Below are 115,343 nucleotides of genomic sequence, written 5' to 3' on the forward strand. Positions count from 1 at the left end.
ATCCCGGCCGCCAGCGCCAGCGTCAAGACGGCGACGACGGTATCGCCGGCGCCCGACACGTCGTACACCGTGCGCGCGACGGCCGGAACGTCGGCGCGTTCCCCGCCGGCGCCGAACAGCGACATCCCGTGCTCGCCGCGGGTGATCAGCACGTAGCGGCAGCCGAGCTCGGCCAACAGCGCGCGCCCGGCCCGCTCGAGCGACGCGTCGTCGGTGATCGCGATCCCGCTGGCGCGCGCGGCCTCGCCGACGTTCGGCGCGATGCACGTCACGCCGGCGAAGATGCCGATGTTCTGCGGCTTGGGGTCGGCGACGACGACCGGGGCGCCCAGCGCCGCTTCGACCAAGTCGCGATGGAACAGCCCCTTCGCGTAGTCGCTGAGCACGACGGCGTCCGCGTCGCGCACCGCCGCGCGCACGGCGTCGACGACGCGCGCGCGATCGTCGGCCCCCAGCGGCGCGACCGACTCCCAGTCGGCGCGCACGACTTGCTGGTTGTGCGCGACCACCCGCGTCTTGCGGGTGGTCGGCCGGTCGCGCAACACGACTATCCCGCGCGTGTCGACGTCGATGGCGGCGAACAGCTCGCGCACGCGGTCGCCTTCACCGTCGCTGCCGACGCCGCCGACGAACGTCACCCGCGCGCCCAGCGCGCGCAAGTTGTTGGCGACGTTGCCGGCGCCGCCCAGGGTGAAGGTGTGCTCGCGCACCGCGACGACCGGAACCGGCGCCTCCGGCGAGATGCGCGAGACGTCGCCCCAGATCCACTCGTCGATCATCACGTCGCCGACGACGACGACGCGCCGCCCGGCCATCCGCGCCAGCAGCTCGGTCGCGCGTGACGCCGCGATCACCTCAGCCACGGGCGACGATCCATTCGGCCGCCTCGAGCAGCGTGCTCGCGCGCAGGTCGGGCTCGGGGCCGGCGTAGGGATACGGCCCCGGCACCAGGATGCCGGGAACGCCGACGGCGTGCCCCAGCGCGACGTCGCTGCCGCGGTCGCCGACGACCGCGCCGCGGCCGCCGGAAAGGTCGAGATCCAAATCCGCGACCGCGCGTTCGACCAGGCCGGGCGAGGGCTTGCGGCACGTGCAGCCGGCGTCGTAGTGCGAGCACCAGTACCAGCCGTCGACGCCCGCGCCCGACGCCTGCAGTTGCCGATCGACTTCGGCGTTGACGGCGCGCACGTCGTCCTCGCCGAAGTAGCCGCGCGCGATCCCCGATTGGTTCGAGACGACCACCAACGCGTAGCCGCGCGCGCGCAGCAGCGTCAGCGCCTCGACCACGGTCGGCAACACGGTGACGCCCGACGGCTCGCCCAGAAAGCCCTTGTCCTCGATGATCGTTCCGTCGCGGTCGAGGAAGACCACCGCACGGCTCACAACGGTCCGGTCCGGAAACGCTCCATGCGAATCCAGAGCCGCTGCGCCACGTCGAGCGGAACGCCGGCGTGCGTCAGGTCGGCGGTGCTGAACGCGCCGGGGAACCTCTTGAGCACGCACCAGCGCTGCCCGCTGCGGCGCAGCGCCGCCTCGCGACCGTCGGCCGCGCGCAGCGCGACGTAGTCGCCCGACGCGACGATCGACGACGCCCGCGCGGGCGGCGCACCGTGCTGCGCGAACGTCATCGCCCCGGGGCTCTGGTAACATGCGGCCGGCCCGCCGTGGTGGACGGTGGCGGTCACGCGAAGAGCAGCTCCTGTTCGACCAAATCGCAGACGATGTGCCCCATCGTGATGTGGACCTCTTGGACGATCGCGCTGTAGCCGTCGGGCCCGACCAGGGCGTAGTCCGCGATCGCAGCCACCGGTCCGCCGCCGTTGCCGGTGAAGGCCACCGTGGTCGCGCCGACTTCCTTGGCGCGGCGCAAGCCGGCGACGACGTTCTTCGAGGTGCCGCTGGTGGTGATGCCGACCACGACGTCGCCCGGGCGCGCCAGCGCTTCGACCATGCGCGCGAACAGCTGCTCGTAACCGAAATCGTTCGCGATCGCCGTGACCGCGGAGGTGTTGACGGTGAACGCTTCGGACGGCAGTCCGCCGCGCTCGCGCAAGAAGCGGCCGCTGAACTCGGCCGCGAGGTGCTGCGCGTCCGCGGCGCTGCCGCCGTTGCCGAACCACCACACGCGGTGGCCCTCGCGAAACGCGCGCGCGATGGCGCTCGAGATCGCTTCGACCTGCGCACGATAGTGCGGCCGCTCGAGCTGACCGCGCCGGTCGGCGAGCAGCTCGTCGAATCCGCGGCGGCCTTCGATCACACTTCGATCCAAAACAGTTCCTGTCCCAAGCTCACGAGCTCGCCGTTCTCGACCAAGATGCGCGTGACGGTTCCGCTGTAGTCGCTGGTGATCTCGTTCATCAGCTTCATCGCCTCGAGGATACACAGCGCACCGCCGGCCTGGACGCGGCTGCCGACCTCGACGAACGGGTCCGCGCCGGGGGAGGCGGCGCGGTAGAAGACGCCGACCAGGGGCGCCGTGACGACGCGAACGTTCGGTGGCGGCGTGCGGCTCTCGCTCGGCGCCGGAGCCGGGGCTGCCGCCGCGGCCGGCGCCGCCGCCGCGGCCGGGGCCGCCAGAACGACCGGCGCCGGGGCTGCGACCACGGTGGGGTCGCGCCGCACGATCTCGATCTCGACCTCGCCGGTCCGCACGCGGATCGCGTCCAGGTCGAACTCCGCGGCGATCTCGCCGAGCGCGCGTACGCGCGCCGCCTCGTCCTGCTCCATCACAGCGTCACTTCGGCGAGGAGATGGGCGACTTCCGCCGACGGGCCGGCCAAGGGCAAGCGCCGGTCCTCCCGCGCCACCAAATCCCGCAGGACGATCTCGGCGGCCGCCAGCTCGGCGTCGCCCAGGATCAGGGCCCAACGGGCGTTGTTGCGGTCGGCCGTCTTGAAGTGCGCTTGGAGCTTGCGGTCCTGCCAGTCGGCGAAGGTCGGCCGCGGCACCCGCTCGCGCAGCGCGGCGACGATCGGAAACAGCCGCTCGCGCGCCGCGGCGCCCAGCGCGATGGCTTGGATCCCGACCCGCGGCGGGGCGTGGTCGCCGGCCGTCGCCGCGACCATCATCAGGAAGCGTTCGAGGCCCAGCCCGAAGCCGACCGCCGGCGTCGGCGGCCCACCCAGCTCGCCGACCAGGCCGTCGTACCGCCCGCCGCCGCAGACCGTGCTTTGCGCGCCCAGCGCGTTCGAGGTGAACTCGAACACCGTGCGCGTGTAGTAATCCAGCCCGCGCACGATGCGCGGGTTGACGACGTAGCGCAGACCCAGCGCGTCGAGATAGCCGAGCAGCGCGTCGAAGTGCGCGCGGCAGTCCGTGCACAAGAGGTCGATCAACTTCGGCGCGGTCTGGACGAACGGCAGGTCGCGCGCGTCCTTCGAGTCGAGGATGCGCAGCGGGTTGCGCTCGAGGCGGCGCTGCGAGTCTTCGCTCAATTCCGCCGCGTGGGGACGGAAATGCGCCAACAGCGCCTCGCGATAGCGCGGGCGGCAGACGGCGTCGCCGACCGTGTTGACGTTGAGCGTCGCGTCGTCGATCCCGTAGCGCGCGATCAGCTGTGCCGCGATCTGAATGACCTCGACGTCGGCTTCGGCGCCGGCGATGCCGAAGCACTCGACGCCGAACTGGTTGGCCTGCCGGTAGCGTCCCGCTTGCGGCCGCTCGTAGCGAAAGAACGGCCCGATGTAGTAGAGCCGTTGCGGCCCCTGCGCCAGCAGCTTGTGCTGCAGCAGCGCGCGCACGACGCCGGCCGTCCACTCCGGCCGCAGCGTCATGCTGCGCCCGCCCTTGTCGAGAAAGGTGTACATCTCTTTCTCGACGATGTCGGTCGTCTCGCCGACCCCGCGCACGAACAGCTCGGTCGCCTCGAACATCGGCGTGCGGATCTCGCCGTAGCCGAACCGGCCCGCGATGTCGCGGCAGTCGGCCTCCAGGCGGTTCCAGCGGGCAGATTCGGGCGGGTAGACGTCGTTGGTGCCGCGGGGGGCGCTGATCGGGTTCACGGTCGACCCGCCCCGTTCGCCACTTTAGGTGATCGCGCCCTCGCGCGGCTCGAGCAGCTCGACCGGAATCCCGTTGGGGTCCTCGACGAAGGCGATCCAGCGGGTCCCGCCCGGCGACTTCTTGGGCTCCTTGAGGATCTTGACGCCCAGCCCGCGCAGCCGCTCGATGTTGTCGGTCATGGCGCCGTCGACCTCGAGCGCCAGATGCTCGTAGCGGTTGCCCAGCTCGTACGGGGGGTGGTCTTCCAGGTCGTAGACCAGCTCGATGTACGCGTCCCAGCTCGACCCGACGAACGCCATGTCGGCGTTGCCGGGATAGTGCAAGGGACCGTCGAGCAGCTTGAGCCCCAGCTTGTTGACGTAGAAGTCGATCGACGCGTCCATGTCGCTCACGAAGATCGAGGTGTGCAGATAGCGCGGCATGATGCCGAAGCGCTACGACGAACGTGCCACGCCTTCCCACATCCGCGAGGGGACGATGCGCGAACTGACGGTCGCGGCCGAGACCGACGTGATGATCTGGAACGGCGTCGCGGTCGACCGCGGACGCGTCTTCGTCAGCGGGCCGCGCTGGGCGGGGACCGGCGCGCCGGCGGTGGCACGCATCGATGCCGGCAACACGCTGCTGCCGTATCCCGGCGCGGCCTGGAACGCGTGGCAGCCGGGCGCCGATCCGCGCGGCGCGTTCGTCAACGTCAACGCGATCCATCACGACGGCGCGCGCGGCCTGTGGATCGTCGACACCGGGACGCCGGCGTTCGGCGGCGACGCGGTGCCGGGGGCGACGAAGATCGTGCACGTCGACCTCGACCGCGATGCGGTCGTCCGCACGTATCCGCTCGGTCCCGACGTCGTTCGTCCCGGCACCTACACCGACGACATCCGCATCCACGGTGGGAACGGCTACATCACCGACGCCGGCAACGCCGGCTTGATCGTGCTCGACCTGTCCACCGGCGCCGCACGCCGCGTGCTCGACGGCCACCCGGCCGCGATCGCGCCGCCCGATCGCCCGATCGTCGTCGACGGCGACACGCTGTACGCGCCCGACGGCTCGCTGGCGCGCATCCAGAGCGATCCGCTCGAGCTCTCGCCCGACGGCGCGTGGTTGTGCTTCGGGCCGCTCGAAGGGCCGTGGTCGCGCGTCCCGACGCGCGCGCTCGACGATCCGTCGCTCTCCAGTGCGGAGCTCGCCGCGTTGGTCGAGCCGTGGGCCGATCTGCCGCCGATCGGCGGTTCGGCGATGGATGCCGACGGTAGCCTGTACTTCACCGATCTGGCCGCCTGCGCGCTCAAGCGCCGCGCGCCCGACGGCACCATCACCACGCTGGTACGCGACGGGCGGTTGCACTGGGTCGACGCGCCGTTCATCGACGACGCGCGCACGATCTGGCTGCCGACGCCGCAGCTCGACCGCGTCGCGCTGTTCCACCACGGCACCTCGCAGGTGCAGTGGCCGGTGCGGCTCTACCGCTTCAGCTTGGACTGATCCGCGTCGCGCCGCGTTCCCCGTCGATTTGGGCCTGCAGCCATCGCAGCAACCGGCGCACGACCACGACCAGCACGAGGCCGACGGCGAGGATGCCGCCGCCGGCCCACGGCAAGACCCGATCGCTCGCGACCCGCACGGCGGGAGTGGAGGCGAGGTCGGTGGCGACCCCACCGGCCGTGAGGTGGACGAGCGCTCCGCGAAAGACGGTCGCCTCCCCGGCGGTGCCCGGGTAGACGCTCTGCACGAACGCGTGCACGTTCGCGCCGCCCAGGTCCTCCGTCTGCTGCGTCCCGTCGGGAAAGCGGACCGTCACGTTCGCCGCCGTCGCCGTCCGCTGCGAGGGCGTCGCTATGGGTCCCATCACGGTGACGACGTCGACGGGAACGCGTACGCACTCCGCGGCGCTCGGCGATTGCGCGCGCACGCAGGCCGCCTTTGCATACGCCTGCGCGAGGGCGACGTCGCGCGGGAGCTGCACCACGCCGGCAACCAGGGCGATCACGCCGAACGTCAGCACGACGCCGAGCATACCGGTGGCGAGACAGCCGAAGAATCGCATCGTGTTGCCGCTTAGGGATGCGCGCCGGGAACCAACTCGGTCGCCGCGAGCATACCCGCGGCGTTCGCGGTGATCGTCGCGGCGGTGTTTCGCGGGACGACGAGCGTCTTGCCGGTCGCCATCGCAACCACGACGCCGCGCATGCGCAGCGTGCCGCTGCCCGCGAAGAACGTGTAGTAGCCGAGCGCGCCGGAAGCCGGAATCGGGTACGCCGCGTGCGGCGCGAAGCGCAGGATCTGGTTCGCGATCGTCAGCGTCCCCGGGCTCGGCACTTGATTCGGGAACTCGTTCTTGAAGATCGACACCGAGCCGGTCTTCGCGAGCGGCGGCGCACTCGGATCGTTGACCGGATAGTTGAAGTCCGATCCTTGCACCAGGAGATGGATGCCCAGATACGCCTGGTTCCCGGGACCGACGTCGCCGGCCGTGTGCACGCGGCCCTGCACCGTGTAGACCGTCAAGCCGTTGTGGGCCGGGACGATGGTCGGCGCCGATGCCGGCCGGCTCGGCACGCGATGCGCGAACCACCAGCTGGTCACGCCGCTCACGTTGGTGATGCACTCGGCGCCGTGGTGCGTATGCGCCTGCAGCCACGTCGGCGCGCCGGTCTGATAGATCTCTTGCCACATGTCCCAGGCCTTGGCCGGGGTCCCGTCTTCGTTGCGGATGCCGCCCGCCACGACGCAGCTGCCGCGATCGACGACGGTGATGCCCGGCACCGCAGCGGCCGGTGCCGCGAGCACCAGCATCAGCCCGAGGGCACCCAACCATCGCGTACGCATGCGCCGGGCTTTCGAGTGCCTGCTCGGCTTCCCTACGTCAACGAATCGGCGATCCGGTCGTTCACCAGTGGAAGCGCACTCCGAGGTCGCCCCGTGCACCGGCGCTGTGGACGCCCGCCGGCGCGACGGAAAACTGATAGCCGCCTTGCGCGTACAGGTCGTCGTGCTGGCTGATGCGCCAGGTCAGACCGCCCGCGGCTTCGAGCCGGGTCGTGCTCATGAGCAGCGGCGCGCCGCCGAAGCTCCCGAAATCCGTCTTCGCCAGGCCACCCCAGTCCCACCACACGTTCGCGCGCACGTACGGCTGCCAGAGCTGCGCGTGCGCGCCGGCGATCGTCCACTCGCCGCGCACGCCGACCCGTAACGCGGCTCCCGACGTCGCGCCCAGATCCACCGCGCCCAGCCCGTCGTTCGTATCGTCGAACGCGACGTGCTGCCAGACCAGCTGCAGCTGCGGCTCGAGTGAAAAGCGCCCGCTGCCGTGGAGCGGATCGCCCGTTTCCACCGACGCGACGAAGCCGTGGCCGGGCGTGGTCAAGTCCGTGTCGAGGGTCGTCGCGCGGGCGTCGTACCACGTGCTTTGCAGAACGGAGTCCACGTACCATCCGCCCGAGCCGTAGTGGATCCAATACAAGCCCGCGGCGTTCGTGTCGAGCGACGCGGTACCGGTTTGCGTCTGCGCGTAACCCGTTGCCGACCCGTTGGTGACCAGGCCGTCGACGTCCGCGCTCGCGTTCACGTGCGCGACGTACACGCCGACGGTATCGCGGCGCCCGTCTTGGCGGCGGCTGCGCCACAGGTCGACGCCGAACTGTTCGCCGAACAGCGAGCCGCTCGCGCGCGGATCAGCGAACGCCAGGTAATGGTCGTCGATCTCTTGCGCGAACGTGCGCCCCCACACGGCGTGCACCCAGCCTGACGCGTCGTCGGCGGGGTCGCCGGGTCCCAACGCGTTGCCGCGGCGCTCGTGCAGCGTGCCGAGGATCGCGATCCCCGCTTCGCGCGCGAGCGGCTGCAGCACGCCGTAGGTGGCGATTTCCGGCCCGATGATCGGATAGGTGCCCGGCGGCAGCACGGAGGGCGGCGGCTTGAGCGGCAGGTTGTCCTTGCCGTTCTCGGCCGGCCCGGGTTCCGCCGTCGGAATCGCCGGCAATGCCGTGGGCGAGGGCGGCGGGTTCGTCGGCACGGCGGAAGCGCTCGGCGTCGGTTCGGGTGACCTCGTCGGCACCGGCGTCGGCGGCCCGGGCGTCGGTGTCGGCGGCGCGGGTGTGGGTGTCGGCGGTGCCGGGGTCGTCGTCGGCCGCGGGGTTGGCGTAGGCGGAGTCGGCGTCGGGACCGGTGTCGGCGTCGGCGGGATCGGCGTCGGCACCGGCGTGGGAGTCGGCGTTGGCGGCGTTGGTGTCGGAATCGGCGTGGGCGTCGGCGGCATCGGCGTCGGTGTCGGCGGTATCGGCGTCGGCACCGGCGTGGGCGTCGGCGGCACCGGTGTCGGAACCGGCGTGGGTGTCGGCGGCGTCGGCGTCGGGGTCACGGGCGGTGCTGTCGGCGTCGGTTCCGCAGTCGGCGTCGGCTCCGGGGTCGGCGGCTCCGGCGTGGGCGTGGCGGTCGGCTCGGGCGTCGGCGGCACGATGAACGCGTCACGGAGGAACCAGTCGTTCGGATCGCTGCCGTCGATGCCGCCTTGGAAGAGCCGATAGTCGAATGCGCCCGCGCGCACGTCGTCGAGCAGCATGAACGCGTCGGCGTTCGTCGTCGCACCGTTGAGCGCGAGCACGATCGAGATGCCGTTTCCGGTCGTGAGCGCACCGGGACCGTCGGTGTTGCGGATCTCCAGACCCGTCGAACCCTGGACGACGCCGCCGTTGACGACGATGCGGTCCGACGGTGAGCTGTCGTCGCCGAGATAGGTATTGAGCACCACCCGGCCGCCCGAGCCGGTCATGTTGGAGACGACCAGCGTCAGGTAGCTGGACAGCTGCGTCGTCGAGCCGGTCGGCGGCGAGAAGACGACCGCACTGTCGAAGTTGCTCAGGTTCGAGATGACCGAGCTGCCGGTCATGTTCCAGGTCGTTCCGCCGGTGAGGTCGATGACGCTGGTGCTCGTGCTGTCGGTCAGCGCCGCTCCGGTGAGCTGGGAGCCGTCGGCGGCGAGCGTCAGCGCCGAGCCTTGCGACGCGCTCAACAGCACACCGTTGCGGCCCGTCGCCGTCACACCCGACGCGGTGATGGTGCCGCTTCCGCCGACGCCGGCGAACGCGGCCGCCGCGGCGTCGACGGTCGTACCGCTCAGCGTGAGCGCGTTCGCGGGGCCCTGCAGCAGAAAGCCGTTGCTGCTCGCGCCACTGGTGGTGACCGCGCCGCCGCTCATCGTCAGCGTGCCGCCGCTTTGCAATAGCGCCCCCGCGGCCGACGCACCGGTGGTGGTGATCGACGTGTCGGTCAGCGAGATGGAGCCGCCGGTGTCCGCGCGCACGCCCACCGTGTTGCGCCCGCCCGTCGCGATCGAGCTGCCCGCGTCGAGCGAGAGGGTGCCGCCCGCGGTGGCCTGCGCCCCGTAGCCGCCGGCGCTGGCCGGAACGCCGATCGTCACGGCGCTTCCGGACACCGTGCTGTTCGCGCCGCTGGCGAGGATGCCGATCTCGTTGTTGCCCGTGCCCGGCGCGGACACCGTCACCCCGTTCAGGAGGACGCCGCCACCGCCGGTCGCCTTGATGCCGACGTCACTGCCCGCACCGGAGATCGTCAGGGTGGTGTCGCTCGCGCCGAGCGTCCCGCCGGCGGACCACAGGCCCGTCTCGCCGCCGCCGTTTCCGCCGATCGTATACGATCCGCCGGTGAGCGTCCCGGTCGCACCGGTCGTCACCACCACGCCGACGTCGTTGCCGCCGCCGCCCAGCATCGTCAACGTCAAGCCGGTCGCCTCGATCGCGCTGCCGGCGCCACTGCCCTTGAGGCCGGTGTTGCCGCCGCCGCCGGGGTTGAACGTGATCGAACTCCCCGAATCGAGCGAAATCGTGCCGCCGCCGCCGGCGAACGCGCCGGTGCCCGCGCCGTAGCCGTTCATCTGCACGGTGATCGCGGTGCCGCCGATGAAGCCGTTCGCGCCGCTCGCCGACAGACCGGTACTGCCGCCGTTGGTCGCCGGCCTGACGGTGACGCCGCTCGCCGTGACGTTGCCGTTGTTCGCGGTGACGCCGGTCGATCCGGGCGAGAGGACGGTGCCGGGCGGGATCGTGCACGCTCCGCCGTTTTGCGTCACGGACGACTGGCCGTTCGAGGTGTTCACGGTGCAGTCGGCGGCGTTCGCGCCGCGGCCCTCGGCGGCGAGCAGCACCACGAGGATGGCACCCACCGCGCGCCTGCACGCCGACGGACGCCTCATCGTGTTTTCCGATGCGCTGCATCGACCATGCAGCGGCCCTCCACTGAGAACCGGGTGGAGGCAACAGCATGGCACGCGAGCGGCGCGCGATCCAGGTAGCCGGCACTCACCGCCAGCCGACGTATGCGCGAACCGAAGGCCCGGTCAGCCGAGATCTCGGATGCGCACCGGCGCGGGGACCGGTACGAACGTCGCCGCCAGCGCGCTGCACAACAGCAACCCGGCGATCACCGTCAGCGGCGTCCACTGCTCGTGGGTCGCCAGCGACGCGGCGACGCCGACGGCCAGCGCCGTGTACTCGACGCCGATGGTGGCGACCGAGACGCCCAGGCGGCGCACGACGGCGGCGAAGGCGGTCTGCCCGATCAGGGTCGAGCCGACGACGACCTCGCCGAAGAACCACCACGCGACGGTCGGCGTGTCGACGACGTGCGCGACCGCGCGCTCGCCGCCGGGCGCCAGGCCCAGCAGCCACATCGTCAGCATCGCGACGGTCCCGACGATGCACATCAACGTCGCCGGCCGCACCCGCGCACCGATGTAACGCAGCAAGCACGAGTAGGCGCCGAACGCCGCCAGCCACGCGACCAGCAGCGCGTCGCCGAGCAACCCCGCGCGATCGTCGCTCTGGGTGAGCGTCAGCAGCGCGACGCCGGCGATGCCGAGCGCGAGCGCGACGACGCCGCGCCGGTCCAGGCGCGTTCGGAACACCAGCGCGGCCAACGCCGTGTTGGTCACCGGCGTGAGGCCCAGGACGAACGAGACGTGCGCGATCGACGTCTGCCGTGCCGCCAAGGTGAAGAACAGCGAGACCCCGGCACCGAACACCACGCCCGCCGCGAGCGCCGCGATCCAGCGGCGCGGGTCGAGCCGCGGCGGATCGAGCCGCCACGCGACGGCGAGCCCGATCGCGAAGACCGGCAGCGTCCACGCGCCGCGCGCGACGGTGATCGTGAAGCCGTCGAAGATCGACGGCTCGGCCGCGAACAACACCTTGCTGGCCGGCGTCAACAGTCCCCAGCCGGCGCCGACCAACAGCACCAGCACGAAGCTGGTCACCCCGCGCGCGGACACGAGCTCGAGCGATCAGGCGCCGACGATGCGTGCGATCGTGAACGGCGCCGTCAACGCGGCACCGATCAAGAAGAACCCGACGAACACGCACAGCGAGCGCAACGGCCCGAAGCCCAGCAACGCCAGCACGATCGGCGCGACGAGCAGCGTCGTCGTCTCCAGGTTGTGGAAGTGCTGCAGCCGCCCGACCCCGTCGAGTCCCTGCTGTGTCCACAGCATCTGCGAAAGACGCCACGTCACGCCGAACGCCAGCGCGTAACCGACCAAACGAATGATGAAGCCGACCATTTTAGCGGCGCTCCGCCCCCGGCTGCGCGCCCGCCACGCGTCGCGCGGGGCCCCCGTTCCGACCTCGCATCGAACGTATCGGCAAAGCGTGATTCTGCTGCGCTCGGTCCATTACCATCAGTGGAGGAAGTAGCGGTAGGTGCTGAAGACGAGGGCGATGTCGCGTTCGTCGGCAGCGGCGATCACGTCGGGGTCGCGGATCGACCCCTGCGGCGCGATGACGGCCGTGCAGCCGGCGTCGGCGGCGGCGTGCAAGCCGTCGGGAAACGGAAAGAACCCGTCGCTGGCGCACGCCGCGCCGGCGGCGAAGTCGTGCGCCCGATGGGCGGCGATCTGGACCGCGCTCACACGATTGGTCTGCCCCGCACAGATACCACGCGAAACCCCGTCCCGGACCAACACCACGCCGTTGGACTTGACGTGCCGCACGATATCCCAGGCGAAGACGAGGTCCCGCCACTCGCCGGGGCTCGGCGCCCGCTGGGAGACGACCGTCCAGCGTTCGGCCGGCGACTGCGGGTCGTCGTCCTCGGCCAGCACGCCGCCCAGCGCGCTGCGGACGCGCAGCTCCGCCGCGATCTTCTCCGGCGCGCCGGGGCGAAAGCGCATGATGCGCAGCTGCTTCTTCTTGCGCAAGCGCTCGAGGGCGGCGGGCTCGAACGCCGGGGCTGCGACGATCTCGAGGAAGAAGTCCCACAGCGCGTCGACGGCGGCCGCGTCGACGGTGCCGTCGACGGCGATGATCCCGCCGTAGGCCGAGACCGGGTCGGCCTGCAGCGCCTCGCGCACCGCCTGGGCGACGTCGTCGCGCTCGGCGACGCCGCAGGGGACGGTGTGCTTGACGATCGCCGCGCGCCGCATGGCGTCGAACGGCAACGGCGAGGAGCCCGGGGCGAAGCCGTGCTGCGCGCGCACCAACAGACGCAACGTCGCGTCCAGGTCGAGCAAGTTGTTGTACGAGAGCGCCTTGCCGCCCAGTTGCTCGGGCAGCTGCGCCTCGCGCGCGAGGTAGAAGGCGGCGCGATCCTGCGGATTCTCGCCGTAGCGCAGCGGCTGCTCGATCGGAATCGTCAGCGCCAGCGAGCCGGGCAGCTCGTTGGCGACCAGTCCCGACTCGAGGTAGCGCGCGATCGCGCTGTCGTACTCGGCCGTGCGCTCGAAGGCGCGCGTCGCGAAGCTGCGGCGGGTCGCGTGATCGACGCCGCCTCGCCCCAGCGCCGCGATGTACGCGTCGTACTGGCCGGGATCGCTGAGCACCGTGACGTGATCGAAGTTCTTGGCGGCCGCGCGCAGCAGCGAGACGCCGCCGATGTCGATCTGCTCGATCGCCTCTTGCAGCGTCGCGCCTTCGCGCGCGACCGTCATCTCGAACGGATAGAGGTTGACGACGACGGTCGCGATGGTCGGGATGCCGTGCTCGCGCGCCTGGGCGCGGTGCTCGGCGTTCTCGCGGTCCTGCAGGATGCCGCCGAACACGTTGGGGTGCAGCGTCTTGACGCGGCCGTCGAACAGCGACGGATAGCCCGTCAGCTCGCCGACGTCGCGCACCTCGATCCCCTCGGCCAGCAAGTGGGCGCGCGTGCCGCCGGTGGCGAACAGCGGCGTGCCCGCGTCGGCCAGCGCGCGCGCCAGCGGGACGACGCCGGTGCGGTCGTAGACGGAGAGCAGCGCGGCGCCGGCGACCGGCGCGCGCGCGGGCTCAGGTGACGAGCGCGGGTTCACGGTCGTCCGCCGGCGGAGGCGGGGCGACGGGCTGTTCGTCGAGGGTCGCGCTGATGATGGAGCTCACGCCGGGCTCCTGCATCGTGACGCCGTACATGCGCTGCGCCAACTCCATCGTCTTCTTGTTGTGCGTGACGATCAGCATCTGCGCGGTGGTCGAGACGTCGCGGATCTTGGTCGAGAGCCGTTCGACGTTGGCGTCGTCGAGCGCGGCGTCGACCTCGTCGAGCAGGTAGAACGGTGACGGCTTGACCGCGATCAGCGCGAAGATCAGCGCCGAGGCCGTCATCGCGCGCTCGCCGCCCGAGAGCGCCGCCAGGTTGGTCATCTTCTTGCCCGGCGGCTGCACCGAGATCTCGATCCCGGTCTCGCTCAGGTTCTCCGGGTTGGTCTGCCACATCTCGGCCGTTCCGCCCGGGAACAGCTCGACGAACGTCTCGGTGAACTTCGCGCGCACGGCCTCGAAGGTCTCGTTGAACTGCACCTGACAGGACGCCTCGATCTCGGTGATCGTCGCCAGCAGGGTCTCGCGCGCGCGGTGCAGATCGTCCATCTGCTCGCGCAGGAAGCGCTCGCGCTCGGTCAGCTCGTCGCGGTCGGCCTCGGCGTTGAGGTTGACGTTGGCCTGCAGCCGCACCAGCTCTTCGCGCAGCCGCGGGACCTCGTCGACCAGCTCGTCGGGCTCGCCCTCGTAGCGGGCCAGCACGTCCTGCTGCTCCTCGTCGGTGGCCGGGTTCTGGGCGAAGGTCTGCTGCAGCATCCCCAGCTCGGCGTCGATCTCCGCCAGACGGCGGCGCCCCGACTCGCCGAGCGCGCCGGCCTCGCGGTCTTCACTCTGCGCGACGCGCTCGTCGGCCTCGCGCTGGTGCGTCTCGTCGGCCGTCGCTTCGCGCGCGGTGCGGGCGGTCTCGAGCGTCGCGTCGGCCGCGGCGACGGCGGCGCGCGCGGCGGTCACCGCGGCGTCGAGCTCGGCGGTCTTGGCGCGCAGCGAGTCCAGCTCGCGCATCATCGCCTCGCGCGCCGACGCGGCGCGCTCTTCGTTCACGTCCAGCAGTCCCAGCCGCGTTTGCGCGCCGTCGCGTTCGGCCGTCAGCGCCGCGATCTGCTCGCGCAGGGCGCTGCCGGCGGCGACGATCTCGACCTGCTCGGCCTCGACGGCCGCGATGTGCTCGCGCGCCCGCGCCAGCGCGGTTTCCAACCCCTCGCGCTGCGCGGAGAGGTCGACGTGCTCCTCGGCGACCCGCTCGAGCGCGTGCAGCCGCGCGTGCACCTCGTCGCGCTGCGCGGTGGCGGTGATCCCGTGGGCGGCGGCGGCGCTCAGCGCCGCGTCGAGCCGCTCGATCTCGCCGACCAGCGCTTCGAGCTGCGTGCGCACGTCGCGCAGCGCGACCTCGGCCTCGTTGGCCAGACGAGTCGCTTCTTCGCGTTCCGCGGTGGCGGCGTCGAGCTCGCCCTTGGCCGCCGCGCCCTCGCGCACCACGGCGTCGAGCTGCGCGCGCAGCTGCGGGACGCGCTCGCGCAGCGTCTCGGCTTGCGCGCGCCGCGCCAGGATCGAACGCTCTTTGCGGAAGCGGCCGCCGCTGATCGCGCCACCGCCGCGAATCTCGTCGCCCTCGAGGGTGACGATCGAGTCGCGGAAGCCCTCGGCGCGTACCAGGCGGACCCCGGTCCGCAGCTCGTCGACGACCAGCACCCGGCCGACCAGATACGCGACGATCCCACGGTAGCGCGGTTCGGCCCGCACCAGGGTGTGCGCGTACCCGATGACGCCCTCGTGGCCGGCCAGCTGCCCGAGCTCGCGGCCTTCGCGCTGCGCCAGCGTGTCGAGCGGAAGGAAGGTCGCGCGGCCGAGCTCGCGCTCGCGCAACAGCGCCACCGCCGCTTCGGCGTCTTCCGACGTCTCGGCCACGATGTTCGAGAGTCCCGCGCCGAACGCGACGTCGAGCGCGCGCGCGTACCGCTCGTCGGTCGAGATCAGGTTGGAGACGACGCCGTGCAGGCCGCGCAGCTGACCGCGCTGCGCCGCTTCGACGACGGCGCGCGTCCCGTGCGCGTGCCCTTCGAGCGCCGCTTCCAACTCTTCGATGGTGTGCAGGCGCGATTCGGCGCCGGCCAGCTCCGAGGCCAGCTCGCGGCGGCGGCGCTCGGCGTCGGCGACGCGCTGCGCCGCGGCGTCGCCGCGCTCGCGGGCGACGCGCGCGCGCTCGTGCTGCGCGGCGACCTCGGCCTCGTACTTGGCGATCAGCAGCTCGCGCTCGCCGAAACGCGCGCGCGCTTCGTCGGCGCCGCGCGCGTGCGCGTCGCGCTCGGCCTGCGCGGCGGCGTGCTCGTGCTCGAGCCGGTCGATCTCGGCGCGCGCGCTCTGGATCTGCGCGCGGCGCTCGGCTTCGCTGGCGGCGCGCTGCGCGGCCAACGCTTCGACGGCGCGCAGCTCCTGGTAGATGCCGTCGAGCGCGCCGCGCGCCTCGGCGACGGCCGACGCGGCCGCCAACTCACGCTCGCGCGCGGCGTCGATCTGCTCGCTCAGCGGCACCAGCCGCTCTTCGACGCCGGCGATCTGATCGCGCAGCGTCTGGCGCTCCGACTCGACCCGGTCGCGGTCGGCGATCGACGCCGACGACTGGCGCTCGAGCCCGTCGCGCCGGCCGACCGCCGCGGCCAGCTCGGCCTCGAGCCGCGCCTGCTCCGCGCGCGCTTGCTGCGCGGCGGCCCGATGGCCGTCGAGCTCGAGCTCCAGCTCGTAGAGCTTTTCGCGCAGGATCCCGAGCTGCGCGCCCAGCTGCGCCGCGCGGGCCGATGCGGCGGCGCGCTTGTCCTCGTGCGTCGCCAGCTCGGCGGCGACGCGTTCGCGCTCGGCGCGCCGCGAGGCCGAAGCGCGCAGGAACGAGAGGATCTCCAAATCGCGCAGCCGCGCGGTCACCTTGCGGAAACGCTTGGCGCGTCGCACCTGCGTGTCGAGCTCGGGCGCGCGGCGCTCCAGCTCGGCGATGAGGTCGTTGACGCGGATCGCGTTCTGCTCGGTCGCCTCGAGACGCCGCAGCGCTTCGTGCTTGCGCGCCAGGAACTTCCCGATGCCGGCCGTCTCTTCGAACAGCGCGCGGCGTTCGGTCGGCTTCGAGGAGAGGATCGCGTCGATCTGCCCCTGCGAGACGATCGCGTACGAGCCGGGTCCCAACCCCGTGCCCATCAGCAGCTCGTGGACGTCGCGCAAGCGCACCGGCTCGCGGTTGATGTAGAACTCCGACTCGCCCGCGCGGTACGCGCGGCGGGTGATCTGCACCTGGTTGAAGTCCAGCGGCAGCCCGCGCTCGCGGTTGTCGAAGGTCAGGGTGACCTCGGCCATCCCCAGCGGCTTGCGGGTGTTGTTGCCGGCGAAGATGACGTCTTCCATCTTCTGCGAGCGCAACGAGCGGGTGGACTGCTCGCCCAGGACCCAACGGATCGCGTCGACGAGGTTCGACTTGCCCGAGCCGTTGGGGCCGACGACGGCAGTCGTCCCCTCGACGAAATCGAGCGTGGTGGCCTCGGCGAACGTCTTGAAGCCGAAGACCTTGAGGGATTCCAGGCGCATGCCTTAAACGGGCGCTCCGCGGTCGGGCGAACGGGGGGTACGAGGCCGGCGACGCTTGTCGAGCGCGATGACCCGGCCGTCGTCGTTCGACGCGCGAGCCGTCGATGCCTCAGGATGACGCTGGCGCAGCGTCCCCAGCGCCATCGCGGCGGCGCTCTGTTGCGCGCTCTTCTTGGAAGGACCGATCCCTTCGCCGAGGATCTCGTCGCCGACGCGGACCTGCGAGGTGAAGCGACGATCGTTGGGCGGCCCTTCGGCGCGCTCGAAGTAGAGCGGCGTCAGCCGCAGGACGGCTTGCGCGAACTCTTGGAGGTCGGTCTTGGCGTCGCGCTCGTCGTGATGACGGCGGTCGATCGGGACCAGGTGCTCCTTCTCGAGGAAACGGGTCGTCCGTTCCAGCCCGCCCGCCTCGTAGAGCGCGGCGAGGAAGGCCTCGAACGCGTCGGCCAGGATCGTCTCGTTGACGCCGGCGCGCTCCATCCCGGTGCCCAGCACGATCAGCTCGCCGAAGTTCAGCCGGCGCGCGGTGTCCGCGCAGGCCGCGCCGCTGACGATGGTCGCCTTGCGCCGCGTCAGCTCGCCTTCACTGGCCTGCGGATACTTCGCCATCAGCCAACGCGAGGCCACGAAGCCCAGGATCGCATCGCCGAAGAACTCCAGCCGCTCGTTCGAGATCAGCGACTGCTCTTTGGCCGCGCTGGCGTGCACGAACGCGGCCTCGATCGCGGCGCTCTTCGCCTCTTCGACGCCGACGCTCTTGAGCAGCGCGCGTAAGCGCGCGCGCCGTTTCTCGCCCGGCATGCTAACGGCGCTCCGCCCCAGGCTGCGCGCCCCGATGTATCTGCGCTCGGTCCATCACCGTTTACTCGTGTTTCGCGAACACGACGCTGGTGTTGTGACCGCCGAAACCGAAGCCGTTCGACATCGCGATGCGCAGGTCGGGCGCCTTGCGCGGCACGTTGGGAACGTAGTCGAGCGTGCAGGCCGGATCGGGCGTCTCGTAGTTGGTCGTCGGCGGGATGATGCCGTGCTGCAGCGCCAGCACCGTCGCGATCCCTTCGATCGCGCCGGCGGCGCCGAGCAGATGGCCGTGCATCGACTTGGTCGACGACACCGCCAGCCCGGCGTGGGCGTGGTCGCCGAAGACGTGCTCGATCGCCTGCGACTCGGCGGCGTCGCCGAGCGGCGTCGAGGTGCCGTGCGCGTTGATGTAACCGACCGTGTCGGGCGCGACCTCGCTGCGCGCCAGCGCGCGCCGCATCGCCAGGATCACGCCCTTGGACTCGGGGTCCGGCTGCGCGATGTGATACGCGTCGGCCGACTGCCCGTAGCCGAGCACCTCGGCGTAGATGCGCGCGCCGCGCGCGATCGCGAACTCGCGTTCCTCGAACACGACGACGCCGGCGCCTTCGCCCAGCACGAAGCCGTCGCGATCGGCGTCGAACGGCCGCGAGGCCTTGGTCGGCTCGTCGTTGCGCGTCGACATCGCCTTCATCGTGCAGAAGCCGCCCATCGCCGTCGGGATCACGGTCGCTTCGCTGCCGCCGGTGACGACCGCGATCGCTTCACCGAGCACGATCTTGTCGTACGCGATCGCGAAGCCGTCGTTGCCGCTGGCGCAGGCGCTCGAGACGGCGAACACCGGACCGCGCAGGCCGAAGGTCATTGAGACCTGCGCCGAGGCGGCGTTGGCCATGAGCATCGGGACGAAGAACGGCGAGATGCGATCCCACTTCTCTTCCGGCGCCACCGCCTTGACGGTGTCTTCGACGGTGATGATGCCGCCGATTCCGGTCGCGATGATCGAGCCGGTCTGCACCCGCACGTCGTCGTCTTCGGGGAAGTTGGCGTCGGCCATCGCCTCGCGCGCGGCGACCAGCGCGAACTGGGTGTAACGGTCCATGCGGCGCGCATCGCGGCGGCCGATCAGCGCGTCGGGGTCGAAGTCCTTGACCTCGGCGGCGATGCGCGTGGGCAGCTTGGTCGAGTCGAAGCGCGTGATCGGGCCGGCGCCGCTGCGGCCGTTGATCAGCGCATCCCAGAACAGGGGGACGGAATTACCGAGCGGCGTGACCGCTCCCAGCCCCGTGATGACGACGCGACGACGTTTCTCCAAAACAAGCCCCGATTCTCAGGTCGCTTCCATGCCCCTCCCCGCCGAGCGGCAACCCGGATTCCGTCACCTCAGACCGCGGGTGCGGTATGCTCGGAGGCAATGACCAGCGCGACCCGTCTCCCGGTCCCGCCCGGACCGTCGACGTTCACCGCCTTGACCCAGCTGGGGACGCTGCGCGGCAGCCTCACCCGGGTGCCCGGTTTTCTCGACCGCTCGGCTCGCCAGTACGGCCCGGTCACGTCGTGGCGGATGCCCAAGGCGCGCTGGTGGCTGTTCGACGACGCCCCCTCGGTCGAACGGATCCTGACCGCCGACGCCACCACCATCATCAAAGGACGCGGCACGCAGCGGCTGCGCCGGCTGCTGGGAGACGGCCTGCTGACCAGCAGCGAGCCGCTCCACCTGCGCCAGCGGCGCCTGGTCCAGCCGGCCTTCCATCGCGAGCGGGTCGCCGGCTACGCCGCGACGATGATCGACCTGACGCGTCAGCTGGCCGATCGCCTCCACGACGGCGAGACGGTCGAGATCGACGCGCTGATGAACCGGCTGACGCTGCGCATCGCGGCCAAGACGCTGTTCTCGATCGACGTCGCGGACGACGGCGACACGATCGGCCGCGCGCTGACCGAGGTGCTGGCGGTCTTCCCGGCCTCCCTCTCGGCCTACGGCGAGCTGCTCGACCACCTGCAGTGGCACCCGATCACGCGCCGCTTCAACGCCGCCCGCGCGCAGATGGACGCGGTGATCGCCAAGGTCATCGCCCAGCGGCGCGCCGCCGGCAACCCGGACTATGGCGACCTGCTCTCGATCCTGTTGACCTCGACCGACGAGGACGCAGGGGCGATGCCCGACGCGCTGGTCCGTGACGAAGCGCTCACGCTGCTGCTGGCCGGTCACGAGACCACCGCCAACGCGCTGGCCTGGGCGTGGGATCAGCTCGCCCGGGCGCCGGAGGCCGAGGCGCGCCTGCACGCCGAGCTCGACCAGGTGCTCGGCGACCGCGACCCCGAGCCGGCCGACGTCCCGCGGCTCACGTTCGCCCGCGAGGTGATGTCGGAGTCGATGCGGCTGCGCCCGCCGGCCTGGCTGATGGGCCGCTTCTCGCTCAAACCGCTGCAGCTGGGCGGTTGGGACGTGCCGGCCGGCTCGGTCCTGTTCGTCTCGCCGTTCGTCACCCACCGCAACCCGCGCTATTGGAAGGAACCCGACGCCTTCCGGCCCGAGCGCTGGTCGAACGGCGAGACGGCCGACCTGCCGCGCGGCGCCTACTTCCCGTTCGGCGGCGGCACCCGCATCTGCATCGGCGAGGCCTTCGCCTGGACCGAGGGCGTGTTGCTGCTCGCGACGCTGGCCCGGCGTTTCCGTTTCACCGCCCTGGACGCCGCCCCGGTGCCGCTCGACCCCTTGGTCACCCTGCGGCCCGGTCGGAAAATCCTCATGCAGGTCGCATCTCGGCAGCCCTCGCCGGCCTGAGCATTTCCGTCAGAGGCACCCGTGCCCGTAGGGCGTCCACCACATGAAGCCGGCGGCGGCGCTGACGGCCAACAAGCCGGTCGGGACGCCTACCTGTACGAGCGGAAGCCGGAGCACGACCCGGACCTGCGGGCTGCCAAGGCCCTGAAGCGCCGCCGACCCGAGGAAGGCGATGATCCCGGCTACCAAACCGACCAGCACGCCGAAGCCGAGCGCGAGCGTCGTCGAGCAGTTGCCGTCGCCGGTGATGCTCGGGTCGTACAGGTACTCCCGCGCGACGTTGGCTACGAAGAAGGCCGAGGCAATCGCGAATGCCGTGAGGCCGGCTCGGGCCGCACGCCGGGCCAACGGTACGAACGGCCGGAGCGGCATGGGAGCACGTTCTCGGTTTGACCCGAAGGCCCCGCGTCTGGTATGATGCCGCGGCTATGTTCCGGTTCGACCTCCAGCTGTTCGCGTCCAAGAAGGGCGCCGGGTCCACGCGCAACGGGCGCGATTCCAACGCGCAGCGTCTGGGCGTCAAGCGCTTCGGCGGCGAGCTGGTCATCCCGGGCAACATCATCGTCCGCCAGCGCGGCACGAAGTTCTATCCCGGCGTCGGCACGATGATCGGCAAGGATCACACGATCTTCGCCGTGGTCGAGGGCCACGTGACGTTCTCGAGCTCGCGTAACCGCCAGCACGTGAACGTGGTCCCGGCGTCTTACGGCGCTGCGCCCTAGGCTGCGCGCCCCCCACGGCTTCGCCGCGGGGCCCCCGACTCGACCTCGCAACGACATGGTCGGGACGGCACGATCCCACGGCGCTCGGTCCATGACCAGCGCCGCTTTCGTCTAGCGTGCAGTTCATCGACGAGGCCACCATCGCGGTGGCGGCGGGCAAGGGCGGCGACGGCGTCGTCGCGTGGCGCCGCGAGAAGTACGTCCCCAAGGGTGGACCGGCCGGCGGTGACGGTGGGCGCGGCGGCGACGTCGTGCTGTTGGCCGACCCCGAGCTCGGAACGCTGGTCGACTTCCGTTTCAAGAAGCAGTTCGCGGCCGACTCCGGCAAGCCGGGCTCGACGTCGAACAAGTCGGGCCGCGCGGGCGAAGACCTCGAGATCCGGGTCCCGGTCGGCACGCTGGTCACCCGCACCGAGCTCGATGCCGAAGGCGCCCGCGGCCACTCGCGCCTGTTCGCCGACCTGAGCGAACCCTATCAGCGCGTGCGCGTCGCCAAAGGCGGCCGCGGCGGGCTGGGCAACCAGCACTTCGCCACCGCCGCGCGCCAAGCGCCGCGCTTCGCGTACAACGGCGAGCCCGGCGAGCGCTGCGAGCTCAAGCTCGAGCTCAAGCTGCTGGCCGACGCGGGACTGGTCGGACTGCCGAACGCCGGCAAGTCGACGCTGCTCTCCGTCGTCAGCGCGGCGCGGCCGAAGATCGCCGACTATCCGTTCACCACGCTCGAGCCGCAGCTGGGCGTCGTGCGCGTCGCCGAGTTCGAGTCGTTCGTGATGGTCGACGTGCCGGGGCTGATCGAAGGCGCGCACGAGGGCGCGGGCCTGGGCGACCGGTTCTTGCGCCACGTCGAACGCACGCGCGTGCTGGTCCACTTGATGGACGGCGCCAAGCCGCTCCACGACGTGCTGCACGACAAGGCGACGATCGAAGCCGAGCTGCAAGCGTGGAACCCGGCGCTGCTCGAGCGCCCGATGCTGCCGGTCATCACCAAGCTCGATCTGCCCGACGCGCGCGCGACGTTCGAGGCGCTGCGCGAGGACATCCCCAACTTGCGCGGCATCTCGGCCGCGACCGGTGAAGGCGTGCGCGAGCTGCTCTACGCGGCCTGGGAGACGATTCGCAACACGCCGCTGCCCGCACCGGTGCACCCGGAGCCCGCGCAGATCGAGCTGGTTGCCGACGAGCCGTTCGCCATCCACGTCGAAGACGGCATCTACGTCGTCAGCGGCGAGCGGGTCGAACGCCTGGCGCGCATGACCGACTTCGACTCCGACGAAGCGCTGGCGCGCTTCGAACAGATTCTCGCCAAGATGGGCGTCGAAAAGCGCCTGCGCGAGCTGGGCGTGCGCGAAGGCGACACGGTGCGCATCGCCGGCGTCGAGTTCGACTACAGCTAGCAGCATGTTGGCAGACCGAGCGCAGCAGCATCGCGCATCGTTTGTGCGTTCAATGCGAGGTCAAACGTGGGGGCCCCATGCGCAGCATGGGGGGCGCGGAGCCCGGGGCGGAGCGCCTTGAAACTTGGCATTTTCGGCGGGTCGTTCGATCCGGTGCACAACGGGCATCTGTTCGTCGCGGAAGCGGTTCGTGAGGCGGCGGGACTCGATCGCGTCTTGTTCGTGCCGACGCGCGAAGGGAAGCACTACCGCAACGGTGCGATGAGCGCGACGACCGCGCAGCGCACCGAGATGATTCGCCTGGCGATCGCGGCCAACGTCACGTTCGGGATCGACGAGAGCGACCTCGATCACGACGCCAGCGGCTACACCGCCGATCTGCTGCCGCGCCTGCAGGCGCGCTATCCCGAGGCGACGCTGACCTTCGTCGTCGGCGGCGACTCGCTGGTGCGCTCGCAATGGCAGCGGCTCGACGAGGTCGTCGACGCGGTCGAAGCGTTCGTCGTCGCGCCGCGCGGCGAGGTCACCGAGACCGACCTCGACCGCGCCCTGAGCGAGCTCGACCCCGCCCGGCGCGCCAAGATCCGGATGCTCGACCTGCCGCTGGTCGCCGAGTCGGCGACGCTGATTCGCGCGCGGCTCGCCGAAGGGAAGAGCGTGCGCTATCTGGTGCCCGAGACGGTCTATCGCTACATCGGCGAACGGGGGTTGTACCGGTCGTGACCGACGAGACGCTCGCGCTCGACGGCCAGCTGGGCGGCGTCCCCGCCCGCGAGCTGGCCGAGACCTACGGCACGCCGCTGTTCCTCGTCGATCTGGACGTGCTCGACCTGGAGATCGCGCGGCTGCTCGAAGCGTTCGAGCCCCACCGCATCGGCGTCGCGTACGCGGCCAAGGCGTTCTTCTGCACCGCGCTGGCCGAGCGGCTGGCCGAGACCCCGCTGCGGCTGGACGTCTGTTCGCTCGGCGAGCTGGTGACCGCCGAGCGCGGCGGCTTTCCGGCCGGGCGCATCTACTTCCACGGCTGCGGCAAGACCGCCGACGAGTTGCAGGCCGTCGTCGACCGGCGCGTCGCGTTCGACGTGATCGACAACCGCGAAGAGCTCGAGCGGCTGGCGTCGCTGGCGAGCGGCGTCCCGGTGCCCGTGCCGGTGATGCTGCGCCTCAACACCGGGATCGAAGCGCACACGCATGCGTTCATCCGCACCGGCGGCGAGAACACCAAGTTCGGGTTCGCGCTCGGCGAGGTCCCGGCGGCGCTCGCACGGCTCGCCGAGCTGCCGCAGTTGCGCCTGATCGGCCTGCACTCGCACATCGGCTCGCAGATCGCCGACCTCGCGCCGTTCTTGGCCAACCTCGACGAGCTGTTGGCGGCGGCCGACCGCGCGCGCCAGCTCGGCTTCCCGATCGAGGAGCTGATCTGCGGCGGCGGCATCGGCGTGGAGGAAGGGCCCGACGACCCGCGACCGGTCGATCTCGACGCGCTCGGCGCGGCGCTGGGCGGACGGGCAGCCGAGCGCGGCTACGCGCTGGCGGTGGAACCCGGGCGCGCCGTGATCGCGCGCGCCGGCTCGTCGCTCTACCGCGTCATGGCCGTCAAGACGCAGGGGCGCCGGCGCTTCGTCGTCGTCGACGGCGGGATGACCGATAACCCGCGCCCGGCGCTGTACGGCGCGCGCCACCTCCCCGAGGTGCTGGCCGCCGCCGCGCTCGGCCCCGACGAGCCGGCCACGCTGGTCGGCCGCTCGTGCGAGAACGACGAGATGGGCGACTACGTCTTGCCGCGCGACCTCGCCGCCGGCGATCTGCTCGCGCTGCGCATCACCGGCGCCTACACCTACAGCATGGCGAGCAACTACAACCGGTTCGGCCGGCCCCCGGTCGTTTTCGTCCGCGACGGAAATCACCGCCGCGTCGTCCGCGGGGAACGTGCGGACGACGTGTTGCGGCTCGATCTGTTCTAGCGCGCGCATTTTCTGTGTTTTGACGCAGATCGACGCGGAGATGTTGTGCTCGTGCGCGCGCGTACGTACACTGAGAACATCGCACACGTCACGCCTCTCGACGCGGTCGCTCTGGCTAGCGCGTCGCCTCGTCGCCGCCAGTTGCTCGGATCGCTCGGGCTGCGCGTCAGCGTCGTCTCCAGCTCGTACGTGGAGACGCCGTTGCCGGATCTCGACCCGCGCGAGCTCGCGCTGCGTCATGCCGCCGGCAAGGCGCGCGGCGCGGCAGCGTCCGACCACCTGATCGTCGCCGCCGACACCGTCGTCGACCTGGACGGGGAAGCGCTCGGTAAGCCCAGCGACGTCGCCGAGGCGCGCGGGATGCTCAGGCGTTTGGTGGGCCGCTGGCACGTCGTGCACACGGCCTTCGCGCTCCGCGACGACGCCTCGAACAGGTCCTTGGTGGAAGTCCTGTCGACGCGTGTAAAGTTTGCCGATACAAATGAGGAGACGGTCGCCGCGTACGCCGCGAGCGGCGACGGTCTGGACAAAGCCGGCGCGTACGGCATCCAAGGTTTCGCGGCGACCCTGGTGGAGCGGATCGACGGCGACTACTTCACCGTGGTGGGCTTCCCACTCGCTGCTTTCGCCGCCGCCCTGCCCCGCATCGGATATCGTCTACTGCCCCCCGCCGCACCGGCGGTCCATCCCGAGGTCCACGCATGAGTCTGCTGGGAACGTTCCGGGCGACCTTCAGTCCCGACATCGGCATCGATCTCGGGACGGCGAACACCGTTGTCTACTCGCACGACGAGGGGATCCTCGTGAGCGAGCCGTCGGTGGTCGCGTACCGGACCAGCGACGACACGATCCTCGCCATCGGCCAAGCCGCCAAGGAGCTCGACGGCCGGGCCCCCGGGCGGGTTCGGGTCGTGCGGCCGCTGCGCGGCGGGACCATCTCCGACTTCCGCGGCGCCCACGCGTTGGTCAAGACGCTGGTCGACCGGGCGCTCAGCTCGCGTTCGCGGCTGGCGCCGCGCGTGATCGCCTGCGTGCCGGGCTGTGCGACCGACATCGAGTGCAAGGCCGTCGAGGAAGCGATCCGCGCCGCCGGTCCGCGCACCACGACCTTCGTGCCGCAGGCGGTCGCCGCCGCGGTCGGGGCCGGCCTCGACATCACGGGGACGCGCCCCTCGATGGTCATCGACATCGGCGGCGGCACGACCGAGATCGCGGTCCTCACCCTGAGCGGCGTCGTCGCGATGCACTCCCTCAAGATCGGCGGCGACACGCTGGACGCCGCGATCGCGGCGCGGCTGCGCGCCGAGTACTTCGGGATCGGACCGCTGACGGCTGAGCGCCTCAAGATCGAACGCGGCTACGCCGGGCGCGCGCCCGGCCGCGAGCCGGCCATCGCCGCCGGAACCGATCTGGCCGGGCTGCGCCCGGGCAAACGGTTCGTCGACGAGTCGCTGATCGGCGAAGCGATGCGGGACGGCATCGACAAGATCGCCCGCGCCGCTTGGTCGATCCTGGAAGCGACGCCGCCGGACTTGGCGGGCGAGCTGCTCGAAGTCGGCATCGTGCTGACCGGCGGCGGCGCGCTGATCCCCGGCCTCGCAGGCGAGATCGGCGCACGCACGAACGTGCCGACGACGGTCGCGGATGATCCGCTCGGCTGCGTCGCACGCGGAGCCGGCGAGATCCTCGCGTCGCCCGGTTTGCTCGAACGGCTGCGGCCGCACGCCGACCGGTTGACGAGGTGGTACCAATCTTTACGTATCGGGATGAGAGAAAGCTATTCGCGGTAATCGGAGCGATCATCGTCGCCGCGCTGATCGCACTGCTGCAACTCGACTTCGCTCGCGCCGGACGTCCCTCACCGCTCACCATCACCGTCACCTCGATCAGCACGTACCTGCAGCTCGCCCTCTCCGCCGTCGCTGACGGCGTGCGCAACGGCTGGCAGACGGCCGTGCACACGCCCGGGCTCGCGGCCGACAACGCTCGGCTGCGCGCGGAGAACGTCTCGCTGCGCGCACGCAACGACGAGCTGCAAGAAGAGCTGGCCCGCGTTCCGGCCGCCGACGATCTCGCCACCGCCCGGCTCGCGCATCCGAACGGCATCGCCGCGACGGTGATCGGCTACGATCCCGAGGCGACGCTGCAGGCGCTGACGATCGATCGCGGCGGCAAGGACGGCGTGCAGCGCGACGACGGCGTCATGACCGGGGACGGCGTCGTCGGCCGCGTCGTCGAGGTCGACCCGCTCTCGTCGAAGGTGCTGCTGGTGACGGACCCCACCTCGAAGCTGCCGGCGGTCGTGCAGCGCGGGCGCTGGTGGTCGATCGCCGTGGGCACCGCGACGCACGTCAAGCTGCAGTACATCTCGCAGGACGCCAAGCTGCGCGTCGGCGACCGCGTCGTCACCGGCGAAGGCCGCTCGTTCCACGCCGGCGTGCTGATCGGCCGCATCCGCGAGCTCGATCCCGTCCCCGCCGGCGCGCTCGACCAGACCGCCGTCGTCCAACCCGCCGTGAACCTCACCGCACTCTCCCGTGTCCTCGTTCTCCCGCACGACGTATCGCAGCGTTGAGATCGCCGTCGGGCCGGCCTATTGGCCGGCCCTCGGCTGGACCTCACTGCTCGCGCTGCTGCAGACGACGCTGATCCCGCTGCTGGCCTTCCGCCAAGCGGTGCCCTCGCTGGTCACCATCGCGGTCGTGCTGTTCGCGGTGCGTGCCGGCGCGCGCCGCGGTGCCGCGCTCGCGATCCCGGCCGGCGTGCTCGAAGACGTCTTCACCGGCGGCGCCGGCGGCTGGACGCTCTCGACGACGCTGGTCGCGCTGCTCGTCGGCGGCTTCTCGCGCCGCATGTTCGCCGACGGCGTCGTCGCGCCCGCGGTGTTGTGCGGCGGCGCCTCGTTCGTGCGCGACGTCATGTACTGGATCTTCCAGCGCGCGGTCGGCTATCCGGCCGGCTACGCCGTGCAGCACGTGCACACCGCGCTGTGGCGCGCGCTGCTGACGGCACTGGTCGCCTTCGTCTGGCTCACGCTGCGCGGCCGCTTCGTCCACGACAAGACCACCGTCGAGAGGTACCCGTGAGCAGCGGCACGCTCCCCGCCGGCGAGCGCGCGTTCCCGCGCGTGGTCGCCTTCGTGCTGGTGCTCGTTCTCGCGCTGATCGCGCTGATCGTGCGCTTGGTCCAAGTCCAACTGCTGCAAGGCGAGGTCTACGCCGACAAGGCGCGCGCCAACCAAATCGAGGTCGTTCCGGTCGCCGCGCCGCGTGGCCTGATCGTCGATCGTACCGGCAAGGTGCTGGTCCGCTCGCGGCCCTCGTTCGTCTGCGCCCTGATCCCCTCGCAGGTCACCAACGTCGACGGCACGCTGCGCGCGCTCGCCGGCGTGCTCGGGATCCCCGAAGACACGCTGCGCCATCGCCTCTTCCACCACCACGACATCAACTACACCAGCTTCGACCAGATCCAAGTCGGCGAACCCAACGGGCCGGTGATCCTCGCCGACGACCTCACGCCCGCGCAGATGGCGCGCCTGGCGGAAGCGCAGAACGACCTGCAAGGCGTCGACATGGAAGAGCAGCCGGTGCGCAACTATCCGTACGGCAAAGAGGGCGCGCACCTGTTCGGCTACGTCGGCGTCATCGACGAAGAGGAGTACGCGCAGCGCAAGCGCGACGGCTACTCGCCCAACGACGTCGTCGGCAAGGACGGTCTCGAGCGCGCCTACGACACCTGGCTGCACGGCCGCGCCGGCGGCGGCCAGATCGAAGTCAACGCGTCGGGTGCCCTCGTGCGCCGCCTCAAACCGCTCGATCCCATCCCGGGCGACACGCTGGTCACCACCATCGATTGGCGCCTGCAAACGCTGGTCGAAGACAATCTGCGCGCCGAGCTCAAAAAGTGGGGCGCCCTGCGCCACGAGCGGCTCGCTGGCGCGGTCGTCGTGCTCGACCCCTACACCGGCGCCGTCCTCGCGATGGCGTCGATGCCCGAGTTCAACCCCAACGCCTTCGCCACGCCGATCGATCCCAAAACCTACAACGCGCTGCTGCGCGACAAGCTCAACCCGCTCTACGACCGCGCCATCGGCGCCGCCTCACCGACCGGCTCGACCTTCAAGATGGTCACCGGCTCGGGCGCGATCAGCAGCGGCGTCATCAAGCCGCATCAGATCCTCTACGACACCGGCTACTGGAATTGCTACGGCAACGTCTTCCGCGACCTGGCCGCCGGCGGATTGGGCAACGTCGGCTTCGAGAAAGCGCTGGCGGCTTCGTCCGACGGCTACTTCTACCAAGTCGGCTATCGCCTGGGCAACGATCGTCTGCGCTATTGGGCCACCCAGTACGGTCTCGGCTCGCGGCTGGGGATCGATCTGCCCGGCGAGTACCCCGGCAACTGGCCGACCGAAGCCTGGATGGAAGCCACCTTCGGCAAAGGCTACCATCTCGAAAAAAGCGACGCGTGCCAACTCGCCATCGGCCAAGGCGCGATGCAAGCGACGCCGCTGCAAATCGCCGACGTCGCCGCCACCGTCGTCAACGGCGGCACGCTCTACCGTCCGCACATCGTCGAGGAGATCCGCTCACCGCGCGGACACGTGCTGCGCACCTTCGATCACGAGATCATCCGCAAGGTCCCGGTCACCCAGGAATCGCTGCGCGAAGTGCGCGCCGGCATGTCGCAGGTCACCCAGCCGTGGGGCACTGCCTACGGCCTCGCTATCCCCGGTATGCCGTTCTCCGGCAAAACCGGCACCGCCGAAACCGGCGGCGGCAAAGGCGCCAACACGACGTGGTTCGTCGCTTGGGCGCCCTCGAGTCATCCCAAGTTCGTCATGGCGGTGTACATGGAAAAATCGGGCGGCTATGGGGCGAACGTTGCGGCGCCGATTGCGCAGCATGTCATTGCCGGGTATTACCATATCAAGATTCCGCCGATTTAGCGTTTAGCGCTTCCGTTGGCGTGGCGGCTGGTGGTGCGCAGTACGCCGGCGGGGACGCTCCCTACGCGCTTCCTGCGCTTCGGTCGCTCCGCGCTCCATCGCTCCCGGCCCTCCGGGCCTCCGCGATTCCGCGAGGCCCCGCCGGCGTACTGCGCACCACCAGCTGACGAGATTGCGGACCGCGCTTTACGAGGTCGGATCCAAGATGATCTTTGTATAGCCGTCCGCGCGGGCGTCGAATTTTACGAAGGCGTCCGGCGCGTCTTTTAGCGGCAGGCGGTGGGAGACGATCGTGCTTGGCTTGAGTTTGCCGTAGACGATCGCGTCGCGGAGGTGGTCGTGATAGCGCTTGTCGTGGTCGCGGCCGGTGCCGATGATGATGCCTTTGCGGAACAGCGTGCCCCATGGGATCGGGTAGCGGCCGTGTTTCGCGTTCTCGTCGCCGGGCGAGTCGGGGTCGTTGTCGGTGAACACGCCGATGATGCTCAGGCGGCCGGCGGGCTTGAGGAGTTGCGCGAGGTCGTCGATGACGGTGGTCGGATGCTCTTGGCTCCAATTCTTGGGGTCGCGGGCTTGGAAGCCGATGGCGTCGATGCAGACGTCGGCGCCGAGGTTGGCGTTTTCGCCGCGCCAGGCGACGCCGGACTTCTTCTTCGAGATTTCGCTCAGGATGCGATCGACGGCGTCGCCTTCGCGCAAGTCGATCGGAATGGCGCCGAGCTCGCCGGCTTTGGTGAGGCGTTCGGGGACGGCGTCGGCGACGAAGACTTGGATCGCGCCGCGGTAGAAGGCGCACATCGCGCTGAGCAGGCCGATGGCGCCCGCGCCGTAGATGACGACGACGTCGCCCGACTGGACGTGGGCGAGCTCGGTGGCGTGGTAGGCGGTGGGCAGCGCATCCGCCAGCAGGACGAAGTCGTGTTCCCAGGCGTCGAGGGGTTCGCCGGGAAGTCGCAGACAGTTCTCGTCGGCGAAGGGAACGAGCAGCTTCTGTGTTTGCGCGCCGGTGTAGCCGCCCATGTTCGGGTAGCCATAGGCGGCGCCGGCGGCGCCGGGGTTGGTCGTCAGGCACAAGCCCGAGAAACCGTGCACGCAGTTGGCGCAGAAGCCGCAGCAGATGTGGGTTGGCACGACGACGCGATCGCCCGCGCGCACGTTGACGACGGCGTCGCCGACCGCTTCGACCACGCCGAGGGGCTCGTGGCCGATGATCAGCGGTTTGCCGCCGCCCAGGCGGCCTTCGTAGATGTGCAGGTCGGTGCCGCAGATCGCGGTCGACGTCAGCCGGAGGACGACATCCGTGGGACGTTTGAGCGACGGTTCGTCGATGTCGTGGATCGCGAGCGTGCGAACGCCCTCGAGCGCAACTGCTTGCATGGCGCCATCATCATACCCGCTAGCCGGCGAGCATGGGGAGCACCCGCCGGATTTCGTTGGCGCGCGCGTCGTCGCGGTCGGTCAGGCCGCGGTCGATGAGGTCTTCGCGATGGGCTTGCTGCAGGCCGAAGGCGGCGGCCAGCGCGACGGTGCCGTCGGTGTCGCGCAGGGCGCGTTCGAGCAAGGCGACGTCGCCGCGGCGCGAGGCGCCGTCGATCGCCGCGTACCGTTCGGGAACGGCGTACGATGCGTACGCGCGCTCGAGAGTCGGCAACACGATCGGGCCCTCGCAGTTGGCGAGCGATTCGATGGCGACGACGCGCAGGTCGTCGGTCTCTTCGTCGAACGCTTTGGCCAGCACCGACGCGCTCCACGCGTCGCCGACGATGCCAAAGCCTTCGAGGACGCGCCGGCGCTCGTCGTTGGAGAGCACCTCGACGTCGGCGCCGATGAGCGAGGGCCAGGTGATCGCGCGGGTGGTGGCGATGACGGGGCCGGTCGTTTCGGGTTCGGCGCTCGCGGTCGGCGCTGCCGGCTGCGCGCGGCGGAACGCCGGCAGACGCAGCGTGTAGTCGTGCGGGATCAGGTACTGCAGCGCCAAGAAGCCGACGCCGATCACGGCCAGCAGGATTCCGGCGAATGCGAACTCACCGAAGCCCTCGAAGGCCAGCATCGGCGCGGGTATGGGCACTACGTCGTCGGCGTTGCTTCGAGCGCGGCGCGCAGCGCGGTCCGTACGTCGCGCAACGCGGCGTCGAGGGTGGCGTTCTGCGCGCCGGCCAGGACGCGATGGAACTCTTCGCTCGGCAGCGCGGCGACGTTGGTGAACGTCGCGATCAGCGCGTTGCGGTAGACGCCGACGGCGTCGTCGCCGGTCGGCGCGACCATCCGCGAGGGGAGCAGTTCGGCCAGCACGAGCCAGGGCCGTGGACTGCCGAGCGGATCGTTCTCGAGCGTCGCGAGGTCGGCGGTGATGCGGTCGAGCGCGATCGGGCCGTCGAGCACGATCGCGGCGTCGCCCGGGCCTTCGTCGGCCGCGGGATGCGCGTCGTGGAGCGCGTCGATCAGCTCGACGAGCGTGGTGCGGCTGGCGCGGTCTTCGAGGTCCTTCGCGGTCAGCGCGTAGCGCGGCATGCGCATCTTGATGAACAGGCGGTCGACGACCCCGCGCAGCGCATCGCGGGCGGCGGCGAGCTTGGCGGGCACCGCGCCGTTGACGCCGACGAACGCGCTCGGGAGCAGGGTGCGAATCGCGAACAGGTGCGTGACCAGGCCGCCGTAGTCCGATTGGTCGAGAAAGCCCAGCGCGCGTTCGAGGCTCTCGCGGGTGAACGTCAGGCGCACGCCCGGCACGGTCGCGATGGAAGCGGGCGCGACGGCCGGCGCCGCGGCTGCGGCGGGGGCGACCTCCTCGGCCACCACGGCGACCTCGACCGCGGTGAAGGCGGGGGCCGGCACGATCTCGATCGCGGGCGGCGCGTCGTCGGCCGTCGCCGCCGGCGGCGGCGCGACGGCGATCGCCGGCTCCGCGTGCGCGTCGGTGAAGCGCGCGTCGATCGCGTCGTCGGGGCTGCGGTAGGCCGCGCGCTCGGGGGCGGGCGGCGCGGACGGCGGCGGTGGGGCCGGCGGCAGCGCCGCGCGCGGCGGTGGGGGCGGAATCTCGGCGGCGCGGCGCTGTTCGGTGACGTCGCGGATGACGTCGGCCGTGCGCGGGGCCACCCCCGCGACCGAGAACGGCAGGCCGGTCGCACGCACGGCGAACGCGGGCGTCGAGCGCACGCGCACGGCGGGCGCGGTCAAGCTCAGGGCGCCGCCGCCGTCCCACGCCAGCTCGACGTGCGGGTCGATCAGCGTGCCGGCCGGCAACGGCGTGTTGACGATGGCGGCGTAGCGCACGACGACTTCGGTGCCCGGATCGACGTCCTCGAGGACCAGGCCCGTCTTCGACCACAGCACCGAGCCGCCGTCGACGTCCAGCAGCGGCACCTCGTTGATCGCGGTCGAGCCGGGCAGGTAGGCGGTCTGGTTGGGGACCATGCCGCGGATGGTCAGCCGGCTGGCGGCGCCGTCACCGGTGTTGCGGACGGTCAGCCGCACGTACAGCGGTTCGCCGGCGTCGACGGTATCGGCCGGCTGCGTGCGCAGCTGCGCGCCCTCGTCGAAGCGCGGCTCCGCGATGGTCGCGATCGTGACCGGCGCCAGCGCCAGCGGGAGCAGGCCGACCGCTTCGACGCGGCCGCTGACGGTGATCGTCGTGCCGCGCGGCACCAGCGGGGCGAGCCGCAGGCGCAGCGTCGCTTCGGCGCGCGCGCCCGGGCCGACGTCGCCGAACAGCAGGGTCGTGCCGACGCGGGTCGCCCCGTCGATCGACTCGATGCGCGCGTCGCCGGCGATCTCGAGCGCCAGCCGCACGTCGCGCGCGGCGTCGGTCCCCTCGTTGACGAGCACGATCTGCAGGTCGCCGTGGCCGCTGGGCCGCAGCGCGTCGCCGGCCGGATACACGATCGACGAGCTGGTGGGCGCGAAGCGCGGGCGCGAGCGCACGACCAGGTCGATCTGACCGAGCGCGATCGCCGGTGTCTGTTCGCTCTCCAGCCGCGCGCGCAGTCGAATCGGGAGCCGGTCGGCGATCGGCGAGGCGACCGTGCCCAGCAGCGTGAACGTGCGCGAGGCGCCCGGCGCGAGCGTGCCGACGTCGATGCCCGTCGCTTGCACGCGTGCCTCGCCGCCTTCGTCGGCGTAGCGCAGCGACTGCACCGACGGATCGGTGTCGATCGCGATGCGCACACCGGTCGCCTGCGCGGTGCCGTCGTTGGCGATGCGGATGCTGGCGCGCACCTCGCCGCCGGGGACGACCTGCGCCGGGCCTTCGAGGACCAGCACGTTGCGCGCATCGAGGAAACGCGGCGCGGAGCGGACGATCAGCGTCCGCTCGAACGGACGCGCGCCGCCCGACCACTGCAGCTGCGCGGTGACCGGCAACGGCGTGCCGTCGGCGGCCGGCGAGACGACGTACGCGTCGATCGCGGCTTCGATGCGGCGCCCCGCTTCGACGCGCGGAAAGACGAACGCGCCGGGCGTATCGGTCTCGCCGACGGAGCGCCCGTCGAGCGCACGCGAACCGGGCGCGTAGCGCAGCCCTTCGGGCAGCGTCAAACGGATGCGCACGTCGTCCGCCGCGCAGGTGCCGGCGTTCTCAGCGATCAGCGCGACGCGCACGCGCCGGCCGGGCTCGACCTCGCTGGGCGCGTCGAGCACCAGGCGCGTCGCGTCGGTGTCGAAGCGGCTCGCGCTGCGGACGGTCAGCTCGGCGCGCGCCAGCTCGAACTCGGCGGTCTCGCTCGACGCGACGGCGCCGCTGAGCACCAGCCGCGTGTTGTCGTCGAGCGGCGAGTCGATGCGCGCGCGATACTCGACGACCACTGTCGCACCGGGCGCCAGCGCCGGCGTCGCGACCGTCGCGTTGCCCAAGCCGAACGGCTCGCCGGCGCGCTCGTCGAGCGCCGCTTCGCGGCCGTCGACGCGGGTGCTGCCGGGGACGTAGCTCGTGCGCTCGGGGACCGGCAGGACGATGACGACGTCGTGCGCGGTCGCGTGGCCGCTGTTGTGAACGCGCGCGACGATGTGGACGTCTTCGCCGGGCTCGGCGACGCGTACCGGCTCGAGCACGGTGAAGGTGTCGGGGTTCTGGAGGATCGGCGCGCTCTGCACGCGCAGCCGCACCACGTTCGAGCCGATGACGTCGGTCTCGTTGGCAACCAGTGCCGCCTGCAGCGCCAACACGGCGCCGTTCTCGATCGTCGGCGCGACGGCGTACGCCAGCGCGATGCGCCGCTCGACGCCGGGCGGGACCTCGCCGACGTCGACGCCGCTGGGAACCAGCAACGCGGTCTCGCCGCGCACGTCGTCGAGCGGCCGATCGTCGACCTTCGCGCTGCCGGCGACGTAACGCAATCCGTCAGGGAGGTTGAAGCGTACGCGCAGGCCGGTCGCCGGCGCCCCGCCATAGTTGTAGAACGCGAAGGTCGCGCGCACGGTCGTTCCAGGTTCGACCATACGATCGGGAGAAACGACCAGCGTTCGTAGCCCTTCGGGGAGCGACGGCGCACCCGGGCCGAAAACGTCCGTCAGGGTTCGCATCCTGCGCCCCCGTTCGGCGGTCCTGTGCCGCCGCCCTCGCTTGTAGTAGGTTTCCATGACGACGATCGCCCATCACGCCGACTTCCTCTGCGAGGCGGTCTCCCGTCTCGGGAGCGAGAGCGCCTTCGAGGTCCTCGCCCGCGCCAAAGCGCTCGAGGCCCAGGGCCGCCGCGTCGTGCACATGGAGATCGGCGAGCCGGACTTCGACACGCCCGAGCACGTCAAGCGCGCCGGTATCCAGGCGATCGAAGAGAACTATAGCCACTACAGCCCCTCCGCCGGCATCATGGAGCTGCGCGAGACGATCGCCGACTACGCCACGCGCTTTCGCGGACTCGTGACGCCGTTCACACCGGAGCACGTCGTGGTCGGGGCCGGCGCGAAGCCGATCATCTGGAACCTGCTCTCGGCGCTGCTCGACCCGGGCGACGAGCTGGTCTACACCAGCCCCTCGTATCCCGCCTACGCCTCCGCGGCCGGCTACCTCGAAGCCAACGCGATCCCGATCCACCTGCTCGAGTCGCGCAATTGGCGGCTCGACCTCGACGAGCTGGCCGCCAAGGTCGGGCCCAAGACGAAAGCCCTGGTCATCAACTCGCCGCACAATCCGACCGGCGGCGTGCTCACGCGCGAGGACCTCGAGGCGATCGCGGAGCTGGCGCACCGGCACGATTTCCTGGTCATCGCCGACGAGATCTACTCGCGCAACATCTACGACGCGCCGTTCGTCTCGATCACGCAGATCCCCGGGATGCAGGACCGCACCGTCATCGTCGACGGCTTCTCGAAGGCCTACGCGATGACGGGCTGGCGGCTGGGTTACGCGATCGCGCCCGAGCCGATCGCGCGCATGATCACGCTCTTCAACAACAACACCTTCTCGTGCGTCGCGACCTTCGTACAGCGCGCCGGGATCGCCGCGCTGACCGGCGACGATGCGCCGGTGCAGCGCATGAACGCGATCTTCCGCCAGCGGCGCGACGCGATCGTCGGCGGTTTGAACGCGCTGCCCGGCGTGAGCTGCACGATCCCCGAAGGCGCGTTCTACGCCTTCCCCAACGTCTCGCAGATCACGACCGACGACAAACACCTGGCGGCCTGGCTGTTGCAGCACGCCGGCGTCGCGTGCCTGGGCGGTTCGAGCTTCGGCCCCGCCGGCAAAGGCTATCTGCGCTTCTCGTACGCCGCCTCGGTCGACGACATCACCTGGGCGCTCGCGCAGCTCCGCGAGCACCTCCCGAACTATCGCCAGTAATCCCACCGCAACGCCGCCGCAACATTGCCGTGCCGAGCATCAGCCTGATGCCGAAGACCACGACCGCCGACGTCTATGCGCTCGTCCTCACCATCCGAGAGGCGAGCGATCTCCAATCCAACCGGATCGACGGAATCGATCGGCGCCTCGGGTCGCTCGAGACTCGGGTCGGGTCGCTCGAGACTCGGGTCGCGTCACTCGAGATGCGGGTCGAGCGCGGCTTCGACCGCACCGACGAGCGCTTCGACACCATCGACCGGCGGTTCGACGCGCTGACCGCGGAGATGCGTGCGGGCTTTGAGGACCTCGGTCGCGCGCTGCGACGTCGCGGCCCCAAACGCGACGACTGAGCCGCGTGCCGTTCACCGATCGCCCGCGTACTGCTGCTGACGCGGCGTTCGTCGTCGCGCTGCACGGGCTGGCACACGCGCGCGGATACGTGGTCGCGTATGCGTTGCAGCGCATGATCGCGCGCGCGTTCGATGAGCACGGTGCGCACAAGCTGTACGCCGAGGTCGTCGCCCACAACGCCGCGTCACGGCAGCTGTGCGAGAAGGCCGGCTTCGTGCTCGAAGGCGTCTGGCGCGACGGTTTTCGCGACGACGACGGACGGTATCACGACCTGTGCGCGTACGGATTGCTCGCAGCGGATCGTTCGCGCGCAACGCGCTGAGCCGCCCCGCGCAGCCCCTACCGGTCGGTCGGCGGGCATCGGTTGCGTGGGTGGTGGGCTCGTGGTAGTATCCACGCATAGTCGACCGGTTCTCGATCCCCGCGCGGTCCCGTCTCCGTGGCATCACCACCTGTAGGTCACTGTAGCGAGTCGAAACCAGGCAACAACCCCTAGGAGTCTTCTCGCGTGTATACCGATGAACAGCTGACCTGCACCGACTGTGGTGCGGCGTTCGTTTTCAGCGCCGGCGAACAACAGTTCTTCGCCACGAAGGGCTTTCAGAACAAGCCGAACCGGTGTCCCGACTGCCGTACCGCGCGCAAGAACGCGCGCGCGAGCTCGGGCGGCGGCGGTGGCTATGGCGGTAGCGGCGGTGGCGGCCGCGAATACGGCGGCGCGCGCGAGATGTACTCGGTGACGTGCAGCAGCTGCGGGCAGCAGGCCGAGGTGCCGTTCCAGCCCCGTGGCGACAAGCCGGTCTACTGCCGCGACTGCTTCCAGTCGCAGCGCTCGTACCGCTAACCACCCAGCCGCATCGGCTGCGCAGGACCGCCCATCCGTGGCGGTCCTGTTCGTTTCACGGCGCGAGCCGGCGCACGAACGTCCCCGCGAACGGCTCCGCGCGCGCGAGCGCCGCCCGCACCTGCGCGCGTCCGTGCTCGACGGCGTCGCGCACGCACGCGCCGCGCGCCAGCGCGGCCGCGGTCGCAGCGGCCAGCAGATCGCCCGTCCCGCGGAGCGTTCCGGGCAGCCGCGCGGCATGCAGCTCGCGCAGCGCGCCGTCCACGGCCAGCACGTCGACCGGCTCGCCGGCCAAATGCCCGCCCTTGACCAACACGGCGCGCGCGCCGAGCGCGTGCAACGCGCGCGCCGCCTCGCGCATCGAGGCGAGGTCCGTGACCGGACGGTCGAGCAAACTCCCGGCTTCGTCGAGGTTCGGGGTCAGCACGTCGGCCAACGGCACCAGCTCGGCGCGCAGCGCCGCGCGCGCCGGCGCGTCGGCCAGCACTCCGCCGCCGGTCGCGGCGGCGACCGGATCGACCACCACCGGCACGCCCGGAAAGCCGCGTACGCCGCGCGCGACCGCGCGCACCGCGTCGGCCGAGAGCAGCGCGCCGACGTGAAACGCGCCGACGCCGGCGGCATGCAACGCCGCGAACTGCGCCTCGATCGCGCTCGCCGCGACGTCCGCGCGCGCCAGGACCCCGGCGGCATCCTGCGCGCTGACCCCGGCGACGACGCAGACGGGCCGCACGCCCTCGGCGGCGAGCACCAGCAGCGCGTGGGTCAGGCCCGCGAAGCCCAGCGGGTGGGTGGTTCCGATGGTCGCGACGACGGGCGCGCTCATCCCCAGCGCGCGACGAGCGCGCGGGCCGCGGCTGCCGGATCCGCGACCGTCAGCGCCGAGAGGACGGCGGCCATGGCTGCGCCGGTCTCGCGTGCGCGCTCGATCGTCGCCGGCCCGATGCCGCCGATCGCCGCGCACGGCACCGGACTGGCGGCCACCACGGCACGCGTCCCCGAGATCCCGATCGGCAGCCCGGCGTCGTGCTTCGAGCCGGTCGCGAACACCGGCCCGACGCCGACGTAGTCGATCAGCGCCGGATCGACCCGCGCCGCTTCTTGCGGCGTGCCGCACGAGAGCCCGATGATCTGGCGCGGCCCCAGCGCCGTGCGCAGCTCGGCCAGATCGTATTGCGCCGCGTCTTCCTGACCCAGGTGAACGCCGTCGGCCAACCGCGCCAGCCCGACGTCGTCGTTGAGGATCGCGATGCCGCCCGCCGCGCGCACCCGATCGACCAGTGCGACCAGGGTCGTGCCGTCGATGCCGTCCTTGGCGCGGATCTGGATCAGCCGGATGCCGCCGCGCAACAGCGCTTCGATGAACGCGATCGGCTCGGCCGACGCCGGATCGACCAGCGCGTAGATGCCGTGCAGACGGGCGCGTAGCGCGTGCCGATGGTCCATCTCAGTGCGGCCGCGCGATCGCCACCGTCAGCGCGAACGGCGCGTCGGCGCCTGCGCGCAGCGCCGGCGCCAACGTGAGCTGCCAGGCGCGCAACGGTTCGGCGAAACGGGGCGCGGTGAACGCCATGGAGCCGGTGTAGCGCGCGCGGGGCGCCAGCGGCACGCCTTCGAACAGCTGGTGATCGGTCACGGTCCAATCGCGGTTCGCCAACGGATGGTAGATGCCGCCGCGATCGTCCCGCAGCACGCTGCGCCCGTACGGCAACAGCGTGACGAAGCCGCTGCCGCGGTTGACGAACGTCAGCACGACGTCGACGCGATCGGGGTAGAAGTCGAGCTTCTTGACCGCCACTTGCACGCCGTCCTCGCCGGCGCGCGCGTCGGTCGCGTAGGCGCGATACGGTTTGCCGGGATCGTCGATCCGCGCGACGCCGCGGTCCTGCGTCGCGCCCAACGGAACGGTCACCTCGGCCTCGCGGCGCGCATCGCTGGCGTGATCGAGAAACGCGACGCGCTCGCGCACGAAATACACGCGCGCATGGGCGTTGCCGCGGGCGCCGAGCAGCTGCGCCCGCTCGAGCCGGAACGCATCGGCGAGGTAGACGCTGCGATATGCGCTCGCCGCGCCGAAGTACGCGCGCTCGCGATCGTCGAGCAGCGCGAAGGCGGCACCGTAGCGCTGCGCGCGCAGCGCGCCCAGGTACCGCCGCACGGTCGCGGTCATCGCGTCGCGCGGAGCGGGCACGTACGCCGGCAACGGCGCGGCGGCCAGCGTCACGAGCGCGAGCAGCGCGCTCGTCGCACGCGCCGCCCGCCCCGTCACGCCTCGCCCAACAGCAGGTCGACGATGCGCAGCAAGTCGTCGGCGTCGGCGTACCGCAGCTCGATCGTGCCGCCGCGCTCCTGCGTGAGCAGCCGTACCTGGGTCGCGTACTTGTAGCGCAAGCGTTCGACCACGTTTTCGGCGTCGGCGTCACGCGGCGCCGCGGGCTTGGTGCTCGGCCGCGCGCGCGCCGGCGCGTCCTGCTGCGCCAGCCGCTCGAGCGCGCGCACCGAGAGCTCGTCCGCGACGGCGCGGCGCGCGACGCCTTCGCGCCGTTCGGCCGGCAGCGCGAGAATCGCGCGCGCGTGCCCGGCGCTCAGTTTGCGTTCGCGCACTAGCGCCTTCACGCTGTCGGGCAGCGAGAGCAGCCGCAGCGCGTTGGCGATCGCGGGCCGGCTGCGGCCCATCCGCTGCGCGACCTGCTCTTGGGTGAAGTCGTGCGCTTCCATCAGGTGCGCGAAGCCCATCGCCTCCTCGAGCGGATCGAGGTTCTCGCGCTGCAGGTTCTCGATGATCGCGACCTCGAGCGACTCGCGGTCGTCGGCGGCGCGCACCAAGGCGGGGACCGTCTCCAAGCCGGCGGCCTGCGCGGCGCGCCAGCGGCGCTCGCCGGCGATCAGCTCGTAACCCTCGCCGTGCACGCGCACGATGAGCGGGACCAGCACGCCGAAGGTCGCGATCGAGTCGCGCAGCTCGGCCAGGGCGCCGGGGTCGAACGTCTGGCGCGGCTGGCGCGGGTTGGGGCGGATCTTGGCGACGGGGATCTGCGGTAGGTCGCGCTTGGGCGCCGCGGCGGTGACGTCGGCCGTCCCGCCCTCGCCCAGCAGCGCGCCCAACCCGCGACCCAGCCCGCGGCGAGCGGTCACTCCGCGTCCCCGCCGACCGGGACGTCGCGGCCCGGGGTGGCCAGCTCGCGCGCCAACGCGAGGTACGCCTGCGCGCCCCGGCTCTTGACGTCGAACAGGATCGCCGGCTTGCCGTACGAGGGCGCCTCCGAGAGGCGGATGTTGCGCGGGATTTGGGTCTGGAAGACGCGGTCGGGGAAGTAGCGGTTGACCTCCTCGAGCACTTCGGTCGCCAGCTTGGTGCGGCCGTCGAACATCGTGATGAGCACGCCGCTGATGATCAGGTCGGGGTTGAGGCCTTCCTTCACCCGGCGCACGATCGCGATCAGCTGGCTGAGCCCTTCGAGCGCGTAGTACTCGGCTTGAACCGGGATGATGACCTCACTGGCCGCCGTCAGCGCGTTGACCGTCAGCAGCCCGAGCGAGGGCGGGCAGTCGATCAGGACGACGTCGTAGGTAGAGAGCACGGTTTCGAGCGCGGCCTTGAGGCGGGTCTCGCGTTGCTGCGTGGCGACCAGCTCGATCTCGGCGCCGGCCAGATTGAGCGTCGCGGGGACGATGCCGAGGTTCTCGATCTCGGTCGGATGCACGACCTCGGTGATCGCAGCGTGCTGTAACAGCACGCTGTACACGTCGCGCTCGACCGCCCGCTTGTCGACACCGAATCCCGTCGTGGTATTGCCCTGCGGGTCGATGTCGACGACGAGGACCCGGCGCCCCATCAGCGCCAGCGACGCACCGAGATTGACGGCGGTGGTCGATTTGCCGACCCCGCCTTTTTGGTTGACGATCGCGATGACGCGCGCCGTCGTGGGAACTACCGCGGACAACGAACCGACCTATCCGGATACCGAGAAGCGTTCGTCGGCATAGTGCGACGCGCGCTCGGCGAGCAGGCCCGCCTCGTTCCGAGACGGGTCATCGGTGACCTCCTCGAAAAGCGCGCGCAGCACCTCTCCCACCCGCGGGTCGCCGCGGAACCCCGGCGGCGCCAGCCCTTTGCGTACGAACAAGTCGATCACGTCGCTCCCCGAGATCGCCAGATCCGCGATCTGCAGCGGTGGCCGCTCGGCGATGACGGCCCCGATGCGAGCCTCGAAGCGCTCGTTGTCGTCCTCGCGCTTGGGCATCCCCGAGCCGGCGATGTCGGCCCAGCGTAGCGCGAACAGGCGCCCGAGGTGCTCGATCCCGATGCGCCGGATGAAGCGCCGCAGCGTCCGGTCGACGGCGTCCGGATCGGCGGCGTACATGTGCTGCCGCACCAGGTGCGCGACGGTGTCGATCGTGTCGTTCGGCAAGCGCAGGCGCGCCAGCATCGGCCGGACCAGGTCCGCGCCGATGTGCTCGTGGCGGTAGAAGGTGTTCCCGCGCCCATCGGGGCGCGGCGCGGCGGCCCGCGGCTTGCCCACGTCGTGCAGCAGCGCCGCGAGCCGCAGCGTCAGATCGCCCGGCGGAGCCGCGTCCAGGGTGGCCAGGTTGTGGCGGTAGACGTCGTAGGCGTGCCACTCGTTCTGGTCGACCCCGACGCCCTCGAGCAGCTCCGGCCACAGGCGCCCCAGGAGCCCCGTCGTGCGCAGGATCTCTAGGCCGACCGACGGGCGCGGAGCGGTCATCAGCTTGGCGATCTCCTCGCCGATGCGCTCGGCGGAGACCGTGTCGAGGAGCGCCGCCGCGGCACCGATCGCCGCCTCCGTGCGCGGCGTGAGGACATACCCGAAGCGGGCCGCGAACTGCGCGGCGCGCAGCATCCGCAACGGGTCCTCGACGAAGGCCGCCTCCTCGACGATGTCGATCCGGCCGGCTCGGATGTCCTCGATCCCGCCGTAGGGGTCGATCCGGGCGTCGTCCGACAGCCGCCGGGCGATCATGTTCATGCGGAAGTCGCGACGACGCAGGTCGTCCTCGAGCGGAATCTCCGGGCCCGCCTCGACCGCGAAGTCGGTGTGCCCGGGACCGGTCGACCGCTCCCGGCGCGGCAGCGCCACATCGGCCTCGCCGGCGGAGTGCCGGAACTTGAGGACCGAGAACGAGGCCCCGACGACGTCGACCCTGCCGACCGAGCGCAGGCGCTCCAACAGCTCGTCGAGCGAGAGGCCGGTGACGACGTAGTCGAGGTCCTTCGGCGGCCGCTCGACCCCGTCGAGCTGCGCGCGCAGCTCGTCGCGCACGCGACCGCCGACCGCGTAGACGGCGTCGGCGGGCAGCACGGAGACCAAGACGTCGTCGATCGGATGGCGCACGGGCACCGCCCATTGTACCGCTCGTCGCCAACCGGGCGAAAGTTCCACGGGAAACTTTGCTCTGTCCTACAGAGCTTTGTTTAACGTGAAACTGCTGCTTGCTAGTGGACTGCTTTGCGGGCGGAGGCGTGGGCCTCGTCGAGGGCCGCGACCGCGGCGGTGCGCACATCGTCGAGCGCGGTCTGCGCGGCGTGGAAGGCCGAGTCGACGGCGGCCTGGGCCGAGGCAAAGATGTGGTCGACCTGGGCCGCGCTCGGCGTCCCCGCCAGCGCGCCGCGCGTGCAGTCGAAGACCTGGTCGAGGGTGCCGCTGGTCGCCCCGAACACCCCAGCCACGGCCTCATGGGTCTCGCCGACGACCCCATCGAGCGCGACGGCGGCCGGAGCGGAAGGAGCTGGCGTCTGCGGCATGCCCCCTGTACGCCGCTCGGGTTGCCGGTGTTTCGCGCCGTTCAGTCGAGGCAGAGCGGTCGCTTCGCGGGGACGCCGTTGCGGCGCGGGAAGCGCGGGCCGGTCGGCGCCCGCTTCTCGAGCACCAGCACCCGGCGCTCGCCGCCGAGGATCCGTTCCTCGACCAGCTCCGCGCCCAGCACCAGTGCCGCGTCGGCGACGGCGTTGCGCTCGCGCGGTTCGAGGCTGCCGCGTTGCAACAGCGCGCGTCCGCCGATCGCGAGGAAGGGCACCGTCAGCTCCGCGACCGCCGGCGCGCTCGACACGGCCCGGGCCGTGGCGGTACGGAACACCTCGCGCAGGTCGGGCCAGCGGGCCGCTTCCTCGGCGCGTTCGGCCACCACCTCGCCGGTGAGACCGAGCGTGGCCAGGGCTTCCCGCAAGAACGCCGCTCGCTTGGCGATCGGCTCGATCAGCGTCATGCGCGCGCCGGTCGCAATCGCCAGCGGGATCCCGGGCAACCCGTTCCCGGAACCGACGTCGACCAGCGGGCCGACGACGTCGCCGGCCAGCCTCAGCGCGTCGAGGATGTGCTCGGCGAAGGCGCTCCCCTCGCGCGCGCCGGTCAGGTTCATGCGCCGGCTCGCCGCCAGCACGAGCGCGGCGTAGACGGCCAGCCGCTCTGCCAGCCGGGGTTCGACACCGGCGACCGACAACGAGGCCAGCGCCGCCCCGTCCGGCAGCGGCGTCATGCCGGGCTGGCGTGCCGGTGCAGGTGGACGCTGAGCAAGGCCAGGTCGGCCGGCGTGATCCCCGGGATGCGGCCGGCGGCGCCGAGCGTGCGCGGCCGGGTGCGGCTGAGCTTTTCGCGCCCTTCGCGCGAGAGCGCCCGGACCGCGCCGTAGTCGAGGTCGCCCGGAACGACGACGGCCTCGTCGCGAGCGGCCCGCTCGATCGTCGCCTGCTGACGGCGCACGTAGCCGTCCATCTTGATCTCGATCGCGACCCGCTCGCCGATCGGCGGCGACAGCGGGGTCGGGAAGCGGTCGGCCACGTCCGGATAGTCGAGGTCCGGGCGCCGCAGCGCGTCGGCCAACGTGGCGCCGGGCAAAAGGGTTGTCCTGCCAATGGTGACGGTGCCCAGCCGGGTCGCCTCGGCGGCCTGCCGGCCCGTCACGATGGCGTCGCGGCGGGCGCGGAACGCCTCCCAGTCCGCCGCGTCGACCAAGCCGACCGCATGCGCGAGCGGCGTCAGGCGCTGGTCGGCGTTGTCGTGCCGCAGCACCACCCGGTGCTCCGCCCGCGAGGTCAGCATCCGGTAGGGCTCGTCGACCCCGCGGGTGACCAGGTCGTCGATCAGCACCCCCACGTACGAGGTCTCGCGGCCCAGCCGCAGCGGCGGGCGCCCGTGCGCGCGCAGGGCCGCGTTCGCGCCGGCGATCAGGCCCTGGGCCGCCGCCTCCTCGTAGCCGCTGGTCCCGTTGAGCTGGCCGCAGTGGAACAGGCCGGCGACGCGGCGTGTCTCGAGGCTCGGATCGAGCTCGGTCGGGCTGACGTAGTCGTACTCGACGGCATAACCGGCCCGCAGCATGACGACCTCGGCGAACCCCGGCAGCGTGCGCAGCAGCGCCAGCTGCACCTCAGCCGGGAGGGACGTCGAGAAGCCGCCGACATAGAAGGTCGGCTCGTCCCAGCCTTCGGGCTCGACGAAGACCTGGTGCGACGGATTGTGGGCGAACTTGACGACCTTGTCTTCGATCGAAGGGCAGTAGCGCGGTCCGATCCCGCGGATCAGATCGAGGCCGTAGAGCGGCGAGCGATGCAAGTTCTCGCGCACCAACGCATGGGTGCGCTCGTTGGTGTCGACGATCCAGCACGGCAACTGCGGCCCGGCGAACGCCGCCGCGCTCCGGTGCGAGAACGGCAGCGGCACCGCGCTGGGCGCCTGCACGCGCATCGCCTGCAGATCCAGCGTCGCGCGATCGACGCGCGGCGGCGTCCCGGTCTTGAGTCGCGCGAGCGGAAAGCCCAGCCGGGCCAATGCGCCGGAGAGCCCGAGCGCGGGCGCTTCGCCGAAACGGCCTTCGCTGCGGACCTCGTCGCCGCGGAACGTCTTGCCCCCCAGGAACGTCCCCGTCGCGAGCACGACGTTCGGCGCGCGCAGCGTGCGACCGTCGGCCAGTACGACGCCGCGCACCGCGCCGGCGACGACGTCGAGCTCTTCGGCCATCCCCGCCACCAGTTGGAGGTTCGGCTGCCGCTCGACCTCGGCCCGCGCCTCGCGCACGTACGCCGGCTTGTCGGCCAGCGCGCGCAGCGCACGCACCGACGGTCCCTTCGATTCGTTGAGGAAGCGCGCGTGCAGCGAGACGCGATCGGTGATGCGCGCCATCGCCCCGCCGAGCGCGTCGATCTCGCGCACCAGCTGCCCCTTGGCGCTGCCGCCGATCGACGGGTTGCAGGCCAGCGTGCACACGCGCGCCGGGTCGCCGGTCACCAGCAGCGTCGGCGCGCCCAGGCGTGCGGCAGCCAGGGCGGCTTCGAGGCCGGCATGGCCGCCGCCGACCACGATCACTGCGGCGTCGGCGCCGTCCGGTCGTTTCGTCACGCGCGCATCATCGTAGCATGCGTTCACAACCGGCGCCCGCGCGAGTTAGTCCGACCTGGCCGACGGGCAACTCGGGACGGTGGAGGAGCGCTGGCGCCTCGAGGCGAGGCTCGACGAGGTCGCAATCGCACGGCGCGGCGTGCGCAAGGCGCTCACCTGCGCCGGCGTCGACGCCGACTTGGTCGCGCTCGGCGAGCTCGCGACCGGGGAGCTGGTCGCGAACGCGATGGAGCACGGCCGGGGCTCGACCGTCGACGTCGCGCTGCGCACCTGCCCGGAGTCGGTCGTCCTCGCCGTCACCAACGAGGGCGCCGCGTTCGAACGAAGCTTCCCGACGGCCGCCTTTCTGCAGGACGCCGAGCGCGGACGCGGCCTCGCCTTGCTGGCCGCGTTCGGGTGCGACCTGTTGATCGCGTGCACGCCGCCGCGGCACTGCACCGTCACCGCGCGGATCCCACTGCACGCGGCGCGCTAGCGCACGTTCGCTTCGCGCGCCAGCAGCGCACGCTTGCGCTCGAGCCCCCAGCGATACCCGCGCAACGCACGGTCGCTGCCGACCACGCGATGACACGGCACCGCCAGCGCGACCGGATTCGCCGCGCAGGCGGCCGCGACGGCGCGCGCGTTGTGCGGCTCGCCCAGTGCGGCCGCCAGCGCGGCGTACGTCGTCGTCTCGCCGCTACGCAGCGCGCGCAGCGCGCGCCAGACGCGGCGTTGAAACGCGGTGCCGCGCACGTCGAGCGGCAGCGTCAGCTCGTGGTCCGGTCGATCGACGGCGCGCACCACCGCCGCCAGCGCGTCGCGAACGTCGGCCGGCGCCGCGTGTAGCTCGGCGTGCGGAAAACGCTTGCGCAGCTCGGCTTCGAGCGCGCGCGCGTCGTCGCCCAGCTCGATCGCGCACACGCCGCGCGGCGTGGTCGCGACGAGCACCGTGCCCAGCGCGCAGGGCGCGCTCGCGTACGCGATCCGTTGGCCTTTGCCGCCGGCGCGAAACGTCGAGGGCGTCATGCCCAGCGCATCGTCGTCGTACGCGCGGCTGGGCGAACCGAAACCGGCGTCCAGCAGCGCGTCGGTGACGCGCGACCCGGCTCCGAGCTCGGCTCGCAGCCGCTCGGCGCGGCGCGCGCGCCGGTACTCGCCGGGCGTGACACCGACGATCTGCCGGAACACGCGCTGAAAATGAAAGCGGCTCAGGCCGACGTGCTGCGCGATCGCATCGAGCGGCGGCGGCTCGGCCGCGTCGAGCAGCGCGCATGCGCGTGCGATCGCCCGCGCGCGCGCCGCGTCCGGCTGCGTGTCGGGCTCGCAGCGTTTGCACGCGCGAAAGCCCGCCCGCCGGGCGGCGCCGGCGTCGTCGAAGGCGACGACGTGCTCGCGCCGCGGCGTGCGCGCGGGGCACCCGCTGCGGCAGTAGATGTGCGTCGTCGTCACCCCGAACCGGAAGCGTTCGTCGCGCTTGCGGTTCACGATGTGCTCCCAGCGGCGCTCGTCGATCGGTTCCACGGTCTGCGTCATCACGACCCGATGCTACGCCGCGGGGCTGCGCCGGCGCGTCCCGCGCCTTGCGCGCGCATCGGCTACTTGCCGATGCAGAAGCGGGCGAAGATCCCGTCGAGCAGGGCCTCGGTCGCGGCGGCGCCCGTCAGCTCGGCCAGCGCGGCGACCGCCGCGGCCACGTCCGGTGCGGCCAGGTCGAGCGGTTCGCCGGCCGCCACGGTCGCCGCGGCCAGCGCCAACGCCTCGGCCGCGCGCGCGACGGCGTCGGCCTGCCGGGCCGAGGCCAGATGCGGCCGGCTCAGGTCCAGCAGCTCGCCGCGCCAGCCGGCGGCCGCGATCGCTGCGCGCACGGCGGCCAAGCCGGCCGGGTCCTGCACCGAGCCGTGCAGCGCGTCGGTCTCGGCCGGATCCCGTTCGCGAAAGCCGGCGTCGCCCAGGTCGCTCTTGTTGAACAGCACGACGCGCGGCCGCTCGCGGGTGCTCGTCAGCACGGCCCGGCTGTCGGCGTCGAGCGGACGCGAGCCGTCGACGACCACCAGGGCCAGCGCCGCGCCGGCCAGCGCCCGCTCGGTCCGGTCGATCCCGATCCGCTCGAGCGGGTCGGCGGTCCGGCGCAGACCCGCCGTGTCGAGCACCCGGACCGCGACGCCGTCGATCGTGAAACGCTCCTCGATCACGTCGCGGGTCGTCCCGGGGACGTCCGAGACGATCGCCCGATCCTCGCCCAGCAGCCCGTTGAGCAACGAGGACTTGCCGGCGTTCGGCGGCCCGACGATTGCCAGCGAGAGTCCCTCGCGCACCAGGCGGCCGCGTTCCCAGTCGGTGACCAGTCCCGCCAGCGCGGCCTGCGCAGCGCCGACGGCGTCGGCGACCGCGGCGCGCGCGGGCTCGGGAACCTCGTCGGGATAGTCGATCGCACCGGCCAATTGCTCGAGGATCGCCGTGAGCGGCGCGCCGACCGCCTCGACCGCCGCCCGCAGCCCGCCCGCCAGGTTGGCGTGCGCAGCGCGCGCGGCCGCCCGCGACTCGGCCGCGATGACGTCGGCGACCGCCTCCGCGGCGCTCAGGTCGAGCTTGCCGTGGACGAAGGCGCGCCGGGTGAACTCACCCGGTCCGGCCGGCCGCGCGCCGGCGTGGAGGCACGCGCGCAGCGTCTCGCCGGCGATCAGCGGGCTGCCGTGCACGTGCAGCTCGAGGACGTCCTCGCCGGTGACCGTGCGCGGCGCGTCCATGGCGATCGCCAGGCCCCGGTCGAGCACCGCGCCCTGGGCGTCGAGGATCTCGCCGTAGGTGGCGACCCGGTCGCGCAGCGCCTGCGCGCTGCGGAAGACGCGCGCGGCGATGGCCCGGGCCTCCGGGCCGCTGCAACGGACGATCGCGATCGCGCCGCGGCCCGGCGGGGTGGCGATCGCCGCGATCGTCTCCATCGAGGTCCGCCGTTACTCGGCGGCCGGCGCGTCCTTCGGGAACACCACCAGCCGGCGCTCCGGCTCGACGCCTTCGGACTCGGTGCGCACGAACGGCGAGTCGGCCAACGCGAGGTGGACGATCTTGCGTTCGGAGGGCAGCATCGGCTCGAGCTTGATCGGCCGCTGCTCGCGCACGACGCGTTCGAGCGTCGCCAGCGCCAACGTCTTGAGCTGATCGGCGCGGCGCGCGCGGTAGCCTTCGGCGTCGATCGTGTAGTAGTGCCGGTTGTTGCGCGAGCCGGCGTTGATGATGTTGTTGTAGATCAGGTTGAGCGCTTCGAGCGTCTTGCCTTCGCGGCCGATCAGCGCGGCCAGCTTGGGCCCGCGCACCTCGAAGTACTCGCCCTCGCTGCGCGCGATGTAGACGATCTCGACGTCGTCGAGTCCCATCTTGCCGAGGATCTCCTCGAGCAGCGCGCGGGCCGGCTTCGCCGCTTCGGGCTCGACCGACGGCGTCGCCGGCTCGAGCATCGGTCCGCGCGGCGGTCCGCTGCGGCGCGGTCGCCCCTCGCCCTCGCTGCCGCTGCGGCGCGGGGCCGGGCGGCTACCGGGCCGACGCCCGCCCGAACGGCGGCGTCCGCCTTCGAAATCCTCGTGACTCATCGCCGCGACCGCTTCTTCGCGCGGTAGGTGCGCTTCCCGTTGGTGGCCGCATCGCCGTCGGCCTTGCCGGCCGGTCGGGCCGGCGACCCCTGCAGCGCTTTCTTGCCGTTGCCGCTCTCGGCGACGGCCGGCGCGGCGTTCGCGCTCGCGAGCGCCTTGCCGCCCAAGCCGATGCCGAACTTGCGGAACATGTAGAACTGCTGCGCGACGGTGAACACGTTGGTCGCCAGCCAGTAGATGTACAGCGCCGACGCCCAGCGGTACTTGAAGCCGAAGAACGCGATCATCGCCGGCGAGACGAAGGCCATGATCTTCTGCGTCTGCGCCTGTTGCGGATCTTGCGAGGGCGGGCTGCCGTACCGCACGGTGAAGTACATCGAGACGACGTAGAGCACGAGCAGGAAGATGTCCGGCACCGCCAGGCTGCTCGCGAAGAGCGTGTAGTGCAGCATGCCGTTGACGGCCGCCGCCATCGGCGAGCCGATCCACAGCCAGTGCTCGGTGGTGAAGTCGCTGATCCGCGACTGGATCGCCCAGTACAGCCCGATCAGGATCGGGAACTGGATCACCATCGGCAGGCAGCCCGCCAGCGGGTTGACGTTGTGCTCCTTGTAGAGCGCCATCATCGCCTGGTTCTGGGCTTGCTGATCGTTCTTGTACTTGGCGCGGATCTGCGCGATCAGCGGCTGCACCTTCTGCATCTCCGCCATCGAGCGGAACTGCATCGCGGCCAGCGGCCACAGCACGATGCGAACGACGAGCGCGAGGACGATCAGGGCCCAGCCGTAGGACGGGATCACCGCGTGGATCCCGGTCAACACGTTGCCGAGCCCGTGGACCAGCGGGTCGAAGAAGACGTTGGTGGCGAGCACGGGCGTCAGGGGGCCTTTCGAATGCGCAAGGGGACCGGGTCGAAGCCGCCCGGATGCCAGGGTCCGCAACGCAGCAGACGGCGCACCGCCATCGTACCGCCGTGCAGGGCCCCGTGTTTCTGGATCGCCTCGCTGGCGTACTCCGAGCAGGTCGGCGCGAAGCGGCACGCCGGCGGCAGCACGGGTGAGACGAGAAGCTTGTACAGGCGCAGCGCGCCGAGGAGGGCCGAGCCGATCATGCCGCGGCGCCGAGGGCGCGGGCGACCTCGCCCTGGAGGACCGGGAAGCCCAGCTCGCCGGCGCCCGGCCGCGCGATCACGACGATGTCGCGCCAGGGTGGCGCGGCCAGCGGGTAGCGGTCGAGGATCGCCTTGAGGCGGCGGCGCAGGCGGTTGCGGACGACCGCACCGCCGACGGTCCCGGCCACCGTGATCCCGACCCGGCTGCGGCCTCGCCCATCGGCGAGGAACCAGGTCAGGTATGGTCCGGCGACCCGCTTCCCCCGGCGGGTGACGCGGCTGAAGTCGCCTCGGCGCCGCAGGGAGTCGTAGGCCCGCACGGGATCACACCGCCAGGCGGTGACGCCCCTTCTTGCGGCGCGCGGCAAGGACGCGGCGGCCGTTCTTCGTCTGCATGCGGGCGAGGAAGCCATGAACGCGCTTCCGGCGCCGGTTGTGCGGCTGATAGGTCCGCTTCACGGAACGAGTACTCCTAGGCTGGGGCGCGGCCAGGCCTGCCCCGTCGGGTGCGACACGTCAGTATACGGGCTCGGGCCCCCGAGCGTCAAGGAAAGGCGGCGTTCTGCGAATCGTTCGCGACTTGTCCACAGCGGTGGAGAGGGCTGTGGATGAATCATGAGGGGCAAGCGTCGCGGATGCCGCTGCGATGCGGGTTCCTGCCGTATTTCGAGAGCCGGGGAAAGTGGTGGATACGTCGGGCGGACCTCGGCCGGACGCGACCGGCCCGCCTGTGGATAAGTGGAGAAGTCCGGGGGAAAACCGCGCAGGAAGCCTCCCCCGCCGGGCCAATCCCCGTTGCTCATTCTCCCCCAGCGACGTTTGCCTGCTGGGCGGATCATGCAGTGGACGGTAACGGTATGAACCAGACCAGCACGACGGTGCCACAGGATCTTTGGACCGCGGCACTCGACCGGCTCGAGCCTCGGTACAACAAACCGGTTTTCGAAATGTGGCTCAAGCCGATGCGGCTGGTCGACCTCACGCCCTCGGAGATCGTCCTGGCGGTGCAGACGACGTTTGCCCGCGATTGGGTCGAGAACCGGCTCAAGGGCGACATCACCGCCGTCCTGCACGAGCTGCTGGGCGCCGAGGTCGCGCTGCGCGTGGTCGTCGATCCGGGGGCCGAGACCCATACGCCGGCAACCGCGGTCCCGGCGGCCAAAGCGGCCCCGACCGACGACCTGCGCATCGGGCACCTCAACCCGCGCTACACCTTCGACGACTTCGTCATCGGGAACTCGAACCGGTTCGCGCACGCCGCCGCGTTGGCGGTGGCCGACGCGCCGGCGATGGCCTACAACCCGCTGTTCTTGTACGGCGGCGTGGGGCTGGGCAAAACGCACTTGATGCATGCCATCGGGCACCGCGTGCTGGCGCACAATCCCAGCGCCAACATCGTGTACGTCTCCTCGGAGAAGTTCACCAACGAGTTCATCATCGCGATCAAAAACAATCAGACGGTCGAGTTCCGCAACCGCTACCGGCACGTCGACGTGCTCTTGATCGACGACATCCAATTCCTCGAGGGCAAGGAGCAGACCCAAGAGGAGTTCTTCCACACCTTCAACTCGCTGCACGAAGCGCAAAAGCAGCTCGTCATATCGAGCGACCGCCCGCCCAAGGAGATTCAAACCTTGGAGTCGCGGCTGCGTTCGCGGTTCGAATGGGGCCTGCTCACCGACATCCAGCCGCCGGACTTCGAGACGCGCGAGGCGATCTTGCGCAAGAAGGCCGAGACCGAGAAAGTACCGGTTCCGGACGAAGTCTTGGCATTTATCGCCAAGGTTATCCCGTCGAATATCCGAGAACTTGAGGGTTCGCTCATCCGCGTGGTCGCGTTCGCGTCGTTGACGAAGTCCGCGATCACGGTGGAGCTCGCCTCCGAGGTTCTCAAGAACGCCGTGGCCCAGGCCCCGATGCACCGCGTCACCATTCCCTTGATCAAAGAACGCGTCGCCAAACATTACGGCATCTCGATCAAGGAGATGGAGGCGCAGCGCCGGGATCAGCGTGTGACGCTGCCGCGCCAAATCGCGATGTACATCGCCTGGCAGCTCACCGGCGCGTCACTGCCGCAGATCGCGCGCGAGTTCGGCAAGAAGGACCACACGACCGCGATGTACGCGCGCGACAAGATCGCCGACATGATGGACGCCGACGAAGCGTTCCGCAACAAGGTCCGCTCGCTGGTCTCCCAGATCCAGACGGAATGAGGTGGCTTCATCGCTCTGAACGAGCGCTGAAGCCTTCGCGGTCCTCGCTGCGCTGCGGTCCGCCACAAGTGGCGGGCCTTTCTTTTTCTCAGCGTGTCGCAGATGGGTGGGGAGGCCGGCCCTGCCCAATCCACCTTTCCCTCCCCGCGCTGGGCACAGGGCACCCTATGCCCCGTGGAAAAACGGGATCGTCGCGTGTGACGGGGATAGCGGGGACACGGGACGGACCGGGTCCACACCCTCGACGGACCGCGAACCCCTGCGGCACATGGCGGAAGGCGTTTGTCCCCGCTGTGCACCGCCTTACTGCTAGTACGACGATTCTTCTTTAACTTATGACACGGCGCCCAGACCGCGTCGGGACGGTGGATCAGTGAAGTTCACGTGCAGTACCAAGGACATCGCTTCGGCCGTCGGCGCCGCGAGCAAGGTCGTCAACGCGCACACGACGGTGCCGATCCTCTCGAACGTGCTGCTGACCGCCGCTGACGACGGCATCCGCGTGCGCGCGACCGATCTCGAGCTGACGCTCGAACAGTCCTTCCCGGCGGAGATCGCGGAGGCCGGCGCCGTCACCGTTCCGGCCAAGCTCTTCAGCGGCTACCTGGGCAACTTACCGGCCGGCCTGCTCGAGCTGACCGGCTCGTCCTCGCGCGCCTCGGTCAAAGCCGAACGCTCGAACTACGACTTCCACGCGCTCCCGGCCGACGAGTACCCGCCGCTGCCGGCGGCGCAGAAAGGCGCGAGCTTCGCGCTGGGCGCCAAACGCTTCCGCGACGGCGTCAACGCGACGATCTTCGCGGCGTCGAGCGAAGAGGCGCGCGGCGCCGTGCTGATGGGCACGCTGCTCGAGCTCGACGGCGACCGCATCACGCTGGTCGCGACCGACGGCTACCGCCTCGCGCGCTGGACCTCGACGCTGGACCGGCCGATCGAGGGCAGCGCGCGGTACATCGTCCCCTCCCGCGCGCTGAACGAGGCGGCGCGCAATCTGGGCACTGCCGACGAAGTCGAGGTCACCGCCCTGGGCGCGCAGGCCAATCAGCTGCAGTTCACCGCCGGCACCACCTCGATCGTCGTGCGGCTGGTCGACGGGCAGTACCCGAACTACCAGCAAGTGATCCCGGCCAAGTTCGACCGCCGCGTCGTCGTCAACACGCAGGGGCTGATCGGCGGCTTGCGCCGCGCCGAGCTGGTCGCCGGCGACCGCGCCTCGATGGTCAAGCTCGAAGTCGCCAACCAGACGCTGATGATCACCGCCAAGTCCGACGTCACCGGCAACGCCTACGAAGAGCTCGAAGTCGAGCAGACCGGCGACGATCTGGCGATCGCGTTCAACGCGCGCTACTTGGTCGAGATCCTCAACCACGTCGACTCGCCGCAGACGATCCTCGAGTTCTTGGGCCCGCTCTCGCCGGCCGCGATCCGTCCCTTCGAACCGGCCGACGGCGGCGAACAGCTCTACGTGTTGATGCCGCTGCGCCAGTAGCCGTGGGACCGCTCGATGCGCTCGAGCACGTCGGCGGCTTCGATCACCACGCCTGGGGACCATGAAAGTCGAACGGCTGCGGCTCGGAGCGTTTCGGAACTACGAGAGCCTCGACTTCGCGCCGGAGTCGGGGCTCAACGTTCTGGTCGGCGCGAACGCGCAAGGCAAATCGAACTTGCTCGAAGCGTTGGCGATGCTCGCGACGGGGAAGTCGTTTCGCGCCAAACGCGACGCCGAGCTGATTCGCGAAGGCGCCGAGCGCGCGGAGGTCGCGGGCGAAGCGCGCGTCGCCGCCGGCGAGATGCTGCTGCGCTGCACGATCGCGCGCACGCCGGTCGGGGTGCGCAAGAGCTTCGAGGTCAACGGCGGCGCGGTCGGGTTCGGGCGCTTTCTCGGACGCACGCGCGTGGTGACGTTCGTGCCGGCCGACTTGCAGCTCGTGGCGGGCGGGCCGGCGCTGCGGCGCTCGTTCCTCAACGGCGCGCTGGCGCAGCTCTCGCCGACCTACTACCGCGACCTCGCGCTCTACCAGAAGATCATCCAGCAGAAGGCGGCGCTGTTGCGCGGCGCGATCGCGCCCGACCGCGAGCTCCTGCTGGCCTACAACGACGAGCTGATCCGGCCCGCGAGCGCGCTGATCGCGGCGCGGCGCGCGTTCGTCGACGAGCTGGCGGCGGCGACCGCGGCGATCTACGGGCGCTGGGCGGGCACCCGCGAGCGGCTCGGGGTCACCTATGCGGCCAGCCCCGAGGGCGACGTCGGCGAAGCGCTGGCTTCGCACGTCGAGTCCGAGCTGCGCCGGCGCACGACGCTGGTCGGGCCGCACCGCGACGACCTGCGGCTGCTGGTCGACGGCCGGCCGCTGGCGGCGTTCGGCTCGCAAGGGCAGCAGCGCACGGCGGTGCTCGCGCTCAAGGTCGGCGAATACGACGTGATGCGCACCCGCACGGGCGACGCGCCCATTCTGCTGCTCGACGACGTGCTCAGCGAGCTCGATGCCGACCGCGCGGCGGGGTTCTTGGGCGCCGTCTCGGGCTACGAACAGGCCTTCCTGACCGCGACCGAGGTGCCGCCGGATCTGGGCGGGGCGGCGATCTGGGCGATCCATGCCGCGGCGGTGAGCCGGTGCTGAAGCTCGGGCAGGTCCTGGACGGCTGGCGGCCGCGCGCCGACGCCGGCGGTGACCCGCTGGTGGCGGTGCGGGCGGCGTGGCCGGACCTGGTCGGCGCCGACGTCGCCCGCGCGGCGACCCCGGTGGCGCTCGAGCGCGACGTGCTGGTCGTGCTGACCACCTCGCCGGCCTGGTCGCACCAGCTGGCCTTTCTCGAGCCCGAGATCGTGCGCGGCCTGCGCGCGTTGCCCGCGACCCGCACGCTGGAGCGGCTGCGCTTTCGCGTCGGGACCATTCGCAGCCGGACCGCCGGCGCCGGCGGGCGCGGCGGTCCGCGGCGCGGCGCGGGCGCCGGTGCGCCGGCCCAGCCACCGGCCAAGACGCTCGACGAGGCACTGGCGCGGCTGCGCCGAGCCGTCGATCATGCGCGCAGCGCCCACCAGGCCGCCGGCGGGACGTTCTGCACGCTCTGCGACGCCCCGGTCGACGCCGGTCCGACCTGCACGCCCTGTCGCGACGACGTCCGCCGGCGGCGTACCTTCGCCTGCGAGCGCCTGCTCTACGAAGCGCCGTGGCTGAGCGCCGAGGAGGTGCTGGTGCTGGTCGAGGGGTTGACGCCGGAGGCGTACGACGCGATCCGCAAGCGGTTGTTGCGCTCGTGGTGGGACGAGCTGGTGCGGGCCAACAAGCTGCACAAGCTGCGCCAACCGATCGACCGGGTGCGGCTGCGCAAGCTGGCCAGCTCGCTGGTGCTGCTGGAGACGCGGATCGAGCCGACCCGGCTGGAGCTGGACTCGCCGCTGCGCCGCAATACGCTGGGCGAGCTGTTCGACTTCGTGCGCGCGATCGAGACCGGTTCCGAGTGAAATGAGGCCTCGACGGCGAAGACTACCTGTCGGATGAACGAATACACGGGCGAACAGATCGAGGTCCTCAAAGGGCTCGAGGCGGTTCGCAAGCGGCCCGGCATGTACATCGGCAACACGTCCGATCGCGGGCTCCATCAACTGGTCTACGAAGCGGTCGACAACGCGGTCGACGAGGCGCTCGCCGGCTACGCCACCACGATCAAGGTCGTCCTGCACAAGGACGGTTCGTGCAGCGTCCAGGACGACGGGCGCGGGATCCCGGTCGACCTGCACGCCGAGGAGAAGCTGCCGGCGGTCGAGGTCGTGATGACGATCCTGCACGCGGGCGGCAAGTTCGGCAAGGGCGGCTACAAGGTCTCGGGCGGCCTGCACGGGGTCGGCATCTCGGTCGTCAACGCGCTCTCGGAGTGGATGATCACCCGCGTCAAGCGCGACGGCTGGGAATGGGAGATCCGCTTCGAGCGCGGCATCACGACGCAGAAGCTCAAGAAGCTCGGTCGCGCCGAAGGCACCGGGACCTTCCAGTGGTTCAAGCCCGATCCCGAGGTGTTCGAGACGCTGGACTACTCGTGGAAGACGCTCGAATCACGGCTGCGCGAGCTGGCGTTCCTCAACCGCAAGCTCGCGATCACGCTGCGCGACGAACGCCCCGAGGAAGTCAAGGAGCGCACGTACTGCTACGAGGGCGGCATCGTCTCGTTCGTCGAGTGGCTCAACGAGAACAAAGAAGCGCTCACGCCGGTCATCTCGACCAACGGCGAGCGCGACGACGTGATGGTCGAGTGCGCGCTGCAGTACACCGACGGCTACAACGAAGTCGTGTACGCGTACGCCAACAACATCAACACGATCGAAGGCGGCATGCACCTGACCGGGTTCCGCACCGCGGTCTCGGGCAAGGTCAACGAGTACGCGCGCAAGCGCGGCATGCTCAAGGAAGCCGACGCCAACCTCTCGACCGACGACTGCATGGAAGGGCTGACCGCGATCGTCTCGGTCAAGCTGCAAGAGCCGCAGTTCGAAGGCCAGACCAAGACCAAGCTCGGCAACGCCAAGGTGCGGCCGATCGTCAATTCGCTGGTGAGCGAACGGCTGGACTTCTTCCTCGAGGAGAATCCCAAAGTCGCGCGCGCGATCGTCGACAAGTGCATGCAGGCCGCGCGAGCGCGCGAAGCGGCGAAGAAGGCACGCGACCTGACGCGCCGCAAGAGCGTGCTCGAGGGCAGCGGGCTGCCGGGCAAGCTGGTCGACTGCAAGGTGACGGACCCCGCGCTCTCCGAGCTGTTCCTGGTCGAGGGCGACTCGGCCGGCGGCACGGCCAAGGGCGGTCGCGATCCCAACGTGCAAGCGATCCTGCCGCTGCGCGGCAAGATCCTCAACGTCGAGAAGGCGCGCATCGACAAGATGCTGGCCAACGAAGAGATCCGCACGATGATCACCGCGCTCGGCGCGGGCTTCGGCGACGACTTCGACGTGGCCAAGCTGCGCTACCACAAGATCATCATCATGACGGACGCCGACGTCGACGGCTCGCACATCCGCACGCTGCTGCTGACGTTCTTCTATCGCAAGATGAAGCCGCTCATCGAGAACGGCTACGTCTACATCGCGCAGCCGCCGCTGTACGGCGTGAAGAAGGGCAAGAAGCAGTGGTGGGCCTTCACCGAGGCCGAGCTGCAGGGCATCTTCAACGGCGACGACCCCAAAGATTTCACCATCCAGCAGTTCAAGGGGCTGGGCGAGATGGACGCCGAGCAGTTGGCGGAGACGACGATGGACCAGCAGTCGCGCCGGCTCAAGCGGGTCGAGCTCGACGAGGCCAGCGAGGAAGCCGAAAAAGTCTTCACCGAGTTGATGGGCGAGAAGGTCGAGCCGCGCAAGGCCTTCATCCAAGAGTACGCGCGCACGGTACGTAACCTAGATCTTTAAGGCCGCGTTCATCGGGACTTCCAGGTCCCGATGAACAGCGCGCACGAAGGTTTGCCGCCATGCGCCCCCGGGGACGACGGAAGCGGTGGTCGGCCTGAAGGCGTCGCGGAGAGCGGTGATCCTCACCGCCGTCGTCGCGGCGCTGCTGATCGCGGTCGTGCTCGCGCGTCACCTCATCGCGCGCGCGCTGATCGAAGGGATCGTCTCGCTGGCGACGGGCTACCAGGTCCGGATCGGCGACGAGCGGCTGGGCATGTCGCACGGGACGTTCTTCAACGTGCACGTCGTCAAGAACGGCGATCCGGTCCTCTCGGCCGAGCGCGTCGACGTCGACTACGCCCTGCGCGACATCTTCCCGGGCGGCGCGCACCGCTACGGCTTCGCGGCGATCGCGATTCAGCGCCCGGTCCTGACCATCACCCGGCATACGGACGGCAGCCTCACCTTCACCCGCCCCGGCGGGACGCCGGCGGCCCCGCCGCCGCCCACGCGTCAGGCCGCCGCACCGCTGTACTTCACCGCTCGCCTGCGCGACGGTGAGATCCGCCTGGTCGATCAAGCGCCCAACGCGCGCGACCTGGCCGTGCAGACGATCGACGATCTCTCGCTCGACGCGTCGGTGAAGTCCGACGCGCGCACCACCGCCAAGATCGACGGCATCCTGGTCGCGCGTCCGCACGCCGGCGCGCCGCTGGCTCGTTACCCGCTCTCGGTGCGGGTGCTGATCGACGTCCCGCGCGGAATCGCGCTCGATCGCATCCGCGCCGCGCACTTGCCGATCCGCGGCGTGCTCGGATTCCTGGTGCACACCAAGGCGGTGCGGTTCGACGACGGGCTGGTCGACGACGTCGACGTCGACGCGTACGCGCTGGCGCCGAAAGCGGGCGAGTCGTTCGCGTATCAGCTCGGCGGCAGCGCCGCGTTCTCCGGCGCGCGCATCGCGGTCGGCGCGCTGAGCCGGCCGATTCGCGACTTGCACGGCCCGTTGATCTTGACCGACGGCGCGGTCGCCTTCCCGTCGGTCGGCGGCGAGCTGGCCGGTATCCCGCTGCGCGGCCGCGGTGCGCTCTACGGGCTGTTCACCGTGCCGACGTTTCGCTTCGGCATCGCCGCCGACGGCGACGTCGCGCAGTTGCGCACGCTGTTCTCGTTCGCGAACCGCTTGCCGCTGCGCGGCCCGATCCACCTGCGCACCCTGATCGCCTCGCAGCTCAGCAACCCGTTGATCCGCACCTGGGTGAACGCGCCGCGACTGGCCTACGACCGCTATCCGTTCGAGGGACTCAACGGCGTCGTCGACTACGCCGCGAACGCGGTCGTGCTGCACGGTTTCGACGCGCAGTTCGGCCACGCGCACATCATGCTCGGCGGCGACGTCGACATCGGCAAAGCCGGCGCCGGTGACCGGCTGACGTTCATCGTCCACGCGTCCGGCGAGGGCGCGCAGTTTCCGTATACCGACGCGGTCGCGCCGGACGCGCACGTTGGGTTGACCGCGATCGTCGAGCAGCCGCCGAAGGCGGGTTTCGACGCGCGCGGGACGCTGGCGCTCGACGGCGGGACGACCGGCGGCGCGACCTTCGACTTGGACCAGTTCGGCGTGGGGACGTTCGGGCCGTTCGCGTTCGCGCGCGCCGACGGCTCGACGCTCAGCGGCGGCTTCCAGCTGGAGCGGCCGATCTCGGCGAGCGCGGGTTGGCTGCACGTGCGCCGGTACCGGCTGGCCGCGAAGCGCGCGCCGGCGCTCCCCGGGGTCCGTCTTCCCGGCCTGCCGCCGATCTCGGGGGTGCTGGACGGCGACCTGGCCGCGGCCGGCACGCCCAGCACCTTCGGCTTGGCGGGCCGGGTGGCCGGCAGCGACGTGCGCGCCTTCGGCGTCGCGCTCGGCAACGGCAGCGTCGAGCTGGGCGGGACCTTCAACGAGCTGCTGATGCGCAACATCGCGGTGGCGGGGCCGGTCGGGCACTTCAACGGCGTGGGCGCCGTCAGCCAGAGCACGGTCGCGTTCGAAGGCAACTACGACGGCGATCTGGCCGCGCTCGATCGATTCGTCCCCGGCGCGCACGCGCGCGGCCCGGTGCACGGCGAGCTGCGCACCGCCGTGATCGGCAACCGCGTCGTCGTGCAGACGGCCGGCGTCGACCTGCGCGGCGGCACCGTGCACGGCATCCCGCTCGAGCAGATGGCCGGGACGATCGAGATCCAGGGCAAGACGATCCGCATCGTGGCCGCCGACGGGACCGTGGCGCAAAGCCCGGTCGCGGCGGCCGATTTGGGCGGCCCGTTCCTGGTGTCGGTGCCGGGCGCGCCGGCGTCGGCGCTCAAGCCGGCCGGCCTGCCGTTGGACGCCGGCGCGCTGGCGATCTTCGGCCGCGCGGACCTGCGCGACGGACCGCACTTCGAGGGTGTCGTCGCGCTGAGCGACGGCCGCGCCGCGGGGTACCCGATCAGCGGCGGCGCCGAGTTCGCGTTGAACGGCACGAACGCGCACATCCGGCACGGCGTCGGTGCGCTGGGCGACACCTACGGCGACTTCTACGGCAACGTGACCGGGATCGGCGCCCGTGACGCCTACGACCTGCGCGCGCGCATTCCGATCGGCGACGTGGCCCAAGTCGCGCGCACCGCGCGACTGCCGGTCCACACGCTCGAAGGATCGTTCAGCGCGCGCGTGCACGTCGGCGGCAGCGGCGCGCGCCCACGGATCGCCGGGACGGTCACGGCGTCGGAAGGCTCGTACAACGGCCTGGCCTTCCGCGACGCGAGCGCGCAGGTGGTCGCCAGCCCCGCCGGCATCGACGCCAGCGCGGGCACCATCACCGTCGGTTCGACGCAAGTCGCGCTCGACGCCAGCTACGCCGGCAGCGCGCTGTTCGTCCAGGCGCGCAGCGCCGACCTCGACCTCGCCGACTTCGACGATTACTTCGACGAGGCCGAGATGCTCGATGGCCGCGGCCGCGCCGCGATCGCGTTCAGCGACGACGGACAAGGCGCGCGCAGCTACGGGCGCGTCGCGCTGACCGGGCTGCGGTTCCAGCGGTTCCGCATCGGGACGACCGATGCGACCTGGTCGACCCGCGCCCGCACGATCACCGCCAGCGCGTCGGTCGACGGGCCGGGCGGCGCGGGCCGCGTGCAAGGGACGATGGTGGCCGCGTCGGGCGACCCGGTCACCGCCTTCCGGCGCGCCGACTATCGCGGCTCGTTCGCGCTCACCGACGTCGACTTGCCGACCTGGTTGCCGGCGCTCGGCTTCACGCAAGTGCCGGTGCTCGGCCAAGTCGACGCCTCCGGCAGCGTTTCGGGCCGTTGGCCGCGCCTGGCCGCCGACGTTCAGGCGAGCCTGCAGAACGGACGCGTCGACGGGTTGTCGATCGCCAGCGCGCAACTGCACGCACGCAGCGACGGCCGCCGTGTGGTGCTCTCCGAGGGCGCCGCCGACTTGGGCTTCGCGCGCTTCAACGCCAGCGGTTCGGCGGGCTTCGGCTTGAACGATCCGCTCGATCTCTCGTTGCAGACCGACGTGCCGGACATCGCGGTCGCGCTCGCGACGCTGCGGCCGAAGGCCGCGCGCCCGCCGATCGGCGGCGCGCTGCAGGCCGACCTGGTCGTGCGCGGGACGCGCCGCGCGCCGCGCGCGACGATCGGCTTCGCGCTCAGCGACGCGCACTACGCGACGCTCTCGGTGCCGCGCGTGCTCGGCAGCGCGGCCTATGACGGGACGACGCTCGAGATCCAAGACGCCGAGGCGACCTTCGCCAAGGGCAGCGTGCTGGTCGCGGGCTCGCTCCCCTTCAGGCTCCCGAGCGCGGGCAACGCGCGGCCGATGCTCTCGAACGGGCCGTTCTCGTTCACGCTGGCGCTCGACGACCTGGATTTGGCGCCGTTCGGCGGGTTCGTCCCGGGACCGCAGACGGTGCTGGGCGGCACGCTCGACGGACGGCTCGCGATCGAAGGGACACCGCGCGCGCCGCGCGTCGCCGGCACGATCGCGCTCAGCGGCGGCAGCTACCGTTCGCAGCTCGACACCGCGCCGATCAAGGACGGCGTCGCGAAGCTGGCGTTCTCCGGCACCAGCGTCGCGCTGCAGGCGCTGCACGCCGACGTCGGCGGCGGCACCGTCGACGGCAGCGGTCAGCTCGATCTGCCGTTCGGCGGCGTGCGCGCGCGCGGCTACTCGATCTCGATCACCGCGCGCGGCGCGCGCATCGACGCGCCGCAGTTCGGCCGCGGCATGTTCGACGGCGACCTCACGCTCAAGAGCGGCCCGCGTCTGCCCGAGCTCAGCGGCAAGGTCACGGTCAGCAACACCTCGATCCCGTTCGCGACGATCTTACGGCTCGCCACCGGCGCGGGCGCGAAGACGGGACAGTCGGTCGGACCGCCGTTCGACTTGGCGTTCAACCTGGTCGCCGACGTCGGCAAGAACGTCGCGGTGCAATCGCAGAACCCGTTCATCGACGTCGGCGTCACCGGCGGGCTGACGATCGGCGGCACGTTGACCGCGCCGACGCTCGACGGCAAGCTCTCGGCGACGCCGGGCGGCGTCGTCTCGACCTACAACCGCGCCTTCCGCGTGCAACAGGCGACGGTCGCCTTCGACCCGGAACGCGGCCTCGATCCGTTCCTCGACCTGCGCGCCTTCGCGCACATCAGCAACCCCGACCCCGACCCGACCCGCAACGCGATCGGCAGCGCCGACATCACGATCACCGTGCGCGGCTACGCCGACGAGCTGGCAACCGGCGGCGGCATCACCTTCGCCTCGAGCCCGCCGTACTCGCAAGAACAGATCGTCGGGCTGCTGCTCGACGCGTCGGTGTTCGGTGCGATCAACTTCGGCCAACAGCAGAACGGCGTGTTCTTGCGCGGCGCGCCGGGCGAGAACGATCCGCTGCTGCCGCCCGGCGTGACCGTCTATCAGGCCGGCGTCATCTCGTTCAACCAAGAGGCGTTCTCGATCCTCAACGGTCAGCTGACGGCGCGCTTCCTGGCGCCGATCGAACGCTATCTGATCGGTGCGTCGGGGCTCTCGGACGTCGAGCTGACCGTCGACTACGGCGGCGGCATCGGCGTCGAGCTGCTCAAGCAGATCGGCAAACGCGACATCTACGCCAGCCTGAGTCAGAACTTCACCCGCCCCAACCGCACCGCGGTCGGCTTCACCGCGCGGCCCGACGCGGCGACCTCGATCGACCTGAACTTCTTCGAGCAGTCCGGCGTGCCGTCGTACTTACCGGAGACCTACGGCGGTTCGCCGTTCTACAGCCTGGTGCGCGTGCAGGGGATCCAGGCGCTCTCGGGCCGCCAGGGCTTCCAGTTCTCGATCGTGCGCAAGTACCCGTAGCGCGCGGTCGTCGTCAGCGCCGGCGGCGCGCCTCGACGCCCACCGATCCGGTCGTCACCGTGATCGCGACGGTGACGTGCTGCCCGTTCGCGTCGGAGATGGTCGCGCTGCACGTCCCCGCGGCCGTGCCGGTCACCGTGAACGTCTGCGCGGGACCGGTGCCCGCGCTCGGGCTGACGGCGGCGACCCCCGAGCACGTGTCGTTCTCGTTGAAGGCGCCGCCGTAGCTCAGCTCTTGGACTTGCGTCGTCAACGCGAACGTCGGACCGGTCCCGCTCAGCGCGAGCGAGGTGGGGTTCGCGGTCAACGGGCTCGGCGTCGGGGTGGGCGTGGGCGTGGGCGTGGGCGTCGGTGTCGCCGTGGGCGTCGGGGTGGATGTCGGTGTCGGCGTGGGTGTCGGCGCGGCGGTGGGCGTCGCGCTCGCCCGCGGGGTCGGCGTCGCGGTCGCGGTCGGCGTCGCGGTCGGTACCGCGAGATCGCGCGGCGGCGCGGTGGTCGGCCCGCATGCGGCCAGCACGCCCGCGGCGAGCCACGCGCAGATGGCAAGGCGGCGTTCGGCAGTGCGCATCAGAGCGAATATAGCCCCGTCCGCACCGGGCTGTCCATCGGTACGATCGGATTGGCAGGAGCGGCCTGCTCTAAAGGCCTGTGGCCGGGAGCGTCGTACCCAGGGGACCGGGAACGCGCGCCCCCCGCTGCGCGTTACTCCAGTCATCCACGCCGACCGGCGGTCGCCCCGCGCCCCCGCGGTCCTCAGCTTCGTCACGAAGGACGTCTCCCGCTTGTTCGAACGGTTTCGCCGCGCGTCGCGCCTGATGCTCGCCGTGCTCGCGTTCCTTGGTCTCCTAGCGCCTCAGGCGTACGCGGCCAACGCAGCACCTACGGTCGTTTCGGTCACGGTTACCGGCAACACCCACGTCCCGACCGATCGAATTCTCGCGGTCGTTCGCACGAAAGTCGGTGATCCGTTCGATCCCGCGGTCGTGCAGGAGGACCTGCGCGCGATCGCCGCGCTCGGCTTCTTCGCCGACCAGGCGCCGCCGGTGATTCGCCAGCGGCCCGACGGCGTCGCCGTGACCTTCCGCGTCATCGAGAATCCGGTCGTCACCGCGATTCACTTCGAGGGCAACAAGAGCGTCTCGGCCGACACGCTGCTGGCGCTGATGGACACCGCGGTCGGCCAAGTCTTCAACATCTCGACGTACCAGCAAGACGTCCTGAAGATCAACAGTTACTACAACAAGATCGGCTTCGGCGGTCAGGTGCCCTCGCACGTCGTCGACGTCAACATCACGCCCGACGGCGTGCTGACGCTCAAGCTGCAAGAAGGCCTGACGGTTCGTCAGGTCATCATCACCGGGCCGCCCGAAGGCGACCCGCTGCTGCCGCCCAACCTGATCAAGGCCGCGCTCGTGACCAAGCCCGGCAGCCCGTTCTCCGACGAGCAGCGCGACAAGGACTACGACGCGCTCAAGGCGCTCTACGAGAAGTACGATCTCAAGATCGGCGACCTCGAGGCCGGCGTCGATCCGACCACGATCGACGAGAAGACCGGCACCGCGGACGTGCGCTACACGATCAGCGTGCTGCGCGTCGGCGCGATCGAGATCACCGGCAACACCAAGACGCACGACGACGTCATCCGCCGCGAGCTGCGCTTGCGGCCGGGCATGGTGGTGACCGACAGCGCGCTGCGCCGCGACTACGACCGCCTCAACAACCTAGGCTTCTTCGAGAAGATCGACTTCCAGGCCAAGCCCGGACCCGATCCCAAGCGGCCGGGCCTGGTCACGCTGAACTGGCAGGTCAAGGAGCAGCGCACCGGCACCGCGACGTTGGGCGCCGGCTACTCGGGCGGTATCACCGGCACCGGTCTGACCGGCAACCTCTCGTACCAGCAGAACAACATCAACGGCACCGGCGACGGCGGCGCGATCCGCATCGAGCGCGGCGCGCGCATCTCCGACGCGCAGCTCTCGGCGACGATTCCGTACCTGGGCAACACGCCGGCCTCGCAGAAGTACAGCCTGGGCGCGACGATCTTCGATCAGTCGCAGACCAACTACTATCCGGTCTACTACGACTGCGGAGCGGGCTCGGGCGTCGACGTGACCTGCCCGACGACCGGCATTCCGGTCGCGATCGTGCCGCCCAACGCGACCCAGTACTCGCTGGTCAACGGGATCATCTCGACCTATCAGACCAGCTCGCGCGGCATCACCGTCAACCTCGGGCGCCGCCTGACCGACATCTTCCACGTCAGCGGCGGCCTGAACATCGAGTCGGTCGCCTCGCAGGCGACGGTCCCGTTGCCGTACGCGTTCACCTCGAACCCCGGCAACGAGCTGTCCGGCTGCGTCAACGAGTTCGAAGGCTGCAACACCGCCAGCGACGCGCTGGGCGTGGTCGCGCCGTCGATCGCCGAGATCGACTCGACCAAGGCCTATCCGCTGCACAGCGTCGTGTTCGGGTTCGGCGCCGACTCGCGCGACGACGTGTTCAACCCGACCCGCGGTTGGCTCGTCAACCTCAGCGACGAGCTGAGCGAACCGTCGTTCGGCTCGGCCTTCCACTACGATCTGCTCGTGGCCGACGTCGCGAAGTTCTTCCCGATCGGCAAGGGCTGGACGCTGGGCATCCACGGCGTCGACGGCAGCTCGACCGGCGCGCTGCCGACGAACAAACTGTTCATCTTCTCGGACCAGCAGCTGCGCGGCTACGAGGACCCCTTCTACGGGACCGACGAGCTGCTCGGCCAGATCGAGCTGCGCATCCCGCTGACCAAGGATCGCAAGTTCTCGATCGTGACCTTCGGCGACGACGGCGCGGTCCGCATCCGCGGAGCGACGCTGGGCGGGGTGTTCGATCCCGCTCTCGCGAACTACACCTGGCACGGTGACGTCGGCGTGGGTGTCCGCTTCGACGTCCCGCAGCTCGGGCTGCATACCCTGCGCCTCGACTTCGCCAAGGGCAGCCTCGGAACGCACACCTCGTTCGGCATCGGCCAGAGTTTCTAGACCATGGAGAACCTGATCACGCGTGGGCGCTTGGCCGCCCTCGCCTTCGCAGTCGGCACCGCGGTGCTGGCGACGACCGCCGTCGGAGCGACCGACGTGACCGACATCGGCACGCTCGACCAGAGCGTGCTGGGGTCGATTCCCGCCTTCCAGTCGGCGAATCGGCAGCTGCAGCAGTACGGCGCCACCCTCCAGAAGCAATATCTGGCGCGGGCGCAGCACGCCTCGCAAGCCGACCAGCAGAAGCTCGCCAGCGAGTTCCAGGCGAAGATGTCCGACAAGCAGCGCGCGCTGGTCGGGCCGCTGATGCAGAAGGCGCAGATCGCCGTCGCGTCCGTCGCCTCCTCGAAGAATCTGAGCGTCGTGCTCGACAAGCGCATGGTCGTGGTCGGCGGTCAGAACATCACCGGCAACGTCCGCGACCTGCTGACCGGGATCGGCGATCCGGTGCCCCCGGTCTCCACGCCGCCGCCATCGCACGTCGGCTTCGTCGACCAGCAGCAGATCGACGCGACCCCCAAGGTCAAAGCCGCGAGCGACGACTTCGTCCAGTTCAAGGCGCAGCAGGACAAGATCTTCGGCGACAAGCTCAAGAGCGCGCACACCGACGCCGATCGCGACGCGGTGCTCAAGGACTACCGCAAGACGCTCGACGACCGCCAGAACGCGACGCTCAAGCCGGTCATCGACCAGACGCGCAGCGCGATCGCCGACGTCGCGCGCAGCAAGGGCCTCGTGCTCGTCGTCGACCGGGCCGACATCATCTACGGCGGCACCGACATCACCTCGGACGTCACCGCAAAACTGAAGTGATCCGCGGCGCGCGTTCGATCGCCGGCTCTCTCGCCGCGGTTGCCGCCGCGGCGCTGCTCTCGTCGTGCGCTCGCCCGGCACCGGCACCGCCCGGCTCGAACGCGATCGGCTACGTCGACATGACGCTGCTGGTCCAGAAGCACCCGCTCTACGATCAGCTGGCGCGCTACGATCGCTCGCTCGAGGCGTTCGACCTCAGCCAGACGGTGCCGCAGGCCGGCGTTCCCGACGCCGAGCTGCGCCGGCGCGAAGCGGAGCTCGAGCGCGAGCTGCACGACGCCGCCGACCGCACCCAGAAGCTGCTCGACCAGAAGCAGCAGCAGTACCAGACGCAGGAGCAGCAGGCCATCGCGGCCGCGCTGCGCGGCGCCGGCTTCGGCGGCCCGAGCGCGGCGCAGATCGCGGGCAGCGTGACCTCGACCGCGCAGCAGCAGCAGAGCACCGTCGCGACGCAAGTGCAGCACGATTACAACAGCTACCGCGAGACGCTGCAGTCGCAGGACCGCGCGCAGATGATCGCCGCGCAGAAGGCGCTGGCGGCGCGAGCGGACCGCACCTATCGCGCGCAGGCCGAGCAGCTGCAGGCCAAGGAGTCGGCGCTCTCGCTGCAACTGGCCAGCGCCGACGCGCCGACGCGCCTGGCGCTCAAGACCAAGCTGTCCTCGCTGGCGCTCGACGACGCGACGCGCGAGGACGCGCAGAAGCAGCTCCAGGACCTGGACCGGAAGGAAGCCGACCAGGTCGCCGCGATGCGCAATCGCGATCAGCAGACGCTGGCCGCGCTGCAGACGCAGCTCAAAGCCCAGGTCCAGCGCGATCTCGATACGCAGATCGCTTCGATCTCGAAGCGATCGCTGACCTCGCTGGCCCAGCGGCAGAAGACGCTGGCCGCGCAGATCACCCCGTTCAGCGCCAACGCGGTCGGCACGAAAGGCCAAGTCAACCCGAGCCTGCCGGCGCCGCTGCGGGCGCGCATCCAGCAGCTGCACGACGACTATCAGAAGCGCTTCCAGAGCGACGCCAAGACGACCATCGCGGACTTCCAGAAGACCCGCGAGGACCTCTCGCGCCGGTACGCCGAGCTGCACGGGATCGACGCCGGCGCCGACAGCGGCGCGCAGGCGCAGATCGCCGACCTCAAGCGCAAGCGCGACGACCTCTACGGTGAGATCACCGGCCAGATCGATCGCGAAGTCAAGCTGATCGCGCAGCAGCGCGGTATTTCCGTCGTCCTCTCGGACGTCGTCGCACCCGCCGGCGGAGTCGACCTCACGCCGGACGCTCTCAAGGACATCGAAAGCCTCCACCAATGAGACTCGCACCCGCGCTCTTCGCCGCCGGCTTGTTGGCCCTGTCCGCTTGCTCGAACAACGCATCGAGCAGCGGCATCGGCCTGATCGACTCGCAGCGCATTCAGGCGAACTGGCCGAAGTTTCAGAACTACCAGAACCAGTTGGCGGTGGACGCGCAGACGATCGAGCGTTCGAAGGGCTCCGCCAACCAGAAGCTCAAAGAGCGCGCCGAGCTGCAGCAGAAGTTCTTGCAGGCGCAGACCGAGCTGACCGACGACGTCACCAAGGCGGCGCAGCAGGTCGCGAACGACAAGCACCTGACCTACGTGTTTACCCGCGAGTACGTGGGCTACGGCGGCGTCGACATCACGCCGGACGTCGAGAAGGTTCTCCAGATCGTGGAGAAGCCGTCGCCCACGCCGTGACGCTCGCCCTGGGCGCGTTCGCCGAACGCACCGGCGGCCGCGTCGTCGGCGATCCCTCGGTGCTGGTCGAGCGGGTCGCCGCCGTCGACGACGCCGGGCCCGGCGCGCTGACCTTCGCGGTCGACGCGCACTATCTCAAAGTCGCGCTGGCATCGAGCGCCGCCGCCGTCCTCACCGACGCCAAGCTGCTGCGCGAGGGCGAACGCTACGCCAAGCCGATCCTGGCCGTCGACAACACGCGGGTCGCGCTGGCGCGTCTGCTGGCCGCGTTCGAACCGCCGCGTCCGCGCGGCCCGTTCGTCGACCCCAGCGCCGTCGTCGACCCCAGCGCGTCGATCGGCGCCGACGTTTGGATCGGACCCAACGTCGTGGTCGGGGCGCAGGCCCGGGTCGGCGATCGCACCGTGCTCGCCGCCGGCGTCGTGCTGGGCGCGGGCGCCCGGGTCGGCGCCGACGCGTACTTCCACCCGCGCGCCTACTTGGCGCACGGCTGCATCGCCGGCGACCGCGTCATCCTGCAAGCGGGCGCCGTGGTCGGTGCGGACGGCTTCGGCTGGGCCTTCGACCAGGGTCGGCTGCAGAAGATCCCGCAGGTCGGGATCGTCGAGCTGGGCGACGACGTGGAGATCGGTGCCAACTCGTGCGTCGACCGGGCCCAGACGGGCGTCACCGCGATCGGCGAGGGCAGCAAGATCGACAACCTGGTCCAGATCGGCCACAACTGCCGCATCGGCAAGCACACCGCGATCGCGGCCCTGACCGGGCTGGCCGGGACGACCACCATCGGCGACTACGTCCAGGTCGGCGGTCACTCCGGCTTCCGCGGCCACATCACCGTCGGCGACCGGGTCACCGTCTCGGGCAACGCCATGGTCTGGGGCGACGTCGCCCCCGGCGCGACCATCAGCGGTCAGCCGGCGCACGACCACCGCGAGGAGATCCGACTCCAGGCGTACCTCCGCCGCCTGCCGAAACTGTTCGCCCGGGTCGACGCGCTCGACGGCGGCCCACCGAAGAGCTGACGTTGCAGTATCAGTCCACGTTGCGCGACGCGATCGGCTTCGAGGGAGTCGGTCTCCACACCGGCGCCCCGGCGCGCGTCCGCGTCCTCCCCGCCCCGGCCGGCCACGGCCTGCGCTTCCGCCTCGACGACGCGGTCGAGTTTCCCGCGCGCGCCGACTACGTGGTCGAGACCGTGCGGGCGACCGTGCTGGGGTCGGGCGAGCACCGCGTCTCGACGGTCGAACATCTGCTCAGCGCGCTGCTGGGCTGCGGTGTCGACAACGCGCTGATCGACGTCCACGGGCCGGAGATCCCGGTCGAGGACGGCAGCGCCAAGGTCTTCGCCGACGCCATCGACGCCGTCGGCCTGGCGCCGCAGCGCGAGGCGCGGGTGCGCTGGATCCCGACCCAGACGCACGTCTTTCGCGACGGCGACAAGCTGCTGGTGATCGCGCCGGCCTCGAGCTTCCGCGTGCGCATGACGGTCGACTACCCGCCGCCGGTCGGCGCGCAGTACGTCGAGGCCGAGATCGTGCCCGAGCAGTACCGCGCGCAGGTGGCCCCCAACCGCACGTTCGGCTTCCAGCACGAGATCGAGGCGCTGATCCGCCGCGGCTTGGCGCTGGGCGGGACGCTCGACAACGCGGTGGTGTTCGGTCCGGACGGCCCGCTGGCGCCGTTGCGCGCGCCGAGCGAGCCGTGTCGGCACAAGATCCTCGACCTGGTCGGCGATTTCGCGCTGCTCGGCGCCTACCCGCAGTGCGAGGTCGTCGCGATCAAGAGCGGTCACAAGCTCCACTGCACCGCCGTGCGCGAGCTGGTGGGTTCGCCTGCGGCGAACCCGTCGCGGTCCTCGCTTCGCTCCGGTCCGCTTACCGCCGGCGAACCGGTCTAGCCCAGCATGGCCGCCTACGACGTGCGCGAGATCATGCGGATCTTGCCGCACCGCTACCCGATGCTCTTGCTGGACCGCATCCTCGAGCTCGAGCCGATGGTCAGCGCGCGCGGCTACAAGAACGTCAGCGTCAACGAGCCGATGCTGACCGGCCATTTCCCGCTCAACCCGGTGCTGCCGGGCGTCTACATCATCGAAGCGCTGGCGCAGCTGGCCGGCACGACGATCTTGAAGCCGGGCGATCAGAGCCGCAAGACGCCGTACCTGGCCGGCGTCGACGGCTTCCGCTTCCGCCGCCCCGTCATCCCGGGCGACCGGCTCGACATGTGGGCCCGCGTCGCCCGCGTCAAGCTCAACATGGGCGTCGTCGTGGTCGAGGCGAAGGTCGGCGACGAGCTGGTCTGCGCCGGCGAGCTGATGTTCTCGGTCGTCAGCGATCCGGGCGCGTTCGGCGTCGACGCGACGGTGCTGCACCTGTGATCCATCCGACCGCCGTCGTCCACCCCACCGCGAAGATCGGCGTCGACGTCGAGATCGGGCCATACTGCATCGTCGGCGCGAAGGTCGCCATCGGCGCGCGCTCGCTGCTGCTGGCGCACGTCGTCGTCAACGGCCGCACCACCATCGGCGAGGACTGCGAGATCCACCCGTTCAGCACGGTGGGCGGCCCCTCGCAAGACCGCAAGGCCGTCGTCGGTGAAGACGCCGTCACGACGATCGGCGATCGCACCGTGATCCGCGAGTACGTCTCGATCAACCGCGGCACCGCCGATGCCGGCGGCGTCACCTCGGTCGGCAACGACTGCCTGTTGCTCGGCTACACGCACGTCGCGCACAATTGCCGCATCGGCGACCACGTCACGATGTCGAACTTGGCGCAGCTGGCCGGACACGTCGTCGTCGAGGACCACGCCTCGATCGGCGCGATGGCTGGCGTCCACCAGTTCGTGCGCATCGGCCGCTTCGCGTTCGTCGGCGGCTACAGCAAGATCGTGCGCGACGTTCCGCCGTTCTTCTTGGCGGAAGGGAACCCGGCCGAGGTCTACGGGCTCAACGCCGTCGGCCTGCGTCGCGCCGGCTTCTCGCGCGAGGCGTTGGGCGAGCTCAAGGACGCGTACAAGACGATCTACCGCTCGGAGCGCAACGTCTCGCAGGCCGTTTCGGTGCTGCGCGAGACGGTGTCGACGGACGAGGGACGCACGTTGCTGGCGTTCCTCGAAGCCTCGTCCGACCGCGGGATCACCAAGTAGCGGTCGCGCGCCGTGCGCGTCTTCGTGAGCACGGGCGAGGCCTCGGGAGAGCTGCTCGCCGCCGACCTGTTGGGTGCGATGCGCGCGCGCGTCGCGCTCGAGGCCGAGGGCATCGGGAACGAGCGCCTGGAGGCCGCCGGCGTGCGGCTGGTGCAGCGCACGCGCGGCTGGGCGTCGCTGGGGCCGATCTCCGCGCTGCGCAAGATTCCGCGCTTGTACGCGATCATGCTGCGCACGGCGTGGCAGCTGCGCCGCCGGCCGCCGGACCTGGTACTGCTGGTCGACTTCGGCGCCTTCAACGTGCGCTTGGCGAAGACGCTGCGGCAGCTCGGGTTTCGCACGCCGATCGTCTACTACGCGCCGCCCGCGGCGTGGCTCGACAACGTCAAGCGCGCCTATCAGGTCGCGCGGCTGTGCGATCCGCTCACGCTGTTCCGTCACCAAGCGGACTTCTATCGCGGGCTCAAGCTCCCGATCGGGTTCGTCGGCCACCCGCTGGTGAGTACCATCGGCGCCCGCCCGCCGCTGCCGCCGCCGCCGGCCAACGGCGGCCTGATCGCGATCCTGCCCGGCAGCCGCGGCGGGGAGATCGAACGCCACGCGCCGCGGCTGCTCGACGCGCTGGCGCGCGTGCGCGAGCTGCGCCCGAACGTGCGCGCGCTGCTGGTCGCGGCCGACGACGACGCGCAGCGGCACCTCGAGCATCTGCTCGCGCTGCGCTCGCCGCTGCCGGTCGAGATCGTGCGCGACACGCGTGACGCGCTGCGCCGTGCCGACGCCGCCGCCATCGCGTCGGGGACGGCGGTCCTCGAGGCGGCGCTGGTGCAGACGCCGGCGCTGGCGCTGTACGTGCTCTCCGAAGCGCAGGCGAAGATCGCCCGCCGCGTCTATCGCGGCGCCTACATCACGCTGCCGAACCTGGTGCTCGACGAGCCGCTCGTCCCCGAGCTGCTGCAAGAGGCCGCGACGCCCGCCGCCTTGGCCGACGCGCTGGTCGCGCTGCTGGCCGCACCCGACCGGCAGCTGGCCGGCTACGCGCGCCTGCGCGAGGCGCTCGGGCCGCCCGACTCGCTGCAGCGCAACGCGGCCTGGGTGCTCGAGCGCGTCAGCGGGCCGGTGTGACCGTGCGCATCTACCATACCAGCGACCTGCACGATCACCGTGACGTCGCCGCGCCGTTGACGGCGCTGCGCGACGCGCGGCCGGGGATGTACGTCGACTGCGGCGACAGCTTGCGCGGCTCGCAGACGATGTATCACCGGCACGAACCGATCGTCGACGAGCTCGACCGCGCGGCGATCGACGTGCAGGCGATGGGCAACCGCGAGTTCCACTACCTGTTCGGCGCCGTCGGTGCGCGGATCGCGCGCATGCGCCACCCGGTCGTATGCGCGAACCTGGTCGACACCAAGGGGCGCGCGCTGCCGTTCACCGCCGACCGCGTGTTCGCACGCGACGACGCCGGCACGCCGTGGTCGGTGCGCTTCTTCGGGTTGCTGGTCGTGCAGTACCCGAGCGGCTCGCCGTGGGAACGGCTGTTCGGCTGGCGGTTCCTGGACCCGTTCGACGTCGCCGCGCGCATCGCCGCGACGACGCCGCCGGAGACGACGCTGATCGCGCTCTCGCACTTGGGCTTGCGTGCCGACCGGCTGTTGGCGCAGCGCGTACCGCGCCTGGAGCTGATCTTGGGCGGCCACAGTCACGACACGCTGCACGAGCCCGAGCTGGTCGGCGGCGTGCCGATCGTGCACGCCGGCCCGTACGGCGCGTATGCGTCGCGGACCGAGCTGACCAAGGACGCGAACGGGCGCGCGCGGATCGCCGACTTCGCGCTGGAGCCGCTGCGCGCCGGTGCGTGAGGTCTTGTTCGTCACCAACGGGCACGGAGAAGCCGCCATCGCCGCTCGCATCGCGGCCGAGCTGCGCGCGCGCGCGCCGCTGGCGACACGGCACTTCGCGCTGGTCGGCGAGCGGCTGGGCGGCGGCGACTTCGCCGACGTCGGTCCACAGCGCGCGTTGCCGTCCGGCGGGCTGGTGGCGATGGGCAACCTCGCGGCGTTCGCGCGCGACCTGGGGGCCGGCTTCGTGCAGCTGTTCGCGCGCCAGGTGCGCTTCCTGCGCGCGGCGCGTGGGCGCTATGCGGCGATCGTCGCGGTCGGCGACGCCTACGCGTGCGCGCTGGCGCGCCTGGCCGGCGGCCCGCTGGTGTACGTGGGTACCGCCAAGAGCGTCTACGTCGCACCGTACGGGCCGGGCGAGCGGCGCATCATCGCGGCGGCGCGGCGGGTTTTCGTGCGCGACGCGGCGACCGCGGCCGCGCTGTGCGCCCAGGGCGTCCCGGCCGAGGCGCCGGGCAACGTCATCGTCGACCTGCTGGCGTCGGACGAACGCGTCGACTGGCGGGGAACGCCGCGCGTCGCGGTACTGCCCGGCTCGCGCGAGCGCGCGTACGCCGACGCGCGGCAGCTGGCCGCGGTGATCGCGCGCGTGCGCGCCGGCGCGCCGCAGCTCGACGCGGTGCTCTCGATCGCGCCCAATCTCGACCCGGCGCGCTTCGCGCCCGCCCTCGCCGCCGGTCCGCTGCGGGCATGGCCGGGGCCGCTGGGCGCGCTGCTGCCGGAGGCGACGCTCGTGCTCGGCCAGAGCGGGACCGCCAACGAGGCGGCCGCGGCCGCCGGCGTCCCGGTCGTCGCGCTCGAGCTGGCCGGCGCGCGCCGTGACGCCTGGTACCGCAAGCGCCAGCGCGGGCTGCTCGGCGACGCGTTGCTGATCGCGCCCGGCGATGAGGCGGGCGCCGCCGCCGCCGTCGCGGCGCTGCTGGCCGACCCCACTCGGCGCGCCCGGATGGCCGCCGTCGGCCGCGAGCGGATGGGGTCGCCGGGCGGGGCCGCCGCGATCGCCGGCGCGATCGCCGAGCTGGCGGTGGCGGCGTGAAGGCCGCGACGCTCGGCCTGGCCGGGTCGATCGCGCTGATCCCGCTGCTGGGCCAGCTGGTCGTCCTCGATCCGACCCGGCCGCCGATGCCGATCCTGCTGCCGCGCGGAGCCGCCCTTCTCGTCGCGCTGCTGTTCGCGCTCGCGCTGCTGGCGGTCGTCCCGGCCACCCTGCGCTCGTTGCGCCGGGACGGGCTGACGTTCGTTCTGATCGGGAGCGGCGCGGCGACCACGTTGGCAGGGATCACCGGCTTCGACCCGGTGACGGGCGTGGGGCTCGGGCTGTTCGTGTTCCTGATCGGCGGTGCCGGTTTGGCGCTGGCGCGCGAGGCGGACGCGGCCGTGACCCGGCTGATCGTGCGGACGTTTCTGTGGTCGGCGACGGCCGCCGCCGCGCTGGCGCTGGTCATGGTGCTGGTGCGCCGGCCGGTCGCGCTGTTCGCCTTCGCCAACGGCCGGGCGGTGGGGACGTTCCTGAATCCCAACGAGCTGGCCGGCTACGCGCTGGTCGGCCTGGGCATCGCGCTCCCCCTGGCGATCGGTTCGCGCGGGCGCGACCGGCTCGCCGTCGCCTGCGCCGTGCTGCTGGCGGTGGCGCTGGCGGCCACCTTCTCGCGCTGGGGTGCCTTCAGCGCCGTCTGCGGCATCGCGACCTATGGGTTGCTCGCCCGGCAGCGCCGCTTGCTGGTGGCCGCATTGCTCATCGGGCTGGCCGGGCTGACGCTCGACGCGACGTTGGGCAGCCTGCACCACAACCCGCGCGACACGGCGGTCCGGCTGAGCGCCTGGCACGCCGGCTGGACGACCTTCACCCGGTTTCCGCTGTTGGGTGTCGGGCCGTTGGCGTACGGGAAGACCTACGCGGTGCTCCGCCCGCCGGACGCGCCCGGCCCGCAGACGCCGGTCGCCTTCGATCCCCACTCGCTGCCGCTCGCGTACGCGGCCGAGGGGGGCCTGGTGGCCTTGGTGATGTTGGTGGTCGGGCCGGCGCTGTTGGTGCGCCGGGTCGTGCGCGCTGCCGCCGTCGCCCCGGCACTCCCGCGCGCGTTCGGCTTCGGCCTGGTCGCCGGCTTCGTCGCCTTCCTCGTCCACTGCGGCTTGAACACGATCAGTATTTTCTTTCCGCTCTACCTCCAGGTCGTGCCGCTCGCACTCGCCGTAGTACGGACCGATGCGCTCTAGAGGCTTCGCCGGCGGCGAACCCGTCGCGGTCGGGCGGCGCCCGATCGGCCTCGCCGTGCTGCTCGCCCTGGCCGTGGCCGGTTGCGGCTCACACGCTTCGCAGCCGACCGGCGGCGCCGCCGCGCCGAGCGCATCCGGCGCGCCGACGGCCGCTCCGTCGTCCTCGCCGCAGGGCGTGCCGGTGCACGTGATCGGGCGCGGGACGGCGTTCAAGCCGTCGATCATCACCGACACCAAGAACGGACGCAAGATCTACACCATCCGCACCATGCTGTTCGAAGGCGACATCGCCGCCGGGACGGCGGTCCTCGATCAGCCGCACGTGACGTTCGTCGACAAGACGGGCGCCGTCACCATCGCCGACGCGCCGAAGGCGACGGTGTCCCAGCACGACAAGAGTGTCCTGATGACGGGAGGCGTTCACGCGCGCACGCAGGACGGTGCGGTGCTGACCTGCGACACGCTGCGCTACGACTCGAGCCGCGAGCGGCTGTTCGGCGAAGGCCACGTGGTGATGACCGGCCCCAACGGCCTCTCGCTGACGGGCGACCATCTCGACGGCGACGTGCGTTTGCACGACGTGAAGGTGACCTCGGGATGAACGCCGGCGATCGCATCGTGCTGCGCGACCTCGTCAAGCGGTACGGCCGGCGGACCGTCGTCAAGGGCGTGAGCGCCGAGGTCGGACGCGGCGAGGTGGTCGGCCTGCTCGGGCCCAACGGCGCCGGCAAGACGACCACGTTCTACATGGTGGTCGGCCTGGTTCGTCCCGACAGCGGGACGGTCGTGCTCGAGCGCGACGGCGTCGCGCGCGCGCTGACCGGCGCGCCGATGCACGAGCGCGCGCGCGCCGGCCTGGGCTACCTCGCGCAGGAGAACTCGATCTTTCGCAAGCTGACCGTCGGCGACAACCTGCGGCTGATCTGGGAGATGAACGGCGTTCCCAGCTCGGAGCGCGAGCGTCGTCTGCCCGAGCTGCTGGCCGAGTTCGGTCTGGCCGACTTCGTCGACGCGATGGGCGACTCGCTCTCGGGCGGCGAGCGGCGCCGCGTCGAGATCGCGCGCGCGATCGCGACGGAGCCGGCGTTCCTGCTGCTCGACGAACCGTTCACCGGGATCGATCCGATCGCCGTCGCCGACATCCAGGCGATGATCCGCCAACTGCGCGAGCGCGGCTTGGGCGTGCTGATCACCGACCACCAGGTGCGCGAGACGCTGGCGATCGTCGACCGCGCGTACATCATGAACGACGGCCGGATCGAGGTGAGCGGCACGGCGCAAGACGTGCTCGACTCCCCGATCGCGCGCGAGTTCTACCTCGGCCAGAGTTTTAGGCTATAGCGCACGATGACTGAGACCGCGCCACAGCATCGCGCCTTCGGCGCTCCGCCGCTGCGCTTCTGGCCCCCTACTATTCTGGACCGGTATCTCGTCACGCAGTTGGGCGGGCCGTTTTTGTTCGGGTTGTCGGCGTTCACGCTGATCTTCGTCGCGACGCAGATCCTCGCGCTGGGGCGGCTGGTCTCCGAAGAGCACGCGCCGCTGGCGGCCGCGGTCGAGTACTTCCTGTGGTCGATGCCGCCGTTCTTGCTGCTGACGATCCCGATGGCGATGCTGCTGGGGACGTTGCTCTCGATGCAGCGGCTCTCGGGCGAGAGCGAGATCACCGCGATGGCGGCCGGCGGCATCTCGCTGGGCCGCATCGTCGCTCCGCTGCTGGTCGTCGGCCTGATCACCTCGCTGGTCTCGCTGGTGCTGCAAGAGGAGCTGCTGCCGTTCGCCAGCGATCGGGCGGCGTACATCCAGCAGGCGGTCATCGAGCACGTCTCGCCGGCGCTCTCGAACCTCTCGGCGGTGACGCCCTTGCCGGGCGGCGGCAAGCAGGTCACGATCGCCGGCGCCTTCGACGTCGAGACGCAGGACCTGCTCAACGTGACCGTCATCCGCTACGACGCGCACCAGAAGCCGCAGGACATCACCTTCGCCGACCGCGCGACGTACGCGGCCCCGACCTGGACCTTCCAGAACGCGACGACCTACCATTTCAGCTCCGACGGTACCGTGCAGTCCGATACCTCGCCGACGCTGGCGGTCGACATCGGGGAGCGGCCCAACCAGATCGCGAAGCAGTCGGTCCAAACCGGGAACCCCGAGACGCTCTCGCGCGCGGAAATCAAGGCTCAGCTTGCGACCAACAACCTCTCGCCGCAGCAGCGACGGCTTTTCACGGCGACCTACGCCGCGAAGCTGGCGCGCCCGTTCGCGGCGTTCGTGTTCACCCTCATCGCGGTGCCGTTCGGCCTGCGTCCCGTCCGCGGCGGCGGCACGGGGCTCGGCTTCGGCATCGCCGTCGCCATCGTCTTCGTCTACTACGTGATCTCGACGGTCTTCCTCACCGTCGGCAGCGCGGCGACGTGGCTCGCCGGCCCTTGCGCCTGGGCGCCCAACGTCCTCTTCACCGTCATCGGGGCGACGCTGCTGCGGCGCGCCTCGCGCGTGGCGTAACGCGTGCTCTCGGGAATCCTCTCCGTCTTGGCGATCGCCATCGTCGCCGGCGGCATCGCGTACATCGGCGACCGGGTCGGTCACCAGGTGGGGCGCAAGCGCCTCACGCTGTTCGGGCTGCGGCCGAAATACACGTCGACGATCGTCGCGGTCGTGACCGGGATGCTGATCGCGGTCTCGGTGACGCTGGTGGCCTTGGTGGCGTCGAGCGAAGTGCGCACGGCGTTCTTTCGCATCGGCCAGCTCAACACGCAGATCAACCAGCTGCAAGCCCAGGCGACCTCGCAGCAGCGCGAGCTGGACACGACGCGCAACGGCAACCTGGTGCTGGCGCTGGGCGCGCCGATCGGTCCGTGGGCCGTCCTCGACGTCAATCAGAGCGAGGACGACCAGATGCGCGCGTTCCTGGCCTACTTCGACGCGACGATTCGCTCGGCGAACCAGCTGGCGGCGCGCATCGGACTGCAGCCCGACCACAAGAGCGCGGCCGATCCGCAGGTGCAGTACAACCTGCTCGAGCTGCTGCGCCAGTTCCACGAGAACTGGTCGCACGCGGGCGAGGGGAACGTCCCGCTGCTGTTGCTGCCCATCGCCTCGCAGAACTTGTTCCGCGGCGAGACGATCTCGTTCACCTTCGCTTCGTGGCCCGACAAGAAGCTGTTCTCGAACCACCAGGAAGTCGCGTCGATCGAGGTCGAGGGCGGCCGTCCGCTCGCGCCGCCGGAGTACAACGAGCTCTCGCTGCGCGCGGTCCAGGCGCTCTCCAAGGCCGGGATGCCGTACCCGTTCTTCAGCCAGCCCAGCGGGTTCGATCCGCGCTCGTTCCAGGCGGCGCTGACGAAGCTGAGCAGCCTGCACGGCAAGTGGCGGCTGGTCGCGCGCACCGAGGGCGACCTGTACCCGCACTCCGGGGTGTTCTTCCTGTCCGCCTCGGTCGAGCCGCTGCGCTCGTGAGGGTGCTCGGCCTCGATCCCGGGACGCGCAAGTGCGGCTACGCGATCGTGGTCGGGCTCGATGCGCCGCCGCTGGCGCTGGGCGTCGTGCCGGTCGCGACCCTGCCGGCGACGGTCCGCGAGCTGGTCGTCGAGCACGGCGTCGAGCACATCGCGATCGGTCGCGGCACGAACGCGGCGGCGATCGCGAGCGCGGTCGAGGACTTGGGCCTGCCGATCAGCTTCGTCGACGAGTACGAGACGACGCTGCGCGCGCGCGCACGCTATTTCCACGATCATCCGCCTCGCGGTTGGCGCCGCTTGGTGCCGCGCGGGATGCTGCTGCCGGATCGCCCGGTCGACGACTACGCGGCGCTGCTGATCGCCGAGCGCTATCTGCAGGCCGCGCACCAGGGGCAGGAGTCGTCCGCCGGCGCTACCTAAGGCGTCCGCCTGCGAACACCGAGACTGCACCAGGGACGGGCATGAGGCGGAGGAGCGTGTTCCTCGCGCTCGGGATCGCGTTGTCCGCGCTGGCGCTCCCGGCAGACGCGGGCGCGACGCCGTTCGCCGACGTGCCGGCCAACCACTGGGCCTACCAGGCCATCCAGTCGCTGGCGGCCGACGGGCTGATCGACGGCTACCCGGACGGTACCTTCGACGGCGAGCGCCCGCTCACGCGCTACGAGATGGCCGTGCTGGTCGCGCGCATCGTCGCCAAGCTGCAGGCCAACGGCGCCGGCTACGCCTCGAAGACCGACCTCGAGCTGGTGCAGAAGCTGATCGACGCGCTCAAGGACGAGCTCGACGCGCTCGGCGTGCGGGTGACGAACCTCGAGGACGCGCTCGACCAGCTCGACCGCCGCACGAAGCTGGCGCAACAGCTCTCGCTCCACGGCCAGCTGCTGCAAGACAACTCCTACCGGCAGCGTCCCGGCGTGCCGACGACGCTGAGCGGCGGCGCGATCGATCCGTTCGTCAACGCGTTCCTGGCCGCGCCGCCCAACGGCAGCCCGCTCGACCAGGTCAACCCCGGTACCGTCAGCGGTTTCGACGACCGTTTCAACGTCGTCTACACGCCGGACGAGAACCTGACCGTCTCGCTGCCGATCCGCATCATCGGCACCGGCTACGGCGGCGAGTACGTGCCGCAGCAAGGCACGACGATCGATCCGACGATCGAGGTGCACCTGGCGCAGATGGGGCCCTTCAGCGACGTCACGCTGACCGACGGCGAGATCAGCGATCTGCGCTCCTCGCGGTTGGGGCTGACGTACCGCGCCCCCGACGCCTCGCAGCAAGGCGACGGGTTCGACAGCCCGCTGCAGCCGTACGAGCACGGCTACGAGATCGGCGGCGTGCTCGGCGGGCGCACCAGCTTCCAATTCGCCTACACGCGGCTCGACCCGACCGTCATCGACACGCTGCCCGGGATCCTCGGCAACGACTTCACCCTGAGCAACTACTTCTTGCTCACCGACCGGCCGCCGGTCGGCGCCGTGCAGCCGGGCGCGCCCGGTTCGACCAGCGGCGCGCTGCGCACCGACACCTTCACCGCCGCCGGCGCACCGCTCAGCGCCGTTTACCTGACGCAGAAGGCGCAGCTGGGCACGGTCTACGTCTCCGCGTTCGACGGGACGCCGTGCGGCGCGAACGCGCTCACGCCGGACGGCGCCGGTTGCCCGCTGGGCGGCGGCGCGTGGTACTTCGTCGCGCAGACGAATCAGGTCGTGTTCCGCACGCCGCTGCCGGTCGGCTCGGTCGTCGCGATCACGTACGACGCGATCGACGTCGTCAACGACGTCGCCTACCAGCGCTATCACGTCAACGCGCGGCTCGACCAGCAATTGGCGGGGTTGCCCGGCGGCGAGATCGGGCTCTCGTTCAGCCGCATCTTCGACGCCGCCGACGGCGTCACGTCCCCCAACGACGAAGTTGTGCTGGCCTCGTCGAGCGGCGGCCTCGCGCTTGTCAGCGACACCGTCTTCGGCGTCGACACGCAGCTGCCGCTGGCGTTCGTCGACCTGGGCTCGCGCACCAATCACCCGCTGCTGTTTGCCGAAGGCGCGCTGAGCAAGTACACGCCCGACGCGAGCACCGTCGCGCCGGTGACCGACAACGCCGGCGTCGTCGGCCTGCGGCTTTCGCTCGCGCAGGCGACGCTCTCGGTGCAGTACCAAGCCGTCGGGCCGCACTACCTCGACGGCGCGCCGCTGCAGTACGACGGCCCGGTCCCGCCCGCGTTCAGCTACTGGCAGGGCGCGTACTTTCCACAGTTCTTCGGCTTCGCCAACACGCTGACGGTGAACCAGCACTTCGACGCCGCCGCCGGCACGCACACCGCCGCCAACCCGGCGCTGACGACGATCGAGCCGGTCTTCAACCCGTTCATCGCCAGCGGGCCGCAATATTTCAGCGCCTACGCGCCCAACACGCAAGGCCTCGCGTTGACCTTCACCGCGCCGGTGCGCATCGGCGACGTGCGGCTGAGCACGCGTCTGTTGGCGGAAGACCTCGCTTCGCTCGCCCCCGACGGCTTCGGGCCGCTGGCCTACGAGGGAACGGCCAGCGCCGACAAGCTGCGCTTCGACCACCTCGAAGCCGGCGTGCAGCTCGCGCTGCCGATCTTCCGCCGCAGCGTCGCCTTCGATCTGGGCGCGTCGACGGAACGGCTGTATCGCGACGACCCGACCGGCGTCCCGTACGTGCCGTTCAACGCTTCGCTCGGCACGGCCGACCCCGCCAGCGCGGCCGCGCTGCTCTCGCTGGTCCAAGCCGGCCTGCCGCCGCCGCTGACCTTCCCCAACGCGATCGACGAGCACCACACGACGCTGACCGCCGGCGCGACGGTGCCGATCTCGCACGACTTCAGTCTCGGGGCCGCCTACGACCACCAGCTCTTCAACGGCGCCTACGGTTCGACGTTCACCAACGTCGACGAACGCAAGGACGACTACACGCTCTCCGCGACGTATGCGATTCCGCGCACGACCAGCTCCGTCTCCGCGCTCTACAGCAACCAGCGCTACACCGACCAGATGCTGCCCTCGTTCAACTTCGAGCAGAACCGCGAGGACGTCAACTTCACGGTGCGCTTCTGATGAGCCGCGCTGCGCGCGTCGCGCTGACGCTGCTCGCGATCGCCCTGGTCGCCCGGCTGGGCGCGGCGCAGCTCGCCGCCTCCGCCGCCTACGGCGACCTCGCCACGCGTCATTCGCTGCCCGCCTTCCTCCACCGCCACGACCCGACGCTGCTGCGCGCCGCCCTGCTCGGCGGCGCGCCGGCCCGCATCGCCGCCGACATCCACACCGGCGCGCTCGACGAAGCGCGGCGCCTGCTCACCGGCGCCCCCGCCGACACGACGACCGACGACCTGCGCGGCCAGTTGGCGCAAGCGCGCGGCGCGCACGAGGAAGCACTGGCCGACTACATCGCCGCCGCCGACTTCGTGCGCGCCCAAGCCCACATCGACGCGCTGCCGGAGAGCGCCGTCGACGAAGCGATCCCCGAAGAACAGCAGCTGATCGCGCGCCTCAGCCCCGACGTCGACGCCGGCGAGGCGCTCGGCCAAGCCTACTGGCGCCTGGGCGTCCTCGAAGCCACCCAAGGCTATCACGACGTCGCGCACCGCGCCGCGCACTGGCGCGACGCGCAGCGCGCCTACGAGCTGGCGCTGAGCGAAGCGCCCAACGACGAGACGTACTTGCTCGCCGCCGCCTACCAAGAGCTGGCCAACGGCGACACCGCGGCGGGCCGCGCGCACGACGAGCGCGCGCTGCAAGTCGACCCCGCCAGCGCTCCCGCCTACGGCGGCCTCGCCTTCGCCGCCGTCGCCGACGGCGACTGCGCGAGCGCGCGCGCGGACGCGGCGCGCTCGAGCGCGCTCGCCCCCAACGCCGCGCCGTTGACCGACAACCCGACCTTCGGCGCCAAACTCGCCGCCTGCCTGACGAAGTGATCGTCGCCCTCGACACCCAGCTCACCGTCGGCACCGCGACCGGCGCGGGCGTCTACGCCCGCGACCTGGCAAACGCGCTGCGCGCGCTCGGCGTCGACGTGCGCGAGCTGCGCGCCCCGCACCTGAACCCCTGGCGCTTCGACCGCAGGGTCATCTGGGACCAGCTCCTGCTCTCCATCGAAGCCGCCCGCGCCCACGCCGACGTCCTGCACGCCACCAGCGGCACGATGCCGATTATCCACACGCTGCCAACCGTCGTCACCGTCCACGACCTCGCCTGGCACCGCGTCCAACACCACACGCGCGCCTACGCCCGCGCCTACTTCGCCACGCTCCAAGCGCGGTTATACAAACACGCCGCCGCCATCATCACCGACAGCCACTTCACCGCCACCGAATACAAAACGCTGATCGACCCCAACGCAACGCTCGACGTCGTCTATCCCGGCGTCGACGAGCGCTTCGCCGCAATCGAGCGGAAACCAACGGATCCACCCTTCGCGCTCGTCGTCGGCACCGTCGAAGCGCGAAAAAACCTCAAGGTCCTGGTCAAAGCCCTACCCACGATCCCCGACCTGCGCATCGTCTCCGTCGGCCCCCCAACGCCTTACGCCGACGAAGTAAAAAAACGAGCTGAAGAGCTCGGCGTCACGCACCGCCTCGACCTACGCGGCTACATCCCGCGCAACGCACTCGACGAACTCTACGCAACCGCATCCCTCGCCCTCATCCCCTCCCGCTACGAAGGTTTCGGCTACGCACTCGCCGAGGCAATGTGCGCCGGTCTCCCGGCGATCGCCGCCGACACGTCCTCCCTCCGCGAGCTCGCGACGATGTTCCCCGAAGCCGAAATCCCGCTGATCCCCCCCAACGACGAATCAGCCTGGTCCACCACGATCACCACCCTGCTATCCACCCGCGACGCCGCGCAGCGGCGAGCCACCGCCCTGCGCACCCCCGCGCAACAGGCGTTCTCCTGGCTCTCCGCCGCCACCGCGACGCAAGAGATCTACCAACGCACCCGACGCTAATCGCGCCAGGAGGCAGCGGGGTCGGACGTTGCTGCGGCGGGGACTCGCGAAGGAGCGAAGGCCCGGAAGGCCGGGAGCGACGCAGCGGTAGCGACCGAAGCGCAGGAAGCGCGCAGGGAGCGTCCCCGCCGCAGCAACGTCCGACCCCGCTGCCGAGCCCCGCGGGAGGTCAGTAAACCGGCGACCCCGGCAAGCCCGGCGCCACCGACCCATCATCCTGCGCAAACACGAGCCGCAGCGGATACGAAGACCCGCCCTCGGGCATCGTGACGACACGAACCCGCTGGAACGTCCCCGGCTGAATTGTATCCTGCCAGATTTTGAAGCGCGAAAACGCCGGCAACCCATGCGCCTGCACCAGCGTGCCGTCGATGAGAAACGTTCCCGTCGCGCGCCCACCGCGCGGATTGGCGTAGAGTGCGATCGAGTGCGGCCCGCGCGTCATGTTGACGATGACGACGTTCATCGATTGCTCGACACCGTAGTCGCCGGCGAGCGCTTCACCTTCGCGCAGGTTCGGCAGCGGCAACTGGCCGATGGGAATCTCGAGGTCGGGCCCGTCGACGTCGTAGGTGCGATCGAAGTAGAAGGTCGGGACGGGATAGACGCCGCGCGCGTGCGGGGCGCCGCCGGCGAGCAGCTCGGTGGTGCTGATCGACTGGTCCAGCGGCGCGCTCGCGTCTTGCGCGAGCAGCGTGAGATCGACCGGATCGCCGGAGACCAGCCGCAGCTGCAGGATGCCGCTGACGACGTTCTGCGGCGGCAACGGGGCGTTGAGCAGATTGCTGGTCGCGCCGGGCGGGATCGACACCACGAGCCCTTCGTTGCGCGACTGGCGGACCAGGAAACGCGAGGTCGAGAGGTGTCCGACCTCGAGCTCGTTGCCTTCGGGTCCGGCGGAGCCGTTGATCAGCTGCACGACGGCGGGGACGTTGCCGCTGTTGTGCGCTTTGAGCAGGATGCGGCGCGGCGGCTCGGTGCCGGGGTTGTAGTGATAGTAGAGGAACCGCTGCGCTTGCGTGCGGTCGAGGTGCGCGGTGAAGAGGACGCCGTTGGCGGTCAGCCGCTCGGGGTAGTCGGAGACCAGCAGCCGCGCGGGTTGGATCGGCGGCATCGCGACGTTCTGCACGGTGACGTGGGTGGAGCCGTTGACGGTGAAGTAGCCGTCCCCGCTGAGGGTGACCGGGACGTCGAGCTCGACCTGATCGTCCTGCGCGAGGTCGCCGTGGATCGGCACCGTTTCGAGCACTTGCGCGGACGCGCCGGCGCGCAGCGTCGCCGCGGACGTCACCGCGTCGGCCACGACGCTGCGCAGGTAGTCGGCGGAGGCCGGATCGCCGGTGACGCTGACCGTCGTCGCGTCGGCGGGGACGCCGGCGGCGTAGGCGACGCGGATGGGGACGTCGCGGGTGAGGCCACGCTGGTCGGTCACCGTCGCGGTGGTCGTACCGAGGGCGACGCCGGTGACGAACAGCACGCGTTGCGCCTGGTCGACGACGGCGGTCGCGACCGCGGGGTTGGCGACGGTGACGGTGACGGTGCCGAGCGCGCTGTTGATGCGGGCCGACGCGATCTTCCCGGGCTCGACGCCGACTTGCGGCGGGTCGACGATGATCGGCGGCTGCGTCGGCGTCGCGCTCGGGGTGGGCGAGGCGAGCGGCTCTTCGCTGGTCCCTGGAAGCGGCGAGCCCGGGGCGGCGGTGGTCGCTCCGGGCATCGGCGGGGTGGGGACTGCGGGCGCCGCGCTGGCCACGGTGCCGGGCGGGTTCACCGGCCCCGTCGGCGCGGGGACCGGGGGGTTCACCGGCTGCGCCGCCGCTCCGAGAGCGAGGGCGCCGAGCAACAGTGCGAGGCTAGAGAACGGCGCGAGGGCGCGTCGCAAGCGGCTTCCTTCGTCGGTGTGCGGTCACGCGATCTTCTGGCTCGTTGCTGCTTCCCGTGTGACGGCCGACGCCAGGAGTGTCTTGTAGCCGACATTCGGGAAGAGCACGGTGACGAGGTCCTTCTCGGCGCGCTCGACGGTGCCTTGTCCGAACTTGGCGTGGTAGACGACGTCGGCGATGCGATAGCCCGACGAGACCCGCTCGCGGTGACCGTGCAGGCAGTTGTCGCACGCACCGCAGGTCTCGGCGGCGTAGTCCTCGCCGAAGTAGTTGAGCACGAAGCGGCGGCGGCAGCCCGTCGTCTCGGCGTACTGCAACATCATCGCCAGCTTCGACTGGTCGTACTTCTTCTTGGTCTCGTAGTTGGCGAGGTTGAGGACCATCTCACGCTGCTCGCGCGCGGCCTCGGTGAGGACGTACTTGCTGCGCATGCCGTTCTCGATGAAGCCGCTCTTCTTGAGCAGCGCGAGGACGACTTTGAGCTTGGTCAGCGGCAGCTGCGTGATCTTGCGCAAGTCGGTCAGGCTGACGCCGCCCTCCTGGTCGCCGAAGATCTCCAGCGTGCCGAACACTTTCTGCACTTCCTCGACGTCGGGATACTTGCCGGTCAGGAAGTAGTTCTGCACGCGCGTATCGCTCATGCGATAGATCAGCACGCACTTGGAGGGATCGCCGTCGCGTCCGGCGCGGCCCGCTTCCTGCGTGTACGCCTCGACGCTGCCCGGCAGATCGTAGTGCACGACGAAGCGGATGTTGGGCTTGTCGATGCCCAGGCCGAACGCGTTGGTCGCGACGACGGCGCGGATCGCCTCCTGCATGAACAGCTCGTGGACCGCGGTGCGATCGTGCTTTTGCAGCTTGGAGTGGTAGACCGCGGCCGGCAACCCGATCTCGTCCTGGAGGTACTTCTGCACTTCGAGCGCGTTCTTGATCGTCGCCGTGTAGACGATGCCGGTCCCTTCGAGCTCGCCCTTGAGGAACAAGTCCTTGAGCGTCTTGAGCTTTCCGGCTTCGCTGTCGGCGCGCCGCACCGAATAGACCAGGTTGGGGCGGTCGAACCCCTTGACGATCGGCTTGACGTTCGGGATCCCGAGTTGGATCAGCACGTCCTCGCGCACCGCCGGCGTCGCCGTCGCGGTCAGCGCGAGCACGGTGGGCTTCCCGAGCTGTTGGATGACCTTGCCCAAGTTGAGGTACGCGGGACGGAAGTCGTGGCCCCACTGCGAGATGCAGTGCGCCTCGTCGACGACGAACAGCGGAACGGCCAGCTCCTGGAGGATCGAGATGAAGCCGTCGTCCTCGAGCTTCTCGGGAGTGACGAACACGATCTTCATCTCGCCCGAGGCGATGCGCGCGATGCCGGCCAGCTCTTGCTCTTCGGAGAGCGTCGAGTTGAGCGCGACGGTCGAGGTGATGCCGCGTTCGGCCAGCATGTCGAGCTGATCTTTCATCAGCGCGATGAGCGGCGAGACGACGATCGTCGTCCCCGGCAGCAACAGCGCGGGAAGCTGATAACACAGCGATTTTCCGGCGCCGGTGGCCAAAATCGCGAGCGTGTCCTCACCCGCGAGAATGCGCGTGATGACCTCTTCTTGGCCGGGGTTGAAGCGCTCGTAGCCGAAATGGTCGCGCAGCGCTTGCCGCAGTTCGTCCGTCGACATGTTCCTTCTCGCCGGGGGCCGGAGACGACACGAACGCCGTGCTAGAAAGCAGGCGTCACCGTGGCGTCAAAAGCCGATGCTCAGGGGTTACCCGACCCCACCGTACTTAAAACGCACGGCAGCGTCCAAACGATGCACCCCGGCCCCCGGCGGACGGATCAGATCGGCCGGCTGGCGCGCTCGGCCGCGTCGGCCCCGACGAAGCCGTACTTGGTGTAGACGTCCTGTCCCGCCGGGGCGGTCACGAAGCCGACGTAGGCCCGCGCCAGTGCGACATGAGTCGGGTTGGCGGTCAGGGGCGTGAGGTAGTACGAGACCGCGGCACGCTCGTTGTCGGCCGGCGGGAGCGCCACCGCTTGGACCTTCGCGCCGGCGGCCATGGCGGCGATCGCCTCCGTCTTCCAGACGATGCCGACGTCGGTGCGACCGTCGGCGAGGCGCTCGGGCGTCTCGCGGTGATGGACCGCCGTCAGGTAGACGTTGGGCGCCGATTGGCAGGCCTGACAGTCGTGATCGCCGACCAGCTTGGCGTACAGCCCGTGCCGCTCGAGCATCGGCTTGGCGTAGTAGGTCATGATGCCTTCGTTGGTCGGGTTCGGCAGCGAGACGCGCACGTCGGGGCGGCCGAGGTCGTCGACGCCGGTGATGTGCTTGGGGTTGCCTTGCGCGACCAGCAGCGTGAGCTCGTTGTGCATGTAGGTCGCGTACGAGGTCGCCAGCTTGGCGTCGCGCAGTTGGCGCAGCGGGCCCAGGTCGACGGTCGCGTAGACGTCGGGGCGGCCGGGGTAGTCGTGGCCTTCGTAGCGGAAGCCGCCGTGCAGGATGCCGTCGAGCTCGAGCCCGGGCGGCAGCGTGACGACGACGACGGCGGCGTGCGGGTGGGTGGTTTGGAAGGTGCGCACCAGGTCTTCCATCGCGAAGAACTGGTTGCCGGCGACCCACACGATCAGATCGGCCTTCGGCATGGCGGCCAGCGCGGCCGGGCCTTTGACGACCGGTTGACCCGGCACGAACAGGCGCAGGTCGTCGTCGTGACCGGCCGGGATGGCGGCCAACGCCGCCGGCGCGGTCTGCGCGGTCTGTGCGAAGGTAGCGGTCGGGATCGTGACGAGCGTTGCGAGGGCGAGCGCCGCGGCGCGAAGCAGGGACGTCATGCGGGGAGTGCGGTCCTTTCAGGACGAGCGTCCAGGAGGGTGAATGGATCGGCCGCGAGCGCGGTTCCCGCTCCGCGTTCCTCGCCGATGTCGAAGGCGGCCACGGCGTCCGCCAAAGCGCCGGTGCGCTCGCGCGCGCCGTTGGTGCGCAAGCGCATCTCGCGCACGCGCGCGGCCGCCGTGCGGCTGGCGTGCGCGACGCTTTGCGCGCTGGCCGATTGCTCGCGCGTCGCGACCGCGACGGGCAGGATCACCTGCGTCACGTCGCGCGCGGTCGCGCGCATCTCGTCGGCCCCGCGCGCGTTCTGCTCGACCACCGCCGAGACGCTGGCGACGTTGCGCGAGACGTCGGCGCTGGTGCGGGCCATCACGTCGACACGTGCGGCCAAGTCTTCGGCGACCGCGGACGCGTCGTCGATCGCGCGCTGCAGCACGTCGAGCGCTCCCGTCGCCTTGTCGGCGCGGGCGAGTCCGTCGGTCAGTGAGGCCGACGAGCCGCGGATGCCCTCGCCGGCGTCGGCTGTCTCCTTGCGCATCGCGCCCAGGATGGCGGCGATCTCGCGCGTGCTCACGTTCGAGCGCTCCGCCAGCTTGCGGATCTCGTCGGCGACGACGGCGAAACCGCGGCCGGCCTCGCCGGCGCGCGCCGCCTCGATCGCCGCGTTGAGCGCGAGCAGGTTCGTCTGATCGGCGATCTCGTCGATCGCCGCGACGATCTGCGCGACGTCGTTCGAGCGCGCTTCGAGCCGCCGCATCGCCTCGGCCGAGGCTTGCGCGGCACCGTCGATGCGTCGGATCGCTTCGGCCGTGTCGAGCACGGCGCCGCGGCTGTCACGGCCGTGCGCCCGCGCGCTGCGCGCCGCGGTCGCCAGCTCGCTGCCGACGGTGCCGAGCGCACGCAGCTCCTCGTCGAGCCGCTCGACCGCGCCGACGATCGCTTGCACCGATCCGGCCTGTTCGAGCGCTCCGGTCGCGATCTGGTCGGCCGCGCGCGCCAGCTCTTCGACCGCGGCGCCGGACTCGTCGATGCGCTCGGAGTTGGCCAGCGCGCCGTCGGCCAAGATGCCCATCGCGTTGACGAAGCCGTCGATGGTGCCGCTGACGCCGCCGGCTTCCGCCGCGATCGCGTCGTTGATCGCGGCCAGCTCGGTCGAGGCGCCCGAGACGCTGAGCAGCAAGCCCCGCAAGCGCGTCGCCGCCGAGGCGTACTGGCGCGAGACGTCGGCGATCCCCGCGGCGAGCGCGTTGTAGCGCCGTGCGAGGTCCCCGATCTCGTCGCCGTCGCGATCGGTCAGCGGGTCGCGCTCGATCACGGTCATCGTGCCGCCGAGCCGGCCGCGCGCGAGGTCGGCGAAGGCGGCCGAGAGGACGGCGAAGTCGTCGTCGACGACCGCCGCGATGGCGGCGTTGACGCGCGCCAGCCGGCTCGAGAGCGAGCGCCCGAGCACCAGCGCGGCCAGCACGCTGGCCGCCAGTGCCGCGACGCAGAAGATCAGCAGCACGTACGCGAGCCGCTGCGCGTCGCCGAAGGCGCCGGAGACGACCCGTTCGGCCAGCGAGGTGTCGGCCACGTCGGCGCCGCCGACGCCCTGACCGATCTGGCCGAACTGCGCGATCTGATCGCGTAGGATGCCCAGCGACGCCAGCGCGGCCTTGTGCCGACCGGCCTCCAGCGTGAAGGTCACCTGATCGATGAGCGAGGTGATCAGCTGCAGCCGCGCGGTCGCGTCGTCGACGTAGTGCTGGAACTCCGGATGCGTCTTGGCGTACGCGGTGAGGGCGCTCATCTGCGTGTCGATGTGCGCGCGGATGACGGTGCCGTCGCCCAGGTACGACTTGTCGCCGGTCGCGGCGTAGCCGCGCAGCCCGCTTTCGAGCTGACGAACGTCGGCCAGGACCGCTTGGATCTGCGCGGCGTGCGCGAGCGTTTGCGTCGCGGTCTCGCCGCGGACCGCGACGTCGTGAGCGCCGCGCAGCGCGACGACCGCGCCGACGGCCAAGATCAATGCCGGAACGAGGAAGCAGAGGGCCAGCTTCCCCGCGATGCGTGCGCGGCCCATCCGTCAGCCGAATCGATAGTGGTGGAAGACGGCTTGGCCGTCCGGCGAGAGCACGTAGTCGACGAAGGCCTTGGCCAACGGCTTGTTCGTGCTGCCGGTCGCGACCGCGATCTCGTTCTGGATCGAACCGCCGAGCGCCGGATCGATCGGCACTTCCTGCGCGCGCTGCATCTCGTCGCCGTACAGGTCGGACGTGAAGACGATGCCGGCATCGGCCGAGCCGCTGTTGACCTGACCGGTCACGCCCTTGGTGTTGACGCCGTGCGAAACGACGTTGGCTTCGAACTTCTCGGGGAAGTCGGCGCCGTAGGTCTTCGTGGCGCGCTTGATGACCGCGTGGGTGAAGCGGCCGATGGGCGTGGCGTCGTCGCCGACGGAGAGCCGCACGCCTTTGCGGGCGAGATCGGCCAGGCCGGTGATGTGCAGCGGGTTGCCCTTGGCGACGATGATCGTCGGGACCAGCTTGCACATCGGACGGAACGGGTCGACCAGGTGCTTGTCGAGGGCTTGCGCCGAGAGCTCCGCGATCGACGAGACGAAGACGTCGCACGGCGCGCCGGCCGCGAGCTGGCCGAAGAGCATGTCGGGACGGCCGAAGAACGGGCGCACCGTCGCACCGCCATGCTTGGCGGCAAAGGCCTTGATGATGTCGCTCAAGGGGCGGTCGGAGTTGAGCGGCGCCAGCACCACCAGTGGCGCCTCGGCGCGCACGGCGGTCGCGCCGCCGGCCAAGACGGCCGCGGCGACGGATGCGACGAAGGACGATCTGCGCACGAGAAAGAGGGCCTTCCCTTAGAGCGGAGAGGGAGATACCCGGCACCCGGTCGTTCGCCGCGCCGCGACCGCGACTCCGTGCGACAAGAGTGGTGATCGGTACGATTTAACTGATCGTTGGCGCTACCGTTACGCGGCCTTCACCAACGGCGCCATCCGGTCGACACGGGAGCGCGTTGCGCGGGCCCGAACCTGTGGGGGTGTCGCTCTACCGCACCTGGCGGCCGCTGACGTTCGCCGATCTGGTCGGCCAGGACGCGGTGGTCAAAACGCTGACGACGGCGCTCGAGACCGGACGCCTCGCCCATGCCTATCTGTTCTCCGGCCCGCGCGGCTCGGGCAAGACTTCGGCGGCCAAGATCCTGGCGCGCTGCATCGAGTGCGTCAACGGCCCGACCGCCACGCCCGACAACACATGCGAGAACTGCCGCGCGATCCTGGAGGGGACCGCGCTCGACGTGCTGGAGATCGACGCCGCCTCGAACCGCGGGATCGACGAGATTCGCGCGCTGCGCGACGCGGTCAAGTTCGCGCCCTCGGTGATGCGCAAGAAAGTCTACATCATCGACGAGGCGCACATGCTGACCAAGGAGGGCGCCAACGCCTTCCTCAAGACGCTCGAAGAGCCGCCGGAATGGGCCGTCTTCATCTTGGCGACGACCGCGCCGGAAGTGCTGCCGCCGACGATCCTCTCGCGCTGCCAGCGCTACGCGTTCCGGCGCATCGCGATCCCGACCATGATCGAGCGCATGCGCGAGATCGCCGCCGCCGAAGGGATCGTGATCGACGACGCGGCGCTGGGCGCGATCGCGTATCGCGCGGACGGCGGCTTGCGCGATGCGCTGACGATGCTCGAGCAGGTCGCCGCGTTCGCCAACGGCCCGGTCGACGACGCCGTCGTCGACGCGGCGTTCGGTCAGACCGGCCGCGGCTTCGCGCGCGCGCTGCGCGACGCGGCGCTCGACGGTGACGCGGCGCTGACGCTGCGCATCATCGACGAAGCCTCCGACGCCGGCAGCGACATGACCGGACTGATCCGCAGCACGATCGGCGAGTTCCGCCACCTGCTGGTCGCGCGCGTCAACCCCGAGTTGCTCGCGCGCGACTTGGCCGAAGACGACGCCGCGGTCGCGCGCGAGCGCGCCGCCGTGACGCCGCAGGTGCGCTTGGTGCGCGCGCTGCGCGTGCTGGCCGACGCGTTGGCCGCCGCGCGCGGCTCCGGCAACGCCCGCCTGGAGCTCGAGAGCGCGATCCTGCGCTTCGTGCTGCAAGGCGAGGACCCGAGCCTGGACGCCCTGGCGACCCGGGTCGCGCTGCTCGAAGGCGGCGAGGCCACTCCCCGTCCGCTCGCCCCGCCGGCGGCCAAGCCCGCGCCGCCGCCCGCGCCCCCGCCGGCCAAGCCGGCGCCGCCGCCCGTGCCGCCCCCGAGCACGCCCAAGCCCGCCGCCGCGGCCAAGGCCGAGCCGGTCGCCCCGAAGGCCGCGCCGATGGAGCTCTCGCTGACCAAGCTGCGCACCCTTTGGCAGAGCATCCGCATGCGCGCCGAGGGACAGAAGACCTCGCTGCGCGCCGCGCTCTCGCGCGCGACGGTGGCCGGGCTCGACGGCACCGTGCTCACGCTGCGCGTCCCCGACCCGATCAACGCCGACGTGCTCAAGCGCGACCTCGAGACGGTGCGCAAAGCGATCGCCGAGGTGACCGGGCAGACGCTCGAGGTCCGGGTCGCGGTCGGCTCCGCCCAGCCGCCGCCCGAGGACGGCCTCGCCGCCGAGGACGGCGAAGACGGCGACGACCTGATGCGCTACGCGCTCGAGAAGCTCACCTGAGACGAGGACGCCCGTGAACCCCAACCAGATGCGCCAGCTGCAGAAGCTGCAGCAAGAGATGCAAAAGGCGCAGGAAGACATTCAGAACGCGACCGCGGAGGGAACGGCCGCCGGCGGCGCCGTGACGGTCGCGATCAGCGGCGACTTCCGCGTCAGCAAGGTGACGCTCAAGCCCGAGGTCGTCGACCCCGCGGACGTCGAGATGCTCGAAGACCTGCTGGTCGTCGCGTTGGCCGACGCGCACAAGAAGATCGAAGAGTTCGCCGCCAAACGCATGAGCGCCGCGACCGGCGGCATGCGCATCCCCGGTATGTGACGAGCGCGCCATCGCCACCACCATCGCGGGCCCGGTCCAGGCCCTGATCAACGAGTTCAGCAAACTGCCGACGGTCGGTCCCAAGACCGCCGCGCGGCTGGTGTTCCATTTGCTGAACCGGCCGCGCGCCGACGCCGAAGCGCTGGCCGACGCGATCGTCGCGCTCAAGGAGAAGGTGCGGCTGTGCTCGCGCTGCTTCTCGATCACCGAAGACGACCCGTGCGCGATCTGCGACGACCCGCGGCGCAATGCCGCGCTGGTCTGCGTCGTCGCCGAGGCGAAGGACGTGTTCGCGATCGAGCGCACCTCGGCGTACGACGGGCGCTACCACGTGCTGGGCGGCTTGATCTCGCCGATGGACGGCATCGGCCCCTCGCAGCTGCGCGTGCGCGAGCTGGTCGATCGGGTCGCCAGCGAGTCGCCGCGCGAGGTCGTGGTCGCCACCAACCCCAACGCGGAAGGCGAAGCGACCGCGCTCTACCTCTCGCGACTGCTTTCCCCCAGCGGCGTCAACGTCACCCGGCTGGCGTACGGCTTGCCGATCGGCGGCGACCTCGACTACGCCGACGAGAACACGCTGGCGCGCGCCATCGAAGGCCGCCGCACGCTCTAGCGTGCCGCGCGCATGATCGCGACGCGTGCGCTCACGATCGGCGAGATCGTCGACCGGGCGATCACGCTGCTCGTGCGCAGGTGGAACGTCGCGCTGCTCCTGACGGCGATCGTCGGACGCGGACCTGTGCCTGTGGTCGCCGAGCATCTTCCTCGGTGCGCGCGGCCGGCAGCGACCTCGAGGCGCAGCTCGACGCGGCGGAACGTTACGGAAACGCGAGCGTGACGGCGTCGCCGACGGCGACCTCGCCGGGCGCGACGACCGCGCAGTAGACGCCGACCACGTTGTCGCGCCGCTGGGCGACCTCGCGCAGCACGGCCGGGTTCGACGCGCCGGTCGCGACGTCGTAGGTGGTCGTGACGCAGCGCTCGATCGTCGCGACGACCCGGAGCCGCGCGCTGCCGACGGCGAGCGTCGCGCCGACCAGGTCGGGCTCGCGCAGCTCGACGCCGGGCGCGGCGGTCACGTACAGGTTGGGCCGCCAACGCAGCGGATCGAGCGGCTCGCCGACCAGCGCTTCCACGTCGTGCACCCACAGGTCGAGCAGCAGCGAGACGTCGCCGGCGTCGAACCAGCGCGGCGCGCTCCGGTCGACCGCGACCGCGACGCCGTCGGCCGCGGCGCCGGCGACGGCCGCGAGCGGGTCGTCGGTGAGGTGCAGGCGCGGCGACTCTTTGCCGCGATAGGTCTTACCGGCCCGGGCGTGCGTGGGCGTTGCCACCACCAGCGCGCCGGTACGATCGCCCGCGAGCCCGTCGGCGTCGATCGCGGCGCGTGAGAGCGGTTCGGCCCGCAGCGATTTCACCGGATAGCGCCACGCGGCGGCCAGGGTTCCCAGCTGCATACGGCGGGGATTCGCGCCGGAAGCGGGCGAACGCTTTCGTGCGTGCAAGAGACCGAGCTGCGGCCACGAGGCGCCGGAGAGTTGCTCGACCGGGCGGTGACGCTTCTCGTGCGCTATTTCCCGCAGATCGTCGTCGCGGTCGCGTTGATGATCGTGCCGATCGTCGTCCTCGACGCGCTGCTGCAGCCGCACGGTGCCGACGCGTTCGGCGACATGGCCACGCTCTTCACCGCGCACGGGCCGGCCGCGCAACGGGCCGCGCTCGAGCAGATGGAGGCGCACAGCGCGTCGGGATCGGCGGTCGCGCTGGTGCTGCTGCTGACCTCGGCGATCAGCCTGCTCGGCTTCAACGCCGTCACCGCGGTCGTCGACGCCGCCTTGCACGGCCGCAAGCTGGATGCACGCGCGGCGTATGCGCTGGCGACGCGACGCTGGCCGGCGCAAGTCCTGGTCGGCCTAGCGTTTTTGGTAGCCGGCGGGGTGGCGGCGGTGGCGCTGTTCGTGGCGTACTTCGTGCTCGTGTTCGTCATCATCGCGTTGGCCGCGATCGCGAAGAGCTTGACCGCGCTCGCGATCGCCATCGGCGTGATCGTGGGCATCGCGTTTTTAGCGGTCGTGCTCGCGGTCGTGTCGTGGCTGTCGATGGCCTACACGCTGGCCGCGATCTCCGTCGTGGTCGAGGACCTCGCCGCCGGGGCGGCGATCGGCGCGGGCTTTCGCCGCGCGTTCGGCCGGACGACCGCGGTGCGCGTGCTGCTGGCGGGCTTGGTGCTCGACGCGCTGGTGCTGTTCGGGACGCTGCCGGTGCTCGCGCTGGGCGCGCTCGTCTCGACGCTGGTACATAGCCACCCGCTCTACTACGGCATCTCGGCGGTCGGCCAGATCCTGATCGACGCGCTGATCCTCACCTTCGCGGTGGTCTTCGCGGCCGACGTGCGCGTGCGCCGCGAGGGGCTCGATCTGCTCGCGGCGGCCGGAAGCGCGCCCGCATGATCGTCGACCGGCCGCTCACGATCGGCGAGCTCTTCGATCGGGCGGTGACGCGCCTGGTGCGCTGCGGCGTGCCGGTCGCGATGTTGACGCTGGTCCTGGTGGTCGCCGCCGTCGCGCAGAACCTGTTCACCCCGCGCCTGACCGCCCACTACGACGCGGCTGCGATCGTCTTCATGTTCTGCTGGTTCATCGCCGAGGCCGTCTACGCGTTCCTCAGCTTCGCGGCGGCGGTCCGGCTGTACGGCGGCGAGTCGCTCGGCGCGGTGGACGCGCTGCGCGCCGTGGTGCGCGACGATCCGTGGCGCTTGGTGCGGCTGGCGCTCCTCACCGGGTTCATCGGGGCCGTCGGGTTGTGGATTTTGGGCGGTTTGATCGGGCTCGTCGGCGGCGCCGCCAGCGGCGCCGGCGTGATCGTGCTGCTGATCGTAGCGGGACCGGTGACGGCGTTCTTCCAGTTGGCGTTCGCCACGTGCGTGCTCGAAGGCACGCCGGCAGTAGTCTCGCTGGGCAATGCCTGGAGCCGAGCCTTCGCGTTCGGCGAACGGCGGCGCAGCGTCTTGCTGCTCTACGCGATCATACTCGCGGAGTGGGTCCCGCTGTACGGCATCGACGCGATCGGGACCGGTCTCTCGCGGCTGTTCCAACTGCCGCTCTTCGCCACCGTGACGCAAGGCGCGGGCGGTCCGATCGGCACGGCGATCGGCGCGGCACTGCTGACGGTCGCCGCGCTCGACTACCGGGTGCGCACGCAAGGCGCGGATCTCGAAGCAGCGCTCGACGGCGTGCCGTGATCGCGCCCTGGCGGCACGGCGATCCGCACGATCTGGCGCGGGCGATCGTCGCCGAGCCGCGCTTTCGTCACGCACCGCCGCTCGGCGGCCCGACCTGGTGGGATCGCTTCTGGAGCTGGCTCGGGCATCTGCTCGCGAAGCTGTTCCACAGCGCACCGAGCGGCGCCGGCGACCTGTTCTCGCTGGTGCTGGTCGGCGCCGTGCTGGTCGGCGTGGTGGCCGTCGTCGTGCTGGTGCTGGCGCAGATCACGCTCGGCCCGCGCGCGCGCGCGCGGCGAAGGGCGCGCGAAGCGGAAGTCATCGGCGAGGAGCTCGACGCGGCCGCGCTGCGCGCGCGCGCCCGCGCCGCGGTCGCGGCGCAGCGCTACCGTGAAGCGGCGGCGCTGCTGTGGGCCTCGGCGCTGCGCGCGCTCGACGAGCGCGGACGCGTGCGTTTCGACGCGGCGCGCACGCCGAGCGAGTGGCGGCGGCTGGTGCGCGAACCGGCTTTCGACGCGCTGGCGCGCGACGCGGTCTTCGCGCTCTTCGACGAACGCACGCCCGACGCGGACGCGCTGGCGCGCATGGACGCCGCGTACGACGTGCTGCTCTCGCGATGAGACGCGAGCTGTGGGTCGCGCTCGGATTGCTGGCGCTGGTCTTCGTCCTGGCCTGGTCGACGCGCAAAGAGCCGCAGCCCACGCCCGGCGTCACGCACGGGAGCGCCGACGTCGCGCAAGGCGGCTACGCGGCCTGGTACGAGCTGCTCGAACGCGAAGGCCTGCACCCGCGGCGCTTCGATGCGCCGCACGAGGACCTGGCGGCCGACGGCGTCGGCACGCTGGTCCTGGCGTTCCCCGGTGCGGGCGTCGACGCGGATTGGGACGCGGTGGAGCGCGACGCGCTGCACGCGTGGGTGCACGGCGGCGGACGGCTGGTCGACATCGGGCCCGAGCCGGCGTTGCGCGGTGCGCGCGACGAGCACGCCGACGTCGTCCTGGCGCCGGCAGCGACGCGGCCGGGCGCGCTGCGCGGTCCGTGGGCGGCGCTGGTCGGTTCGCTGACGGCGCGCGGTGACGCACGCATTCGCGTGCGCCCCCACACCCGGTTACACGTGATCACGCTGTTGGCCGACGCGGCCGGCGCGCTGGTCGTGCGCTACCGCGACGGCCGCGGCGAGGTCGTCGCGGTCGCCTCCGGCGCGCCGTTCGAGAACCGCAACCTGGCGCGCGCCGGCGATGCGCGGCTGGCGTATCTGCTGGCGGCGCTGCCCGGCGGCGGCGGGCTCGCGTTCGACGAAGCGGTGCGCGGCGACGTCGTCGACCGGCCGTGGTACCGCGCGCTCGACGTGCGCGAACGGGTCGCGCTGGCGTTCCTGGTGCTGGCGGGACTGGCGTGGCTGGCCTACGGGCTGCTGCCGCTGGGGCCGCCCGTGCGCCTGATCGCCGCGCGCGAGCCGACCTCGTCGGAGTTTCTCGACGCGTTCGCCGCGCTGTATGCGCGCGCACGGCTGCGCGACCACGCCGCCGACGCGCTGCTGGCCGACGCCGAGCGGCGGCTGCAGCGCGCGCCGCGCACGCCGGTCATCCGGCAGCTCGCCGCCGACGTCCACGCCGCGCGCGACGTCGCGGTCCGCCAGGACCGGCAACTGGTCGCGCTCGCCGTTCTGTCCCGTTCCGTCCGAGAGGAGACCACTGGTGGAGGAGACCCCGCTGGCCGTTCCGGCCCGTCTGCGCGCCGGCCTGACTCGCGTCGTCGTCGGCGCTGACCGTGCGGCGTTCACGCTGCTGGTCGCGCTGCTGGCGAACGGGCACGCGCTGATCGAAGGCGTTCCCGGCACCGCCAAGACGTTGACCGTGCGCGTCCTGGCGCGGCTGTTGGGCGTCGACTTCACGCGCATCCAATTCACGCCCGACCTGATGCCCTCCGACGTCGTCGGCACGACCGTCTTCGATCAGCGCAGCGCGACCTTTTCGCTGCGCCGCGGCCCCGTCTTCACCAACGTGCTGCTGGCCGACGAGATCAATCGCACGCCGCCCAAGACGCAAGCCGCCTTGCTCGAAGCGATGGAGGAACGGCGGGTCACGATCGACGGCACGACGCACGACCTGCCCGCGCCGTTCCTGGTCTGCGCGACCCAGAACCCGGTCGAGTTCGAAGGCACCTATCCACTGCCCGAAGCGCAGCTCGATCGCTTTCTCGTCCGCGTGCGAACCGGCTATCCGGCCGCGGACGACGAACGCGCGCTGATCGCGCGCGCCGTCGCCGGCTTCGACGCGCACGACTTGGCCGCCGCCGGCGTCGAACCGGTCGTCAGCCGCGTCGAGCTGCTCGCCGCGCAGGCTGCCGTACGCACCGTGCACGTCGCCGAGTCGCTGCAGCGCTACCTGTACGACGTCGTCGCCGCGACGCGCTCGTCGCCGGACGTCGCGCTGGGCGCCAGCCCGCGCGCGGCGCTGGCGCTGGTGATCGCGACGCAGGCGGCGGCCGCGCTCGACGAGCGCACCTTCGCGACGTCCGACGACGTCAAGGACGTGGCCGGAGCGGTGCTGGCCCATCGCATCCTCGTGCGGCCGGAGGCCGAGCTCGACGGGACGACCGCCGAGGACGTCGTCGACCGCGTGCTGGCCGCCGTTCCGACGCCCGCGCGCTGATGTTCTGGCTGGCGCCGCGCGGCGTGGCGCTGCTGCTGGCGGCGGCGATCGCGGCGTTCGCGCTGGCGAGCGTCGCGCCGGCCTGGGTCGCGCTGCTCGTCCCGCTGGCGCTGGTCGTCGCGCTGGTGCTCGGCGACGGGCTGGCGCTGCGCGCGCCGGTCGAGGTCGAGCGCCTCGCGCCGCCGCGCCTCGCGCTCGCGCGGCACGACGCGTTTCACTATACGGTGCGCAACCGCGCCGCGGCCGCGCGCACGATCGCGCTGGTCGAAGCCCCGGCCGACAAGCTCGCGATCGATCTCGACGAACAGCGCGCCTCGCTGCCGCCGCGCTCGTCGCTCGAGCTGACGATCGGCGTCGTCCCGCGCGAGCGCGGCCGCACGGCGCTGCGCGGCTTCTCGTTTCGGCTGCGCACGGCGTTCGGTTTCGTCGAACGGCGGCGGACGGTGGCGGCACCGGTCGAGCTGCGGGTGATGCCCGACCTCTCGGCGCTCGATCGCAGCGGCGATCCGGTCGCGCGCGCCAAGCTGATCGAAGCCAGCCTGCGCCGTTTGCGCCGGCGCGGCGCGGGCGGTGAGTTCTCGACGCTGCGCGAGTACGGCCCCGACGACGAGTTCCGCGCCATCGACTGGAAGGCGTCGGCGCGGCGCGGCCGCACGATGGTCGCGCAGTACGAGGTCGAGCGCTCGCAGCAGATCGTCGTCGCGCTCGACGCCGGACGCCTGATGACCGCGCGCCTGGGCGATCGGCGCAAGCTCGACTACGCCGTCTCGGCGGCGCTGGCGATCGCCGCCATCGCGCGCCTGGCCGCCGACCGCGTCGGCGTGCTGGCCTTCGCCGGCCGCGTCCTGGCGCGGGTCGCGCCCGGCGCCGGCGCCGCGCACGCCGCGCGCCTGACCGACGTCCTCTCCGACCTCGAGCCCACGTTGGAAGAAGCCGACTACGAGCGCGCGTTCATCGCGCTCGAGCGCGAGGTCAAGCGCCGCAGCCTGATCGTGCTGTTCACCGACCTGTTCGATCCGGTCGCCTCGAGCGCGGTGCTGGCCGCGACCCGCATCCTGCAGCCGCGTCATCTGGTGCTGGTCGTGCTGATGAACGACGCCGCGATCGAGACCGCGCTCGCGCGCGTGCCGGCCGACGTCGAGGACGCCTATCGCGCGGCCGTCGCCGCGACGCTGGCCGACGAACGTGCCCGCGCGCTGGCCGCGCTGCGCGACCGCGGCATCCTGGTCGTCGACGTCCCCGCCGCCGAGCTGACCGTCGCCCTCCTCGACGCGTACGTCGCCGTCAAGTCGCGCGGCTTGTTGTAGCGCTCAGAGGGTGGTGAACGTTCCGAGCTGCACGTCCTGGATGCCCGACGGGGTGGTCGTGAGCTTCGCGGTAACGGTGTACGAGGTTGCGGGCAGGAGGGCGGGGACGCTGTAGTCGGCTTCCGGCGCCGTCGGCGCGGGCGAGGGTGCGGACGTCGTCACCGACGCGCCGCCGTTCGCGGGGCTCAGTATCAAGCCGTTCGTTCCGTACTGAAAGGACAGGACCAGCGTGAAGTTGCCGTCCGGCACGCCGGTCTCACCATTGGTCGGATAGATCATCGTCGGCTGCGCCGGGATGACCGCGGGACACGGTGAGGGCGGGTACGTCGGACGATTTTGCGGCGTCGTCGTCGTGCCGGAGCACGCGGTGAGGGCGAGGACGACGACGGCGAGCAGACGGCGCATCAGAGACCTTCGGCGAGCGATCGGACGGGTCGAGATCCGCTACGACCGGTAAACGTGCTGAAAGGAGCTAGCGTTTCCTCGACCTGCGCCACGAACGGTGCAAAACCGAGACGTCACCAGGGCTCGGGGGCTCGCGAGCGGCCTGCGAGGACGAGATAGGCGAGCAGCAGGACGCCGGTGACGGCGCCGATCTCCTCGCGGGCCGGGATCGAGAGGCGTTGCGGCGAGATGAAGCCTTCGATCGTGCCGGCCACGCACAGCAGCAGGGCGACGCCGCCGATCAGCGTGGCCGCGCGCCGCGCGGCCAGCAGCAGCGCGTCGCGCCGGCGGGCGCGGCCGGGCCGCACGTAGCCGCCGGCGAGCAGCAGCCCCGCGCCGCCCGCGATCTGAATCGACGTCAGCTCGATGACGCCGTGGGGCGCGATGGTCGCCCAGAAGTCGGCGCCGAAACCGTGTTGCGCGAACAGCGCGCCGTAGACGCCGACCATCAAGCCGTTCTCGAGGATGATCCAGCCGGTCAAGATCCCGGCCGTCATCCCGCCGGCGAACGCGATCGCGGCGACGCGGACGTTGTTGGTGATGATCGCGCTGGCGACCGCCGGCGAGTTGGCGCGGTCGAAACCGAAGTTGCTGTCGTGCAGCGCCTTGTCGACGGCCGGCAGCGACATGCCGGGCAGCAGCGCGCGCGCGTTGGCCGGATCGTGCGCGACCGCCGTGTAGGCGACGATCGCCGCCACGACCGTCAGCAGCGCGCAGAAGCCGATCGGCGCCCACGAGCGCCGCACTTCGCGCGGAAAGTCGGCGGCGACGAAGCGCCACAAGCGGTCCCATCCGCTGCGGGCGGTGGCGACGTAGACGACGGCGTGCGCGCGGCCGACCAGACGGTGCAGGTGGTCGAGCACGACCGGGTCGGCGCCGCGCGCCTGCGCGATCGCGAGGTCGCTCGTCGCGGCGCGGTACGCCAGCGCCAGCTCGTCGATCTCGGCCGCCGGCAGCCGCCGCACGCCGCGGCCCGCGGCGCGGTCGACCAGCGCCGTCAGCCGGTCCCAACGCGTGCGGCGCGAGGCCACGAAGCGCTCACGCATAAGAGAGCCGCGTGGAGCGCACGGTCGATGTCCGGACGGGAGAAGCCGTCGCCATTCGCTACGAGCTTGCCGGGGTCGGCAGCCGGTTCCTGGCGGTGATGCTCGACCTGCTGGCGCAAATCGCGATCGTCGCCGCGGTCGTGATCGTGCTGGCGTTCTTCGGGAGCTCGCAGCCCACGCACCGGCTCGGCGTGGCCGATCGCGCGCTGCGTGCCTGGGAGATCGCGATCGTCGTCGCGTTCCTGTTCGCGGTGTTCTTCGGCTGGTTCATCATCTTCGAGACCTGGTGGTCGGGGCGCACGCCCGGTAAACGCGCGCTCGGGCTGCGCGTCGTGCGCGACGGCGGCTTCCCGGTCGACCTCGGCAGCGTCGCGATCCGCAACCTGGTGCGGGTGATCGAGTTCAGCTTCGGGTTCTACGCGATCTCGGCGCTCAGCGCGCTGATTTCGAAAGAGAACAAACGGCTGGGCGATTTCGCGGCCGGCACGATCGTCGTGCGCGAACGGGCGGCGGCGGCGCCCGACCTGGACGCCTACCTCGACCACAACGCCGCGCTGCCGGCGACCGGGTTGCGCGACGACGACCGGCTGCTGATCGAGCGCTTTCTCGCCCGTCGGGCCGGGCTCGAACCGACGGCCCGCTGGCGGCTGGCCAGCCGGATCGCGGCCAAGGTCCGCCCGACCCTGATCGCGCCCTACGCCAACCTCGACGACGAGGCGCTGCTCGAGTACTTGGTCGGCCACTAGCCGACGGAGCGGCGGCGCGCGGACGCTTGCGTCAAAGTTAACGTTGACGTAAACTTACGGTAGATGCCCGCCACCACCCCGTCGCGGCCGGCGCTCCTCTCGGTCGCCGAGGCCGCGGCCCGCCTGGGACTCAGCACCCGCACCCTGCGCTATTACGAAGAGCTCGGCTTCCTCACGCCTGCCCGGACGCCGGGCGGCCACCGGCTGTACGCCGAGGCCGACCTCGAGCTGATCGCGCGGATCACGCGGATGCAGCAGCTGGGCTTCACCCTGGCGACGATCCGCAAGGTGCTGCGCTACCGTTCCTATCAGGACGAGTCGGGCCGCCACCGGCTGGGCCTGGACAGCCTGCGCGAGATCGCCGCCGAGGCGCGCAGCGACGCGCAAGCGCTGCGCGACCGGATCGCGCACCTGCGGCGCGAGCTCGACGAAGCGACCCGCGAGGCCGAGGCGCTCGATCACGACATCGCCTACTTCGACCGCCGCGTCGCCGAGGAAGAATCGCGTGTCGGCGGTCGCTGAGCGCGGCCCGGCACTCGGCCGCGCGGCGCCCGAACCACCGCTGCAGCCGCCGCTGCACCTGCACCCCGACCCGGTGCGCAATCCGTGGGTGATCATCGGCGTGATCATGGTGGGCTACTTCTTGGGCCCGCTGTACTCGTCGGTCGCCAACGTCGCGCTGCCGAACCTGGTCGCCGCGTTCGGCTCCGACATCGACACGATGGAGTGGGTCGTCACCGGCTACATGCTGGGCTACTCGATCTCGATGCCGGTCGCCGGCTGGCTGGCCGACACGCTGGGTCGCCGGCGCGTCTATCTCGCCGGGCTCGCGCTGTTCGCGGTCGCCTCGATCCTCGCGTCGTTCGCGTGGGACGCCAACAGCATCATCGTCTTTCGCATCCTGCAAGCGGTCGGCGGCGGGCTCGTCTCGCCGACGGCGATGGCGATCATCATGGACGTCGTTCCGCCCGCGCAGCGCGGTCGCGCGCTCGGCGTGTGGGGGATGGGGATGATGCTGGCGCCTTCGTTCGGTCCGACCATCAGCGGCTGGATCGTCGACAACCTCGACGACTGGCGGCCGATCTTCTTGATCGGCGTGCCGCTGGCGATCCTGGGCTTCGTGCTGGCGCTGGCGAAGATTCCCCACGACGAGGACGCGCTCGACAAGCCGGCGCCGCCGCCGTTCGACGTCCCCGGCTTCTCGCTGCTGAGCACCGCGCTGGCCGCCTTCCTCATCCCGCTCTCGCAGGCCGATCGCGTCGGTTGGGACGACGGCTGGATCCAGCTCTCGCTGGCGGTCGCGGCGCTCGCGTTCGTCGGCTTCCTGTGGCGCGAGCTGCGCACGCCGGCGCCGATGATGGCGCTCTCGCTGTTCGCCGAGCGCACCTTCGCGCTGGCCGTCGGCTTGCGCGCGATCGTCGGGATGGGCTACTACTTCGCGATCTTCTTGCTGCCGCTGTTCACCCAAGACGTGCTGGGCTGGACGCCGACGCTCTCGGGCCTGGTGCTGATGCCGGCCGGCATCGTGATGGCGCTGCTGATGCCGGTGGCCGGCACGCTGTCCGACAAGATCGGCTCGCGGCCGTTCGTGCTGGCCGGCGTCGTCATCGCGACGGCCGGCACGTTCCTGTTCGCGCGCATCGACGTCGACTGGTCGTTCTCGCGCATCGCGACCGACGCGCTGATCCGCACCGGCGCGCTGGGCCTGCTGTTCACGCCGCTGACGACGGTCGCGCTCTCGGTCGTGCCGCGCAACCGCTCCGGTCAAGCGTCGGGGATCTTGAACACGGTGTGGCAGGTCGGCGGCAGCGTCGGCATCGCGATCGGCCAGACCTATCTGACCGCGAAGACCGCGCTGCACCTCTCGGAGAACGCCGGCGCCGCGACGCTGGCGCATCCCGGCTTCGTCCAGGGGCTCTCCGCGATGGCGACGCACGTGCCCGCGCACGTCGCGCAGATCCTGGCCGCGCAGCAGGTCGCGATGATGTCGCAGGTGCAGGCCTACGGCGATACGTTCCTGTTCGCGACCGTCGTCATGGCGCTCGGCATCCCCGCGGCGATGCTGCTGCCCGGCCGCAAGCGCGCCTGATCGGCGCGCGCGCGAGCGCCGGTGGCGTGGTGATCGCGCCGGCGATGCGCTATGCTTGGCCCGTCATGAGCATTCCACTCGGTTCGGTCGCACACTTCAGCATCGGGGTCGCCGACCCCGACGCCAGCGCTCGCTGGTGGCTCTCGCTCTTCGATCTCGAAGAGTATCGCCGTAGCGCGACGCGCGTGGTCATCGGCAACGACGCGGTCACCATCGCGCTGTTCAGCGGCGGCGAAGCGGACGCGAGCGCGCTGGGCCATTTGGCGTTTCGTACCGCCGACGCCGACGCGCTCGAAGCGGCGCTGGCCGCGTTGCGCGCGGCCGGCGTCGACCTCGAGGACCCGGGCCACGAGATCGGACCGGTCGGCCCCGGCTCGGCGAGCATCGGGCTATGGTTCCGCGACCCCGACGGCTACCGCTGGGAGCTGTACGTCCCCGCGTCCGGCTGAGCCGCGCTACTTGCCGTTGCGGCGCAAGCGCGCGAGGATGTCGCGCGCAAACGTCATCGCCGAGGACTTCGCTTCCTCGTAGATGCGGGCCGCGTCGCCGGCGTTCATCTGGCGGCCGTGCGCGTAGTAATACTGCGCGCCCTCGCCGACGACGACGGTGCCGGCGTACGCGATCGCGGCCTTGATGAAGACGCCGCCGACCGGGATGAAGCCCGCCAGCTCGCGCGCCAGCGCGCGCCAGCCGAAGCCGCCGCCGACGACCGGCAGCAGCTCCCACATGTGGGCGAGGTCGGGATCGCGGCCGTAGGTCGCGCCGATCTGCAGCAGCAGCGTCATCTGCAGGGCGGTGATCGCGAACATGTCGCCGGCCGAGGCGAACGCGCCGAGCACGACCCCGAGCACCGGGATGTGGTCCACCACCGCGCTGGCGCCGGCCACCTTGAGCGAGTTGAGGGCGGCGTCGCGGGTCAGCTTCACGCTGACCGTCTCGCGCAGCGCCGGCAGGCGCCGGCCGACCGCGATCTCGGTCCCCTTGCAGCACTCGATCAGGTGGGTGAGAAAGCGGCCGCGCAGGGTCTCGGGGGCGATCCGCGCGACGACGTAGTCCTCGACGGCGCCGGGCGCCGGGGGCTGGGCCGGGGCGCTGGGCGCGGCGACCGCCGGATCGACCAGCAGCGCCAACACCGGCAGCTTGAGGCCGGCCAGCCGTTCCAGGCCCAGGCTGCCGCGCTCGCCGGCTCGGCCGACGCAGATGACGGCGCGGGCGTCGGTGGTGTCGACGGTGGTCGCCATCCCGAGCGTTTCGAGCGTGGCGGCCGCTTCGGGCGGGATCGCGCCGGTGTAGCCGGCCAGCAGCACCGCGCGCAGCTCGCTGAGCAACCCCGGGTCGCCGCAGACGAAGAACTTGAAGCGTTGGCGGGCGCCGGCGTGGACCGCCCCGACGTTGAGGGATCCGCGCAGGCGCTCGAAGGCTGCCGCGGCTGAAGCAGGGTTCACGTCAGGCTCCTACCCTGACCGACCGCGGGCAGTTACGTACGGTCCAATGCCTCCTTGGCCGGGTCGTCGGTCCAATCGAGGTAGACCAGGCCCAGGAAGATCTCCAGCGACTGCGCGTCCATCCCCCGCTCGTTGGCGACGTCGACGACCGGCTTGGCGCTGGCGGTCGCCTCGGCCAGGATGGCGGTGCCGGTCGCGTTGGTGTCGGCCCCGACGATCGTCGCGGCGGCGATGTCGGCCGGCGAGAGATCCTGCGCCGAGAGCTGGTCGTAGCTCGGGCCCGGGGCGTGGAAGCGCACGTCGAGCGCATGCTGGAAGGTCGCGTAGCGGTCCGGCGACTCTTGCAGGCCGAGCATGTCGATGCGCGTCTCGAGCTGGCGGCAGCGCGCCATGTTGTAGAGCTGCGCGCCTTGCGAGGCGCCGACCGCGGCCGCGTTGAGCGCGTCGACGGCTTTGCTCATCAGCGGCTCGAGCTGCTTGTAGTCGTCCGGACGCACGTCGCCGTTGCCCATCAGCCCGGTGCGGGTGAGCTGGCGGACGAACGCGTCCAACGTGCCGGCCCCGACGTCGAGCTTGGCCAGCGCCGCGCGCTCGGCGTCGACGGCGCGCACCATGTCGGCGTCGGCGGCGCCGATCCGGCCGAGCATGCGCGGATAGTCGGGGAACACCGCCAGCGCTTGCGGCGGCGGCGCGGCCAGCTTGAGCGGCGCTTCCAGCTCGTCGAGCATGTCGGCGTTGTCCTTGAGCAAGCCGCCTTGTTTGTAGCGCTCGAGCGTGCCGACGCCGCTGAGCACCATCGAGCCCTTGTTGGTGGCCTCGTCGAGCGACTTGGACATCGTGTTGAGGTTGTGGATGACCGTCTCGAGCCGCGTGCCCGGGCGCGGCTGAATCGAAGCCAGGTTCGGCATGCCGAACAGGATGTTCTGGAGCCGCGCGGTCAGCTGCTTGAGCTGATCGAGACCTTGCTGGCGGCGCAGCGCGATGGCGGTCTGCGCTTGCGCCTCGTCGTCGCGCGCGGTCTGCAGGTCGGCCTTGAGCGGTTCGAGGTTGGGGTGCATCAGGTCCAGGCGGGCCTCGGCGTCGCGCAGTGCCTTGATGCGCACGTCGGCCAGCGCCTTGGCCTGCGGCGAGACTTGCTGCGCCGCGGCGGCCAGGTTCTGCTCCCCCTTGCTGGTTTGGCCGAGCGCCAGCTGCGACTGGCCCAGGTCGAAGCGCACCGTCGCGTCGTCGGGGTGCTTGGCCAACAGCCCGGTGAACTTCATCGCCGCGATGTTGTAGCGAGCGGTGTCGAAATCGTGGATCGCCTGCGCGGTGCGCTGCTCGTCGGTGCGCGTCTGCGGGTTGAGGCCCGGGTCGCCGTCGAGGTTGGCCAGCCGCTTGTCGACCTCAGGATGGTCGGCCAGGTACTTGTCGAGCGCGCCGTGCCCTTCGTGCTCGACCGCGCCGAGGTGTGCCATGAACGACTTCATCGCGTCGGGGTCGTAGCCGGCGCGCGACATCAGCAAGAGCCCGTACTGGTCGGCTTGGTTCTCGTCGTCGCGCGAGATGCGCGCCAGGATACCGGCTTCGGCGAGCTGGCCGAAGCGGTACAGCAGCGGCGAGAAGAGCGCGCCGATCCCGAACAGGATGTTGATGATCGTCGCTTTGTTGGCCGAGGTGACGACGTGGCGGCGCTCGATGTGGCCGGTCTCGTGACCGATGACGCCGGCCAGCTCGTCGTCCGACTGGACGAAGTCGAGCGTCCCCAGGTTGATGTAGATGTAACCGCCCAGGGTCGAGAACGCGTTGATGTCGTTGACGTCGAGGATCTTGATCGAGTACGGCACGTCCTTGCGCGCCGTCTCCGCCCACAGCTTGTTCGACACGTCGTTGATCCACTGGTTGAGCAGCGGATCGGTGACGACGACCGTCGAGTCGGTGATCTGCTTGTCGTACTCCTTGCCGATTTGGATTTCTTGTTGCGTCGACAGTGCGAGCGCGGGTGCCGGGGTGCTGGCACACAGAACCGCGAGACTGAGTGCGATGACGGACAACCGTCGCAACATGGCGAGATCCTCGACGAGCAGACGGGGAGGTCGGGCCCGTGTATTCGACGCGCCCGCCCAGCTCTCCACTGCCGGCGGGCCCGGCTTGCGGAGAGCGTGTGGACAACGAAAGCTTCTTGTGCATGCCATGTGGACGGCGCAGGGCCGCTTCTCCCGGCTTCGGAACGGGCGCGGATCATTGCCGCCGGAGGAACCACAATGAGCAGCGTGCGCGGACGCGGACGGAACCTGGAGATCGCGGTCGATCGTGCGCTGGCAGCCGCCGCTGAGGAGCTGCACGAGCACTTCGCCGACCGGCCCGACTTCTATCGCGGCAGCCGGGCGGTCGCCAACCTCGGGGCGCTCGAGCCGTCGGCCGACGAGCTGGCCGCCTTCCGGGACGCCCTGGCCGGCCACGGGGTCGCGCTCGACGGCGTGCGCGGCGGCGAGACGGTGGCGCCGGTGGCGGCCGAGCTGCAGCTCGCCTACCTGGGCACGACCGACGGCGACGTGGCGGTCCTGCCCCGCCACCGGCCGGCGCGCGAGGTCCGGCTCTCCGACCAGGCCCGCTCGTTGGTGGCCGACTTCGCCGGCGCCCGCGAGGACATGGTCCGCCGCCGGCGCGACGGCGGCGGCGTCCACGCCGGCGGCGCGGCGGTGGCGATGGCCGGGGTGGCGATCCCGCCGCCGGCGCGAATGGTCCCGGTCGGGCTCTCGACGCTCTACCACCGCGGCACGCTGCGCGGCGGCCAAGCGATGCACAACCTGGGCAACCTGGTCGTCATCGGCGACGTCAACCCGGGCGCCGAGCTGGTCGCCTCGGGCGACATCGTCGTCTTCGGCGCGCTGCGCGGCGTCGCGCACGCGGGCGCCCAGGGCGACCGCAACGCGCGCGTCATCGCGCTCGAGCTCGAGCCGACGCAGCTGCGGATCGCGACCGTCATCGCGACCAGCAGCGAGCGCGGCAAGCAGCGCGGTCCGGAACACGCCTCGATCGTCGGCGACCGCATCGTCGTCGTCCCGTTCGCCGACGCCGATCTACGCAAGGAGTCCGTCTAACATGGCAGCACGTCGAATCGTCGTTACGTCCGGGAAGGGTGGCGTTGGCAAGACGACCACCACTGCGAACGTCGGTGCGGCGCTCGCGCAGCGCGGGCATCGGGTGGTGCTGGTCGACGCCGACATCGGGCTGCGCAACCTCGATCTGGTGCTGGGCGTCGAGAAGCGGATCGTCTTCGATCTGGTCGAGGTCGTCGAAGGCCGCTGTCAACTGCGCCAAGCGCTGATCAAGGACAAGCGCATCGAGAACCTGGCCATTCTGCCGGCGGCGCAGACGCGCGACAAGACCGCCGTCAGCGAGCTGCAGTTCGCCGACGTCGTCACGCAGCTGGGCGAGCTGTGCGACTACGTGCTGATCGACTGCCCGGCCGGGATCGAGCACGGCTTCCGCAACGCGATCGCCGGCGCGACCGAAGCCGTCGTCGTCACCACGCCCGAGGTCAGCGCGATCCGCGACGCCGACCGCGTGATCGGCAAGCTGCGCGAGCGCGGGCTCTCGTTGCGGGTGATCGTGAACCGCATCCGGCCCGAGATGGTGCGCAGCGGCGACATGCTCTCGGTCGACGACGTGACCGACATCCTCTCGGCGGAGCTGCTCGGCATCGTCCCCGACGACGCCGAGATCATCGACACGACCAACCGCGGCGAGCCGGTCGTGCTCAACGTCGAGTCGCGCTTGGCCGCCATCTACACCAAGATCGCGCGCCGGCTCGAGGGCGAGGTCGTGCCGTTCACCGCGCTCAACCCGCCGGGGTTCTTCGAGCGCATCTTCGGGAAGGCCGGATAGATGCTCCACGACGTGATCCCCCAGGAGGCCGCCGCGCCCGACGCGCCGGCCAAGCCGCGCGGTCGCGCGATCGTCGTGACCAGCGGCAAGGGCGGCGTGGGCAAGACGACGACCACGGCCAACGTCGGCGCCGCGCTGGCGGCGGCCGGCGCGTCGGTCGTCCTGGTCGACGCCGACGTCGGGCTGCGCAACCTCGACATCGTCATGGGGCTCGAAGCGCGCGTGCGCCATCACGTCCTCGACGTGCTCGAGAACAAGGCGACGCTGGACGAGGCGCTGGTGACCGACAAGCGCGTCCCGCAGCTCAAGCTGCTGGCGGCCGCGCAGACGCGCGAGAAGGACGACGTCGACACCGCCGCGTTCCGCGCGCTGATCGACTCGCTGCGCTCGCGCTTCGACTACGTGCTGATCGACTGTCCGGCCGGCATCGAGATGGGCTTCGCCAACGCGATCGTCGGCGCCGACGAAGCGATCGTCGTGTGCACGCCGGAGGTCTCGGCGGTGCGCGACGCCGATCGCGTCGTCGGACTGCTCGGCGACACGCGCAAGGTGCACTTGATCGTCAACCGCCTGCGCCCGGAGCTGGTGCGCAAGGGCAAGATGCTCTCGGTCGAGGACGTCAACGCGATCCTGCGGCTGCCGCTGCTGGGCATCATCGCCGACGCGCCCGACGTGATCGTCTCGACCAACAAGGGCGAACCGGTCGCGCTCGACGCCGCCTCGCCGGTCGGCTCCGCCTACCGCGCCATCGCCGAGCGGATCAGCGGCGCGCGCACCGACGCGCCCGCGATCCCGCGCGAGCGCTCGTTCTTCGACAAGCTGTTCGGGAGCCGTTGATGTTCGAGTTCATCAAGAAGCTGTTCGGTCCCGAGCCCTCGAGCGTCACCGCGCGCGAGCGCTTGCGGCTGGTGCTCCTCTCCGACCACCTCTCGCTCGCGCCCGACGTCGTCGAGTCGCTCAAGGGCGACCTGATCGAGGTGATCTCGCGCTACTGCGAGGTCGACGTCGCCAACTGCGACGTCACCTTCGAGCAACAAGACAAACAGGTCGCGATGCTCGCCAACATTCCCATCTTGGGGATGCGCAGCCGCCAGGCACCGCGCACCCCCGAGCCGCCACCCGCCCCGGCGCCGCCGCCGGTGAGCTCGACGCCGGCCGCCGCGCAGTCCACGGCGCACCCGGCGCCGAGCCCGCCGAAAGCCGGCGGCGCCGGGGCGGGCGCGCCGCGCCGCCGCCGTCGGCGCAAGTCCGGCGGCGTCGCGCCCAACGCCGCACCGCAAGCGACATAGCGGCACGGTTCTCTGCTGGCATTGCGAATGGACTCTAGCCGAGAACTGGACGGAGCGATTAGTGCTGCTGGCGATCTTCAAATCGCGGTAGCGCGAACGCGCGAAGTCATCGTCGAATTGGCGTCGCAAATTGAGGTCCTGATGAACGAGCTGCCCGAAGCCGGCGTTCGCGCGCTCCTCCTTCAGGTGCGTGTCGTCTTGCGTGGGACGCCGACGGTCGAGCCTGGACCTGGAAAGGTACAGATCGAATATCTTCCAGCGGCGGACGAGGGCGAGTTCGATGTACGTCCTGGTGCTACAGCCCTCTACCTCGAAGCGTTAGGAATGGGCCGTGATCGTTTTTACCTGGAGGTACGATCGAGTCCGGGACAAATCGTGCTCGCCACCTCATCCCTTGAGAGCGTTGAGACTTGGCTTAGTCGAGTGCGTGGCATTCTGCTAGACGCAAACGGCGATGTTCGCCTGGTCAATCAATGGATCGATGAAGTCAAGGGTGAAGTGAAAACCGCTCTCGGCCCGAGTGCAACCGAATTACTCACGGCATTCTTAACTGGATTGCGGATAGAGCTTCAATCGCGTTCGCGCTTTAATCGGGCCGTTGACCTCGCGTGACCTTGAGGCCATTTATCCCCAGACGCGGTCGCTGGGCTGCTAATGTGAATCCTTGTAAGTCGAGCTGCCTTGCTACTCAGCTTTGAGCAATGTCTAGAACTCTTCGCGATCTGATCAATCTGGCAACTGCAGCAGCAGCTGCCCTGGAACGCGTTCTCGCGGTAACATCACCAGGTCCCCCTCAGGTCGAAATCGCGTCCGACGAAGATGCAACAGTAGACGCCGATATTCGCTATCTCGCGGAAACCTTCGAGAGAGTAAACGAGAAGCACATCGATGAGATTAGAAGTTTTGATGCTCTAAACGGAGTCGTACTAGCGGCGATCTTTGGTATCTTTCTTTACTTTCTCGATAAGGATCAGTGGCTATTGTTGATATCCTTAGTGGCCCCGGCGTCGATTACCATTTGGAACTTCCGAGGCCGAGTAGCATTTTCACCGGACCCGGCACTTTTCGAGCCCCTCTTCGCTGAGGATCCGTCTGACGCGATGAAAGTGCTTATTGAGAACCACAAGCGCGACATTACTAAGAACGCGCGCCTGCGAAATCGGAAGCGTCAAGGCTTTACTTTAGCGCTGGCCGCGTTGTTTGCCGTAGCTATTGCCGCTGCCGGGTCGAAGGAGGTACAATCTATGTCAGCCCATGAAGCCCAAAGATCGCATCGAGTCGCTTGCCAGTCAGATTCTCAGTGCCAAGCGAGCAAGCAAGACAACCAAGGCGGCGGGCCAGGCTCTCGACCGAGGGTTGGTAGTGCCCAAAGGCCTTAGATCTTTGGACCTTCAGCCACGCCGATTCGTTGACGTCAGCTTTGACCTAAATATTGGGCCCACTGGCACGAAGAAGCCAGGCCTGAAGCACTAGTCCGAACGCTCTGAGTCGCGCTGACCAAGCAAACGAGGTCCTGACGTTGGCACTCTCGGTGTCTCGGGGCGTCTTTGTGGTACGCGCGGAAGCGTACCGCTCGCGGCCCGGCCTTTCGTGGCGCGGGTAGAATAGCGTGGAACGTCCCTGGTATACGCGGTTCAATTGGCCGCTCGCGATCGCACCGATCCTCACCACGATCCTGGGCATCGTGTTCATTCGCTCGGCGACGCTGCACGATCGCGGCGCGGGCGGCGAGTGGCGCAATCAGATCGTCTACGCGCTGATCGGCATCGCGCTGATGGTCGGCTTGGCGTTCGTCGACTATCGCGTCTGGAAACGCTGGGCGATCCCGCTCTACTTCATCACACTCGCGCTGCTGGTGTTCATCACCGTCAAAGGGCAGTCTGCGCTTGGCGCGGCGCGCTGGATCCGCATCGGCAGCTTCCAGTTCCAGCCCTCCGAGCCGGCCAAGGTTGTGCTGGCGATCGCGATCGCGGCGCTGCTGTGCCGCGGCAACTACCGCAAGATCCAAGAGCTGTGGCTGCCGCTCTTGGCGGTGGCGGTCCCGGCCGTGCTGATCCTCAAGCAGCCGGACCTGGGCACGACGCTGGTGATCGGCGCGATCCTGACGGCCGAGCTGTACTTCGGCCTACCGAACCTGCTCGACTTCGGATTGTTCGTCGGCGGAATCGTCGCCGCGGCGGCCTACGTGCTCACCAGCGCGCACTTGCTCAAGCCGTTCCAGCGCGCGCGCCTGCTGGTGTTCCTCGATCCCAAGCTCGATCCGCAAGGCGTCGGCTACAACCTCAACCAGTCGACGATCGCGGTCGGCAGCGGCGAGTGGTTCGGCAAGGGCCTCTTCCACGGCACGCAGACGCAGCTGGCGTTCGTGCCGGAGAACTCGCGCGACTTCATCTTCACCGCGCTGGGCGAAGAGTGGGGCTTCGCCGGCGCGCTGCTGCTGCTGGCGCTCTACGCGGTCGGCCTGGGTGCCGCGGTGAAGGCCGTCTTCGCCGCGCAGGACCGCTTCGGGATGCTGCTGGCGGTCGGGCTGATCACGCTGCTGGCCTTCCACGTCGTCGTCAACGTCGGCATGACGATCGGGATCATGCCGATCACCGGCATCCCGCTGCCGTTCATGTCCTACGGCGGCAGCGCGCTGATGACCGACTACGTCGCGGTCGGCATCCTGCTCAACATCGTGCTGCAGAAGGACGCCCTGGTCTTCGGGGACGCCCCGGCCCGCCGGGCCTAATTATTGATTCGTGCCCAGTTTCGAGTGAGCCGAGACGTTACTGCGATCGCAGACGTGTGATGCTAGAAATTTTCATCGCAGGCGCTCTCGCGCTGTCAGCTGCTGGTACCGCAGCGGCTGACAGCGGTCCCCGGGGAGGTAAGGCTGCG

Annotated in this window: 108 protein-coding genes (1 of these 108 only partly in view); 61 read left to right on the forward strand and 47 right to left on the reverse strand. The window is 70.8% G+C overall.

The window, feature by feature from the left end; genetic code table 11:
- The 7 genes in view from rfaE1 to VMD91_11785 are tightly spaced (at most 24 nt apart) and all read right to left on the reverse strand, a layout consistent with a single transcriptional unit that may run on beyond the window.
- On the reverse strand, window positions 1–863 hold the 5' portion of the coding sequence (gene rfaE1 / locus VMD91_11755; GenBank protein HTW84736.1) for a D-glycero-beta-D-manno-heptose-7-phosphate kinase. It extends 124 nt beyond the left edge of the window; only the first 863 of its 987 coding nucleotides appear in the window; the start codon lies at window positions 861–863; its stop codon lies beyond the left edge, outside the window.
- The gene (locus tag VMD91_11760; protein HTW84737.1) at window positions 856–1,383 is read right to left on the reverse strand and encodes an HAD family hydrolase; all 528 of its coding nucleotides are present in this window, start codon (window positions 1,381–1,383) and stop codon (window positions 856–858) included. The genes rfaE1 and VMD91_11760 overlap by 8 nt, the downstream gene beginning before the upstream one ends.
- Entirely contained in the window at window positions 1,380–1,685 is a 306-nt protein-coding gene (locus tag VMD91_11765) for a hypothetical protein (protein ID HTW84738.1), read from the reverse strand. Before VMD91_11765 ends, VMD91_11760 begins: the two co-directional genes overlap by 4 nt.
- Window positions 1,682–2,257 carry an SIS domain-containing protein gene (locus VMD91_11770; GenBank protein HTW84739.1) on the reverse strand — a complete coding sequence of 192 codons (576 nt, stop codon included), beginning with the start codon at window positions 2,255–2,257 and terminating at the stop codon, window positions 1,682–1,684. Before VMD91_11770 ends, VMD91_11765 begins: the two co-directional genes overlap by 4 nt.
- Complete coding sequence (gene accB / locus VMD91_11775; GenBank protein ID HTW84740.1) at window positions 2,254–2,727, reverse strand: acetyl-CoA carboxylase biotin carboxyl carrier protein; 474 nt, start codon at window positions 2,725–2,727, stop codon at window positions 2,254–2,256. The genes VMD91_11770 and accB overlap by 4 nt, the downstream gene beginning before the upstream one ends.
- Complete coding sequence (hisS, locus tag VMD91_11780) at window positions 2,727–4,001, reverse strand: histidine--tRNA ligase (protein ID HTW84741.1); 1,275 nt, start codon at window positions 3,999–4,001, stop codon at window positions 2,727–2,729. The genes accB and hisS overlap by 1 nt, the downstream gene beginning before the upstream one ends.
- A 24-nt stretch (window positions 4,002–4,025) precedes the next feature.
- Window positions 4,026–4,424, reverse strand: a complete 399-nt coding sequence (locus tag VMD91_11785; protein HTW84742.1) for a VOC family protein — start codon at window positions 4,422–4,424, stop codon at window positions 4,026–4,028.
- 1 nt (window position 4,425) lies between these two features.
- Here VMD91_11785 and VMD91_11790 point away from each other — a divergent pair, with 1 nt between their 5' ends.
- Entirely contained in the window at window positions 4,426–5,490 is a 1,065-nt protein-coding gene (locus VMD91_11790) for an L-dopachrome tautomerase-related protein (GenBank protein ID HTW84743.1), read from the forward strand.
- On the opposite strand, the gene VMD91_11795 is transcribed toward VMD91_11790, so the two are convergent.
- From VMD91_11795 to fabF, 9 genes are all read right to left on the reverse strand, one after another.
- Window positions 5,477–6,052 carry a hypothetical protein gene (locus VMD91_11795; protein ID HTW84744.1) on the reverse strand — a complete coding sequence of 192 codons (576 nt, stop codon included), beginning with the start codon at window positions 6,050–6,052 and terminating at the stop codon, window positions 5,477–5,479. The genes VMD91_11790 and VMD91_11795 overlap by 14 nt on opposite strands.
- An 11-nt stretch (window positions 6,053–6,063) precedes the next feature.
- Window positions 6,064–6,834 carry a hypothetical protein gene (locus VMD91_11800; GenBank protein ID HTW84745.1) on the reverse strand — a complete coding sequence of 257 codons (771 nt, stop codon included), beginning with the start codon at window positions 6,832–6,834 and terminating at the stop codon, window positions 6,064–6,066.
- A 61-nt stretch (window positions 6,835–6,895) separates the two neighbouring features.
- Window positions 6,896–10,186: an autotransporter outer membrane beta-barrel domain-containing protein gene (locus VMD91_11805; GenBank protein HTW84746.1), complete on the reverse strand. Its 3,291-nt coding sequence runs from the start codon at window positions 10,184–10,186 to the stop codon at window positions 6,896–6,898.
- A 174-nt stretch (window positions 10,187–10,360) separates the two neighbouring features.
- Window positions 10,361–11,275, reverse strand: a complete 915-nt coding sequence (locus tag VMD91_11810; protein ID HTW84747.1) for a DMT family transporter — start codon at window positions 11,273–11,275, stop codon at window positions 10,361–10,363.
- A gap of 27 nt (window positions 11,276–11,302) precedes the next feature.
- Entirely contained in the window at window positions 11,303–11,578 is a 276-nt protein-coding gene (locus VMD91_11815) for a hypothetical protein (protein ID HTW84748.1), read from the reverse strand.
- 117 nt (window positions 11,579–11,695) lie between these two features.
- The gene (gene purH, locus VMD91_11820) at window positions 11,696–13,300 is read right to left on the reverse strand and encodes a bifunctional phosphoribosylaminoimidazolecarboxamide formyltransferase/IMP cyclohydrolase (protein HTW84749.1); all 1,605 of its coding nucleotides are present in this window, start codon (window positions 13,298–13,300) and stop codon (window positions 11,696–11,698) included.
- A complete protein-coding gene (smc, locus tag VMD91_11825; protein ID HTW84750.1) occupies window positions 13,278–16,871 on the reverse strand; it encodes a chromosome segregation protein SMC in 3,594 nt (1,197 codons plus the stop codon). The genes purH and smc overlap by 23 nt, the downstream gene beginning before the upstream one ends.
- Before the next feature lie 3 nt (window positions 16,872–16,874).
- On the reverse strand, window positions 16,875–17,672 hold the full coding sequence (gene rnc / locus VMD91_11830) for a ribonuclease III (protein ID HTW84751.1): 798 nt from the start codon (window positions 17,670–17,672) through the stop codon (window positions 16,875–16,877).
- 61 nt (window positions 17,673–17,733) lie between these two features.
- On the reverse strand, window positions 17,734–18,987 hold the full coding sequence (gene fabF / locus VMD91_11835) for a beta-ketoacyl-ACP synthase II (protein ID HTW84752.1): 1,254 nt from the start codon (window positions 18,985–18,987) through the stop codon (window positions 17,734–17,736).
- Window positions 18,988–19,086: 99 nt separating this feature from the next.
- On the opposite strand from fabF, the gene VMD91_11840 reads away from it, so the two are divergent.
- The gene (locus tag VMD91_11840; GenBank protein HTW84753.1) at window positions 19,087–20,460 is read left to right on the forward strand and encodes a cytochrome P450; all 1,374 of its coding nucleotides are present in this window, start codon (window positions 19,087–19,089) and stop codon (window positions 20,458–20,460) included.
- Between the two features lie 9 nt (window positions 20,461–20,469).
- Here the strand turns inward: VMD91_11840 and VMD91_11845 are convergent, their stop codons facing one another.
- A complete protein-coding gene (locus VMD91_11845; GenBank protein HTW84754.1) occupies window positions 20,470–20,832 on the reverse strand; it encodes a hypothetical protein in 363 nt (120 codons plus the stop codon).
- 56 nt (window positions 20,833–20,888) lie between these two features.
- Here VMD91_11845 and rpmA point away from each other — a divergent pair, with 56 nt between their 5' ends.
- The 9 genes from rpmA (at window position 20,889) to mrdA (ending at window position 29,488) form a co-directional block, all read left to right on the forward strand.
- A complete protein-coding gene (gene rpmA, locus VMD91_11850) occupies window positions 20,889–21,182 on the forward strand; it encodes a 50S ribosomal protein L27 (GenBank protein HTW84755.1) in 294 nt (97 codons plus the stop codon).
- 116 nt (window positions 21,183–21,298) lie between these two features.
- Window positions 21,299–22,576: a GTPase ObgE gene (gene obgE, locus VMD91_11855; protein HTW84756.1), complete on the forward strand. Its 1,278-nt coding sequence runs from the start codon at window positions 21,299–21,301 to the stop codon at window positions 22,574–22,576.
- Window positions 22,577–22,693: 117 nt separating this feature from the next.
- Window positions 22,694–23,299 (forward strand): nicotinate-nucleotide adenylyltransferase, encoded by a 606-nt coding sequence (nadD, locus tag VMD91_11860; protein HTW84757.1) that lies wholly within the window; start codon window positions 22,694–22,696, stop codon window positions 23,297–23,299.
- Window positions 23,296–24,540, forward strand: coding sequence for a diaminopimelate decarboxylase (gene lysA, locus VMD91_11865; protein HTW84758.1), 1,245 nt, complete (start codon window positions 23,296–23,298; stop codon window positions 24,538–24,540). Before nadD ends, lysA begins: the two co-directional genes overlap by 4 nt.
- 51 nt (window positions 24,541–24,591) lie before the next feature.
- The gene (locus tag VMD91_11870) at window positions 24,592–25,245 is read left to right on the forward strand and encodes a nucleoside triphosphate pyrophosphatase (protein ID HTW84759.1); all 654 of its coding nucleotides are present in this window, start codon (window positions 24,592–24,594) and stop codon (window positions 25,243–25,245) included.
- Complete coding sequence (locus VMD91_11875) at window positions 25,242–26,330, forward strand: rod shape-determining protein (protein ID HTW84760.1); 1,089 nt, start codon at window positions 25,242–25,244, stop codon at window positions 26,328–26,330. The genes VMD91_11870 and VMD91_11875 overlap by 4 nt, the downstream gene beginning before the upstream one ends.
- Window positions 26,282–27,115, forward strand: a complete 834-nt coding sequence (gene mreC, locus VMD91_11880) for a rod shape-determining protein MreC (protein ID HTW84761.1) — start codon at window positions 26,282–26,284, stop codon at window positions 27,113–27,115. Before VMD91_11875 ends, mreC begins: the two co-directional genes overlap by 49 nt.
- Window positions 27,078–27,626, forward strand: coding sequence for a rod shape-determining protein MreD (gene mreD / locus VMD91_11885; protein ID HTW84762.1), 549 nt, complete (start codon window positions 27,078–27,080; stop codon window positions 27,624–27,626). The genes mreC and mreD overlap by 38 nt, the downstream gene beginning before the upstream one ends.
- The gene (gene mrdA / locus VMD91_11890; GenBank protein ID HTW84763.1) at window positions 27,623–29,488 is read left to right on the forward strand and encodes a penicillin-binding protein 2; all 1,866 of its coding nucleotides are present in this window, start codon (window positions 27,623–27,625) and stop codon (window positions 29,486–29,488) included. Before mreD ends, mrdA begins: the two co-directional genes overlap by 4 nt.
- A gap of 186 nt (window positions 29,489–29,674) precedes the next feature.
- On the opposite strand, the gene VMD91_11895 is transcribed toward mrdA, so the two are convergent.
- The 3 genes from VMD91_11895 to VMD91_11905 are packed head-to-tail and all read right to left on the reverse strand — an operon-like array spanning window position 29,675 to window position 34,900.
- Complete coding sequence (locus tag VMD91_11895) at window positions 29,675–30,865, reverse strand: alcohol dehydrogenase catalytic domain-containing protein (GenBank protein HTW84764.1); 1,191 nt, start codon at window positions 30,863–30,865, stop codon at window positions 29,675–29,677.
- Between the two features lie 19 nt (window positions 30,866–30,884).
- A complete protein-coding gene (locus tag VMD91_11900) occupies window positions 30,885–31,556 on the reverse strand; it encodes a HEAT repeat domain-containing protein (GenBank protein ID HTW84765.1) in 672 nt (223 codons plus the stop codon).
- Window positions 31,556–34,900: a hypothetical protein gene (locus VMD91_11905; protein ID HTW84766.1), complete on the reverse strand. Its 3,345-nt coding sequence runs from the start codon at window positions 34,898–34,900 to the stop codon at window positions 31,556–31,558. The genes VMD91_11900 and VMD91_11905 overlap by 1 nt, the downstream gene beginning before the upstream one ends.
- Window positions 34,901–35,060: 160 nt before the next feature.
- On the opposite strand from VMD91_11905, the gene VMD91_11910 reads away from it, so the two are divergent.
- From VMD91_11910 to VMD91_11925, 4 genes are all read left to right on the forward strand, one after another.
- A complete protein-coding gene (locus VMD91_11910) occupies window positions 35,061–36,260 on the forward strand; it encodes a pyridoxal phosphate-dependent aminotransferase (GenBank protein HTW84767.1) in 1,200 nt (399 codons plus the stop codon).
- Between the two features lie 47 nt (window positions 36,261–36,307).
- On the forward strand, window positions 36,308–36,610 hold the full coding sequence (locus VMD91_11915) for a hypothetical protein (GenBank protein ID HTW84768.1): 303 nt from the start codon (window positions 36,308–36,310) through the stop codon (window positions 36,608–36,610).
- A gap of 5 nt (window positions 36,611–36,615) precedes the next feature.
- The gene (locus VMD91_11920) at window positions 36,616–36,933 is read left to right on the forward strand and encodes a GNAT family protein (GenBank protein ID HTW84769.1); all 318 of its coding nucleotides are present in this window, start codon (window positions 36,616–36,618) and stop codon (window positions 36,931–36,933) included.
- A 186-nt stretch (window positions 36,934–37,119) separates the two neighbouring features.
- Window positions 37,120–37,455, forward strand: coding sequence for a zinc-ribbon domain containing protein (locus tag VMD91_11925; GenBank protein HTW84770.1), 336 nt, complete (start codon window positions 37,120–37,122; stop codon window positions 37,453–37,455).
- 55 nt (window positions 37,456–37,510) lie between these two features.
- Here VMD91_11925 and VMD91_11930 read toward each other — a convergent pair whose 3' ends face one another.
- The 9 genes from VMD91_11930 to mnmG form a co-directional block, all read right to left on the reverse strand.
- Entirely contained in the window at window positions 37,511–38,281 is a 771-nt protein-coding gene (locus tag VMD91_11930; protein ID HTW84771.1) for a PfkB family carbohydrate kinase, read from the reverse strand.
- Window positions 38,278–38,901 (reverse strand): thiamine phosphate synthase, encoded by a 624-nt coding sequence (locus VMD91_11935; protein ID HTW84772.1) that lies wholly within the window; start codon window positions 38,899–38,901, stop codon window positions 38,278–38,280. Before VMD91_11935 ends, VMD91_11930 begins: the two co-directional genes overlap by 4 nt.
- A gap of 1 nt (window position 38,902) precedes the next feature.
- Complete coding sequence (locus tag VMD91_11940; protein HTW84773.1) at window positions 38,903–39,724, reverse strand: hypothetical protein; 822 nt, start codon at window positions 39,722–39,724, stop codon at window positions 38,903–38,905.
- Window positions 39,721–40,590 carry a ParB/RepB/Spo0J family partition protein gene (locus VMD91_11945; protein ID HTW84774.1) on the reverse strand — a complete coding sequence of 290 codons (870 nt, stop codon included), beginning with the start codon at window positions 40,588–40,590 and terminating at the stop codon, window positions 39,721–39,723. The genes VMD91_11940 and VMD91_11945 overlap by 4 nt, the downstream gene beginning before the upstream one ends.
- Window positions 40,587–41,399, reverse strand: a complete 813-nt coding sequence (locus tag VMD91_11950) for an AAA family ATPase (protein ID HTW84775.1) — start codon at window positions 41,397–41,399, stop codon at window positions 40,587–40,589. The genes VMD91_11945 and VMD91_11950 overlap by 4 nt, the downstream gene beginning before the upstream one ends.
- A gap of 9 nt (window positions 41,400–41,408) precedes the next feature.
- Window positions 41,409–42,815, reverse strand: a complete 1,407-nt coding sequence (locus VMD91_11955; GenBank protein HTW84776.1) for an HD domain-containing protein — start codon at window positions 42,813–42,815, stop codon at window positions 41,409–41,411.
- 95 nt (window positions 42,816–42,910) lie between these two features.
- Window positions 42,911–43,219: a hypothetical protein gene (locus tag VMD91_11960; GenBank protein HTW84777.1), complete on the reverse strand. Its 309-nt coding sequence runs from the start codon at window positions 43,217–43,219 to the stop codon at window positions 42,911–42,913.
- 41 nt (window positions 43,220–43,260) lie between these two features.
- A complete protein-coding gene (locus VMD91_11965) occupies window positions 43,261–43,950 on the reverse strand; it encodes an RsmG family class I SAM-dependent methyltransferase (GenBank protein ID HTW84778.1) in 690 nt (229 codons plus the stop codon).
- Window positions 43,947–45,806 (reverse strand): tRNA uridine-5-carboxymethylaminomethyl(34) synthesis enzyme MnmG, encoded by a 1,860-nt coding sequence (mnmG, locus tag VMD91_11970; protein ID HTW84779.1) that lies wholly within the window; start codon window positions 45,804–45,806, stop codon window positions 43,947–43,949. Before mnmG ends, VMD91_11965 begins: the two co-directional genes overlap by 4 nt.
- Window positions 45,807–45,885: 79 nt before the next feature.
- Here mnmG and VMD91_11975 point away from each other — a divergent pair, with 79 nt between their 5' ends.
- Window positions 45,886–46,281 (forward strand): ATP-binding protein, encoded by a 396-nt coding sequence (locus tag VMD91_11975; GenBank protein HTW84780.1) that lies wholly within the window; start codon window positions 45,886–45,888, stop codon window positions 46,279–46,281.
- On the opposite strand, the gene ada is transcribed toward VMD91_11975, so the two are convergent.
- The 7 genes from ada to rpmH form a co-directional block, all read right to left on the reverse strand.
- Window positions 46,278–47,321, reverse strand: coding sequence for a bifunctional DNA-binding transcriptional regulator/O6-methylguanine-DNA methyltransferase Ada (gene ada, locus VMD91_11980; GenBank protein HTW84781.1), 1,044 nt, complete (start codon window positions 47,319–47,321; stop codon window positions 46,278–46,280). The genes VMD91_11975 and ada overlap by 4 nt on opposite strands.
- Before the next feature lie 62 nt (window positions 47,322–47,383).
- Window positions 47,384–48,730 carry a tRNA uridine-5-carboxymethylaminomethyl(34) synthesis GTPase MnmE gene (gene mnmE, locus VMD91_11985; GenBank protein ID HTW84782.1) on the reverse strand — a complete coding sequence of 449 codons (1,347 nt, stop codon included), beginning with the start codon at window positions 48,728–48,730 and terminating at the stop codon, window positions 47,384–47,386.
- Between the two features lie 12 nt (window positions 48,731–48,742).
- Window positions 48,743–49,375, reverse strand: coding sequence for a R3H domain-containing nucleic acid-binding protein (locus VMD91_11990; GenBank protein ID HTW84783.1), 633 nt, complete (start codon window positions 49,373–49,375; stop codon window positions 48,743–48,745).
- The gene (locus VMD91_11995) at window positions 49,372–50,247 is read right to left on the reverse strand and encodes a YidC/Oxa1 family membrane protein insertase (GenBank protein HTW84784.1); all 876 of its coding nucleotides are present in this window, start codon (window positions 50,245–50,247) and stop codon (window positions 49,372–49,374) included. The genes VMD91_11990 and VMD91_11995 overlap by 4 nt, the downstream gene beginning before the upstream one ends.
- Window positions 50,248–50,252: 5 nt before the next feature.
- The gene (gene yidD / locus VMD91_12000; protein HTW84785.1) at window positions 50,253–50,486 is read right to left on the reverse strand and encodes a membrane protein insertion efficiency factor YidD; all 234 of its coding nucleotides are present in this window, start codon (window positions 50,484–50,486) and stop codon (window positions 50,253–50,255) included.
- Window positions 50,483–50,806, reverse strand: a complete 324-nt coding sequence (gene rnpA, locus VMD91_12005) for a ribonuclease P protein component (GenBank protein HTW84786.1) — start codon at window positions 50,804–50,806, stop codon at window positions 50,483–50,485. Before rnpA ends, yidD begins: the two co-directional genes overlap by 4 nt.
- Before the next feature lie 4 nt (window positions 50,807–50,810).
- The gene (gene rpmH, locus VMD91_12010) at window positions 50,811–50,945 is read right to left on the reverse strand and encodes a 50S ribosomal protein L34 (GenBank protein HTW84787.1); all 135 of its coding nucleotides are present in this window, start codon (window positions 50,943–50,945) and stop codon (window positions 50,811–50,813) included.
- A gap of 47 nt (window positions 50,946–50,992) precedes the next feature.
- On the opposite strand from rpmH, the gene dnaA reads away from it, so the two are divergent.
- The 6 genes from dnaA (at window position 50,993) to VMD91_12040 (ending at window position 63,444) form a co-directional block, all read left to right on the forward strand.
- Window positions 50,993–52,699, forward strand: a complete 1,707-nt coding sequence (gene dnaA / locus VMD91_12015) for a chromosomal replication initiator protein DnaA (protein ID HTW84788.1) — start codon at window positions 50,993–50,995, stop codon at window positions 52,697–52,699.
- A gap of 373 nt (window positions 52,700–53,072) precedes the next feature.
- On the forward strand, window positions 53,073–54,188 hold the full coding sequence (gene dnaN / locus VMD91_12020; GenBank protein ID HTW84789.1) for a DNA polymerase III subunit beta: 1,116 nt from the start codon (window positions 53,073–53,075) through the stop codon (window positions 54,186–54,188).
- 61 nt (window positions 54,189–54,249) lie between these two features.
- Entirely contained in the window at window positions 54,250–55,320 is a 1,071-nt protein-coding gene (recF, locus tag VMD91_12025) for a DNA replication and repair protein RecF (GenBank protein ID HTW84790.1), read from the forward strand.
- A complete protein-coding gene (locus VMD91_12030) occupies window positions 55,314–56,165 on the forward strand; it encodes a DUF721 domain-containing protein (GenBank protein HTW84791.1) in 852 nt (283 codons plus the stop codon). Before recF ends, VMD91_12030 begins: the two co-directional genes overlap by 7 nt.
- Window positions 56,166–56,198: 33 nt before the next feature.
- Entirely contained in the window at window positions 56,199–58,097 is a 1,899-nt protein-coding gene (gene gyrB / locus VMD91_12035) for a DNA topoisomerase (ATP-hydrolyzing) subunit B (protein ID HTW84792.1), read from the forward strand.
- Window positions 58,098–58,212: 115 nt separating this feature from the next.
- Complete coding sequence (locus VMD91_12040) at window positions 58,213–63,444, forward strand: translocation/assembly module TamB domain-containing protein (protein ID HTW84793.1); 5,232 nt, start codon at window positions 58,213–58,215, stop codon at window positions 63,442–63,444.
- A 13-nt stretch (window positions 63,445–63,457) separates the two neighbouring features.
- On the opposite strand, the gene VMD91_12045 is transcribed toward VMD91_12040, so the two are convergent.
- Window positions 63,458–64,012, reverse strand: coding sequence for a hypothetical protein (locus VMD91_12045; GenBank protein HTW84794.1), 555 nt, complete (start codon window positions 64,010–64,012; stop codon window positions 63,458–63,460).
- Between the two features lie 214 nt (window positions 64,013–64,226).
- Between VMD91_12045 and VMD91_12050 the strand changes: the two genes are divergently transcribed.
- Genes VMD91_12050 through VMD91_12145 form a run of 20 tightly spaced genes read left to right on the forward strand, consistent with a single transcriptional unit; the run spans window position 64,227 to window position 84,679 of the window.
- Window positions 64,227–66,461, forward strand: a complete 2,235-nt coding sequence (locus VMD91_12050; protein ID HTW84795.1) for a POTRA domain-containing protein — start codon at window positions 64,227–64,229, stop codon at window positions 66,459–66,461.
- A 3-nt stretch (window positions 66,462–66,464) separates the two neighbouring features.
- The gene (locus tag VMD91_12055; protein ID HTW84796.1) at window positions 66,465–67,274 is read left to right on the forward strand and encodes an OmpH family outer membrane protein; all 810 of its coding nucleotides are present in this window, start codon (window positions 66,465–66,467) and stop codon (window positions 67,272–67,274) included.
- Complete coding sequence (locus VMD91_12060; GenBank protein ID HTW84797.1) at window positions 67,271–68,587, forward strand: hypothetical protein; 1,317 nt, start codon at window positions 67,271–67,273, stop codon at window positions 68,585–68,587. The genes VMD91_12055 and VMD91_12060 overlap by 4 nt, the downstream gene beginning before the upstream one ends.
- Complete coding sequence (locus VMD91_12065; protein HTW84798.1) at window positions 68,584–68,991, forward strand: hypothetical protein; 408 nt, start codon at window positions 68,584–68,586, stop codon at window positions 68,989–68,991. Before VMD91_12060 ends, VMD91_12065 begins: the two co-directional genes overlap by 4 nt.
- Window positions 68,988–70,013 (forward strand): UDP-3-O-(3-hydroxymyristoyl)glucosamine N-acyltransferase, encoded by a 1,026-nt coding sequence (lpxD, locus tag VMD91_12070; protein ID HTW84799.1) that lies wholly within the window; start codon window positions 68,988–68,990, stop codon window positions 70,011–70,013. Before VMD91_12065 ends, lpxD begins: the two co-directional genes overlap by 4 nt.
- A gap of 2 nt (window positions 70,014–70,015) precedes the next feature.
- Window positions 70,016–70,888: a UDP-3-O-acyl-N-acetylglucosamine deacetylase gene (lpxC, locus tag VMD91_12075; protein HTW84800.1), complete on the forward strand. Its 873-nt coding sequence runs from the start codon at window positions 70,016–70,018 to the stop codon at window positions 70,886–70,888.
- A gap of 6 nt (window positions 70,889–70,894) precedes the next feature.
- Window positions 70,895–71,368 carry a 3-hydroxyacyl-ACP dehydratase FabZ gene (gene fabZ, locus VMD91_12080; protein HTW84801.1) on the forward strand — a complete coding sequence of 158 codons (474 nt, stop codon included), beginning with the start codon at window positions 70,895–70,897 and terminating at the stop codon, window positions 71,366–71,368.
- Window positions 71,365–72,138 (forward strand): acyl-ACP--UDP-N-acetylglucosamine O-acyltransferase, encoded by a 774-nt coding sequence (lpxA, locus tag VMD91_12085; GenBank protein HTW84802.1) that lies wholly within the window; start codon window positions 71,365–71,367, stop codon window positions 72,136–72,138. The genes fabZ and lpxA overlap by 4 nt, the downstream gene beginning before the upstream one ends.
- Before the next feature lie 24 nt (window positions 72,139–72,162).
- The gene (locus tag VMD91_12090; protein HTW84803.1) at window positions 72,163–73,260 is read left to right on the forward strand and encodes a hypothetical protein; all 1,098 of its coding nucleotides are present in this window, start codon (window positions 72,163–72,165) and stop codon (window positions 73,258–73,260) included.
- Window positions 73,261–73,262: 2 nt separating this feature from the next.
- The gene (locus tag VMD91_12095; protein ID HTW84804.1) at window positions 73,263–73,997 is read left to right on the forward strand and encodes a hypothetical protein; all 735 of its coding nucleotides are present in this window, start codon (window positions 73,263–73,265) and stop codon (window positions 73,995–73,997) included.
- On the forward strand, window positions 73,990–75,072 hold the full coding sequence (locus VMD91_12100) for a hypothetical protein (GenBank protein HTW84805.1): 1,083 nt from the start codon (window positions 73,990–73,992) through the stop codon (window positions 75,070–75,072). Before VMD91_12095 ends, VMD91_12100 begins: the two co-directional genes overlap by 8 nt.
- Window positions 75,069–76,253: an O-antigen ligase family protein gene (locus VMD91_12105; protein ID HTW84806.1), complete on the forward strand. Its 1,185-nt coding sequence runs from the start codon at window positions 75,069–75,071 to the stop codon at window positions 76,251–76,253. The genes VMD91_12100 and VMD91_12105 overlap by 4 nt, the downstream gene beginning before the upstream one ends.
- Window positions 76,243–76,854 carry an LPS export ABC transporter periplasmic protein LptC gene (lptC, locus tag VMD91_12110; protein ID HTW84807.1) on the forward strand — a complete coding sequence of 204 codons (612 nt, stop codon included), beginning with the start codon at window positions 76,243–76,245 and terminating at the stop codon, window positions 76,852–76,854. Before VMD91_12105 ends, lptC begins: the two co-directional genes overlap by 11 nt.
- Complete coding sequence (gene lptB, locus VMD91_12115) at window positions 76,851–77,594, forward strand: LPS export ABC transporter ATP-binding protein (protein HTW84808.1); 744 nt, start codon at window positions 76,851–76,853, stop codon at window positions 77,592–77,594. The genes lptC and lptB overlap by 4 nt, the downstream gene beginning before the upstream one ends.
- Window positions 77,595–77,600: 6 nt before the next feature.
- A complete protein-coding gene (locus VMD91_12120) occupies window positions 77,601–78,758 on the forward strand; it encodes an LptF/LptG family permease (GenBank protein ID HTW84809.1) in 1,158 nt (385 codons plus the stop codon).
- 3 nt (window positions 78,759–78,761) lie between these two features.
- Complete coding sequence (locus tag VMD91_12125; protein HTW84810.1) at window positions 78,762–79,712, forward strand: DUF3084 domain-containing protein; 951 nt, start codon at window positions 78,762–78,764, stop codon at window positions 79,710–79,712.
- The gene (locus tag VMD91_12130) at window positions 79,709–80,134 is read left to right on the forward strand and encodes a hypothetical protein (GenBank protein HTW84811.1); all 426 of its coding nucleotides are present in this window, start codon (window positions 79,709–79,711) and stop codon (window positions 80,132–80,134) included. The genes VMD91_12125 and VMD91_12130 overlap by 4 nt, the downstream gene beginning before the upstream one ends.
- Before the next feature lie 56 nt (window positions 80,135–80,190).
- Entirely contained in the window at window positions 80,191–82,791 is a 2,601-nt protein-coding gene (locus VMD91_12135) for an S-layer homology domain-containing protein (protein HTW84812.1), read from the forward strand.
- Entirely contained in the window at window positions 82,791–83,648 is an 858-nt protein-coding gene (locus VMD91_12140) for a hypothetical protein (GenBank protein HTW84813.1), read from the forward strand. Before VMD91_12135 ends, VMD91_12140 begins: the two co-directional genes overlap by 1 nt.
- Window positions 83,645–84,679 (forward strand): glycosyltransferase, encoded by a 1,035-nt coding sequence (locus VMD91_12145; GenBank protein ID HTW84814.1) that lies wholly within the window; start codon window positions 83,645–83,647, stop codon window positions 84,677–84,679. The genes VMD91_12140 and VMD91_12145 overlap by 4 nt, the downstream gene beginning before the upstream one ends.
- 169 nt (window positions 84,680–84,848) lie before the next feature.
- Here VMD91_12145 and VMD91_12150 read toward each other — a convergent pair whose 3' ends face one another.
- The 5 genes from VMD91_12150 to modA all read right to left on the reverse strand — a co-directional run bounded on the left by VMD91_12150 (window position 84,849) and on the right by modA (window position 92,211).
- Window positions 84,849–86,561, reverse strand: a complete 1,713-nt coding sequence (locus VMD91_12150) for a pilus assembly protein N-terminal domain-containing protein (GenBank protein HTW84815.1) — start codon at window positions 86,559–86,561, stop codon at window positions 84,849–84,851.
- A 24-nt stretch (window positions 86,562–86,585) separates the two neighbouring features.
- Window positions 86,586–88,223 (reverse strand): RecQ family ATP-dependent DNA helicase, encoded by a 1,638-nt coding sequence (locus VMD91_12155; GenBank protein HTW84816.1) that lies wholly within the window; start codon window positions 88,221–88,223, stop codon window positions 86,586–86,588.
- A gap of 158 nt (window positions 88,224–88,381) precedes the next feature.
- Window positions 88,382–89,377 carry a substrate-binding domain-containing protein gene (locus VMD91_12160; protein HTW84817.1) on the reverse strand — a complete coding sequence of 332 codons (996 nt, stop codon included), beginning with the start codon at window positions 89,375–89,377 and terminating at the stop codon, window positions 88,382–88,384.
- The gene (locus tag VMD91_12165; GenBank protein ID HTW84818.1) at window positions 89,374–91,437 is read right to left on the reverse strand and encodes a methyl-accepting chemotaxis protein; all 2,064 of its coding nucleotides are present in this window, start codon (window positions 91,435–91,437) and stop codon (window positions 89,374–89,376) included. The genes VMD91_12160 and VMD91_12165 overlap by 4 nt, the downstream gene beginning before the upstream one ends.
- Before the next feature lie 3 nt (window positions 91,438–91,440).
- Window positions 91,441–92,211, reverse strand: a complete 771-nt coding sequence (modA, locus tag VMD91_12170) for a molybdate ABC transporter substrate-binding protein (GenBank protein ID HTW84819.1) — start codon at window positions 92,209–92,211, stop codon at window positions 91,441–91,443.
- 200 nt (window positions 92,212–92,411) lie between these two features.
- Here modA and dnaX point away from each other — a divergent pair, with 200 nt between their 5' ends.
- The 3 genes from dnaX to recR are packed head-to-tail and all read left to right on the forward strand — an operon-like array spanning window position 92,412 to window position 94,966.
- The gene (gene dnaX, locus VMD91_12175) at window positions 92,412–94,037 is read left to right on the forward strand and encodes a DNA polymerase III subunit gamma/tau (protein ID HTW84820.1); all 1,626 of its coding nucleotides are present in this window, start codon (window positions 92,412–92,414) and stop codon (window positions 94,035–94,037) included.
- 13 nt (window positions 94,038–94,050) lie between these two features.
- The gene (locus VMD91_12180; protein HTW84821.1) at window positions 94,051–94,353 is read left to right on the forward strand and encodes a YbaB/EbfC family nucleoid-associated protein; all 303 of its coding nucleotides are present in this window, start codon (window positions 94,051–94,053) and stop codon (window positions 94,351–94,353) included.
- A gap of 22 nt (window positions 94,354–94,375) precedes the next feature.
- Complete coding sequence (gene recR, locus VMD91_12185; protein ID HTW84822.1) at window positions 94,376–94,966, forward strand: recombination mediator RecR; 591 nt, start codon at window positions 94,376–94,378, stop codon at window positions 94,964–94,966.
- Window positions 94,967–95,171: 205 nt separating this feature from the next.
- On the opposite strand, the gene VMD91_12190 is transcribed toward recR, so the two are convergent.
- The gene (locus VMD91_12190) at window positions 95,172–95,810 is read right to left on the reverse strand and encodes an MOSC domain-containing protein (protein ID HTW84823.1); all 639 of its coding nucleotides are present in this window, start codon (window positions 95,808–95,810) and stop codon (window positions 95,172–95,174) included.
- A 96-nt stretch (window positions 95,811–95,906) separates the two neighbouring features.
- Between VMD91_12190 and VMD91_12195 the strand changes: the two genes are divergently transcribed.
- The 6 genes from VMD91_12195 to VMD91_12220 are packed head-to-tail and all read left to right on the forward strand — an operon-like array spanning window position 95,907 to window position 101,534.
- Entirely contained in the window at window positions 95,907–96,803 is an 897-nt protein-coding gene (locus VMD91_12195) for a hypothetical protein (GenBank protein HTW84824.1), read from the forward strand.
- Window positions 96,800–97,594 carry a hypothetical protein gene (locus VMD91_12200; GenBank protein HTW84825.1) on the forward strand — a complete coding sequence of 265 codons (795 nt, stop codon included), beginning with the start codon at window positions 96,800–96,802 and terminating at the stop codon, window positions 97,592–97,594. The genes VMD91_12195 and VMD91_12200 overlap by 4 nt, the downstream gene beginning before the upstream one ends.
- Window positions 97,591–98,193, forward strand: coding sequence for a hypothetical protein (locus VMD91_12205; GenBank protein ID HTW84826.1), 603 nt, complete (start codon window positions 97,591–97,593; stop codon window positions 98,191–98,193). The genes VMD91_12200 and VMD91_12205 overlap by 4 nt, the downstream gene beginning before the upstream one ends.
- Window positions 98,190–99,341 carry a DUF4350 domain-containing protein gene (locus VMD91_12210; protein ID HTW84827.1) on the forward strand — a complete coding sequence of 384 codons (1,152 nt, stop codon included), beginning with the start codon at window positions 98,190–98,192 and terminating at the stop codon, window positions 99,339–99,341. Before VMD91_12205 ends, VMD91_12210 begins: the two co-directional genes overlap by 4 nt.
- On the forward strand, window positions 99,271–100,227 hold the full coding sequence (locus VMD91_12215; protein HTW84828.1) for a MoxR family ATPase: 957 nt from the start codon (window positions 99,271–99,273) through the stop codon (window positions 100,225–100,227). Before VMD91_12210 ends, VMD91_12215 begins: the two co-directional genes overlap by 71 nt.
- Window positions 100,227–101,534, forward strand: a complete 1,308-nt coding sequence (locus tag VMD91_12220) for a DUF58 domain-containing protein (GenBank protein HTW84829.1) — start codon at window positions 100,227–100,229, stop codon at window positions 101,532–101,534. Before VMD91_12215 ends, VMD91_12220 begins: the two co-directional genes overlap by 1 nt.
- Before the next feature lie 3 nt (window positions 101,535–101,537).
- Here VMD91_12220 and VMD91_12225 read toward each other — a convergent pair whose 3' ends face one another.
- Window positions 101,538–101,939: a hypothetical protein gene (locus VMD91_12225; GenBank protein HTW84830.1), complete on the reverse strand. Its 402-nt coding sequence runs from the start codon at window positions 101,937–101,939 to the stop codon at window positions 101,538–101,540.
- A 113-nt stretch (window positions 101,940–102,052) separates the two neighbouring features.
- Window positions 102,053–103,024 (reverse strand): stage II sporulation protein M, encoded by a 972-nt coding sequence (locus VMD91_12230; protein HTW84831.1) that lies wholly within the window; start codon window positions 103,022–103,024, stop codon window positions 102,053–102,055.
- Window positions 103,025–103,035: 11 nt separating this feature from the next.
- Between VMD91_12230 and VMD91_12235 the strand changes: the two genes are divergently transcribed.
- The 4 genes from VMD91_12235 (at window position 103,036) to VMD91_12250 (ending at window position 106,308) form a co-directional block, all read left to right on the forward strand.
- Entirely contained in the window at window positions 103,036–103,770 is a 735-nt protein-coding gene (locus VMD91_12235; GenBank protein HTW84832.1) for an RDD family protein, read from the forward strand.
- A 63-nt stretch (window positions 103,771–103,833) separates the two neighbouring features.
- Complete coding sequence (locus tag VMD91_12240; protein ID HTW84833.1) at window positions 103,834–104,292, forward strand: MerR family transcriptional regulator; 459 nt, start codon at window positions 103,834–103,836, stop codon at window positions 104,290–104,292.
- Window positions 104,276–105,859: a DHA2 family efflux MFS transporter permease subunit gene (locus VMD91_12245; protein ID HTW84834.1), complete on the forward strand. Its 1,584-nt coding sequence runs from the start codon at window positions 104,276–104,278 to the stop codon at window positions 105,857–105,859. The genes VMD91_12240 and VMD91_12245 overlap by 17 nt, the downstream gene beginning before the upstream one ends.
- Window positions 105,860–105,924: 65 nt before the next feature.
- The gene (locus VMD91_12250; GenBank protein ID HTW84835.1) at window positions 105,925–106,308 is read left to right on the forward strand and encodes a VOC family protein; all 384 of its coding nucleotides are present in this window, start codon (window positions 105,925–105,927) and stop codon (window positions 106,306–106,308) included.
- A 6-nt stretch (window positions 106,309–106,314) separates the two neighbouring features.
- Here VMD91_12250 and VMD91_12255 read toward each other — a convergent pair whose 3' ends face one another.
- Both VMD91_12255 and VMD91_12260 read right to left on the reverse strand, forming a co-directional pair.
- Window positions 106,315–107,304 (reverse strand): hypothetical protein, encoded by a 990-nt coding sequence (locus VMD91_12255; protein ID HTW84836.1) that lies wholly within the window; start codon window positions 107,302–107,304, stop codon window positions 106,315–106,317.
- 32 nt (window positions 107,305–107,336) lie between these two features.
- Window positions 107,337–109,349 (reverse strand): M48 family metalloprotease, encoded by a 2,013-nt coding sequence (locus VMD91_12260; GenBank protein ID HTW84837.1) that lies wholly within the window; start codon window positions 109,347–109,349, stop codon window positions 107,337–107,339.
- Window positions 109,350–109,547: 198 nt separating this feature from the next.
- Between VMD91_12260 and VMD91_12265 the strand changes: the two genes are divergently transcribed.
- The 6 genes from VMD91_12265 (at window position 109,548) to rodA (ending at window position 115,194) form a co-directional block, all read left to right on the forward strand.
- Window positions 109,548–110,387 carry a septum site-determining protein MinC gene (locus tag VMD91_12265; GenBank protein HTW84838.1) on the forward strand — a complete coding sequence of 280 codons (840 nt, stop codon included), beginning with the start codon at window positions 109,548–109,550 and terminating at the stop codon, window positions 110,385–110,387.
- Between the two features lies 1 nt (window position 110,388).
- Window positions 110,389–111,174: a septum site-determining protein MinD gene (gene minD, locus VMD91_12270; protein ID HTW84839.1), complete on the forward strand. Its 786-nt coding sequence runs from the start codon at window positions 110,389–110,391 to the stop codon at window positions 111,172–111,174.
- Window positions 111,175–112,011: a septum site-determining protein MinD gene (gene minD, locus VMD91_12275; protein HTW84840.1), complete on the forward strand. Its 837-nt coding sequence runs from the start codon at window positions 111,175–111,177 to the stop codon at window positions 112,009–112,011.
- Window positions 112,011–112,463 carry a cell division topological specificity factor MinE gene (minE, locus tag VMD91_12280; GenBank protein ID HTW84841.1) on the forward strand — a complete coding sequence of 151 codons (453 nt, stop codon included), beginning with the start codon at window positions 112,011–112,013 and terminating at the stop codon, window positions 112,461–112,463. Before minD (VMD91_12275) ends, minE begins: the two co-directional genes overlap by 1 nt.
- A gap of 141 nt (window positions 112,464–112,604) precedes the next feature.
- Window positions 112,605–113,075 carry a hypothetical protein gene (locus VMD91_12285; protein ID HTW84842.1) on the forward strand — a complete coding sequence of 157 codons (471 nt, stop codon included), beginning with the start codon at window positions 112,605–112,607 and terminating at the stop codon, window positions 113,073–113,075.
- A gap of 997 nt (window positions 113,076–114,072) precedes the next feature.
- Complete coding sequence (rodA, locus tag VMD91_12290) at window positions 114,073–115,194, forward strand: rod shape-determining protein RodA (GenBank protein HTW84843.1); 1,122 nt, start codon at window positions 114,073–114,075, stop codon at window positions 115,192–115,194.
- The last annotated feature ends 149 nt before the right edge of the window (window positions 115,195–115,343 follow it).

The sequence above is a fragment of the Candidatus Sulfotelmatobacter sp. genome, from assembly GCA_035504415.1.
In the GTDB taxonomy this organism is placed as follows: domain Bacteria; phylum Vulcanimicrobiota; class Vulcanimicrobiia; order Vulcanimicrobiales; family Vulcanimicrobiaceae; genus Vulcanimicrobium.

Bases quoted from the DNA above. Each gene is read 5' to 3' on its own strand.
- VMD91_11790 (HTW84743.1), top strand. From the start codon at position 4,426: ATGCCGAAGCGCTACGACGAACGTGCCACGCCTTCCCACATCCGCGAG.
- lptB (HTW84808.1), top strand. From the start codon at position 76,851: ATGAACGCCGGCGATCGCATCGTGCTGCGCGACCTCGTCAAGCGGTAC.
- VMD91_12230 (HTW84831.1), bottom strand. From the start codon at position 103,024: ATGCGTGAGCGCTTCGTGGCCTCGCGCCGCACGCGTTGGGACCGGCTG.
- VMD91_11795 (HTW84744.1), bottom strand. From the start codon at position 6,052: ATGCGATTCTTCGGCTGTCTCGCCACCGGTATGCTCGGCGTCGTGCTG.
- VMD91_11840 (HTW84753.1), top strand. From the start codon at position 19,087: ATGACCAGCGCGACCCGTCTCCCGGTCCCGCCCGGACCGTCGACGTTC.
- VMD91_12210 (HTW84827.1), top strand. From the start codon at position 98,190: ATGAGACGCGAGCTGTGGGTCGCGCTCGGATTGCTGGCGCTGGTCTTC.
- minE (HTW84841.1), top strand. From the start codon at position 112,011: ATGTTCGAGTTCATCAAGAAGCTGTTCGGTCCCGAGCCCTCGAGCGTC.
- VMD91_12225 (HTW84830.1), bottom strand. From the start codon at position 101,939: ATGCGCCGTCTGCTCGCCGTCGTCGTCCTCGCCCTCACCGCGTGCTCC.
- VMD91_12045 (HTW84794.1), bottom strand. From the start codon at position 64,012: ATGCGCACTGCCGAACGCCGCCTTGCCATCTGCGCGTGGCTCGCCGCG.
- lptC (HTW84807.1), top strand. From the start codon at position 76,243: ATGCGCTCTAGAGGCTTCGCCGGCGGCGAACCCGTCGCGGTCGGGCGG.
- smc (HTW84750.1), bottom strand. From the start codon at position 16,871: ATGCGCCTGGAATCCCTCAAGGTCTTCGGCTTCAAGACGTTCGCCGAG.
- VMD91_12140 (HTW84813.1), top strand. From the start codon at position 82,791: ATGAGCCGCGCTGCGCGCGTCGCGCTGACGCTGCTCGCGATCGCCCTG.
- VMD91_12260 (HTW84837.1), bottom strand. From the start codon at position 109,349: ATGTTGCGACGGTTGTCCGTCATCGCACTCAGTCTCGCGGTTCTGTGT.
- VMD91_11960 (HTW84777.1), bottom strand. From the start codon at position 43,219: ATGCCGCAGACGCCAGCTCCTTCCGCTCCGGCCGCCGTCGCGCTCGAT.
- VMD91_11930 (HTW84771.1), bottom strand. From the start codon at position 38,281: ATGAGCGCGCCCGTCGTCGCGACCATCGGAACCACCCACCCGCTGGGC.
- VMD91_12065 (HTW84798.1), top strand. From the start codon at position 68,584: ATGAGACTCGCACCCGCGCTCTTCGCCGCCGGCTTGTTGGCCCTGTCC.
- VMD91_11935 (HTW84772.1), bottom strand. From the start codon at position 38,901: ATGGACCATCGGCACGCGCTACGCGCCCGTCTGCACGGCATCTACGCG.
- VMD91_11990 (HTW84783.1), bottom strand. From the start codon at position 49,375: ATGAGTCACGAGGATTTCGAAGGCGGACGCCGCCGTTCGGGCGGGCGT.
- VMD91_11875 (HTW84760.1), top strand. From the start codon at position 25,242: ATGAGTCTGCTGGGAACGTTCCGGGCGACCTTCAGTCCCGACATCGGC.
- ada (HTW84781.1), bottom strand. From the start codon at position 47,321: ATGACGCAGACCGTGGAACCGATCGACGAGCGCCGCTGGGAGCACATC.
- VMD91_12120 (HTW84809.1), top strand. From the start codon at position 77,601: ATGACTGAGACCGCGCCACAGCATCGCGCCTTCGGCGCTCCGCCGCTG.
- rpmA (HTW84755.1), top strand. From the start codon at position 20,889: ATGTTCCGGTTCGACCTCCAGCTGTTCGCGTCCAAGAAGGGCGCCGGG.
- VMD91_12155 (HTW84816.1), bottom strand. From the start codon at position 88,223: ATGTCGACGGACGAACTGCGGCAAGCGCTGCGCGACCATTTCGGCTAC.
- minD (HTW84840.1), top strand. From the start codon at position 111,175: ATGCTCCACGACGTGATCCCCCAGGAGGCCGCCGCGCCCGACGCGCCG.
- VMD91_12240 (HTW84833.1), top strand. From the start codon at position 103,834: ATGCCCGCCACCACCCCGTCGCGGCCGGCGCTCCTCTCGGTCGCCGAG.
- fabZ (HTW84801.1), top strand. From the start codon at position 70,895: ATGGCCGCCTACGACGTGCGCGAGATCATGCGGATCTTGCCGCACCGC.
- VMD91_11915 (HTW84768.1), top strand. From the start codon at position 36,308: ATGCCGAAGACCACGACCGCCGACGTCTATGCGCTCGTCCTCACCATC.
- VMD91_12250 (HTW84835.1), top strand. From the start codon at position 105,925: ATGAGCATTCCACTCGGTTCGGTCGCACACTTCAGCATCGGGGTCGCC.
- rnc (HTW84751.1), bottom strand. From the start codon at position 17,672: ATGCCGGGCGAGAAACGGCGCGCGCGCTTACGCGCGCTGCTCAAGAGC.
- VMD91_12160 (HTW84817.1), bottom strand. From the start codon at position 89,377: ATGACGTCCCTGCTTCGCGCCGCGGCGCTCGCCCTCGCAACGCTCGTC.
- VMD91_12285 (HTW84842.1), top strand. From the start codon at position 112,605: ATGAACGAGCTGCCCGAAGCCGGCGTTCGCGCGCTCCTCCTTCAGGTG.
- VMD91_11845 (HTW84754.1), bottom strand. From the start codon at position 20,832: ATGCCGCTCCGGCCGTTCGTACCGTTGGCCCGGCGTGCGGCCCGAGCC.
- VMD91_12165 (HTW84818.1), bottom strand. From the start codon at position 91,437: ATGGGCCGCGCACGCATCGCGGGGAAGCTGGCCCTCTGCTTCCTCGTT.
- yidD (HTW84785.1), bottom strand. From the start codon at position 50,486: ATGATCGGCTCGGCCCTCCTCGGCGCGCTGCGCCTGTACAAGCTTCTC.
- VMD91_11800 (HTW84745.1), bottom strand. From the start codon at position 6,834: ATGCGTACGCGATGGTTGGGTGCCCTCGGGCTGATGCTGGTGCTCGCG.
- VMD91_11965 (HTW84778.1), bottom strand. From the start codon at position 43,950: ATGACGCCGCTGCCGGACGGGGCGGCGCTGGCCTCGTTGTCGGTCGCC.
- VMD91_12220 (HTW84829.1), top strand. From the start codon at position 100,227: ATGTTCTGGCTGGCGCCGCGCGGCGTGGCGCTGCTGCTGGCGGCGGCG.
- mnmE (HTW84782.1), bottom strand. From the start codon at position 48,730: ATGGAGACGATCGCGGCGATCGCCACCCCGCCGGGCCGCGGCGCGATC.
- accB (HTW84740.1), bottom strand. From the start codon at position 2,727: ATGGAGCAGGACGAGGCGGCGCGCGTACGCGCGCTCGGCGAGATCGCC.
- VMD91_12055 (HTW84796.1), top strand. From the start codon at position 66,465: ATGGAGAACCTGATCACGCGTGGGCGCTTGGCCGCCCTCGCCTTCGCA.
- VMD91_12265 (HTW84838.1), top strand. From the start codon at position 109,548: ATGAGCAGCGTGCGCGGACGCGGACGGAACCTGGAGATCGCGGTCGAT.
- VMD91_11895 (HTW84764.1), bottom strand. From the start codon at position 30,865: ATGCAAGCAGTTGCGCTCGAGGGCGTTCGCACGCTCGCGATCCACGAC.
- VMD91_12200 (HTW84825.1), top strand. From the start codon at position 96,800: ATGATCGTCGACCGGCCGCTCACGATCGGCGAGCTCTTCGATCGGGCG.
- minD (HTW84839.1), top strand. From the start codon at position 110,389: ATGGCAGCACGTCGAATCGTCGTTACGTCCGGGAAGGGTGGCGTTGGC.
- recF (HTW84790.1), top strand. From the start codon at position 54,250: ATGAAAGTCGAACGGCTGCGGCTCGGAGCGTTTCGGAACTACGAGAGC.
- VMD91_11785 (HTW84742.1), bottom strand. From the start codon at position 4,424: ATGCCGCGCTATCTGCACACCTCGATCTTCGTGAGCGACATGGACGCG.
- VMD91_12190 (HTW84823.1), bottom strand. From the start codon at position 95,810: ATGCAGCTGGGAACCCTGGCCGCCGCGTGGCGCTATCCGGTGAAATCG.
- VMD91_11815 (HTW84748.1), bottom strand. From the start codon at position 11,578: ATGGTCGGCTTCATCATTCGTTTGGTCGGTTACGCGCTGGCGTTCGGC.
- VMD91_11910 (HTW84767.1), top strand. From the start codon at position 35,061: ATGACGACGATCGCCCATCACGCCGACTTCCTCTGCGAGGCGGTCTCC.
- gyrB (HTW84792.1), top strand. From the start codon at position 56,199: ATGAACGAATACACGGGCGAACAGATCGAGGTCCTCAAAGGGCTCGAG.